116 protein-coding genes, 2 tRNA genes, 4 pseudogenes and 1 riboswitch (2 of these 123 cut by a window edge) are annotated in these 110983 nt (G+C 71.5%); of the genes and pseudogenes, 88 read left to right on the forward strand and 34 right to left on the reverse strand.

Annotation, left to right across the window (positions count from 1 at the left end; all coding sequences use genetic code 11):
• The 6 genes from ACRAKI_RS06645 to ACRAKI_RS06670 form a co-directional block, all read left to right on the forward strand.
• Window positions 1–530 carry the 3' portion of an ABC transporter ATP-binding protein gene (locus ACRAKI_RS06645; RefSeq protein ID WP_447006162.1) on the forward strand. 391 nt of this gene lie to the left of the window's left edge, so only the last 530 of its 921 coding nucleotides appear in the window; its start codon lies off the left edge, out of view; its stop codon occupies window positions 528–530.
• Window positions 530–1408: an ABC transporter permease gene (locus ACRAKI_RS06650; RefSeq protein ID WP_447006163.1), complete on the forward strand. Its 879-nt coding sequence runs from the start codon at window positions 530–532 to the stop codon at window positions 1406–1408. Before ACRAKI_RS06645 ends, ACRAKI_RS06650 begins: the two co-directional genes overlap by 1 nt.
• Window positions 1405–2283, forward strand: a complete 879-nt coding sequence (locus tag ACRAKI_RS06655; protein ID WP_447006164.1) for an ABC transporter permease — start codon at window positions 1405–1407, stop codon at window positions 2281–2283. Before ACRAKI_RS06650 ends, ACRAKI_RS06655 begins: the two co-directional genes overlap by 4 nt.
• A 58-nt stretch (window positions 2284–2341) precedes the next feature.
• Window positions 2342–2503, forward strand: a complete 162-nt coding sequence (locus ACRAKI_RS06660; RefSeq protein WP_447006165.1) for a hypothetical protein — start codon at window positions 2342–2344, stop codon at window positions 2501–2503.
• Between the two features lie 31 nt (window positions 2504–2534).
• Window positions 2535–4499 (forward strand): TIGR03960 family B12-binding radical SAM protein, encoded by a 1965-nt coding sequence (locus ACRAKI_RS06665; protein ID WP_447006166.1) that lies wholly within the window; start codon window positions 2535–2537, stop codon window positions 4497–4499.
• A gap of 209 nt (window positions 4500–4708) precedes the next feature.
• A complete protein-coding gene (locus tag ACRAKI_RS06670; RefSeq protein WP_447006167.1) occupies window positions 4709–4873 on the forward strand; it encodes a hypothetical protein in 165 nt (54 codons plus the stop codon).
• 826 nt (window positions 4874–5699) lie between these two features.
• Here ACRAKI_RS06670 and ACRAKI_RS06675 read toward each other — a convergent pair.
• Window positions 5700–7220: a S8 family peptidase gene (locus tag ACRAKI_RS06675; protein ID WP_447006168.1), complete on the reverse strand. Its 1521-nt coding sequence runs from the start codon at window positions 7218–7220 to the stop codon at window positions 5700–5702.
• Between the two features lie 273 nt (window positions 7221–7493).
• Here ACRAKI_RS06675 and ACRAKI_RS06680 point away from each other — a divergent pair, with 273 nt between their 5' ends.
• From ACRAKI_RS06680 to proB, 6 genes are all read left to right on the forward strand, one after another.
• The gene (locus ACRAKI_RS06680) at window positions 7494–8237 is read left to right on the forward strand and encodes a TIGR03936 family radical SAM-associated protein (RefSeq protein ID WP_447006169.1); all 744 of its coding nucleotides are present in this window, start codon (window positions 7494–7496) and stop codon (window positions 8235–8237) included.
• Between the two features lie 191 nt (window positions 8238–8428).
• On the forward strand, window positions 8429–11383 hold the full coding sequence (locus ACRAKI_RS06685; RefSeq protein ID WP_447006170.1) for a translation initiation factor IF-2 N-terminal domain-containing protein: 2955 nt from the start codon (window positions 8429–8431) through the stop codon (window positions 11381–11383).
• A 450-nt stretch (window positions 11384–11833) separates the two neighbouring features.
• A complete protein-coding gene (gene rplU / locus ACRAKI_RS06690; protein ID WP_447006171.1) occupies window positions 11834–12148 on the forward strand; it encodes a 50S ribosomal protein L21 in 315 nt (104 codons plus the stop codon).
• Between the two features lie 14 nt (window positions 12149–12162).
• Window positions 12163–12426, forward strand: a complete 264-nt coding sequence (gene rpmA / locus ACRAKI_RS06695; protein WP_447006172.1) for a 50S ribosomal protein L27 — start codon at window positions 12163–12165, stop codon at window positions 12424–12426.
• Window positions 12427–12522: 96 nt separating this feature from the next.
• The gene (obgE, locus tag ACRAKI_RS06700; RefSeq protein ID WP_447006173.1) at window positions 12523–13980 is read left to right on the forward strand and encodes a GTPase ObgE; all 1458 of its coding nucleotides are present in this window, start codon (window positions 12523–12525) and stop codon (window positions 13978–13980) included.
• A complete protein-coding gene (gene proB, locus ACRAKI_RS06705; protein ID WP_447006174.1) occupies window positions 13977–15107 on the forward strand; it encodes a glutamate 5-kinase in 1131 nt (376 codons plus the stop codon). Before obgE ends, proB begins: the two co-directional genes overlap by 4 nt.
• Before the next feature lie 143 nt (window positions 15108–15250).
• Here the strand turns inward: proB and ACRAKI_RS06710 are convergent, their stop codons facing one another.
• Window positions 15251–15787, reverse strand: a complete 537-nt coding sequence (locus tag ACRAKI_RS06710; protein ID WP_447006175.1) for a GNAT family N-acetyltransferase — start codon at window positions 15785–15787, stop codon at window positions 15251–15253.
• 19 nt (window positions 15788–15806) lie between these two features.
• Window positions 15807–17885 (reverse strand): RecQ family ATP-dependent DNA helicase, encoded by a 2079-nt coding sequence (locus ACRAKI_RS06715; protein ID WP_447006176.1) that lies wholly within the window; start codon window positions 17883–17885, stop codon window positions 15807–15809.
• A gap of 153 nt (window positions 17886–18038) precedes the next feature.
• Here ACRAKI_RS06715 and ACRAKI_RS06720 point away from each other — a divergent pair, with 153 nt between their 5' ends.
• The 11 genes and pseudogenes from ACRAKI_RS06720 to ACRAKI_RS06770 form a co-directional block, all read left to right on the forward strand.
• The gene (locus tag ACRAKI_RS06720; protein ID WP_447006177.1) at window positions 18039–19304 is read left to right on the forward strand and encodes a glutamate-5-semialdehyde dehydrogenase; all 1266 of its coding nucleotides are present in this window, start codon (window positions 18039–18041) and stop codon (window positions 19302–19304) included.
• Window positions 19301–19861, forward strand: coding sequence for a TetR/AcrR family transcriptional regulator (locus ACRAKI_RS06725; protein ID WP_447006178.1), 561 nt, complete (start codon window positions 19301–19303; stop codon window positions 19859–19861). The genes ACRAKI_RS06720 and ACRAKI_RS06725 overlap by 4 nt, the downstream gene beginning before the upstream one ends.
• Before the next feature lie 58 nt (window positions 19862–19919).
• Window positions 19920–21104 (forward strand): cytochrome P450, encoded by a 1185-nt coding sequence (locus tag ACRAKI_RS06730; protein WP_447006179.1) that lies wholly within the window; start codon window positions 19920–19922, stop codon window positions 21102–21104.
• A 4-nt stretch (window positions 21105–21108) separates the two neighbouring features.
• Entirely contained in the window at window positions 21109–21330 is a 222-nt protein-coding gene (locus ACRAKI_RS06735) for a ferredoxin (RefSeq protein ID WP_447006180.1), read from the forward strand.
• A gap of 221 nt (window positions 21331–21551) precedes the next feature.
• Window positions 21552–22145: a nicotinate-nucleotide adenylyltransferase gene (gene nadD / locus ACRAKI_RS06740; RefSeq protein ID WP_447006181.1), complete on the forward strand. Its 594-nt coding sequence runs from the start codon at window positions 21552–21554 to the stop codon at window positions 22143–22145.
• 69 nt (window positions 22146–22214) lie between these two features.
• Window positions 22215–22610 carry a ribosome silencing factor gene (rsfS, locus tag ACRAKI_RS06745; RefSeq protein WP_447006182.1) on the forward strand — a complete coding sequence of 132 codons (396 nt, stop codon included), beginning with the start codon at window positions 22215–22217 and terminating at the stop codon, window positions 22608–22610.
• The gene (locus ACRAKI_RS06750) at window positions 22607–23221 is read left to right on the forward strand and encodes a histidine phosphatase family protein (RefSeq protein WP_447006183.1); all 615 of its coding nucleotides are present in this window, start codon (window positions 22607–22609) and stop codon (window positions 23219–23221) included. The genes rsfS and ACRAKI_RS06750 overlap by 4 nt, the downstream gene beginning before the upstream one ends.
• The gene (gene octT / locus ACRAKI_RS06755) at window positions 23218–23949 is read left to right on the forward strand and encodes a diglucosylglycerate octanoyltransferase (protein WP_447006184.1); all 732 of its coding nucleotides are present in this window, start codon (window positions 23218–23220) and stop codon (window positions 23947–23949) included. Before ACRAKI_RS06750 ends, octT begins: the two co-directional genes overlap by 4 nt.
• 11 nt (window positions 23950–23960) lie before the next feature.
• On the forward strand, window positions 23961–24803 hold the full coding sequence (locus ACRAKI_RS06760; protein WP_447006185.1) for a DegV family protein: 843 nt from the start codon (window positions 23961–23963) through the stop codon (window positions 24801–24803).
• Window positions 24804–24889: 86 nt separating this feature from the next.
• Window positions 24890–25651, forward strand: a complete 762-nt coding sequence (locus ACRAKI_RS06765) for a helix-hairpin-helix domain-containing protein (protein ID WP_447006186.1) — start codon at window positions 24890–24892, stop codon at window positions 25649–25651.
• 408 nt (window positions 25652–26059) lie between these two features.
• A pseudogene (locus ACRAKI_RS06770) lies at window positions 26060–28336 on the forward strand (DNA internalization-related competence protein ComEC/Rec2); the annotation flags it as partial.
• Between the two features lie 667 nt (window positions 28337–29003).
• On the opposite strand, the gene thrC reads toward ACRAKI_RS06770, so the two are convergent.
• Window positions 29004–30266 carry a threonine synthase gene (thrC, locus tag ACRAKI_RS06775; protein ID WP_447006187.1) on the reverse strand — a complete coding sequence of 421 codons (1263 nt, stop codon included), beginning with the start codon at window positions 30264–30266 and terminating at the stop codon, window positions 29004–29006.
• A gap of 11 nt (window positions 30267–30277) precedes the next feature.
• Window positions 30278–30405: riboswitch (SAM riboswitch) on the reverse strand.
• Window positions 30406–30500: 95 nt separating this feature from the next.
• Between thrC and holA the strand changes: the two genes are divergently transcribed.
• Window positions 30501–31481 (forward strand): DNA polymerase III subunit delta, encoded by a 981-nt coding sequence (holA, locus tag ACRAKI_RS06780; RefSeq protein WP_447006188.1) that lies wholly within the window; start codon window positions 30501–30503, stop codon window positions 31479–31481.
• 92 nt (window positions 31482–31573) lie between these two features.
• Here holA and rpsT read toward each other — a convergent pair whose 3' ends face one another.
• Both rpsT and ACRAKI_RS06790 read right to left on the reverse strand, forming a co-directional pair.
• The gene (gene rpsT, locus ACRAKI_RS06785) at window positions 31574–31834 is read right to left on the reverse strand and encodes a 30S ribosomal protein S20 (RefSeq protein ID WP_447006189.1); all 261 of its coding nucleotides are present in this window, start codon (window positions 31832–31834) and stop codon (window positions 31574–31576) included.
• 127 nt (window positions 31835–31961) lie between these two features.
• Window positions 31962–34244, reverse strand: a complete 2283-nt coding sequence (locus ACRAKI_RS06790; protein ID WP_447006190.1) for a glycoside hydrolase family 3 N-terminal domain-containing protein — start codon at window positions 34242–34244, stop codon at window positions 31962–31964.
• Window positions 34245–34423: 179 nt separating this feature from the next.
• On the opposite strand from ACRAKI_RS06790, the gene ACRAKI_RS06795 reads away from it, so the two are divergent.
• Entirely contained in the window at window positions 34424–35227 is an 804-nt protein-coding gene (locus tag ACRAKI_RS06795) for a TSUP family transporter (protein ID WP_447006191.1), read from the forward strand.
• On the opposite strand, the gene ACRAKI_RS06800 is transcribed toward ACRAKI_RS06795, so the two are convergent.
• From ACRAKI_RS06800 to ACRAKI_RS06810, 3 genes are all read right to left on the reverse strand, one after another.
• Window positions 35196–35975, reverse strand: a complete 780-nt coding sequence (locus tag ACRAKI_RS06800; RefSeq protein ID WP_447006192.1) for a VOC family protein — start codon at window positions 35973–35975, stop codon at window positions 35196–35198. The two genes, ACRAKI_RS06795 and ACRAKI_RS06800, sit on opposite strands and share 32 nt — an antisense overlap.
• 78 nt (window positions 35976–36053) lie before the next feature.
• Window positions 36054–36269, reverse strand: a complete 216-nt coding sequence (locus ACRAKI_RS06805; RefSeq protein ID WP_447006193.1) for a hypothetical protein — start codon at window positions 36267–36269, stop codon at window positions 36054–36056.
• 1 nt (window position 36270) lies between these two features.
• Window positions 36271–37218: an SPFH domain-containing protein gene (locus tag ACRAKI_RS06810; RefSeq protein WP_447006194.1), complete on the reverse strand. Its 948-nt coding sequence runs from the start codon at window positions 37216–37218 to the stop codon at window positions 36271–36273.
• 105 nt (window positions 37219–37323) lie between these two features.
• On the opposite strand from ACRAKI_RS06810, the gene ACRAKI_RS06815 reads away from it, so the two are divergent.
• Both ACRAKI_RS06815 and ACRAKI_RS06820 read left to right on the forward strand, forming a co-directional pair.
• On the forward strand, window positions 37324–37782 hold the full coding sequence (locus ACRAKI_RS06815) for an N-acetyltransferase family protein (RefSeq protein WP_447006195.1): 459 nt from the start codon (window positions 37324–37326) through the stop codon (window positions 37780–37782).
• A gap of 13 nt (window positions 37783–37795) precedes the next feature.
• A complete protein-coding gene (locus tag ACRAKI_RS06820) occupies window positions 37796–38164 on the forward strand; it encodes a VOC family protein (protein ID WP_447006196.1) in 369 nt (122 codons plus the stop codon).
• Here the strand turns inward: ACRAKI_RS06820 and ACRAKI_RS06825 are convergent.
• A complete protein-coding gene (locus tag ACRAKI_RS06825; RefSeq protein WP_447006197.1) occupies window positions 38141–38737 on the reverse strand; it encodes a class I SAM-dependent methyltransferase in 597 nt (198 codons plus the stop codon). The two genes, ACRAKI_RS06820 and ACRAKI_RS06825, sit on opposite strands and share 24 nt — an antisense overlap.
• 230 nt (window positions 38738–38967) lie before the next feature.
• Between ACRAKI_RS06825 and ACRAKI_RS06830 the strand changes: the two genes are divergently transcribed.
• The gene (locus ACRAKI_RS06830; RefSeq protein WP_447006198.1) at window positions 38968–39666 is read left to right on the forward strand and encodes a hypothetical protein; all 699 of its coding nucleotides are present in this window, start codon (window positions 38968–38970) and stop codon (window positions 39664–39666) included.
• A gap of 5 nt (window positions 39667–39671) precedes the next feature.
• Here ACRAKI_RS06830 and ACRAKI_RS06835 read toward each other — a convergent pair whose 3' ends face one another.
• On the reverse strand, window positions 39672–40106 hold the full coding sequence (locus tag ACRAKI_RS06835) for a type II toxin-antitoxin system PemK/MazF family toxin (protein ID WP_447006199.1): 435 nt from the start codon (window positions 40104–40106) through the stop codon (window positions 39672–39674).
• Between the two features lie 117 nt (window positions 40107–40223).
• Here ACRAKI_RS06835 and lepA point away from each other — a divergent pair, with 117 nt between their 5' ends.
• The gene (gene lepA / locus ACRAKI_RS06840; RefSeq protein WP_447006200.1) at window positions 40224–42068 is read left to right on the forward strand and encodes a translation elongation factor 4; all 1845 of its coding nucleotides are present in this window, start codon (window positions 40224–40226) and stop codon (window positions 42066–42068) included.
• Between the two features lie 341 nt (window positions 42069–42409).
• Here lepA and ACRAKI_RS06845 read toward each other — a convergent pair whose 3' ends face one another.
• Window positions 42410–42631: a hypothetical protein gene (locus tag ACRAKI_RS06845; RefSeq protein ID WP_447006201.1), complete on the reverse strand. Its 222-nt coding sequence runs from the start codon at window positions 42629–42631 to the stop codon at window positions 42410–42412.
• Between the two features lie 172 nt (window positions 42632–42803).
• Complete coding sequence (locus ACRAKI_RS06850) at window positions 42804–43229, reverse strand: HD domain-containing protein (RefSeq protein ID WP_447006202.1); 426 nt, start codon at window positions 43227–43229, stop codon at window positions 42804–42806.
• Window positions 43230–43337: 108 nt separating this feature from the next.
• Between ACRAKI_RS06850 and ACRAKI_RS06855 the strand changes: the two genes are divergently transcribed.
• The 3 genes from ACRAKI_RS06855 (at window position 43338) to ACRAKI_RS06865 (ending at window position 47679) form a co-directional block, all read left to right on the forward strand.
• Window positions 43338–44810 (forward strand): chitinase, encoded by a 1473-nt coding sequence (locus ACRAKI_RS06855; RefSeq protein WP_447006203.1) that lies wholly within the window; start codon window positions 43338–43340, stop codon window positions 44808–44810.
• Between the two features lie 170 nt (window positions 44811–44980).
• Window positions 44981–46018 (forward strand): nitronate monooxygenase, encoded by a 1038-nt coding sequence (locus ACRAKI_RS06860; RefSeq protein ID WP_447006204.1) that lies wholly within the window; start codon window positions 44981–44983, stop codon window positions 46016–46018.
• A 17-nt stretch (window positions 46019–46035) separates the two neighbouring features.
• On the forward strand, window positions 46036–47679 hold the full coding sequence (locus ACRAKI_RS06865) for a DUF885 domain-containing protein (protein ID WP_447006205.1): 1644 nt from the start codon (window positions 46036–46038) through the stop codon (window positions 47677–47679).
• Here ACRAKI_RS06865 and ACRAKI_RS06870 read toward each other — a convergent pair.
• The gene (locus ACRAKI_RS06870) at window positions 47666–48634 is read right to left on the reverse strand and encodes a quinone oxidoreductase family protein (RefSeq protein ID WP_447006206.1); all 969 of its coding nucleotides are present in this window, start codon (window positions 48632–48634) and stop codon (window positions 47666–47668) included. The genes ACRAKI_RS06865 and ACRAKI_RS06870 overlap by 14 nt on opposite strands.
• Before the next feature lie 68 nt (window positions 48635–48702).
• Here ACRAKI_RS06870 and ACRAKI_RS06875 point away from each other — a divergent pair, with 68 nt between their 5' ends.
• Genes ACRAKI_RS06875 through ACRAKI_RS06885 form a run of 3 tightly spaced genes read left to right on the forward strand, consistent with a single transcriptional unit; the run spans window position 48703 to window position 49660 of the window.
• Window positions 48703–48939 carry a hypothetical protein gene (locus ACRAKI_RS06875; RefSeq protein WP_447006207.1) on the forward strand — a complete coding sequence of 79 codons (237 nt, stop codon included), beginning with the start codon at window positions 48703–48705 and terminating at the stop codon, window positions 48937–48939.
• Window positions 48940–48950: 11 nt separating this feature from the next.
• Complete coding sequence (locus tag ACRAKI_RS06880; protein WP_447006208.1) at window positions 48951–49394, forward strand: ribonuclease domain-containing protein; 444 nt, start codon at window positions 48951–48953, stop codon at window positions 49392–49394.
• Window positions 49391–49660, forward strand: coding sequence for a barstar family protein (locus ACRAKI_RS06885; RefSeq protein ID WP_447006209.1), 270 nt, complete (start codon window positions 49391–49393; stop codon window positions 49658–49660). The genes ACRAKI_RS06880 and ACRAKI_RS06885 overlap by 4 nt, the downstream gene beginning before the upstream one ends.
• A gap of 21 nt (window positions 49661–49681) precedes the next feature.
• Here the strand turns inward: ACRAKI_RS06885 and ACRAKI_RS06890 are convergent, their stop codons facing one another.
• Window positions 49682–50467, reverse strand: a complete 786-nt coding sequence (locus ACRAKI_RS06890; RefSeq protein ID WP_447006210.1) for an enoyl-CoA hydratase-related protein — start codon at window positions 50465–50467, stop codon at window positions 49682–49684.
• Between the two features lie 62 nt (window positions 50468–50529).
• Here ACRAKI_RS06890 and ACRAKI_RS06895 point away from each other — a divergent pair, with 62 nt between their 5' ends.
• Window positions 50530–51153, forward strand: coding sequence for a DJ-1/PfpI family protein (locus ACRAKI_RS06895; protein WP_447006211.1), 624 nt, complete (start codon window positions 50530–50532; stop codon window positions 51151–51153).
• Window positions 51150–51623, forward strand: a complete 474-nt coding sequence (locus ACRAKI_RS06900; protein WP_447006212.1) for a MarR family winged helix-turn-helix transcriptional regulator — start codon at window positions 51150–51152, stop codon at window positions 51621–51623. The genes ACRAKI_RS06895 and ACRAKI_RS06900 overlap by 4 nt, the downstream gene beginning before the upstream one ends.
• Before the next feature lie 446 nt (window positions 51624–52069).
• Here the strand turns inward: ACRAKI_RS06900 and ACRAKI_RS06905 are convergent, their stop codons facing one another.
• The 9 genes from ACRAKI_RS06905 to ACRAKI_RS06945 are packed head-to-tail and all read right to left on the reverse strand — an operon-like array spanning window position 52070 to window position 60365.
• Window positions 52070–52801, reverse strand: coding sequence for a sirohydrochlorin chelatase (locus ACRAKI_RS06905; RefSeq protein ID WP_447006213.1), 732 nt, complete (start codon window positions 52799–52801; stop codon window positions 52070–52072).
• Window positions 52798–53670, reverse strand: coding sequence for an ABC transporter permease (locus ACRAKI_RS06910; RefSeq protein ID WP_447006214.1), 873 nt, complete (start codon window positions 53668–53670; stop codon window positions 52798–52800). Before ACRAKI_RS06910 ends, ACRAKI_RS06905 begins: the two co-directional genes overlap by 4 nt.
• Window positions 53657–54445 (reverse strand): ABC transporter ATP-binding protein, encoded by a 789-nt coding sequence (locus ACRAKI_RS06915; protein WP_447006215.1) that lies wholly within the window; start codon window positions 54443–54445, stop codon window positions 53657–53659. Before ACRAKI_RS06915 ends, ACRAKI_RS06910 begins: the two co-directional genes overlap by 14 nt.
• A 21-nt stretch (window positions 54446–54466) precedes the next feature.
• Entirely contained in the window at window positions 54467–55525 is a 1059-nt protein-coding gene (locus ACRAKI_RS06920; protein WP_447006216.1) for an ABC transporter substrate-binding protein, read from the reverse strand.
• 14 nt (window positions 55526–55539) lie between these two features.
• The gene (locus ACRAKI_RS06925) at window positions 55540–56883 is read right to left on the reverse strand and encodes a sulfate adenylyltransferase subunit 1 (protein ID WP_447006217.1); all 1344 of its coding nucleotides are present in this window, start codon (window positions 56881–56883) and stop codon (window positions 55540–55542) included.
• On the reverse strand, window positions 56884–57786 hold the full coding sequence (gene cysD / locus ACRAKI_RS06930; RefSeq protein ID WP_447006218.1) for a sulfate adenylyltransferase subunit CysD: 903 nt from the start codon (window positions 57784–57786) through the stop codon (window positions 56884–56886).
• Window positions 57783–58484, reverse strand: coding sequence for a phosphoadenylyl-sulfate reductase (locus ACRAKI_RS06935; protein ID WP_447006219.1), 702 nt, complete (start codon window positions 58482–58484; stop codon window positions 57783–57785). Before ACRAKI_RS06935 ends, cysD begins: the two co-directional genes overlap by 4 nt.
• Window positions 58481–58642 carry an Insertion element protein gene (locus ACRAKI_RS06940; RefSeq protein WP_447006220.1) on the reverse strand — a complete coding sequence of 54 codons (162 nt, stop codon included), beginning with the start codon at window positions 58640–58642 and terminating at the stop codon, window positions 58481–58483. The genes ACRAKI_RS06935 and ACRAKI_RS06940 overlap by 4 nt, the downstream gene beginning before the upstream one ends.
• 40 nt (window positions 58643–58682) lie before the next feature.
• Window positions 58683–60365 (reverse strand): nitrite/sulfite reductase, encoded by a 1683-nt coding sequence (locus ACRAKI_RS06945; protein ID WP_447006221.1) that lies wholly within the window; start codon window positions 60363–60365, stop codon window positions 58683–58685.
• A 293-nt stretch (window positions 60366–60658) separates the two neighbouring features.
• Between ACRAKI_RS06945 and hemW the strand changes: the two genes are divergently transcribed.
• The gene (gene hemW, locus ACRAKI_RS06950) at window positions 60659–61873 is read left to right on the forward strand and encodes a radical SAM family heme chaperone HemW (protein ID WP_447006222.1); all 1215 of its coding nucleotides are present in this window, start codon (window positions 60659–60661) and stop codon (window positions 61871–61873) included.
• A 27-nt stretch (window positions 61874–61900) separates the two neighbouring features.
• Here hemW and ACRAKI_RS06955 read toward each other — a convergent pair whose 3' ends face one another.
• Window positions 61901–62629, reverse strand: a complete 729-nt coding sequence (locus ACRAKI_RS06955; RefSeq protein WP_447006223.1) for a GNAT family N-acetyltransferase — start codon at window positions 62627–62629, stop codon at window positions 61901–61903.
• Window positions 62630–62739: 110 nt separating this feature from the next.
• Here ACRAKI_RS06955 and hrcA point away from each other — a divergent pair, with 110 nt between their 5' ends.
• The 17 genes and pseudogenes from hrcA to ACRAKI_RS07040 all read left to right on the forward strand — a co-directional run bounded on the left by hrcA (window position 62740) and on the right by ACRAKI_RS07040 (window position 75655).
• Window positions 62740–63762: a heat-inducible transcriptional repressor HrcA gene (gene hrcA, locus ACRAKI_RS06960; RefSeq protein ID WP_447006224.1), complete on the forward strand. Its 1023-nt coding sequence runs from the start codon at window positions 62740–62742 to the stop codon at window positions 63760–63762.
• An 84-nt stretch (window positions 63763–63846) separates the two neighbouring features.
• A complete protein-coding gene (gene dnaJ / locus ACRAKI_RS06965; RefSeq protein ID WP_447006225.1) occupies window positions 63847–64992 on the forward strand; it encodes a molecular chaperone DnaJ in 1146 nt (381 codons plus the stop codon).
• On the forward strand, window positions 64989–65723 hold the full coding sequence (locus ACRAKI_RS06970) for a 16S rRNA (uracil(1498)-N(3))-methyltransferase (protein WP_447006226.1): 735 nt from the start codon (window positions 64989–64991) through the stop codon (window positions 65721–65723). Before dnaJ ends, ACRAKI_RS06970 begins: the two co-directional genes overlap by 4 nt.
• Before the next feature lie 281 nt (window positions 65724–66004).
• On the forward strand, window positions 66005–66604 hold the full coding sequence (locus ACRAKI_RS06975; RefSeq protein WP_447006227.1) for an alpha/beta hydrolase family protein: 600 nt from the start codon (window positions 66005–66007) through the stop codon (window positions 66602–66604).
• A 58-nt stretch (window positions 66605–66662) separates the two neighbouring features.
• Window positions 66663–67004, forward strand: coding sequence for a histidine triad nucleotide-binding protein (locus ACRAKI_RS06980; protein ID WP_447006228.1), 342 nt, complete (start codon window positions 66663–66665; stop codon window positions 67002–67004).
• 564 nt (window positions 67005–67568) lie between these two features.
• Window positions 67569–68279 (forward strand): annotated as a pseudogene (locus ACRAKI_RS06985) (PhoH family protein); the annotation flags it as partial.
• Between the two features lie 303 nt (window positions 68280–68582).
• Window positions 68583–69053 (forward strand): annotated as a pseudogene (locus tag ACRAKI_RS06990) (LAGLIDADG family homing endonuclease); the annotation flags it as partial.
• A gap of 306 nt (window positions 69054–69359) precedes the next feature.
• Window positions 69360–69725: pseudogene (locus tag ACRAKI_RS06995) on the forward strand (PhoH family protein); the annotation flags it as partial.
• Window positions 69726–69730: 5 nt separating this feature from the next.
• Window positions 69731–70285 carry an rRNA maturation RNase YbeY gene (gene ybeY, locus ACRAKI_RS07000; RefSeq protein WP_447006229.1) on the forward strand — a complete coding sequence of 185 codons (555 nt, stop codon included), beginning with the start codon at window positions 69731–69733 and terminating at the stop codon, window positions 70283–70285.
• A 13-nt stretch (window positions 70286–70298) separates the two neighbouring features.
• On the forward strand, window positions 70299–71594 hold the full coding sequence (locus tag ACRAKI_RS07005) for a hemolysin family protein (protein WP_447008350.1): 1296 nt from the start codon (window positions 70299–70301) through the stop codon (window positions 71592–71594).
• On the forward strand, window positions 71587–71919 hold the full coding sequence (locus tag ACRAKI_RS07010; protein ID WP_447006230.1) for a cytidine deaminase: 333 nt from the start codon (window positions 71587–71589) through the stop codon (window positions 71917–71919). Before ACRAKI_RS07005 ends, ACRAKI_RS07010 begins: the two co-directional genes overlap by 8 nt.
• Window positions 71920–72249 carry a (2Fe-2S) ferredoxin domain-containing protein gene (locus tag ACRAKI_RS07015; RefSeq protein WP_447006231.1) on the forward strand — a complete coding sequence of 110 codons (330 nt, stop codon included), beginning with the start codon at window positions 71920–71922 and terminating at the stop codon, window positions 72247–72249.
• A gap of 158 nt (window positions 72250–72407) precedes the next feature.
• Complete coding sequence (era, locus tag ACRAKI_RS07020) at window positions 72408–73304, forward strand: GTPase Era (protein WP_447006232.1); 897 nt, start codon at window positions 72408–72410, stop codon at window positions 73302–73304.
• 33 nt (window positions 73305–73337) lie between these two features.
• Complete coding sequence (recO, locus tag ACRAKI_RS07025) at window positions 73338–74090, forward strand: DNA repair protein RecO (protein ID WP_447006233.1); 753 nt, start codon at window positions 73338–73340, stop codon at window positions 74088–74090.
• Window positions 74091–74136: 46 nt separating this feature from the next.
• Window positions 74137–74958, forward strand: coding sequence for an isoprenyl transferase (locus tag ACRAKI_RS07030; protein ID WP_447006234.1), 822 nt, complete (start codon window positions 74137–74139; stop codon window positions 74956–74958).
• Entirely contained in the window at window positions 74955–75383 is a 429-nt protein-coding gene (locus ACRAKI_RS07035; protein ID WP_447006235.1) for a YbjN domain-containing protein, read from the forward strand. Before ACRAKI_RS07030 ends, ACRAKI_RS07035 begins: the two co-directional genes overlap by 4 nt.
• Window positions 75383–75655 (forward strand): hypothetical protein, encoded by a 273-nt coding sequence (locus tag ACRAKI_RS07040; protein WP_447006236.1) that lies wholly within the window; start codon window positions 75383–75385, stop codon window positions 75653–75655. The genes ACRAKI_RS07035 and ACRAKI_RS07040 overlap by 1 nt, the downstream gene beginning before the upstream one ends.
• Window positions 75656–75789: 134 nt before the next feature.
• Here ACRAKI_RS07040 and ACRAKI_RS07045 read toward each other — a convergent pair whose 3' ends face one another.
• Complete coding sequence (locus ACRAKI_RS07045) at window positions 75790–76419, reverse strand: class I SAM-dependent methyltransferase (protein WP_447006237.1); 630 nt, start codon at window positions 76417–76419, stop codon at window positions 75790–75792.
• 99 nt (window positions 76420–76518) lie between these two features.
• Here ACRAKI_RS07045 and ACRAKI_RS07050 point away from each other — a divergent pair, with 99 nt between their 5' ends.
• Complete coding sequence (locus ACRAKI_RS07050) at window positions 76519–77529, forward strand: permease (protein ID WP_447006238.1); 1011 nt, start codon at window positions 76519–76521, stop codon at window positions 77527–77529.
• Window positions 77530–77541: 12 nt separating this feature from the next.
• Window positions 77542–78306 carry a TIGR03943 family putative permease subunit gene (locus tag ACRAKI_RS07055; RefSeq protein ID WP_447006239.1) on the forward strand — a complete coding sequence of 255 codons (765 nt, stop codon included), beginning with the start codon at window positions 77542–77544 and terminating at the stop codon, window positions 78304–78306.
• On the opposite strand, the gene ACRAKI_RS07060 is transcribed toward ACRAKI_RS07055, so the two are convergent.
• From ACRAKI_RS07060 to ACRAKI_RS07070, 3 genes are read right to left on the reverse strand one after another with little or no spacing between them, the layout of a single operon-like run.
• Entirely contained in the window at window positions 78294–78731 is a 438-nt protein-coding gene (locus tag ACRAKI_RS07060; RefSeq protein WP_447006240.1) for a Fur family transcriptional regulator, read from the reverse strand. The genes ACRAKI_RS07055 and ACRAKI_RS07060 overlap by 13 nt on opposite strands.
• Window positions 78728–79129: an ArsR/SmtB family transcription factor gene (locus tag ACRAKI_RS07065; RefSeq protein WP_447006241.1), complete on the reverse strand. Its 402-nt coding sequence runs from the start codon at window positions 79127–79129 to the stop codon at window positions 78728–78730. Before ACRAKI_RS07065 ends, ACRAKI_RS07060 begins: the two co-directional genes overlap by 4 nt.
• A 45-nt stretch (window positions 79130–79174) precedes the next feature.
• On the reverse strand, window positions 79175–79441 hold the full coding sequence (locus tag ACRAKI_RS07070) for a hypothetical protein (protein ID WP_447006242.1): 267 nt from the start codon (window positions 79439–79441) through the stop codon (window positions 79175–79177).
• Between the two features lie 17 nt (window positions 79442–79458).
• Here ACRAKI_RS07070 and ACRAKI_RS07075 point away from each other — a divergent pair, with 17 nt between their 5' ends.
• The 3 genes from ACRAKI_RS07075 to ACRAKI_RS07085 all read left to right on the forward strand — a co-directional run bounded on the left by ACRAKI_RS07075 (window position 79459) and on the right by ACRAKI_RS07085 (window position 81637).
• Window positions 79459–79839 carry an antibiotic biosynthesis monooxygenase family protein gene (locus ACRAKI_RS07075; RefSeq protein ID WP_447006243.1) on the forward strand — a complete coding sequence of 127 codons (381 nt, stop codon included), beginning with the start codon at window positions 79459–79461 and terminating at the stop codon, window positions 79837–79839.
• Window positions 79840–79985: 146 nt separating this feature from the next.
• On the forward strand, window positions 79986–81371 hold the full coding sequence (locus tag ACRAKI_RS07080; protein ID WP_447006244.1) for a glycine--tRNA ligase: 1386 nt from the start codon (window positions 79986–79988) through the stop codon (window positions 81369–81371).
• Window positions 81372–81475: 104 nt separating this feature from the next.
• A complete protein-coding gene (locus tag ACRAKI_RS07085; protein ID WP_447006245.1) occupies window positions 81476–81637 on the forward strand; it encodes a hypothetical protein in 162 nt (53 codons plus the stop codon).
• A 19-nt stretch (window positions 81638–81656) separates the two neighbouring features.
• Here ACRAKI_RS07085 and ACRAKI_RS07090 read toward each other — a convergent pair whose 3' ends face one another.
• Entirely contained in the window at window positions 81657–82583 is a 927-nt protein-coding gene (locus tag ACRAKI_RS07090; protein WP_447006246.1) for an AraC family transcriptional regulator, read from the reverse strand.
• A gap of 83 nt (window positions 82584–82666) precedes the next feature.
• On the opposite strand from ACRAKI_RS07090, the gene ACRAKI_RS07095 reads away from it, so the two are divergent.
• Window positions 82667–83101, forward strand: coding sequence for an anthrone oxygenase family protein (locus ACRAKI_RS07095; protein WP_447006247.1), 435 nt, complete (start codon window positions 82667–82669; stop codon window positions 83099–83101).
• 28 nt (window positions 83102–83129) lie between these two features.
• Here ACRAKI_RS07095 and ACRAKI_RS07100 read toward each other — a convergent pair whose 3' ends face one another.
• Complete coding sequence (locus ACRAKI_RS07100) at window positions 83130–83861, reverse strand: Type 1 glutamine amidotransferase-like domain-containing protein (RefSeq protein ID WP_447006248.1); 732 nt, start codon at window positions 83859–83861, stop codon at window positions 83130–83132.
• A gap of 84 nt (window positions 83862–83945) precedes the next feature.
• On the opposite strand from ACRAKI_RS07100, the gene ACRAKI_RS07105 reads away from it, so the two are divergent.
• The 6 genes from ACRAKI_RS07105 (at window position 83946) to ACRAKI_RS07130 (ending at window position 88222) form a co-directional block, all read left to right on the forward strand.
• Complete coding sequence (locus tag ACRAKI_RS07105; protein ID WP_447006249.1) at window positions 83946–84554, forward strand: YdcF family protein; 609 nt, start codon at window positions 83946–83948, stop codon at window positions 84552–84554.
• A 31-nt stretch (window positions 84555–84585) separates the two neighbouring features.
• Window positions 84586–85848 (forward strand): deoxyguanosinetriphosphate triphosphohydrolase, encoded by a 1263-nt coding sequence (locus ACRAKI_RS07110; protein ID WP_447006250.1) that lies wholly within the window; start codon window positions 84586–84588, stop codon window positions 85846–85848.
• Window positions 85849–85868: 20 nt separating this feature from the next.
• Window positions 85869–86120, forward strand: a complete 252-nt coding sequence (locus tag ACRAKI_RS07115; protein WP_447006251.1) for a hypothetical protein — start codon at window positions 85869–85871, stop codon at window positions 86118–86120.
• Window positions 86099–87145: a serpin family protein gene (locus ACRAKI_RS07120; RefSeq protein ID WP_447006252.1), complete on the forward strand. Its 1047-nt coding sequence runs from the start codon at window positions 86099–86101 to the stop codon at window positions 87143–87145. The genes ACRAKI_RS07115 and ACRAKI_RS07120 overlap by 22 nt, the downstream gene beginning before the upstream one ends.
• A 119-nt stretch (window positions 87146–87264) precedes the next feature.
• Window positions 87265–87831 (forward strand): carboxymuconolactone decarboxylase family protein, encoded by a 567-nt coding sequence (locus tag ACRAKI_RS07125; protein ID WP_447006253.1) that lies wholly within the window; start codon window positions 87265–87267, stop codon window positions 87829–87831.
• Between the two features lie 103 nt (window positions 87832–87934).
• Window positions 87935–88222: a peptidoglycan-binding domain-containing protein gene (locus ACRAKI_RS07130; protein WP_447006254.1), complete on the forward strand. Its 288-nt coding sequence runs from the start codon at window positions 87935–87937 to the stop codon at window positions 88220–88222.
• Here ACRAKI_RS07130 and ACRAKI_RS07135 read toward each other — a convergent pair.
• Entirely contained in the window at window positions 88219–89169 is a 951-nt protein-coding gene (locus ACRAKI_RS07135) for a sigma-70 family RNA polymerase sigma factor (protein WP_447008351.1), read from the reverse strand. The genes ACRAKI_RS07130 and ACRAKI_RS07135 overlap by 4 nt on opposite strands.
• On the opposite strand from ACRAKI_RS07135, the gene dnaG reads away from it, so the two are divergent.
• The 3 genes from dnaG (at window position 89156) to ACRAKI_RS07150 (ending at window position 92442) form a co-directional block, all read left to right on the forward strand.
• Window positions 89156–91048, forward strand: coding sequence for a DNA primase (dnaG, locus tag ACRAKI_RS07140; RefSeq protein ID WP_447006255.1), 1893 nt, complete (start codon window positions 89156–89158; stop codon window positions 91046–91048). The genes ACRAKI_RS07135 and dnaG overlap by 14 nt on opposite strands.
• A complete protein-coding gene (locus tag ACRAKI_RS07145; protein ID WP_447006256.1) occupies window positions 91045–91557 on the forward strand; it encodes a hypothetical protein in 513 nt (170 codons plus the stop codon). The genes dnaG and ACRAKI_RS07145 overlap by 4 nt, the downstream gene beginning before the upstream one ends.
• A 138-nt stretch (window positions 91558–91695) precedes the next feature.
• Complete coding sequence (locus tag ACRAKI_RS07150; RefSeq protein WP_447008352.1) at window positions 91696–92442, forward strand: trans-aconitate 2-methyltransferase; 747 nt, start codon at window positions 91696–91698, stop codon at window positions 92440–92442.
• Between the two features lie 67 nt (window positions 92443–92509).
• Here the strand turns inward: ACRAKI_RS07150 and ACRAKI_RS07155 are convergent, their stop codons facing one another.
• Window positions 92510–92740 (reverse strand): hypothetical protein, encoded by a 231-nt coding sequence (locus ACRAKI_RS07155; RefSeq protein WP_447006257.1) that lies wholly within the window; start codon window positions 92738–92740, stop codon window positions 92510–92512.
• A 136-nt stretch (window positions 92741–92876) separates the two neighbouring features.
• On the opposite strand from ACRAKI_RS07155, the gene ACRAKI_RS07160 reads away from it, so the two are divergent.
• The 18 genes from ACRAKI_RS07160 (at window position 92877) to ACRAKI_RS07245 (ending at window position 110698) form a co-directional block, all read left to right on the forward strand.
• Window positions 92877–92948: transfer RNA gene (locus tag ACRAKI_RS07160), tRNA-Asn, on the forward strand.
• Window positions 92949–93066: 118 nt separating this feature from the next.
• Complete coding sequence (locus ACRAKI_RS07165; protein ID WP_447006258.1) at window positions 93067–93912, forward strand: oxygenase MpaB family protein; 846 nt, start codon at window positions 93067–93069, stop codon at window positions 93910–93912.
• An 87-nt stretch (window positions 93913–93999) separates the two neighbouring features.
• Window positions 94000–94074, forward strand: a tRNA-Ile gene (locus tag ACRAKI_RS07170).
• 905 nt (window positions 94075–94979) lie between these two features.
• Window positions 94980–96437 (forward strand): phosphotransferase family protein, encoded by a 1458-nt coding sequence (locus ACRAKI_RS07175; protein ID WP_447006259.1) that lies wholly within the window; start codon window positions 94980–94982, stop codon window positions 96435–96437.
• Window positions 96434–97165, forward strand: a complete 732-nt coding sequence (locus ACRAKI_RS07180; protein ID WP_447006260.1) for a class I SAM-dependent methyltransferase — start codon at window positions 96434–96436, stop codon at window positions 97163–97165. Before ACRAKI_RS07175 ends, ACRAKI_RS07180 begins: the two co-directional genes overlap by 4 nt.
• Window positions 97162–98454 carry an adenylosuccinate lyase gene (gene purB / locus ACRAKI_RS07185; RefSeq protein ID WP_447006261.1) on the forward strand — a complete coding sequence of 431 codons (1293 nt, stop codon included), beginning with the start codon at window positions 97162–97164 and terminating at the stop codon, window positions 98452–98454. Before ACRAKI_RS07180 ends, purB begins: the two co-directional genes overlap by 4 nt.
• Entirely contained in the window at window positions 98441–98848 is a 408-nt protein-coding gene (locus ACRAKI_RS07190; protein WP_447006262.1) for a GNAT family N-acetyltransferase, read from the forward strand. Before purB ends, ACRAKI_RS07190 begins: the two co-directional genes overlap by 14 nt.
• Window positions 98845–99558 (forward strand): gamma-glutamyl-gamma-aminobutyrate hydrolase family protein, encoded by a 714-nt coding sequence (locus ACRAKI_RS07195; RefSeq protein WP_447006263.1) that lies wholly within the window; start codon window positions 98845–98847, stop codon window positions 99556–99558. Before ACRAKI_RS07190 ends, ACRAKI_RS07195 begins: the two co-directional genes overlap by 4 nt.
• Window positions 99552–100781, forward strand: coding sequence for an MFS transporter (locus ACRAKI_RS07200; protein ID WP_447006264.1), 1230 nt, complete (start codon window positions 99552–99554; stop codon window positions 100779–100781). The genes ACRAKI_RS07195 and ACRAKI_RS07200 overlap by 7 nt, the downstream gene beginning before the upstream one ends.
• Window positions 100778–102034, forward strand: coding sequence for an ATP-grasp domain-containing protein (locus tag ACRAKI_RS07205; RefSeq protein ID WP_447006265.1), 1257 nt, complete (start codon window positions 100778–100780; stop codon window positions 102032–102034). The genes ACRAKI_RS07200 and ACRAKI_RS07205 overlap by 4 nt, the downstream gene beginning before the upstream one ends.
• Window positions 102035–102073: 39 nt before the next feature.
• Window positions 102074–103765, forward strand: coding sequence for a hypothetical protein (locus tag ACRAKI_RS07210; protein WP_447006266.1), 1692 nt, complete (start codon window positions 102074–102076; stop codon window positions 103763–103765).
• On the forward strand, window positions 103758–105119 hold the full coding sequence (locus ACRAKI_RS07215; protein WP_447006267.1) for an amidase: 1362 nt from the start codon (window positions 103758–103760) through the stop codon (window positions 105117–105119). The genes ACRAKI_RS07210 and ACRAKI_RS07215 overlap by 8 nt, the downstream gene beginning before the upstream one ends.
• On the forward strand, window positions 105116–106624 hold the full coding sequence (locus ACRAKI_RS07220) for a glutamine synthetase family protein (protein WP_447006268.1): 1509 nt from the start codon (window positions 105116–105118) through the stop codon (window positions 106622–106624). The genes ACRAKI_RS07215 and ACRAKI_RS07220 overlap by 4 nt, the downstream gene beginning before the upstream one ends.
• 16 nt (window positions 106625–106640) lie before the next feature.
• On the forward strand, window positions 106641–107612 hold the full coding sequence (locus tag ACRAKI_RS07225; protein ID WP_447006269.1) for a GNAT family N-acetyltransferase: 972 nt from the start codon (window positions 106641–106643) through the stop codon (window positions 107610–107612).
• A complete protein-coding gene (locus ACRAKI_RS07230; protein WP_447006270.1) occupies window positions 107612–108679 on the forward strand; it encodes a GNAT family N-acetyltransferase in 1068 nt (355 codons plus the stop codon). Before ACRAKI_RS07225 ends, ACRAKI_RS07230 begins: the two co-directional genes overlap by 1 nt.
• A 179-nt stretch (window positions 108680–108858) precedes the next feature.
• Window positions 108859–110016 carry an acyltransferase family protein gene (locus tag ACRAKI_RS07235; RefSeq protein WP_447006271.1) on the forward strand — a complete coding sequence of 386 codons (1158 nt, stop codon included), beginning with the start codon at window positions 108859–108861 and terminating at the stop codon, window positions 110014–110016.
• Between the two features lie 117 nt (window positions 110017–110133).
• Window positions 110134–110364, forward strand: coding sequence for a ribbon-helix-helix domain-containing protein (locus ACRAKI_RS07240; RefSeq protein WP_447006272.1), 231 nt, complete (start codon window positions 110134–110136; stop codon window positions 110362–110364).
• The gene (locus ACRAKI_RS07245) at window positions 110351–110698 is read left to right on the forward strand and encodes a type II toxin-antitoxin system PemK/MazF family toxin (RefSeq protein WP_447006273.1); all 348 of its coding nucleotides are present in this window, start codon (window positions 110351–110353) and stop codon (window positions 110696–110698) included. The genes ACRAKI_RS07240 and ACRAKI_RS07245 overlap by 14 nt, the downstream gene beginning before the upstream one ends.
• Window positions 110699–110822: 124 nt before the next feature.
• Here ACRAKI_RS07245 and ACRAKI_RS07250 read toward each other — a convergent pair whose 3' ends face one another.
• A protein-coding gene (locus tag ACRAKI_RS07250) for a ferredoxin (protein WP_447006274.1) crosses the window boundary here: on the reverse strand, window positions 110823–110983 show its 3' portion. Its footprint extends 34 nt past the window's final position; 161 of the gene's 195 nt are visible here — the last part of the coding sequence; its start codon lies beyond the right edge, outside the window; the stop codon is at window positions 110823–110825.

The following is a 110983-nucleotide window of genomic DNA, read 5'->3' on the forward strand; positions in this document are numbered from 1 at the left end:
ACGCCGAGGTGGAGCCGCTGTCCGGCGGCATGAAGCGGCGGCTCACCATCGCCCGCTCCCTGGTCAACGACCCGGACCTGCTGCTGCTCGACGAGCCGACCACGGGCCTCGACCCGCAGGCCCGCCACCTGCTGTGGGACCGCCTGTTCCGGCTCAAGCAGTCCGGCGTCACGCTCATCATCACCACGCACTACATGGACGAGGCCGAGCAGCTGTGCGACCGACTGGTGGTGATGGACGGCGGCCGGATCGCGGCCGAGGGCTCGCCGTCCGAGCTGATCCACCAGTACTCGACCAGGGAGGTGCTGGAGCTGCGGTTCCCGCCCGGCGAGCAGAGCGCCGACGAGGTGCGCGACCTGGCCGAACGGGTCGAGGTCCTGCCGGACCGGGTGCTGCTCTACACCGCGGACGGCGAGGCGGCGCTGTCCGCGGCCCACGCACGGGGCGTGCGGCCGGTGTCCAGCCTGGTGCGCCGCAGCACGCTGGAAGACGTGTTCCTGCGCCTGACCGGTCGGACGTTGGTGGACTGATGAGCACCGGACTGACGGGGACCGGAGCGACGGACCCGGACGTGAGCGAGCCGGACGTGGAGGGCCTGGACGTGAGGGAGCCGGACGTGGCCGGCGCGCGGGTGGTCGGCCCGTGGCGGGCCGCGCTGCTGGTGGTGGAGAACCACTGGACCTGGTACCGCCGCAACTGGCGGGCCACGGTCATCTCCAGCTTCCTCCAGCCGGTGCTGTTCCTGCTGGCCATGGGCATCGGCTTCGGCTCGCAGGTGCAGGTGGGCGAGGCCACGGACGGCTACCGGTACGTGGTGTTCCTGGCGCCGGCGCTGCTGGTGATCACCGCCGTGCAGAACACCATGTTCGAGTCCACCTGGGCGGTGTTCTCGGCGTTCAAGTGGCAGCGCAAGTACCTCGCGATGGTGTCCACCCCGCTCACGTCGAGCCAGGTCCTCTACGGCCAGCTGCTGTGGAACGCGCTGCGCCTGGCCGCCGGCGCGATCGTGTTCCTCGGCATCGCCGTCGCCCTGGGCGCGATCACCAGCCCGTCGGCGCTGCTGGCCGTGCCGTTCGCGGTGCTCGCCGGCATGGCGTTCAGCGCGCCCGCCGTCGCCTACACCGCGACCAGGGAGAAACCGGACTCGTTCAACGCGATCTTCCGTTTCCTGGTGATGCCGATGACGCTGTTCACCGGCGGGTTCTACCCGATGAGCCAGCTGCCGGACTGGATCCACCCGCTGGCCTGGATCACCCCGGTCTGGCACGGCATCGAGCTGGCCCGCGGCGTCACCTTCGGCACCCTGCGCCTGCTGCCCGCCCTCGGCCACGTCGCCTACCTGTGCGCCCTGATCGCGCTCGGCGTCGTCCTGGGCCGCCGCTACTTCCACCGGAGGCTGGCCGTATGAACCGCGAGTCCTCCACCCGGGCACCGCGAACCGACCGCTCGGACACCCCGAACCCGCCGGTCGGGCCGAAGTACGGCGCTGGCCTGCTGCTCCGCGTCATCCCGCCGGGCCTGTACGCGGGCCGCTCGCACACCCTGATCGAGCGGTCCTACCTGGTCAACAAGCGGGCGTGGATGCAGGTGTTCTCCGGCTTCTTCGAGCCGCTGTTCTTCCTGTTCTCCCTCGGCTTCGGCCTGGGCCGGCTGGTCACCACCGTCGAGGGCCCCGGCGGGCCGATGCCCTACGCCGCGTTCGTCGCGCCCGCCCTGCTGGCGGCGTCGGCGATGAACGGCGCGGTGTTCGAGGCGACGTTCAACCTGTTCTTCAAGTTCAAGTACGCCAAGACGTACGACGCGGTGCTGGCCACCCCGCTCGGCCCGGTCGACATCGCGGTCGGCGAGGCCACCTGGTGCCTGATCCGGGGCGGCGTCTACGCGGGCGGGTTCATCACGGTCATGCTCGGGTTCGGGCTGATCGACTCGCCGTGGGCGCTGCTCGCCCTGCCGGCGTCCCTCCTGGTCGCGCTCGGTTTCGCGGCGATCGGCATGGCCGCGGCCACGTACATGCGGTCCTGGCACGACTTCGACCTGGTGCAGCTGGCCGTGATGCCGCTGTTCCTGTTCTCCGGCACCTTCTACCCGCTGTCGGTGTACCCGGGGTGGCTGCAGGTCGTGGTCGAGTGGACGCCGCTGTACCACGCGATCGAGCTGATGAGGGCGCTGACCACGGGTCATGTCGGCTGGGGCGCGCTCGGCCACGTCGCCTACTTCGTGGTGATGGCGTGCATCGGAGTGGTTGTCGCGGCACGGCGGCTCGGCAAGTTGCTGCTGACCTGACCTGGTTGAACACTGGACGAACCTCCTGGCGCTCTTCCTGCTCCCCACGGCGTTCCTCATGCACAACTTCTGGAAGGAGACGGACCCGCAGGCCAAGCAGATGGAGATGATCCAGTTCAACAAGGACCTGGCCCTCGCGGGCGGCGCGCTGATGTTCTTCGGCCTGTACGCGGGCGCGGGCTCCGAACTCGGCCTCACCATCACGGGACCGCTGTTCTGACGCACCCGGGGCGTGCCGTTACCCTGAAACGGTGAGTGTCGAGTCGGTCTTCCCCGCCCTGGAACCCCTGCTGCCGAGGGTGTCCAAGCCGGTGCAATACGTCGGCGGGGAACTCAACGCCACCGTGAAGGACTGGGACGCCGCCAGCGTGCGGTGGGCCCTGATGTACCCGGACGCCTACGAGGTCGGGCTGCCGAACCAGGGCGTCATGATCCTGTACGAGGTCCTCAACGAGCAGCCGGACGTGCTGGCCGAGCGCACGTACGCGGTGTGGCCGGACCTCGAGAAGCTGATGCGCGAGCACGGCGTCCCGCAGTTCACCGTGGACGCGCACCGGCCCGTGGCCGCGTTCGACCTGTTCGGGGTGAGCTTCGCGACCGAGCTGGGCTACACGAACATGCTCAACGCGCTGGACCTGGCGGGCATCCCGATCCACGCCGCCGACCGCACCGAGGACCACCCGATCGTGGTGGCCGGTGGGCACGCGGCGTTCAACCCGGAGCCGATCTCGCCGTTCGTCGACGCCGCGGTGCTCGGTGACGGCGAGGAAGCCGTCCTGGAGATCACCGACATCGTCCGCGCGTGGAAGGCCGAAGGCTGCCCGGGTGGCCGGGACGAGGTCCTGACCAGGCTGGCGGAGACCGGCGGCATCTACGTGCCGCGGTTCTACGACGTCGAGTACCTGCCCGACGGCCGCATCCAGCGCGTGGTGCCGAACCGCGAGCGGGTGCCGTACCGGGTGTTCAAGCGGACCACGATGGACCTGGACGCGTGGCCGTACCCGAAGCAGCCGCTGGTGCCGCTCGCGGAGAGCGTGCACGAGCGGATGAGCGTGGAGATCTTCCGCGGCTGCACGCGCGGCTGCCGGTTCTGCCAGGCGGGCATGATCACCCGTCCGGTGCGCGAGCGGTCCATCGAGGGCATCGGCGCGATGGTCCAGCGCGGCCTGGAGGCGACCGGTTTCGAAGAGGTCGGCCTGCTGTCGCTGTCCAGCGCGGACCACTCGGAGATCGCCGAGATCACCAAGGGCCTCGCGGACCGCTACGAGGGCACGAACACCGGCCTGTCGCTGCCCAGCACCCGGGTCGACGCGTTCAACATCGACCTGGCCAACGAGCTGTCCCGCAACGGCCGCCGCTCGGGCCTGACGTTCGCGCCGGAGGGCGGCAGCGAGCGCCTCCGCCGCGTGATCAACAAGATGGTGTCGGAGGAAGACCTGATCCGCACGGTCAGCGCGGCGTTCAGCGCGGGCTGGCGGCAGGTGAAGCTGTACTTCATGTGCGGCCTGCCCACCGAGACCGACGACGACGTGCTCCAGATCGCCGAGATGGCGAAGAACGTGATCCGCGCGGGCCGCGAGGTGTCCGGCCGCAAGGACATCCGCTGCACGATCTCCATCGGCGGGTTCGTGCCCAAGCCGCACACCCCGTTCCAGTGGGCCGCGCAGTGCGACCCGGAGACCGTGGACGACCGGCTGCGCAAGCTGCGCGACGCGGTGAACTCGGACCGCGGGCTGGGCCGCAACATCGGCATGCGCTACCACGACGGCAAGCCGTCGCTGATCGAAGGCCTGCTGTCGCGCGGCGACCGGCGCATCGGCCTGGTGATCGAGCGGGTGTGGCGCGAGGGCGGCCGGTTCGACGGCTGGTCCGAGCACTTCTCCTACGACCGCTGGGTCAAGGCCGCCGAGACCGAGCTGACCCCGCTGGGCGTCGACCTGGCCTGGTTCACCACGCGCGAGCGCGAGGAGCTGGAGGTCCTGCCCTGGGACCACCTCGACTCGGGGCTGGACAAGGAGTGGCTCTGGTCGGACTGGCAGGACGCGCTGGATGAGCGGGAGCAGGACGACTGCCGCTGGACGCCGTGCTTCGACTGCGGTGTGTGCCCGGCGATGGGCACCGACATCGAGGTCGGCCCCACCGGTCGCACGCTGCTGCCGATCTCGCCGGTCGGAACGGGCTCGCCGGTCCGCAACCCCACGCTGGCGAAGGGCTAGGGCGCGCCGACCTCCGCCGCGTCGACCCTGATCGCACGCACGGGGCACACCCGTGCCGCCGCATCCAGTTGCGGTGGAACGCCGTCCGCTGGAGCGCCGCCGTGATCGACGCGGCGAGCACGAGCTCCAGACCCACCACGCCCAACGCGTGCCGGACCTCGCCCCCGCCGACCAGCGGCAGCACGAGCTGGTAGGCCGCGAGGGGCGCGTTGTCCAGCACCGGGAACGCGGACGCGTGCGCCACGGCCGTGACGCACGCGAACGTCGCCAGCACCTGGTGCGTGCTCAGCAGCGCGGCGCGTCCGGTGATCTTCCGGACCCAGCCGGTGGCCGTGAGCACGTCCCAGCACGCGGCCAGGCACAGCGTGGCGTAGGCCGTCCGCCCGGACGTCGTGGCGATGTCCCGCACCCCGGCGTCGTGTTCCGAGACCGCGAGCACCACGTGCGCACCCTCTGTTGACGAACGGCTCCACCCTCTGGAGAAGGACTACGAACGTCGGGTGCGGCGGTTCGACGAACGGTTCAATTGCGGTATGTGACCTGTACCAAGTCACTGGTCGGAATGTGCGACGGGAACGCCCGGTGACGTTATTTGTATCCTTTCGGGACCAATGGCCCACGGCCAGGCGGCACTCGTGCTCGGTATTCCGGAGGGCACCGTGAAGTCCTGGATCTGCAACGCGATGAAGATCCTGCGCCGCGCGAATGGCGCTGACAAAGCCGGGTGTCGGCACCGGGAAGAATCGGCCGGACGATGGCGCGGTCAATGTCCGGGTGGCCCGCGAATCGACTCGCGGAAGTCGGACCGCTATTCTGACAGAAGCACACCGATTCGTCTCTACGGTGGCGCCGAAGGAAATCCGGGGGCGCGGATCGCGGTCCTTCGGTACCGCAGGGACTGGACAGGTGTCCTCCCGTGGTGGTCGCGGTCGACCGCCCCGGCTGCGCCGCAGCGGATCGGAGCCTCCCGGTGACAGCAGTGAACCCGACGACACTCCCGAGCCGTGGCGGAGAGCTGAACGCCGTCCGCGGCCTGGTGCGCGGAGTGCCGGCGGGCCGCACCACGACGCTCCTCGTCACCGGCGTGGGCGGCGGCGGCAAGTCGGCACGGTCGAGCTGCACCTGTCCGGCGCGTACCGCAAGCTCGGCATCGCCGGTCGCGCGGACCTGACCGGGGCGCTGCGCGGCCAGGGCCAGTGCTCAGCGTGACCCGTCCGACGCGGGCCGCACCGCCGCCAGCGCGTCGACCATCCCGTGCCCGTAGAAGCTGTTGTACTCGGAGTAGCCGGTGCAGAACGCGTCCTGCACGCCCGTGCCGTTGAGGTCGTAGTCGGCCGGGCATGGCAGCGTCTCCGCCTGCGCGTTGAGCATCCGGCTCAAGTCGTCGGCAGTGGCCTCGGGGTGCGTGGACGCCAGCAGCGCCGCCACCCCGGACACGTGCGGCGCGGCCATCGACGTGCCGCACGAGTAGTCGTACCCGGCGGACGGCACGGTCGACAGCACGCACCCGCTCTTCGCGTCGTCCGGCGGCTGCCTGCGGTCGCCGCCCGGCGCCGTCACGTCCACCGCGCCCAGCCCGTACGAGCTGTACCCGGCCTTGACCTTCTCCGCGCCCACCGAGGACACCGCCACCACGTTGCGCAGCTGAGCGGGCAGCACCAGGCACGTGTTGTCCACCGGCCGCGGCTTCACGTCCTCCGGCGCGGCGTTGGTCGGGCTCAGCGCGTCGTGCCCCGGCTTGGTCAGGTCGGCCGCCGCGTTGCCCGCCGCCGCCACCGTCAGCACGCCCCGCGAGCCCGCGTGGTCGACCGCGCGCCGGACCGCCTCGTAGACCACGGACTGGCCCCGCTTGTTCTGGCAGGTGAACACCCACGGGTCGATGAAGTAGCTGTTGTTGGTGATGGTCATGCCCTGCTCGGCGGCCCACATGAACCCGCACACCGCGTACTCGGGGTAGATGAACCCGGCGTCGTCCACGACCTTCACCGACGCGATCCGCACGCCCGGCGCGACACCCGTGGTGCCCGCGCCGTCGTCGGCCGCGGCGATCGTGCCCGCCACGTGCGTGCCGTGCCCGGACGTCGTCGGCGACCACGCTGCGGGCGTCGGGTCGGCCACGCCGGACGTGCAGCCCGCGGACAGCGCCGGGTCCAGCGCGTCCACCAGGTCCGGGTGCGCCGGGTCGATGCCCGAGTCGAGCACGCCGACCACCACGTCCCGGCTGCCGGTGCTCACCGCGTGCGCCTCGGCCGCCCGGATCAGGTCCATGTCCCACTGCTCGGCCGTGCGGTCCACCGCTCCCGCCGGGGCACGCGCGCCGGCCGCCTCGTCGTCCAGCCTCTTCTGCCGGCCCTCCTTCGGCGTCACGGGCGCGCCGGTGTGCTTGGAGAGGCCGTCGAGCTGCGCGCTGTACGCCCGGTCGACACCCATCCGCTGCCCGAACCGGGGGTCGGCGGACACGGCGACCGCCACGGCGATCTGCGGGTAGTACCGGGTCGTGGTGCCGCACGCGGCGGCGACCTGGGCCTCGGCGAGCGGCGCGCTCGTGCCGGTGGAGAACACCACCAGGTAGCGCAGGGTCGGACCGGGCTGGACGCAGCCCGGTGCGGTCACCGGCTCCTCCGCGGGAAGGGCAGCCGCGGGCGTGGTCGCCACGAAGCAGCCTGCCGCGAGCAGCGCCGCGCTGACCGCGACCGCTTGGACGCGGCGGTGCAGAGGCACGGGGGACCTCCAGTGCTGGACCGGGCGGGGTGCCGGACTAGAGCCGTCGATCGGACTCGGGGACGAGCCGTCGATCGGGACTGCTGTTGCCGGACGGTAGCCACGCCGGGCGAAGCAGACAAGCGCAACGGTGCCGAACGGGTCCAAGGTACCGTCCTGGTGGAGTAGGACCGTGGACCGTTGGGGTGCTCACCCCATCGTGGAGCCACCCGGTACCCAAGGGGAGTAGCCCTGAGCCGCCAGCAGCAGCCCACCAACCCGTCGGCCGCACCTGTGCAGAAGCTGCGCCTGCGTTACGCCAAGCGCGGCCGGCTGCGGTTCACGTCACACCGCGACATCGCGCGGGCCTTCGAACGCGCGCTGCGCCGGGCGGGCGTTCCCATGGCCTACTCGCAGGGTTTCAGCCCCCACCCGAAGGTGTCGTGGGTCGGCGCGGCGCCGACCGGCGTGGCGAGCGAGGCCGAGTACGTCGAGGTCCAGGTCGTCGACCGGGTGGACCCGGAGGCGCTGCGGACCGCGCTGGACGCCGTGCTCCCGCCGGGGCTCGACATCCTGGAGGTCGTCCAGTCGGCCGGCGGCACGCTGCCCGAGCGGATCGACGCCAGCGAGTGGCGGGTGGAGCTGCCCGGCGTGTCGCCCGAAGAACTGTCCGAAGCCGTGATCGCGCTGCTCGCCGCTGAATCGGTCGAGGTAGAGCGGTTGACCAAGGACGGCAAGAAGATCGTGGACGTGCGACCCGCGATCGTGTCGGCGCAGGTGGGGGCCCAGGCAGAGGCGCAATCGAGCGACGCCGGACACGATGCACGAGATTTGTCACGCCCGTGTGGGATACTCATGACGGTCGTACGGCAGACAACCCCTACCGTGAGACCCGACGACGTGCTGAGTGCCCTCCGAGTCGTCGCCGACCTGGTTCCGCCGGTGCCCGCGAAGGCGACCCGGATGGCGCAGGGGCGGCTCGACGACGAAGGCGGACTGGTCGACCCGCTTGCCCTGGACAGGGCGGCGGAGGTCTGACCGGGCTGTGCGGGAGCGGCGCTGACGGCGTCGTCGAAAGTGTTATCGGACCTGCTGTGCCGCGTGCCCCACGGGTGGGCGCCACAGCGCGAGGCAAGGATTCCCGCCGCCAGCCGCGGCGGTGAGTGGACACAGAGAGGCCCCTGCGCGGCCGCGTCGGTTGGGACGCGCCCGGGGGCGGAGGAGCTGCATTGTCGAACACGGAAAAGCCTGCCGGCGCCGCCGGCGGGGGTAACGCCACACCCTTGGCGGATCTACCCGCCAAGCTCCGGGTGCACGCGCTGGCGAAGTTGCTGGGCGCGAGCAGCCGGGACGTGGTCGCGGCCCTCGCCGACCTCGGTGAACCGGTCAAGGGCGTGCAGTCGAGCGTGAGCCGCGATCTCGCGCTCAAGGTCGCCGAGAGCCTGCGGGGCTGGGACGACATCGTCACCGGCGACGTGGACGAACAGACCGAGGAACCCGTGGCGGTGGCCCGCGACGTGGCGCCGCTCGCGCCTCTGTTCGCCCCGCCGTCCGCGATGTTCCTGCCCCCGACGCCGGTCGCCAAGGCGCCGGTCGTCGAGGACGAGGACGACACCGAGGACGAGTCCGACGAGCACGCCGCCGATGACGCGGGTGACGAGGGCGAAGGCCGTCGTCGCCGTCGTCGTGGCCGTCGTGGCCGCGGTCGCGGCAAGGGCGTCGGCGACGAGAACGGCGAGGACGAGCAGGGCGAAGAGCCCGCCGAGGCCGAGGCGGAGCCCGAAGCCGCCGAGGAGCCGTCGGCCGACGACGAGGGTCCGGGCAGCCGTCGTCGCCGTCGTCGCCGTCGCCGCAAGACCGGCGCGGAGGAAGAGGCCACGCCGAGCGAGGACGACCCGCCGAACACGGTCGTGCACGTCCGCGAGAGCACCAGCCGCGACGCGCGCGACGACAAGGCCGACTCCGAAGCCGCGCAGAACGAGGTCCGCAGCGTCCGCGGGTCCACCCGGCTGGAGGCCAAGCGCCAGCGCCGCCGTGACGGCCGCGAGGCCGGTCGCCGCCGTGCCCCCGTGCTGTCCGAGGCCGAGTTCCTGGCCCGCCGCGAGGCCGTCGAGCGCACGATGGTGGTGCGCGAGCGCGGTGACCGCACGCAGATCGGCGTGCTGGAGGACGGCGTCCTGGTCGAGCACTTCGTGACCTCGTCGGGCAGCGGTTCGCTGGTCGGCAACGTCTACCTCGGCCGGGTGCAGAACGTGCTGCCCTCGATGGAGGCGGCGTTCATCGACATCGGCCGCGGTCGCAACGCGGTGCTCTACGCGGGCGAGGTCGACTGGGACGCGGCCGGCCTGGAGGGCAAGGCCCGCAAGATCGAGCAGGCACTGTCGTCCGGCGACAGCGTGTTGGTGCAAGTCACCAAGGACCCGGTGGGCCACAAGGGCGCCCGGCTGACCACGCAGATCAGCCTGCCCGGCCGCTTCCTGGTGTACGTGCCCGGCGGCGGCGCGACCGGCATCAGCCGCAAGCTGCCCGACAACGAGCGCAAGCGCCTCAAGGACATCCTCAAGCGCGTGGTCCCCGAGGACGCGGGCGTCATCATCCGCACCGCCTCGGAGGGCATCGCCGAGGAGGAGCTGGCCCGCGACGTGACCCGCCTGCAGGCGCAGTGGCAGGTCATCAAGGACCGGGCCGACGTGCCCAAGGCCCAGGCGCCGCAGCTGCTGTACGAAGAGCCGGACTTGCTGGTGAAGGTCGTCCGCGACCTGTTCACCGAGGACTTCGCCGCGCTCGTCGTCCAGGGTTCGGACGCGTGGGAGACCATCGACGCCTACGTGCGGCACGTCGCGCCGGACCTCCAGGAACGGTTGCGCAAGCACGTGGGCACCAATGACGCGTTCACCGAGTACCGGATCGACGAGCAGCTGCTCAAGGCGCTGGACCGCAAGGTCTGGCTGCCGTCGGGCGGCTACCTGGTCATCGACCGCACCGAGGCGATGACGGTCATCGACGTGAACACCGGCAAGTTCACCGGTTCGGGTGGAAACCTCGAAGAGACGGTGACCCGGAACAACCTGGAGGCGGCCGAGGAGATCGTCCGCCAGCTGCGGTTGCGGGACGTCGGCGGCATCATCGTGATCGACTTCATCGACATGGTGCTGGAGTCGAACCGCGACCTGGTGCTGCGCCGGCTGACCGAGTGCCTGGGTCGTGACCGGACCCGCCACCAGGTGGCCGAGGTGACGTCGCTGGGTCTGGTGCAGATGACCCGCAAGCGGGTCGGCACCGGGCTGCTGGAGGCGTTCTCCTCCACCTGCGAGCACTGCCGCGGGCGTGGCGTGGTCATGTCGACCGAGCCCGTTCAGGCGCACGGCAGCGGTGGCGGCGGCGGTGGCCAGCCCGCTCAGCAACAGCAGCAACAGCAGCAGCAGAGCGGTGGCCGCAAGTCGCGTCGCGGCAAGGCGGTCGACGTGCCGGAGCCGGTGGCCGAGCAGACCGTGGAGCCGACCGAGGAGCCGGAGGCGATCACCGAGCCGTCCACGTCGGACGAGCCGGTGGCCGCGGTGATCGAGGAGGAGGCCGCGCCGGAGACCCCGAAGCGCGACCGCCGCCAGCGTCGCCGGGCACGCCGGGAAGCCGGTGCCGTCATCACGCACGGCGACGAGCCGGCCGAGCCCGCCACCCCGGCCGAGAGCGCTCCTCTCGCGCCGGTCAGCACTGCCGAACCGACCAACCCGGCCGAACCGACCAGCCCCGCCGCACCGACCAGCCCTGCCGCAGGCACGGCCACGTCGGGCGCGACCGGCGCTGAGACGGCTCCTGAGCCCGCCACGGCGGCTCAGCCGGCCGAGTCCGCGCCCGTCGCTCCCGCAGCGGCGGAAGAACCCCCTGCCGCGCCCGTCAAGCCCGCACGGGCCGGACGGGTCGGGAGGGTCACCAGGGCGAGCGCTCCGCCCAAGGCCCAGCCGGCTCCCGAGCCGATCGTCATCCCGACGGTCCAGCCCGAGGCAGCCAAGCCTGCCGAGGCGAAGCCCGCCGAGACCGCGTCGGCCGAGCCGTCGGTCGACCAGCAGCGCAACGGCCACGCTCCGGAGCCCACGGCCCCGGCGGTGACCACGCGTCGCCGCACGGCCCGCCGTGCCGCCTCCCGGCCCGCCGGCCCGCCGCTGGGCGCGGTCAAGGAAGGCTGACCGAGCCGCTGTACGACGCACTGCTCGACGAACCGCTGTCCAGCCTCGCTGGGCAGCGGTTCGTCGTAGGCGGCCTCCGGTCCCCGACCTCCGCCCCGCGCCGCCCCGCCCTGCCTCCGACCCGCGCCGACACCCCGGCCCCATCGCGGGTCGCCGGACCGCTGCGACTGCGGACCGCCGGATTTGTCGGTGGTCCGCGGTGGGGAACGTGCGACGGATCCCACGCCGGGGGTACCCTCGCCAGGCGTTGCGCCCGCTCCGGAGCGGAGGGCTGTGACCAGGGCGAATCCGGTAGACCGACCCCGGTTTGACCTCGCAGTCCACCGCCACGTAACCTGATACGCGGCCCGCCGTCCGGTGGGCCCTGTCGCGTGAAGCCCAGCTCGCTCATCCAGTGCGGCCGAGGCACGCGCGACCCGTCCCGTCGAGTAGCAGGAGACTCCCGTCCCGATGTACGCGATCGTCAAGACCGGCGGCAAGCAGTACAAGGTGGCTGTCGGCGACGTCATCGAGGTCGAGAAGCTCGAAGGCGAGCCGGACACCGAGATCACCTTCGCGGCGCCGCTCCTCGTCGTGGACGGCGAGAACGTCACCTCCGCGGTGGACGCCCTGGCGAAGATCTCGGTGACCGGCAAGGTCGTCGAGCAGACCAAGGGCCCCAAGATCCGCATCCACAAGTTCAAGAACAAGACCGGCTACCACAAGCGCCAGGGTCACCGCCAGAAGTTGACCCGCGTCGAGGTCACCGGCATCACCGGTAAGTGAGGATCTGACTAGCCATGGCACACAAGAAGGGTGCGTCCAGCTCCCGCAACGGCCGTGACTCCAACGCCCAGTACCTCGGCGTGAAGCGGTTCGGCGGTCAGGTCGTCAAGGCCGGCGAGATCCTGATTCGCCAGCGCGGCACCAAGTTCCACCCCGGCGTCAACGTCGGTCGCGGCAAGGACGACACGCTGTTCGCGTTGGCGCCCGGTGCGGTCGAGTTCGGCTCCAAGCGCGGTCGCAAGACCGTGAACATCGTCCCGGCCGAGGTTGCTGCTTAAGCGCTTTGGGCGTAAGACGGAACGACCTCCGACGAGGGGCGGGACCGGTGCATTCCGGCTCCCGCCCCTCGTTGCTTATCTGGAAAGGAAATCCCCGTGTCCCGCTTCGTCGACCGGGTCGTCATCCACGTCGCCGCAGGTGATGGGGGCAACGGGGTCGCGTCCGTGCACCGCGAGAAGTTCAAGCCGCTGGGTGGTCCCGACGGCGGCAACGGCGGCAAGGGCGGCGACGTCGTGCTGGTCGTCGACTCGCAGGTGCACACGCTCCTCGACTTCCACTTCCGCCCGAACGCCAGCGCCGGCAGCGGCAAGGGCGGTCAGGGCGGCAACCGCGACGGCGCGCACGGCGCGGACCTCGAACTGCGCGTCCCCGACGGCACCGTGGTGCTCACGCCCGAGGGCGAGATGGTCGCCGACCTGGTCGGCGAGGGCACCCGGCTGATCGCGGCCCAGGGTGGTCGCGGCGGTCTCGGCAACGCGTCGTTGGCGTCCAAGGCCCGCAAGGCGCCCGGTTTCGCCCTGCTGGGTGAGCCGGGTGAGCAGCACGACCTCGTGCTGGAGCTGAAGTCCGTCGCGGACGTGGGCCTGCTGGGCTTCCCGTCGGCGGGCAAGTCGTCGCTGATCTCCGTGCTGTCCGCGGCCAAGCCGAAGATCGCCGACTACCCGTTCACCACGCTCGTGCCGAACCTGGGTGTGATCACCGGCGGTGACACCATCTTCACGATGGCGGACGTGCCCGGTCTGATCCCCGGCGCGTCCGAGGGCAAGGGCCTCGGCCTGGACTTCCTCCGGCACATCGAGCGGTGCGCGGTGCTGGTGCACGTGGTGGACTGCGCGACCTACGAGGCAGACCGCGACCCGGTGTCGGACATCGACGCGCTGGAGGAGGAGCTGGCGAAGTACACCCCCTCCCTGGCCGACGACCTGGCCGAACGTCCGCGCGTGGTGGTGCTGAACAAGATCGACATCCCGGAGGCGCGGGACCTGGCGGAGATCGTGCGCCCGGACATCGAGGCCCGTGGCCTGCCGGTGTTCGAGGTGTCCACGGCGAGCCGCGAGGGGCTGCGGGAGCTGACGTTCGCGTTGGCGCGCGTGGTGGAGGAGTACCGGGCTTCGCGGCCGAAGCAGGAGTCGACCCGGATCGTGCTGCGGCCCCGTGCCCTGGACGACCAGGGCTTCACCGTGGTGGAGGACCCGGACACCGAGGGCGGCTTCATCGTCCGCGGCGAGCGGCCCGAGCGGTGGATCCGGCAGACGGACTTCAACAACGACGAGGCAGTCGGCTACCTGGCTGACCGGCTCAACCGCCTCGGCGTCGAGGACACGCTGGTCAAGATGGGCGCCGAGCCGGGCTGCCAGGTCACCATCGGCGACCTGGTGTTCGACTGGGAGCCGACGACGCCCGCGGGCATCGCGATGACCCTGACCGGTCGCGGCACGGACGCGCGGCTAGAGGTGAGCAACCGGGTCGGCGCGTCCGACCGTTTGGCGGCGAAGAAGGCCCGTCGCATCCCCGGCGAGTACGGCGAGTTCGAAGAGGACGACGACGAGTGATCGGGTCGGTGGCGGCGTCTCAGGCCCGGCAGGCGGTGTCCGCGGCGTCGCGGGTCGTGGTGAAGGTCGGGTCCTCGTCGTTGACCACCGCCGAGGGCGGGCTGGACCCGACCCGGCTGGACGCGCTGGTGGACGCGGTCGCGGCGAGGTGCGCGGCTGGCAGTCAGGTGGTGTTGGTGTCGTCGGGCGCGATCGCGGCCGGTCTCGCGCCGCTGGGCGTGACGAGGCGACCCCGTGACCTGGCGACGCAGCAGGCGGCGGCGAGCGTCGGGCAGTTGGCGTTGGCGCACGCGTACGCGAACTCGTTCGGGCGGTACTCCCTGACCGTCGGGCAGGTGCTGCTGACCGCGGACGACGTGGTGCGGCGGTCGCACTACCGGAACGCGCAGCGCACGTTCTCCCGGCTGTTGGCGCTGGGCGCGGTGCCGGTGGTGAACGAGAACGACACGGTGGCCACCGAGGAGATCCGGTTCGGCGACAACGACCGACTGGCCGCGCTGGTGGCGCACCTGGTCGGCGCGGACGCGTTGTTCCTGCTGTCCGACGTGGACGCGCTGTACGACGGCGATCCCCGCAAGACGGGCGCGCGGCGGATCACCGAGGTGGCCGGCGCGTCCGACGTGGACGGTGTGCGGGCGGGTTCGGTCGGCGCGTCCGGCCTGGGCACCGGCGGCATGGCGTCCAAGCTGGCCGCGGCACGGCTGGCGGCGTCGGCGGGCATCCCCGTGTTGCTGGCGGGTGCGGCGGACGCGGCCCGCGCGTTGACCACGGCGGACGTCGGCACGGCGTTCGCCGTGACCGGCTCCAGGTTGACCGCGCGTCGCTTCTGGCTCGGGCACGCGGCCGACGCGAGTGGCAGGCTGTCGCTGGACGACGGCGCGGTGGCCGCGGTGGTGGACCGCCGGCGGTCGCTGCTGGCGGCGGGCATCACCGGGGTGGAGGGCACGTTCGAGGCTGGTGACGTGGTCGAGCTGGTCGACCTGTCCGGGCACGTGGTGGCGCGCGGAGTGGTCGGTTTCGACGCCGCCGAGCTGCCCGCGCTGATCGGTCGCAAGAGCGGTGACCTGCCCGCCGAGCAGCGCCGCGAAGTGGTGCACGCCGACGACCTGGTGCCGTTGCGGAGCTAGTAGCCCGCTGGTCAGCACGCCGAGGTCGGCTGTCACCGACGCGCCGCACCACCATGCTGGCCGTCTGCACGACCTCGCCGCCGAGCCCTTGTCCCGGTTGACCGGGACGTTCCGGGCGGGCGCTGCCGCAGGGCCTGGCTGGCCTACTCGTGCGCGGCCCGCCATTCGGTGGCGAGCAAGCCGAACAGCAGGTCGTCCGTCCACTCTCCCTTGGCCCACGTACTCCGCACCCGGTGCCCTTCCTGGCGGAACCCGAGCCTGGCCAGCAGCCGTGCCGACCGCTCGTTGCGCGCGTCGCACTCGGCGGACACCCGGTGCAACCCGCGTTCCTCGAACAGGTGCGCCACCACCCGCCGCACGGCCTCCGACGCGTACCCACGCCCCTGGTGCGCGGTCGCCAGGGTGTACCCGACCTCAGCCTGCATCCGGTTCTCGTGCAGACCCACCCCGACGTCGCCGACGAGCACCCCGCCCGCCTCGACGGCGAACTGGAACCAGCCCGGCTCGGTCGGGTCCGCCGTGCCGACCTCCCGGACGAACTCCTCCGCCTGTGCCAACGGGAAGGGCGTGACCCACCCCTGGTACCTCGCCACGTCCGGGTCCGACCGGTAGGCCGCGAACGCCGGCGCGTCGGCCACGGTGAAAGGCCGCAGCACCAAGCGTTCCGTCGTCAGCCTCATGCCGCTCACGCTCTCGGTCTCATGCCGTCACCGCCAATGCGAACGGCAGCACCGCGGACGCACCGGCCCTGCGCAGCAGCCGGGCGGCGACCGTCATCGTCCAGCCGGTGTCGACCTGGTCGTCCACCAACAGCACCGGACCGGCCACAGCGGACAGGTCGGGCACGTCGGTCTCCCGCACCAGCCCGGCCAACCGCTGTGCGCTGTTCGCCCGGCGCGGCGCCTCGCCCAGCCACACCTGCCCGAGCAGCGGCAGCCGCCCCACCACCGAGATCCGCTGCCCGAAGCTGCCCACCAGCGCCGGCCTGGTCCGCGACCCGACGGTCACCACGCCCACCGGCCGTTCCTTCCAACCCCAAGCGGACAGCACCTTCACGCACGCGGCGAACACGTCCTCCGGGATATCCTGGTCCTCCGCCCCGAACAACGACCGCAACCGGTTGCCCCAGCCGATGTCGGTCAACCGCCCCAGCGCCCGCCCGGTGGTCGCGATCTCGCCCGCCGGGATCTTCCCGGACAACGACACCCCGACCGCCGCCATGCCGGTCGGCCACATCTTGCGCGGCTCCACCTCGACGCCGGGCCGCAGCAGCCGTTCCCGTGCCGCCGACGCCGCCGCGTCCGACACCGCCGCCGAAGGCCGTTCTCCCGTGCAGTTGTCGCAACGACCGCACGGCGCCGCGTGCGGATCGTCCAGCTGCCGCAGCAGGAACTCCATGCGGCAGCCGTCGGTCGACAGGTAGTCCAGCACCGCCTGCCGCTCCACCTGCCGCGCCGCCTCGATCCGCTCGTACCGCTCGGCGTCGTAGGACCACGGCTGCCCGGTCGACACCCAACCGCCGCGGACCCGCCGCACGGCGCCGTCCACGTCGAGCACCTTCAACACCACTTCCAGCCGGGTGCGCGACAACTCCACCATCGGCTCCAACGCGGCCGTCGACATCGCCCGGTCGGCCGGCAGCACGTCGAGCACCTGCCGCACCACCCGTTCCGGCGGGAACGCCAGCGACGCGAAGTACGCCCAGATGTCCTTGTCCTCCGGGCCGGGCAGCAACAGCACCTCGGCCCGCTCCACCCCGCGACCCGCACGGCCGATCTGCTGGTAGTACGCGATGGGGGACGGCGGCGCGCCCAGGTGGACCACGAACCCCAGGTCGGGCTTGTCGAAGCCCATGCCCAGCGCCGACGTCGCCACCAGCGCCTTCACCCGGTTCGCCAGCAGGTCTTCCTCGGCCCGCTGACGCTCCGCCGGGTCGGTGCGCCCGGAGTACGCCGTCACCTCGTGCCCGCGCTCACGAAGGAACGCCGCCACGTCGTCCGCCGAGGCCACCGTCAGCGTGTAGATGATTCCCGAACCTGGCAGCCGCTCCAGCTGCTCGGCCAGCCACCCCAGCCTGACCTCGGCGGTGGGCAGCCGCACCACGGACAGCCGCAGGCTCTCCCGGTCCAGCGGCCCGCGCAGCACCAGCGTGTCCGTGCCCGCGCCCAGGCCGAGCTGGTCGGCCACGTCCCGCACGACCCGGTCGTTGGCGGTGGCCGTGGTGGCGAGCACCGGCACACCGGCAGGCAGCTCGGTCAGCAACGTCCGCAGCCGCCGGTAGTCCGGCCGGAAGTCGTGGCCCCAGTCGGAGATGCAGTGCGCCTCGTCCACCACCAGCAGCCCCGCGGAGGCCGTCAGCGACGGCAGCACCGTGTCCCGGAAGTCGGGGTTGTTCAGCCGCTCCGGCGACACCAGCAGCACGTCGACGTCGCCGGACGACACCCGGTCCTGCACGCCCTGCCACTCGTCGGTGTTGGCCGAGTTGATCGTCGCCGCGTGCACGCCCGCCCGCGCCGCCGCGTCGACCTGGTTGCGCATCAACGCCAGCAACGGCGACACGATCACCGTCGGCCCCTCGCCCAGGGACCGCAGCAACGCCGTGGCGATGAAGTACACGGCCGACTTGCCCCACCCCGTCCGCTGCACCACCAGGGCCCGCCGCCGTTGGGACACCAGCGCGTGGATGGCCGTCCACTGGTCGTCACGCAGGACGGCATGGGGGCCCGCCAAAGCCCTCAGCCGTTCTTCGGCCAGTTCCCGCAGTGCGCTGTCGTCCATGTGCCCCACAGTGGCAGATGGCCCCGACACTCCGGACACCTGTGCGACGGTCCGCGCGCCGACTTCACCCGATCGAGGACGGACGGGAGCGGCGCGTCCGATCCTCGGGAACCTCGGAGACATCCACGACCGGGTGGCCGTAGGCTTGACGACGTGACTGATGACCTGCGCGAACAGGTGCGCGCCGCGGCCCGGCGCGCCCGTGTCGCCGCCAACGAACTCGTTCTCGCCACCCGTGAGAGCAAGGACGCAGCACTGCGCGAGATGGCCGCCGCGCTGCGCACCCGCGCCGCCGAGGTGCTGGAGGCCAACGCCAAGGACGTCGAAGCGGGCCGGGCCGCGGGCCTCAACCAGGGCCTGCTGGACCGCCTCGCGCTGACCGAGGCGCGCATCGAGGGCGTGGCCGAGGGCCTGGAGACGGTGGCCGGCCTGGCGGACCCGATCGGCGAGGTGCTGCGCGGCTCGATCCTGCCGAACGGCCTGGAGCTGAAGCAGGTCCGCGTCCCGATGGGCGTGGTCGGCATGGTCTACGAAGCCCGGCCGAACGTCACCGTGGACGCGGCCGGCCTGGCGCTCAAGTCCGGCAACGCGGCCCTGCTGCGCGGCTCGTCCACCGCTGAGCACTCGAACACCGCGCTGGTCGCGATCCTGCGCGACGCCCTGGAGACCGCGGGCCTGCCCGCCGACTCCGTGCAGCTCCTGCCGTGCCACGACCGCGCCTCGGTCACCCACCTCATCACCGCGCGCGGCCTGGTGGACCTGGTGATCCCGCGCGGCGGCGCCGGCCTGATCAACGCGGTCGTGCAGCAGGCCACCGTGCCGACCATCGAGACCGGCGTGGGCAACGTGCACGTGTACGTGGACGCGAGCGCCGACCTCGACATGGCGCAGCGCATCGTGCTCAACTCCAAGACCCGCCGCACGAGCGTGTGCAACGCGGCCGAGTCGCTGCTGGTGCACGCCGCCATCGCGGACGAGTTCGTGCCCCGCATCACCGACGCCCTGAAGAAGGCGAACGTCACCATCCACGGTGACGAGCGGTTCGCCGCCGACCCGCGCGTGCAGGCGGCGACCGACGAGGACTGGGACACCGAGTACCTGTCGCTGGACATCGCCGCCCGCGTCGTCGGCTCGATCGACGAGGCCATCGAGCACATCGCCGCGCACGGCTCCGGCCACACCGAGGCCATCGTGACCAGCGACCTCGGCGCGGCCCGCCGGTTCACCACCCGGGTCGACGCGGCGGCGGTCATGGTCAACGCGTCCACCGCGTTCACCGACGGCGGCGAGTTCGGCATGGGCGCGGAGATCGGCATCTCCACCCAGAAGCTGCACGCCCGCGGCCCGATGGGGCTGGCCGAGCTGACCTCGTCCAAGTGGGTGGTCTGGGGCGAGGGGCACGTCCGGCCGAGCTCGTGAGCAGGCCTCGCGACGCCGGCGCCACCAAGGCGGCGTTGCTGGACGCCGCCACGGAGCTGTTCGGTGAACGCGGGTTCGACCGGACCACGGTGCGTGACATCGCGAACCTCGCGGGCGTGAACCAGGCCTTGTTGTTCCGCTACTACGGCAGCAAGGACGCGCTCTTCGCGACCGTGCTCGCCACGCAGAGCCGTGAGCTGCTGGAGGACTCGCCCGCCGAGCACCTGTTGCGCACCGTGCTGCTGCGGATGCTGGAGGAGAAGCCGAGGCGCGAGGACCACCCGTTGTACGCGGTGCTGCGGTCGTCGCACCACGACTCGGCGGTCGACGTCGTGCGGCAGCAGCTGGGGGAGGAGTACTCGCGCGCTCTGGCGTCCCTCACGGACGCGGAGGACGCGGAGCTGCGCGCGGACCTCGTGCTGGCGTGGGTCGTGGGCATCGGCGTGCTGCGCACCGTGTTCGGCAAACAGCCCCTCGCCGGCGCGGACAGCGCGGACGTCGCGGCGCTGGTGACCCGAGCGGCGTCGGTGTTGCTGGAGCACACCGATGTCGGTTGACGGTGTGTAGTGATCTGACTACTGTCGGATGTAAGCGACTGCTTACACGGGGGTTCCGATGGAGATCAGGCCGTTCCCGTTCACCGAACCCGACGACCTCCTGCTCAGCCCCGAGTACCTGGAGCTGCAACGGGACGAGCCGGTGGCCAGGGTCCGGCTGCCGTACGGCGGCGACGGTTGGCTGGCCACCCGCTACGAGGACGTCAAGACCGTGCTGGCCGACCCGAGGTTCAGCCGCGCGGCGGTGATGGAGCCCGGCGCCGACGTGCCGCGCACCCTGCCGAAGATGCCTGCCGAGACGAACATCCTCAGCATGGACCCGCCGGACCACACACGGCTGCGCAGGCTGGTCGCGAAGGCGTTCACGGCCCGGCGCACCGAACAGCTGCGTCAGCGCGCCCAGGAGCTCGTGGACGGCCTGCTGGACGCCATGGAGGAGCGCGGAGCGCCGGCCGACCTGGTCGAGTCGCTGGCCATGCCGCTGCCCATCACGATCATCTGCGAGATGCTCGGCGTGCCGTTCGAGGACCGCGACAGGTTCCGCGCCTGGTCGGAGGCGGCGGTGTCGATCACCGCGTTCACCTACGAGGAGATCCTGGCGTCCGGTGAGGCGCTGCGGGCCTACATCGGCGAGTTGACCGAGCGCAAGCGCGTCGACCCGGCCGACGACATGCTGTCCGTGCTGGTCGCGGCGCACGACGACGAGGACAGGCTGAGCACGCCGGAGCTGGTGTCGTTCGGCGTCGCGCTGCTGGTCGCGGGCCACGAGACCACCGCGAACCAGCTCGGCAACTTCGTCTACCAGCTGCTGCGCGACCCGGACCGGCTCGGCGAGCTGCGGGCGGACCCGACCCTGGTGCCGGCGGCGGTCGAGGAACTGCTGCGGTTCACCCCGTTGGGTGGTTCCGCGGGCTTCCCCCGGATCGCGACCGCCGAGGTGGAGCTGTCCGGCGTGACGATCAAGCCGGGTGAGGCCGTGTTCGTGGACAACCTCGCGGCCAACCGCGACCCGTCGGTCTTCGAGAACCCGAACGAGCTGGACTTCCACCGCGCGCAGAACCCGCACATCACCTTCGGCCACGGCGCGCACCACTGCATCGGCGCCCCGCTGGCCCGGATGGAGTTGCAGGTGGCGATCGGCTCCCTGCTCAAGCGGTTCCCGCTGCTCAGGCTGGACGGTGACGTCACGTTCAAGAAGGGCCGGCTCATCCGCGGCCCGCAGGCCCTGCCGGTGAGGTGGTAGTCGGATGGGGGAGTGGACGGTCGAACTCGACCGGGACAAGTGCATCGGCACCGGGATGTGCACGTCGACCGCGCCGCACCGCTTCCGCCTCGACGGCGGCAAGTCCACCCCGGTCGACGGGGTGGTCGAGCCGGACGAGGCGGTCATCGACGCGGCCGAGTCGTGCCCGATGGAGGCCATCCTGGTCCGCGCTGACGACGGCGCCGTGCTGGCTCCGGAACCGTAGGCTCCGGCCCCCCGGGAGGGCTCCGAGAAAAACATCGGCGGATCGCGTCATGGCGGCGTGCGCGGCACGTTCCACCGTCGCGCGGCTCTGATTCGGGGTGGGTCGTGCGATCCGCGGATGCGGCCTACTCCCCTGGGGCCGTGACCGGGAGACTAGTGCGCGGGCGGCCTTCCGGGGAGCGACCGGCCGCCCGCGCACCACCCGAACTAGGCTCACAACCCATGACCAACCGGCGGATCGGCGTCATGGGCGGCACGTTCGACCCGGTGCACCACGGCCACCTCGTGGCGGCCAGCGAGGTCCAGGCCCGGTTCGACCTCGACGAGGTCGTCTTCGTGCCCACCGGCCAGCCGTGGCAGAAGTCGGAACGCGCGGTCAGCGCCGCCGAGGACCGGTACCTGATGACGGTCGTCGCCACCGCCTCCAACCCGCGGTTCTCGGTCAGCCGGGTCGACATCGACCGGCCCGGGCCCACGTACACGATCGACACCCTCACCGATCTCAAGGCCGGGCACCCGGACTCGGACCTGTTCTTCATCACCGGCGCGGACGCGTTGGAGCAGATCCTGTCCTGGCGGCGGGCGGACGACGTGTTCGACCTCGCGCACTTCATCGGCGTCACCAGGCCCGGCTACGAACTGGTCGACACGCACCTCCCGCCAGGCGTCGTGTCGCTGGTGGAGGTGCCCGCGATGGCCATCTCGTCGACCGCCGTGCGGGCCCGGACGGCCGCCGGACTGCCGGTCTGGTACCTCGTGCCGGATGGTGTCGTTCAGTACATAAGCAAGCGTCGGCTTTACTCGATGCCGGACTGACGCGCGACGCCGGTACCCTCATTGACTCGTGCGGACGTATAGGCGTCCGCCGGTGTGATGAGGAGTGACGTGGCAGCCACCGACGAGGCACGACGGTTGGCGCTGGTCGCCGCGAGCGCGGCAGCCGACAAGAAGGCGCACGACGTGATCGTGCTCGACGTGTCCGACCAGCTGGTGATCACGGACGTCTTCGTGATCGCCTCCGCCGCCAACGAGCGGCAGGTCGGCGCGATCGTGGACAACGTTGAAGAGAAGTTGCGGGAGACCGGCCGCAAGGCGGTCCGCCGTGAGGGCGCGCGCGAGGGCCGCTGGGTCCTGCTGGACTTCGTGGACGTGGTGGTGCACGTCCAGCACACGGAGGAGCGCACCTTCTACGGCCTGGAGCGGCTGTGGAAGGACTGCCCGCAGATCGAGTTCGACGCGGGGCCGGTGACCGACGAGGCCGACGAGGCCGCGGAGGCATGACCCTGAACCGGCTCGTGCTGTGGCGGCACGGTGAGACCGACTACAACGCGACCGGTCGCATGCAGGGCCACCTGGACTCGGCGCTGACCGGGATCGGGTGGAACCAGGCCCGGTTCGCGGTGCCGGTCCTCGCCGGGTTCGCACCCGAGCTGGTGGTCGCGTCGGACCTGCACCGCGCCCGGGACACCGCGACGGTGTTCGCCGACGCGACCGGGGTCGAACTGCGCATCGACGAACGGCTGCGCGAGACGCACCTGGGCAAGTGGCAGGGGCTGACGTCGGCCGAGATCGAGGTGGAGTGGCCGGGCGCGCTGGACCGCTGGCGCGCCGACGGCACGCTGGCGCCACCGGACGGCGAGACGCGCGTGCAGGTCGCCGAGCGCGCGATGGCCGTGGTGGAGGAGGTGGACGCGGAGTTCTCCGAGACGGTCATGCTGTGCGCGCACGGCGGGCTGATCAGCGCGTTGACCGGGCGGTTGCTGGAGCTGCCGGTCGACCGGTGGGCGTTGCTGGGTGGCATCGGCAACTGCCACTGGACCGTGTTCACCCGCCGGCCGCACGGTGACGGCAGGTGGCGGCTGTCGTCGTACAACGCCGGAACGACCCGGTGAGGCTGCTCGTCCTCGGTGATTCGCTGACGTTCCACGGTCCGGAGGGGCCGTTGCCGGCCGACCACCCCCGGTTGTGGCCGAACGTCGCCGCGTCGGCGTTGGGCGGGCACGCGGAGCTGGCGGCGGGGTTCGGCTGGACGGCCCGGGACGCGTGGTGGTCGTTGACCGGCGACCCCCGGGTGTGGTCCTTGCTGCCGCGCACGGACGTGTTGGTGCTGGCGGTGGGGCACATGGACACGCTGCCGTCGCCTTTGCCCACGTACTTGCGACACGGGCTGCGCTACCTGCGGCCGGACGGGCTGCGGCGACGGGCGCGGGCCGGGTACCAGGCGTTGCAACCGGTGCTGTCGCGGCTGCTCGGCGGGTACCCGGTGGCGTTGCCGCCACGCCTGACCGTGCGGTACCTGGACGACTCGGTGCGCGCTGTGCACGCTCTTGAGCCGGGGATTCGCGTGGTCGGGATGACGCCTTCCGTGCACCGTGCGCCGGCGTACGCGAGTGTGCACAGCGGGCGGGCGGCGGGGGAGCGCGCGCTGCGCTCGTGGGCGGACGGTGCCGGCGTGCCGCTGCTCGACGTGCCGCCGTTGGTCGGCGAGCACATACGGTCACGGCGTGGCAACCCGGACGGCATGCACTGGTGCTGGGAAGGCCACCGGGTGGTCGGGAACGCCATGGCGGAACTGATCAGGTCCGTGGCGGTCGGCCACCCGGGCAGGTCGGAGCCGTAGTCTCGGCACTCGTGTCCACCACGATCGTCACCGACTCCACGGCGTACCTGCCCGAGGGGTTCGCCGAGCGGCACGGCGTCCGGGTCGTGCCGCTGCACGTGGCGGTGGACGGTCGGAGCAAGCTCGACGGGGTCGACTTCGGACCGGCGGAGCTGGCGGCGGCGTTGGGCGACCACCGGCGGGTGACGACGTCCCGGCCCACGCCGGGCGAGTTGGCCGAGGTGTACCGGTCGGTGCTGGCCGAGGGCGCCGACGCGATCGTGTCCGTGCACCTCTCCCGTGAGCTCTCGGGCACGTGGGAGGCCGCGCGGTTGGCGGCGGAGGAGGTCGACCCGACCCGGATCCGGGTGGTCGACTCCCGCTCCACGGGCATGGGGTTGGGTTTCGCCGCGCTGGCCGCGTGTGCCGCCGGTGACGACGGGGCGCGCGCGGAGGAGGCGGCCGTCGCCGCTGCGGCGCGCACCAAGATGTTCTTCTGCGTGGAAACGCTCGACCACCTGCGCCGAGGCGGGCGCATCGGCGCTGCGGCGGCCTTGGTGGGCACCGCGCTGGCTGTCAAGCCGCTCCTGCACGTGGACGACGGCCGGATCGTGCCGCTGGAGAAGGTGCGCACGATGAGCCGGGCCATCGGCAGGCTGGTGGACCTGGCGTCGGCGGCGGCGGGTTCCGGCCGGGTCGGACTGGCTGTCCACCACTTGGCCGCGCCGGATCGCGCGGCGGAACTCGCGACGCGGCTCGACGAACGCGTCCCCGGCTCGACCGGCTGCCTGATTTCCGAGGTAGGAGCGGTGATCGGCGCCCACACCGGTCCCGGTGTGCTCGGTGTGGTGGTCCTGCCGGGCGGCTTGTCCTAGCCCGCTTTATCCATCACCCACGACGTTGTCCACAGATCGCCGACAACTTTCCCGCCCACTGCTCCACCCGGCCTAACGTCGGCCGCATGTTCGACAGGAACCCGGAAACCACGACCGCCCGACTGAAGGCCCTCGTCTCCCAGGAGCAGGGCAAGCACCGCGCCTCGGCAGATGAGACGCTGGTCTTCGTCTCGTCGGCCGGTGACTCAGGTGGTGGGTCGGTCCGTGGCTCGGCCGGTGGCTCGGGTCCACCCGGCCCGCTCCGCCGCGCGATGCACCGCTGGCTGCCCGAGCCCGCGCTTCCACGCCGTCGCAGAGTCCTGCTGGCGGGCGTCATGGCAGGCGTGGCACTGGCGGTCGCGCTGGCCCTGTGGTGGAAGCGCCCGCCGGTGGAGATCCCGCCGGACCTCCCGGTGGCCGAGGCGGCTGCCGTCAGCCGCGCCGAGGAGCTGCTGGTCGTCAACGTGGTGGGCCTGGTGTCGACACCAGGCCTGGTGACCGTGCCCAGCGGAGCCAGGGTGGCGGACGCGCTCCAAGCGGCGGGCGGCGCCAATCCGGGTGCCGACCTGACCCCGCTCAACCTGGCCCGCAAGCTCGTCGACGGCGAGCAGATCGCCGTGGGCATCCCCATCCCCCAACCCGCCGGGGCGGACACCACGCCGTTGAGCCTGAACACGGCGACCAAAGAGCAGCTCGACACCCTGCCGGGCGTAGGTCCCGTGACGGCGCAGCGGATCGTCGACCGAAGGCAGAAACGCGGCCCCTTCACCGCCCTGGAACAGCTCGGCGAGATCGAGGGGATCGGCGACGCGAAGCTCGCCAGGCTGCGCGAGCTGGTCCGCCTCTGACCGCACCTTCCCGAGCCCTCGACACACCACCACCCGGAGACCCATCATGCGTCCCACCCATGGCTGCTCACGGCAACCGCAGTGCCCGCGAGCATCGTCCACTCCGAACCACGTCACGCCGTCGATCCCTTGCCCCCGCAGCGAGATCCCCGACCACATCCTGGCCGCCGCACCCTCCCCGACTGCTGTACCCTCGCCCACCGCCGCAGCCTCGCCGACCGCCGATCCCCGTCGCACGTCCGGCACCCGCCGAGCCGGTGATCCGCTCGAAGACCTGCGCGCCGAGCGTGGCCGCACGAGCGACCGCCGCCTGCGGCACCTCCTCCACCGCGTCCGCCGCCTGTTCCTCGTCCGCCGCGTGGGCCGTCTGCATCTCTTGAGCCTGTCCAGGTTCCGGTGGGCGGGGCCATGAGCCCTCGTGCACACCTGGTCCCGGCCGCGCTGGCGGTGTGGGCCACGGCGCTCGCCGGGCTGCTCTGGACGTGGTGGGCCGCGCTCGTGGTCGGCTTCGCCGCTGCGGTGATCGGTGGCCTGGCACTGCGCTCGTGGCGTCCGGCTGCGGTGGCGGTGGCGGTCGCGGGTCCAGTGGCGGCGTGCTGGATCGGCGCCCAGGTTCACGCGGCGGCCCACCACCCGTTGCGTGCCACTGCCGAACGCGGCACGCCGACCACTGTCCACCTCGAACTGGACGATCGGCCGCATGGCCTGCGCACCAGCGGTTTCGGCTCGCGGGCGAGCGGGGTCGACCTGATCCTGGTGCGTGCGACGCTCGACGGCGGCGGCCGGATCGTGGTGCTCGCACCGGCGGCCCGGTGGCGGGACTTGCTGCCGGGGCAACGGGTCACCGCCCGTGGCACGCTCGCCCCGCCACGAGGTGGTGAGCTGACAGTCGCGGTGTTGCGGGTCCGCGGGCCTCCGCAGGACGTGACCGAAGCGCCGTTGTGGCAACGAGTTGCCGAGGACCTGCGTGCCGGGCTGCGGAACGCGAGCACAGCGCTCGACCCCGAACCGGCCGGGTTGCTGCCCGCGCTCGTGGTCGGCGACACCTCGAAACTGTCGCCCAGGGTGGTGGAGGAGTTCCGAACGGCGGGTCTGGCTCACGTGCTCGCTGTCAGCGGAGCCAACCTCGCGATCCTCTGCGGCGCGGTGCTGTTGCTGCTGAGGTTGTTCCGGTTCGGACCGCGTGGCTGCGCGGTCGGTGCGATGGCGGCGCTGGTCGGGTTCGTCGTGTTGGCCGGGCCGGAGCCGAGCGTGCTGCGGGCTGCCGTGATGGGCGCGGTGGCGTTGCTGGCGCTGGTTCTGGGTCGGGAGCGGTCGGCGTTGCCGGCGCTCGCGGCGGCGGTGGTGGTGCTGGTCCTGTACGACCCGGAGTTGGCCACCGAGCCGGGGTTCGGGCTGTCGGTGGTGGCGACGGCGGCGTTGGTGCTGCTCGCACCGAGGTGGGCCGCCGCCATGAAGGACCGGGGTGTCCCGGTGGGTTTCGCCGAGGCGCTGGCGGTGCCGGTGGCCGCGAACCTGGCGACCGCGCCGCTGGTCGCCGGGCTTTCCGGCCAGGTGAGCCTGGTGGCGGTGCTGGCGAATCTGCTGGTAGCCCCGGTGGTGGCGCCGGCCACGGTGCTCGGTGTGCTGGCCGCGGTGCTGGCTCAGGTGTACGAGCCGGCGGCACGGTCGGCGGTCGAGTTGGCCGGCCCGGCGGTGAGCTGGCTGATCACCGTCGGGCGGCACGCGGCGGCCGTGCCGGGTGCGGCGGTCGGGTGGCCGAGCGGGTGGGCCGGTGGGGCGTTGCTGGCCGGGGTGCTGGTGCTCGGCTACGCGGTCACCAGGCTGCGTCGGATCCGGACGTTGGTCCTGGCGGTCCTGGTCGGCGCGGTGGTGGTGGTCGTGCCGCTGGGCGTGATCTCGCCCGGTTGGCCGGTGGACGGCTGGTCGGTGGTGGCGTGCGACGTCGGACAGGGCGACGCGGTGGTCCTCGCCACCGCCGAGCGCGACCGGGCGGTGTTGGTCGACACGGGGCCGGACCCGGTGCCGGTGCTGTCCTGCCTGCGGCGGCTCGGGGTGCGGCGCATCCCGCTGGTGGTGCTGAGCCATCTGCACGCCGACCACGTCGGCGGGCTGGCCGCGGTGTTGGCGGATCGGGGTGTGGGCGCGGTGGCGGTGGGGCCTTCGCGGCAGCCGGAGTGGGCGTGGAAGGAGGTGCGGGAACGGGCGAGGAAAGCAGGCGTGCGCTTGGTCGAGCTGGAGGCCGGGCAACGGTTGAGCTGGCCGGGTCTGGACCTGGACGTGCTTGGTCCACGCGCGGACCCGGCGGATGGGACGAAGACCAACACCGCGGTCAACGACGCGTCGCTGGTGCTGCGCGCCTCCACCGCGGCCGGGCGGGTGCTGCTGACCGGCGACATCGAGTTGGCCGGGCAGGCGGACCTGCTCGGCGGGCACGTCGACTTGCGGGCCGACGTGCTGAAAGTGCCACACCACGGATCGAGGTACTCCTCGCCGGCGTTCCTCGCGGCGGTCCGGCCGCGGATCGCCTTGGTGAGCGTCGGCGCGGGCAACCGCTACGGCCACCCCAGCGGAGTGCTGGTCGACGCGTTGACGAGGCACGGCGCGCTGGTGTTGCGCACCGATCGTGACGGCGACACCGCCGTCCTGGCCGGCCCGGACGGGCCGCGGGTCGCCCGCAGGGGTGGCGACTCATCCGATCACGGACAAGGGGAGAACAACGATGAGGAACAACGACGTCTGGATCCGGCTGCACTCGGGCTGGGTGCGACAGGCGGGCAACCAGGCGGTGGCGTGGGCGCTGTGGCAGCCCGGCTACACCGCCGAACCGTGGCCGCGAGACGAACTGCGGCCCGCCTTCACCTATTACGTCTGCGAGGACCTACCCGGCGGCGCCCGCGGCATCGTCTCCAGGGCGACCGTCACCGGCGTCATCCGCATGGCGCAGGTGCCCTCCGCCGACACCGCTTACCGCCTGGTCTCCGACGCCCTGTTCGACGACGACCTGGCCATACCGCCGGAGGAGTGGCACGCCGAGCGCTACAACCAGGAGAAGGCGAAACGCCCGTGGCCCCAGATGCTCACCGCGTGGCGCGTCGTCACGGAACAGGTCGGACCACACGTCCTGCCGGAACTGGCGGCCTTCCCCCGAACAGGCTGGCTGCGCTCCTCCAGCATCGCCCTGTGACCGCGCTGCGGGCGGACCGGCGCACTCCGGACGCACCAGGCACCGGGCCTGCCGTGGCTGGACCTGCCAGGGTCGGACCTGCCGGGGCCTGGTCGATGACCAAGCCCCGGTCCGCCGAACCAAGTCGTGCTGAACCGCGCCTTGCTGAACCCCGTCGTGGAGGGCTCAGTTCTGGAGGGCCTTCAGCACGGCCTCCGCCGACGGCGGGACGTTGGCCCTCGGGCCGACTCGGTCGCCCAGGGCGTCCAGGGTCTTGAGGCCGTCACCGGTGATCAGCAGGACGGTCTCGCCGTCCGGGTCCAGCCGGCCGGTCTCGACGAGCTTCTTCGCGGTCGCCACGGTGACACCGCCGGCGGTCTCCGCGAAGATCCCCTCGGTCTTGGCCAGCAGGCGGATGCCTTCGACGACCTCTTCGTCGGTGACGTCCTCGATCGCGCCGTTGGTGCGGCGGACGGCGTCCAGCACGTAAGGGCCGTCCGCCGGTGCGCCGATCGCCAGCGACCGGGCGATGGTGTCCGGGCGGACCGGGGTGACGACGTCCAAGCCGGACTTGAAGGCGGCCGCGACGGGGGAGCAGCCGGTGGCCTGGGCGCCGAACACCCGGTACGGGGTCTCCTCGACCAGGTCGAGGCTGCCCAGCTCGCGGAACGCCTTGTCGACCTTGGTCAGCTGGGAACCGGACGCGATGGGCACCACGACCTGGTCGGGCAGCCGCCAGCCGAGCTGTTCGGCGACCTCGTAGCCCAGCGTCTTGGAACCCTCGGCGTAGTAGGGCCGGACGTTGACGTTGACGAACGCCCAGTCCTCGTGCTCGGCGGCCAGTTCCTGGGCCAGCCGGTTCACGTCGTCGTAGTTGCCGTCGACGGTGATCAGGTCGCCGCCGTAGACAGCGGTCATCAGGATCTTCGCCCGCTCCAGGGAGGAGGGCACCAGGACCACCGACTGCCAGCCGGCACGGGCGGCCGCGGCGGCGACGGCGTTGGCCAGGTTCCCGGTGGACGGGCAGGCCAGCACCGTGAAGCCCAGCTCGCGGGCGGCGGCGAGGGCGACGCCGACGACGCGGTCCTTGAACGAGTGGGTCGGGTTGCCGGTGTCGTCCTTCACCCACACCTTGCGCAGGCCCAGTGCCTTGGCGAGGCGGTCCGCCTCGACCAGGCGGGTGCCGCCGGGGTCGGTGTTGGGGTGCGCCTGGACGTCGGACGGCACGGGCAGCAGGCCGCGGTAGCGCCAGATGGACCGGGGACCGGCTTCGATGTCCTCGCGACGGACCCGGCCGAAGTCGTAGGCCACTTCCAGCGGCCCGAAACACTCCATGCAGGCGTATTCGGGGGCGAGCGGCGTCTCGTGCCCGCATTCACGGCAGGACAGCGCCCGAGCCGGGCCGAGGTCGAAGGAGGTGGTGGCCGAAGGCACACTGACAGCAGTCATCGCGAGGTATCTCCTCATCTTTCCCGCGTTGCGGGTCGGAATTGGCACCGTGATTGCCGGCGCGCGCTGGGAAGCGCACGCTGAACAACGGGTTGCCGGGGCTTCTTCGGGCCGATCCCTCTGCCCCTCTGGATGAGCGGTATTCAGTTGTAGCTTCAAGCTACGGCACGATCCCGACCCTCAGCCAGACACGTCCACCATCCGGACGCCCGTCGCGCGTGGGAGGATCGCGCCGTGAGTTCGCCCGCTGAGACGACCGACGCTGTGCACCTGATCGTCGGCGAGGAGGAGTTGCTGGTCGAGCGCGCTGTGCGCGGCGCGTTGGACGCGGTGCGCAAAGCCGATCCGCAGGCCGACCTGACCCGCGTTCGCGTGACCGATCTCACCCCGCCTGAGCTGGCCGAACTGGTGAGCCCCTCGCTGTTCGCCGAGGGCCGGGTGATCGCGCTGGAGGCGGCGCAGGAGATCGGCAAGGAGATCGCCGACGTGGTGGTCGCCTACGCCAAGGCTCCGGCGGAGGGTGTGACGCTGGTCGTCATCCACACCGGCGGCGGGCGCAGCAAGGTCGCCAAGGACCTGCCCGCGGCGCTGCGCAAGGCCGGCGCGAGGGTGACCGAGTGCCCGAAGATGACCAAGGCCGCGGACCGCGAGGCGTTCGTGCGCAACGAGATCCGGTCGGCGGGCGGCAAGACCGATCCCGAGGCCGTGGCGGTGCTGATCGAGGCGGTCGGGTCGGACCTGCGCGAGCTGGCGGCGGCGTCGTCGCAGCTCGTCGCCGACACGGCGGGCAAGGTCGACGCCGAGGCGGTCCGCCGCTACCACCGCGGCCGGGCCGAGGTGACGGGGTTCGCGGTCGCGGAGAAGGCCGTGGTGGGTGACCGGGCCGGAGCCCTGGAGGCGTTGCGCTGGGCGATGCAGCTCGGCGTGCCGCACGTGCTGGTCGCCGATGCGCTGGCCGACGCCGTGCGCACGGTCGCGCGGGTGTCCGCGGTGGGTCGGGGCGACCCGAACAGGTTGGCGGGCGAGCTGGGCATGCCGCCGTGGAAGATCAGGAAGGCCCAGGGGCAGACGCGCGGCTGGGACGACCGGGGGCTCGCCGCGGCCATGACCGTGGTCGCCGACCTGAACGCCGACGTGAAGGGTGTCGCGGCCGACCCGAGCTACGCCCTGGAGCGCGCGGTGTTGAAGATCGTCACGGCGCACGGGCGGCGTTGACCACAGCGACCCACAGCGCACAAGCACAACGAAGCAGAAGCGCCGCCCACCCCGTGCGGGGGAGCGGCGCTTCTGCGTGAAGGAGGACCAGATCAGATCTGGTTGGCCCGCCGGGCGAGCGCCGACTTCTTGTTGGCGGCCTGGTTGGCGTGGATCACGCCCTTGGAGACGGCCTTGTCGAGCTTGCGGGAGGCCTCCTGCACCAGCGCGACTGCCTTCTCCTTGTCACCGGCGTCGGCGGCCTCACGGAACTTGCGAATGGCGGTCTTGAGCGACGACTTGACGGCCTTGTTGCGCAGGCGCGCCTTCTCGTTGGTCTTGATCCGCTTCATCTGGGACTTGATGTTCGCCACGCGAAAGCCACCTTTTCTCGGTCTCGGAGTCGTACCGCGCTTGTCACCGGCTCCGCCCCACGAGGGGGCGGTTTTCCTCCACAGCGGAATGCCGCGCGGGTACGGCCGAGAAGGATATCAGGGCAGCTCACCGCACCGTGAACCGAGCCCTCTCGTCGCCGACCAGGACCTCGTAGGCGCCCTTCGCGACCTCGGGCTTCCCGCCGCCGTCCATGTCGCCGGCGGTCACCGCGAGGCGCTTCACGTCGAACGTCACGTCGACCGCCCGCTCCTCACCGGCCTTCAGCTCGACCCGGGTGAACCCGACCAGGCGCTGGTAGGGCGTCAGCACCTTGCTCACGGGCTGGTGCACGAACACGGGCACGACGAGCGTCCCGTCCCGCTCACCGGTGTTGGACACGGTCACCGACACCTTCACCTGGTCGTCACGGCGCACCTCGCTGGACTTCAGGGTCGGCGCGGACGTGGTGAACGTCGTGTACGACAGGCCGTGCCCGAACGCGAACTCCGGGTCGTACCCCGAGCCCGGAGCCGCGTTCGCGCCGCGCAGCTGGTCGTACGAGAAGGGCTGGTCGCCGATCGACTTCGGCCACGACACCGGCAGCTTGCCGCTCGGGTTCACCGCACCGAACAGCACGTCGGCGATCGCGGCGCCGCCCTCCGTGCCCGGCAACCAGCCCGCGACCAGCGCCGGAGCGTCCGCCACCGTGCCGAGCACCTGCGGACGCCCGGTCAGCAGCACGACCACGACCGGCTTGCCGGTCGCCCGCACCGCGTCCACCAGCCCCTGCTGCTCGGCGGTCAGGGCCGGCTCCTCGGTGTCCGCCTCGCCCTCCGCGCCGGGGTCCTCGCCGAGCACCACGACCACCGCGTCGGCGTCCGCGGCCTGCGCGACCGCCTCGGCCTGCGTGGGCGCGCTGACCACGTTGGTGGACGGCGCGGCGTCCCGGATGCCCTGCAGCACCGTCACGGTCGGCGGCACGGGCGACCACTCGGGCACGCCCTGCCAGCCGACCGTCCAGCCACCGAGCTGCCGGGTCGGGGAATCGGCCGTGTCACCGGTCACCACGAGCTTGCCCGCGCCGCTCGACAGGGGCAGGACGCCGCCCTCGTTGCGCAGCAGCACCGTGCTCTCCGCCGCCGCCTGACGGGCCAGCGCGCGGTCGGCGCCGTTCACGATCGCGTCGGCCTTCTCCGGGTCGACGAACGGCTTCTCGAACAGGCCCAGGTCGAACTTGAGCTTCAGGATCCGCCGCACGGCCTGGTCGATCCGCTTGCCGCTGACCGCGCCGCTGCGCACGTTCGCCAGCAGCCCGGAGGTGAACTCCGCCGCGTTGGACGGCTCCATCGCCATGTCCACACCGGCGTTCACGGCCATTGCGATGGCCTCCTTGTAGTCCGCCGCCACGTGGTAGCGGTCCACCAGGAACCGGATGTCCTCCCAGTCGGTGATCGCCACGCCGCGGAAGCCCATCCGCTCGCGCAACTGGGTCGTGAGCAGGTACTTCGACGCGTGCGCCGGAACGCCGTTCACCGCACCGGAGTTGATCATCACGGTGCCGACGCCCGCGTCGAACTGCGGCTGGAAAGCGGGCAGGACGGTGTCCTGGAGGTACCGGATCGGAAGCTGGGCGGGCGCGCGGTCGTGGCCGTTGAACGGCTCCGAGTAGCCCGCGAAGTGCTTCGCGGTCGCGGTCAGCTTCGCCGTGCCGTCGGTCGGGTCGTCCTGCTGCCCGCGCACGTTCGCCGCCGCCAACGCGCCGGCCAGCACCGGGTCCTCGCTGTAGGTCTCGTAGTAGCGGCCCCACCGGGTGTCACGGGCGATGTCGGACACGGGCGCGAAGTTCCAGAACACGCCGGTGGCGCGCATGGCCCGTCCGGTCGACTCGCCCAGCTGCTCCTGCAGCTCCGGGTTCCACGTCGCGCCGAGGCCGATCTGGTGCGGGAACATGGTGGCGCTGAGCACGTTCGAGTGGCCGTGCACGCCGTCCGCGCCGTAGATCAGCGGGATCGGCAGCCGGCTGTGGTCCATCGCGTACTTCTGGATGGCGTTGGTCATCTCGGCCCACGCCCGCGGCGTGTTCGGGTTCGGCGCGTCACCGCCGCCGGACAGGATCGAGCCGACCTTCGCGTCCGCCAGGACGGCCTTCATGCAGTCCTCGCGCAGCGGACCGGGGTTCCACTCGCAGTTGCCGCGCAGCTTGCCCAGCCGGATCTGGGTCATCTGGCCGACCTTCTCCTCCAGCGTCATGCGCCTGAGGAGGTCGTCGACCCGCCGGTCGACCGGTGCGCGGGCATCCAGGTAGGCCTGTCCCGCCGGTTCGATGATGCCGCTGGCCTGCGCGCCGGTGGCGAGCAGGGCGAGCGCGGCCAACGCGGCTACCGCCGTGCGTTTGCGGGATCTCAGCACCGAGGACCTCCAGGGATGGATCAGGTGACGCCGGGAAACACCCTTCCCGCGTGAGCCGGACCACAACAGGGCTGAACGGCCCATTTGGGAGCGTTCCCATAAACCTCGGACCTCCCACGACCAGCGGCGGGCGGTCTGTGGCGGGAAAAGCAGTACGAGCGTCCGATTAAGCTGTCCGGGTGACCGCCGCACTCGACTGGCCCGGCTTCGGCCAGATCTCGCTCGCCGCGCTGCTGTTCCTCTGCCTGGCCGCCGTCCTCGCGGGCGCGGTCGACGCGTTGGTGGGCGGTGGCGGGCTGATCCAGCTGCCGGCGCTGCTGTTGATCGCGCCCGGCGGTCAGCCGCTGTACGCGCTGGCCACGAACAAGATCGCCTCCGTGGTCGGCACGTCCGCCGCGGTGCGCACGTACGCACGGCAGACGGCGATCGACTGGTGGTCGGCGCTGCCGATGGCGTCGGCGGCGTTCGCGGGAGCGGTGGGTGGTGCGGCGTTCGCGGGCGCGTTGGCGCCCGGTGTGCTCAACGGTGTGGTGCTCGTCGCCCTGGTCGGCGTCGGCCTCTACACGTGGAGGAAGCCGGAACTGGGCGTGTCCGAGGCGCCCAGGTTCGCGCGCGTCGCGCAGATCGGCCTGATGGCCCTGGGCGGCGCGCTGATCGGCTTCTACGACGGCCTGGCGGGGCCGGGCACCGGCACGTTCCTGGTGTTCCTGCTGGTGGGCGTGGTGGGGTTCGCGTTCCTGCACGCCTCGGCCACCGCGAAGATCGTCAACGTGGCGACGAACCTCGGTGCCCTGCTGTACTTCATCCCGGCAGGGAAGGTGTTGTGGGGCTTGGGTCTGGTGCTCGCCCTGTGCAACGTGACGGGTGCGGTGTTCGGGGCACGCCTCGCGGTCCGGCGGGGCTCGGTGTTCGTGCGCCGGGTGTTCCTCACCGTCGTGGTGGCGCTGGTGCTCAGTCTGGGGTGGAAGGCGGCGCTTGGATGATCCGGAACGTCGCGCCCATCGGGTCGCCGACGGTGGTGAACCGGCCGAACCGGGACTCGACCACATCACCGACCGTGACGCCGCCCAACTTGTCCACCCGCTCGGCCGCCGCGTCGGCGTCGGACACCGAGAAGTAGGTCATCCAGTGCGGCGGGATCTCGGCCGGGATCTCGTTCGCCATCCCGAACACGCCCGCCACCGCGCGGCCGCCGACCTGGAACTGCGTGTACGGGAAGTCCGGCAGCGGGTCCAGCTGCACCCCGAAGACCTGCTGGTAGAACTCCGCCGCGCCGAACGGGTCACGAGTGGCCAACTCGTTCCACATCACCGCGCCGGGCTCGTTCACGACGTACGCGCCGATGTGCGTGCCCGCCTCCCACAGCCCGAACGCCGCCCCGAACGGGTCCACCGCGATCGCGCCGCGCCCCGGCCCGCCGGTGTCGTACTCCGGCACGAGCACCTTGCCGCCGTTGGCGCTGAGCGCCTCGACCGACTCGTCCAGGTCGTCGGTGGCCAGGTAGGTCGTCCACACCACCGGGAACATCGCGTCCGGCGGCATCTCGCCGAACCCGGCCACCGGCAACCCGCGCACCAGCGCCATCGTGTAGTGCCCGGTCTCCGGACCGCCGACTTCGAAGTCCCAGCCGAACAGGCCGGCGTAGAAGTCCATGGTGGCCTGGCGGTCGGTGGTCATCATGTCCACCCAGGCCGGTGTGCCGGGCGTGTACGGGGAGTTCAGCTCGCTCACCTCGCCACGGTGGCACCGGCGGGGCCGGCCCGCGAGTTGATCACCGCCGGCCGGCGAGGGGAATGCGTCGCCGTCCGGTCAGTCGCCCGTGCGCGGCTGGTCGCTCTTGCGCGGCCGACCGCGCTTGGGTTGGTCGGCCGCCCCGGAGGGCAGCCGACCCGATTCGGCGAGCGCTCGGCGCAGCAGGAACTCGATCTGCGCGTTGGTGCTGCGCAGCTCGTCGTTCGCCCACCTCGTCAGCGCGTCGTGCACCGCCGGGTCGAGGCGCAGCAGGACGCTCTTGCGCTCCGCCACCTCAGGTGTACAACGACCCGGCGTTGACCACGGGCTGGGTGGATCGGTCGCCGCACAGCACGACCAGCAGGTTCGACACCATCGCCGCCTTGCGCTCCTCGTCCAGTTCCACCACGTCCTCCTCGGCGAGCTTGGCCAGCGCGAGCTGGACCATGCCGACCGCCCCCTCGACGATCCGCGTGCGCGCCGCGACCACCGCGCCCGCCTGCTGGCGCTGCAGCATCGCCTGCGCGATCTCCGGAGCGTAGGCCAGGTGCGTGAGCCGGGATTCGATCACCTTCACGCCCGCCGACTGCACCCTGGCCGCGATCTCCACCGACAGCGTCTCGGTGATCTCGTCCGCGTTCTCCCGCAGCGACAGCCCGGACTCGTCGTGGTTGTCGTACGGGTAGCTGGTGGCGATGTGCCGGACCGCGGTCTCGGTCTGGATGCCGACGAACCGGACGAAGTCGTCCACCTCGAACTTGGCCCGCGCGGTGTCCTCGACCTGCCACACCACCACGGCGGCGATCTCGATCGGGTTGCCGTCCGCGTCGTTGACCTTCAGCGTGGCCGTCTCGTGGTTGCGGATCCGGGTCGACACCTTCACCTTCGTGGTGAACGGGTTCGCCCAGCGCAGGCCGTCCTGGCGGACCGTGCCGGTGTAGCGGCCGGCGAACTGGAGCACCCGCGACTCGCCCGGCGCGACGGTGAACAGCCCGCCCGCCGCGAGGGTGCTGCCGGTGATCAACAGCGCGCCGCCGACGATCGCCGGGATGCTCGGCCCGTCGTCGCCGGGGATCGAGCCGAGCACGAGCACCGCCACCCCTGCCAGCAGCACGAGCACCGCGCCGCCGAGCACGCTCCACCCCGATACCGCTCGTGCCTCCCGCTCCCGGACCACAGGAGTCGGCATCCGCACCGCCACGTCCGTCGTCGCGTCCATGTTCCACCCCTCGAAGAAGTTCATATCGTGTGACTAGCAAAGTGATATCACTTTTTCGGCGACGGGGGCAAGCCGCGCGGGAGCACGAGGTCCGCGCAACCTCACCGGACCTCGCGCGTCGCTGACTGCATGGGGACGATCACCGTGCGCACGCCGCGCGCAGAAGACCGGGGACCGCTCGTCGACGTGCACATCAAGGCACGGCGCAGCTACTACGAGGGCCACGTGCCCGAGGCGAAGCTGGCCGAGTGGGAGCAGGCGGCGCGGGCGAGGGGCTACGACTTCACGAAGCCCGGCCCGGTGTGGCTGTGCGCCGAGCTGGACGGCGAGTTCGCAGGGTTCGCGCTGGTCACGCCGGACGGCGAGCTGTGGCAGCTCCAGGTCGACCCGGCGCGGTGGGGCAACGGCGTCGGCCGATCGCTGCACGATGCCGCCATGGCCGCTCTGCGCGACTTGGGCGTCACGACCGCGCACCTCGACGTGTTCGTGGAGAACCGGCGCGCGATCCGCTTCTACACCGCCCGCGGCTGGCACGAGACCGGCCGCGAGGAGACGCACGTGCGAATGGCGCTCGACCTGGACCTGTGATCGCCTGGTCAACGTGGAGATCCTGAGCAGCCGAGTCCTCGTCCGCTCCCGCGACCCCGAGCGCGTCCGGGCCTTCTACCGGGACGTGCTCGGCCTCGCCGTCTACCGCGAGTTCCCCGGCGGCACGGTGTTCTTCCTCGGCCAGGGGTTCCTGGAGGTCTCCGGGACCACGACCGAGGACGCCACCGACGCCACGCAGCTGTGGGTGCAGGTGCGTGACGTCGCGCGAGCCGCCGAGGAACTGGCCGAGCACGTCGTCCGGCCCGCCCGGCGCGAACCGTGGGGCCTGGACGAGCTGTGGATCGCCGACCCGGACGGCCGGCGGATCGTGCTGGTCGGGATCCCCGCCGACCACCCGCTACGCCGGGACGTCCGCGAGTAGCTGGACCGACGGCCCCACCACGCCGCCGTACTGCTGCAACGACGTGCGCACGCCCGTGAACCCGGCCGCCTCGGCTTCCTTGATCAGGTCGTACTCGGAGGTGTCCAGCGCCCGCCGGTGCACCGACACGACCAGCCGGCCGCCCGGCCGCAGCACCCGGAACAGCTCGTGGAACGCGGCCGGCCGGTTGCCCCACAGCTGGAGGTTGTTCACCGAGACGACCACGTCCACGGAGTCCTCGGGCTGCCCCGTCCGCGTCGCCGCGCCCTCCCGCAGCTCGACCCGGCCGGACACGATCAGCTCCGCGCACCGCTCGCGCGCCTCGTCCAGCATGACCTGCGACGGGTCGACGCCGATCGCCTTCAGCGCGCGTTCACCGGCCAGCTTCAACCCCACGCCCGGACCGGGGCCGAGCACCAGCACGACCTCCTCGGCCGTCGGCGCGGCCAGGTCGGTGACGTGCTCCTCGACCTTCGCGTTCAGCACGGCCATCACCCGGCCGCCCAGCTCGCCGACCTTGCCGCGCGGGTGGCCGAACGCCGCGTCCAACGCCTTCATCAGGTTGTTCGCCATGCCCCCAGCGTCGTCAGGACGCTCGTCGATCGCATCGGGGATCGCCCGGAGACGGGCTCGGGAGCATCCCCGGAGGTTCCGGTCGAAGGGCACCCCGCTCGGACGGAGCGTCATCGCGCGGGACGCCGCGGTGACGTGACGAAACCGGCTTAGGCCGTTGGCGTGGAGGTGCTGACTCGATCGATGGACATCGCGCCGGCAGGGCGCGGGACGGCACTAGTTTCCGGGACATGTCGAACGTGGACGACGTGATCCGGAGGGTCAAGGCCGAGGCCGCGGCGGACGTGCGCGCCAAGCTGCGCGGGCACCTGCTCGCCCAGCCTCCGGAGTGGCTGGTGGAGCGGCTGCTCGACGAGTTGCTGGTCAAGATGGGCCTGCCGATCGCCCCGGCCACCGCCGTCGTGCCGCACCAGGTGCGCCGGCTGGAGTTGACCGAGGAACGGCTGGTGGAGCTGACCACCCGGTACGACGGCTTCGACCGTGACCGGCTGGTGGCCGAGGGCTACCTGGTCGACCCGCCGCCGAAGGGCGGTCCGCTGATCGGGCCGGAGTGCCGGACAGCGGCCGGCACGGACCTGCTCGGGCGTGCCAAGGACCTGCTGCACTGCTTGCTGTTCGGGCCGGGGCTCGTCCGCACCCAGCGCGAACTGCTCAGCCTGACGGTGCCCAGGGCGAAGCTGTCGGTGTTCGGGTTCATCCGCGACGCGGCCACCGAGATCAGCGCCGAGGGCACCTGGGCCGATCCCGCCGGCACCGCCCACGACGACCGCGCGGGCAACACCGTGGTGCAGGTCGAGTACGGCGAGGTGCCCGGTGAACTGGTCGGCAACGGGATCGTGGTGGCGCTGCGCCTGATCAACGAACTGGAGGTCAACGAACAGATCCTCTACGCCCGGATGGAGGACGTGGAGCAGAGCACGCTGATCTGATCGGTCTAGCGCCAGCCGAGCTGCCGCAGCTTGTCCACGACCAGCGAGAACCGCTCCGGCTCCAGCACCGAGCCCTCGCGCCGGATGTCGTCCTCGTCCAGCTCGAACACGCGGTCCAGGCGCACGTAGGAGTGCCTGCCGTCCCGGTCCCAACGGCCCGAGCCCAGGTCGAGGCAGTCGTCCGCCTCGTGCCGGTCGGGCGTCCTGCTGGTCATCATCAGGGCGAGCAGCGCCCGCCGGTGCCTGCCGACGACCAGCAGCGGCCGGTCCTTGCCGCGGTCCGGGTCCTCCTCGAAGGGGACCCAGGCCCACACCACTTCGCCCGGATCGGCCAGGCCGTCCAGATCGGGCGAGTACTCCAGGGTGGCCGCCACAGCGGCCGTGTGGACCTCGCGCACCGCGCCTGTGACCGGGCGGGCATCCTCACCGTTCGCGTACACGGCGTGCAGCCTATGGCCTCGGTCACGCCGGGGCGGAACGCCACGACGGCGTGACGTGAGATGCTGTGTCTAGTTGACATGGGCAGATCCGCCGTCCTTCGTGTGCGAGGAACCTGAGTGACCACGTTCGCCGACCAGACGTTCACGCCTCCGGAGCTCATCCGGAACTTCTGCATCATCGCCCACATCGACCACGGGAAGTCGACCCTGGCCGATCGCATGCTGCAGCTCACCGGCGTCGTCGACGCGCGGGCGATGCGCGCGCAGTACCTCGACCGCATGGACATCGAACGCGAACGCGGCATCACCATCAAGGCGCAGAACGTGCGGCTGCCGTGGGTGGTCGACGGCAACAACCACGTCCTCCACATGATCGACACCCCCGGCCACGTCGACTTCACGTACGAGGTCTCGCGGGCGCTGGAGGCGTGCGAGGGCACCGTGCTGCTGGTCGACGCGGCGCAGGGCATCGAGGCGCAGACGCTGGCCAACCTGTACCTGGCGATGGAGAACGACCTCACCATCATCCCGGTGCTGAACAAGATCGACCTGCCCGCGGCGGACCCGGACAAGTACGCCAAGGAGCTCGCCCACATCGTCGGCTGCGAGCCCGAAGAGGTGCTGCGCGTCTCGGCGAAGACCGGCCTCGGCGTCGGCGCGCTGCTGGACGAGGTCGTCAAGCGCGTCCCGGCCCCCGTCGGCGACGCGGACGCCCCGCCCCGCGCGATGATCTTCGACTCGGTCTACGACACGTACCGCGGCGTGGTCACCTACATCCGGGTGGTGGACGGCAAGATCACCCCGCGCCAGCGGATCCGGATGATGTCCACCAACGCGACCCACGAGCTGCTGGAAGTCGGCATCATCTCGCCCGAGCCGAAGCCGAGCGTCGGCCTGGGCGTCGGCGAGGTGGGCTACCTCATCACCGGTGTGAAGGACGTCCGCCAGTCGAAGGTCGGCGACACCGTCACGGCGGAGAAGCACGGCGCCACCAAGCCGCTGGCGGGTTACCGCGAGCCGCGCCCGATGGTCTACTCCGGGCTCTACCCGGTGGACGGCTCGGACTACCCGATCCTGCGCGAGGCGCTGGACAAGCTGCAGCTCAACGACGCCGCGCTCACGTTCGAGCCGGAGACGTCGGCCGCCCTGGGCTTCGGCTTCCGCTGCGGCTTCCTCGGCCTGCTCCACCTGGAGATCACGCGCGACCGGCTGGAACGCGAGTTCGGCCTCGACCTGATCTCCACCGCGCCGAACGTGGTGTACCGGGTGGTGATGGACGACGGCACCGTGCACGTGGTGACGAACCCGTCCGACTGGCCGGACGGCAAGCGGGCCGAGGTGTACGAGCCGATCACCAAGTGCACGATCATCGCGCCGAGCGACTACATCGGCGCGATCATGGAGCTGTGCCAGGCCAAGCGCGGCCAGCTGGGCGGCATGGACTACCTGTCCGAGGACCGCGTCGAGCTGCGCTACACCATGCCGCTCGGCGAGATCATCTTCGACTTCTTCGACGCGCTGAAGTCGCGCACGCGTGGCTACGCGTCGCTGGACTACGAGGAGTCGGGCGAGCAGGACGCCGAGCTGGTGAAGGTCGACATCCTGTTGCAGGGCGAGCCGGTGGACGCGTTCAGCGCGATCGTGCACAAGGACTACGCCTACGCCTACGGCACCAGGATGGCGTCCAAGCTGCGCGAGCTGATTCCGCGGCAGCAGTTCGAGGTGCCGATCCAGGCCGCCGTCGGCGCCCGCGTGATCGCCCGCGAGACGATTCGCGCCATTCGCAAGGACGTTCTGGCGAAGTGCTACGGCGGTGACATCACCCGCAAGCGCAAGCTGTTGGAGAAGCAGAAGGAAGGCAAGAAGCGGATGAAGATGGTGGGCCGGGTCGAGGTCCCCCAGGAAGCCTTCGTCGCAGCCCTGTCCACCGACGACTCCGTCAAGGACAAGGGCAAGAAGTAAGCCCCACCGGCCAACTCGCGCCGGTCGGTACATCTTCGGGTGACCGGCCGGCGCGGAGCCGTGTGTTGCCGAACCCGTCCGACGTAGTCGGCGAACCAAGCGGAGAAGGGGACGAAGTCCACCGAGCTGCGGCCCGACATCCTCGTCGCTCATGAGAAGCGCACTCACGCACAGCTGTGGGTCCGGAGCTACTGGGTCGTCGACCCGCAGGAGCCCGGGATGGCTGTGTTCGAACTCGGCACCGAGGGCTGCTGCGAATCGGTGGCCGAGGTGGGGTCCGGAATAACAGAAGGGCCCTCAGGACGCCCCTGTCCTGAAGGCCCTCGAAAGGGTTCGGCGGCTCAGCTGTGGTTGCGGAGCATCCCGCTCAGCGCCTGGCGGCGGAGGATGGCTTCGATCTCCCGCGCCTCGTGGCTCGTGTGGCGGGAGAGGATCGCCTCGATGTCCATCCGGGCGCTCGGGGTGTTGTAGGCGGCCAACTCACGGTTGAGATCCGCTTCCCGCTTGCGGATCTGCCGCCGGGTGGCGAGGTACGTGCGAACGGTCTTCAGAGGGTTGGTCATGTCGCCTTTCGGTCGTCTCTCTGTATCGGTTCACCTACTATGATGCCGCACGTCAGAGGCTTGCGCCGCCAAATCGGGCGTGATCTCCGCCGCAACTGTCACGACCGTGTTAGCCGCCCGCGCGCCGCCCCGCCGCAGACGTCGACGGGGTAACGCCGGAGCGACGATCACCTCACCGCGCGAGGATCTCCAACGCCCGCGCGTACTTCGCCCGCAGCCGGTCCTGGGTGGCCATGTCGAGCAGCGCCAGCCGTGCCGGTGACGTGTTGTCGGCGATGTCCGCCCGCTTCACCTCCACCGCGACCGGGTCGGTCCGCACCCGCGCCAGGTAGTCCTCCTGGGCCTCGCCGTCGCGGTGGCTCAACGCGAGCACGGTCGCCACCACCTCCGGCGGGCACCCGGCGGCCAGCAGGTCGGTGTCGGTGACGGCGGTGTCCTCCACGACGTCGTGCAGCACGGCCGCCATGCGCGCGTGCTCACCCGACACGCGGGCCATCACGCGCAGCGGGTGGTCGATGTACGGCTTGCCGGACTTGTCGACCTGCGCCGCGTGGGCCGCCCGTGCGATCCGGATCGCGTCATCAACGGTGAACGTCACCCGCTCATGGTCACACCCTTGACAAGACCCAGTGGTCTAGTCCATTTTGCCAGTGGCCCACGTCACCCGTGCTGGGCCTTGGCCGCCGACGAGAACGTGGAGGTGGACGTGGCTTCGAGGACGAGACGCGCGCTGGGCGCGGTGCTGGCGGGACTGCTGGCGATCGCGAGCCTGACCCTGGTGGTCGCCGGCAGCGCGTCGGCCGCCAACCTGGTCGCCAACCCCGGTTTCGAGGGCGGCACCAGCGGTTGGACGTGCGGTGCGGCGGCGACCGCGACGACCATGACCAAGCGCAGCGGCACGCACGCCCTGGCCGGCACCCCCGCCGGTCACGACAACGCCCGCTGTTCGCAGACGATCTCCGTGCGGGCCAACACCGCGTACAAGCTGACCGGCTGGGTGCAGGGCAGCTACGTGTACCTCGGCGTGACCGGCACCGGCAGCGGCGACAAGAGCACCTGGACGCCGGGGTCGGCCGGCTTCAGCCAGCTGTCGATCGACTTCACCACCGGCGCGACGAGCAGCGTCACGATCTACGTGCACGGCTGGTACGGCCAGCCGACGTTCTACGCGGACGACGTGAGCCTCGACGGACCGGGCACCCCGCCGACGAGCACCACCACCACCACCACGACGACAACCACCACGACGACCACGACCACGACGACCACGCCCGGCAACCCGGACCCGTCGCTGCCCAAGCACGCGCTCACCGGTTACTGGCACAACTTCGACAACGGCTCGCGGCTGCTCAAGCTCGCCGACGTGCCGACCACCTACGACATCGTCGCCGTCGCGTTCGCCGACGCCACCACCACGCCCGGCGCGGTCGCGTTCAACCTGGACCCGACGTTGTCGAGCAAGCTCGGCGGCTACACCGACGCCCAGTTCAAGGCGGACGTGCGCACCCTCCAGGGCCGGGGCCAGAAGGTCATCATCTCGGTCGGCGGTGAGAAGGGCACCATCAGCGTCGGCAACTCCACCGCCGCGACCAACTTCGCCAACAGCGTGAAGGCGTTGATCGCGAACTACGGGTTCGACGGCGTCGACATCGACCTGGAGAACGGCGTCAACGCCACGTACATGGCGCAGGCGCTGCGCAGCATCCACGCGGGCGGCGGCAGGATCATCGCGATGGCGCCGCAGACCATCGACATGCAGTCCACCGGCGCGGAGTACTTCAAGCTGGCGCTGGCCGTGAAGGACATCCTCACGGTCGTCAACATGCAGTACTACAACTCCGGCTCGATGCTCGGCTGCGACCAGAAGGTCTACTCCCAGGGCACGGTCGACTTCCTGGTGGCGCTGGCCTGCATCCAGCTCCAGAACGGCCTCCGCCCGGACCAGGTCGGTCTCGGCCTGCCCGCCTCGCCGTCCGGCGCGGGCGGCGGCTACCAGTCGCCGGCCAACGTCAACGCGGCGCTGAACTGCCTGGCCAAGGGCACGAACTGCGGTTCGTTCAAGCCTTCCCAGACGTGGCCCGGCATCCGCGGCGCGATGACGTGGTCGATCAACTGGGACGCCTCGAACAACTGGCAGTTCGCCAACACGGTGGCGCCGCACCTCGACACGCTCCCGTAACCCCGCCCGTTCCGGGCGTAGGACTCCCGCGGAAGTCCTACGCCCGGAACGCGTGAGCCCTGCCTCCGGAACACCCGAATCCAACGCTCGGAACGTGAGCGTTTTGCCGTCGGACGTCGTGGACCTGCCAATACGGCATTTCGGCGGCAGGGCGGGTTAGGGTCGGCGGCATGTGGGACCGACTCGAAGTGCCCGTCATCGCCGCGCCGATGGCCGGTGGGGCGTCCACACCCGAACTGGTGGCCGCGGTCGCGGGCGCGGGCGGCCTCGGGTTCCTGGCCGCCGGCTACCTGTCCGTCGAGGCGGTCGCCGCGCAGATCACCGGCACGACCGCGCTCACCGACCGGCCGTTCGGCGTCAACCTGTTCGTCCCCGGCTCCCGCTCCAACGCCGACCTCTCCGGCTACCGCGAACGCGTCCGGGCGCAGTCGGCGACCGAGCCGGGCGAACCGACGTGGGACGACGACGCGTACGCGGCCAAGCTGGAACTGGTCATGGCGCTGCGCATCCCGGTCGTCTCCTTCACGTTCGGCCTGCCGAACCCGGAGGACGTGCACCGCCTGCACGCGGCCGGCTCCACGGTCGTCGTCACCGTCACGACCCCGCAGGAAGCCGCGCAGGCGGCCCAGATCGGCGCCGACGCGCTGTGCGTGCAGGGCAGCGACGCGGGCGGGCACCGCGGCACGTTCTGCGACGACGGCGTCTCGCCCGGAGGCGGCGAGCTGTTCGGCGTGCTGGCCGCCCTGCGCCTGGTCCGCGCCAGGGTGGACCTGCCGCTGATCGCCACCGGCGGGCTGGTGCACGGCGCGGACGTCGCCGCCGTCGTCACGGCGGGCGCGGTCGCGGCGCAGCTCGGCACCGCGTTCCTGGCCGCACCGGAGGCCGGCACGTCCGCCGCGCACCGCCAGGCCCTCGCCGACGGCACCCGCCGCACCGCGCTGACGAGGGCGTTCAGCGGACGCCCGGCGCGCGGCCTGGTGAACCGGTTCCTGGTCGCGAACCAGGGCAAGGCCCCCGCCGCCTACCCCGAGGTGCACCACTTGACCAAGCCGGTGCGCGCGACCGGCGACCCGGAGCTGATGTCGATGTGGGCCGGGCAGACGTACCCGCTGGTCCGACCGGCCCCGGCGGCCGAGATCGTGGCACGGCTGGTCGCCGAGGCCCGCGAGGCCTTTTCCGTCGCGAGCACGCGCATTCCGCCGGGGTAGCGCCACAGAATGGCGGCGTGACCACCGCACGCGACCTCGCCGACGAGTTGTTGACCCTGGTGCTGGACGGCGATCCCGTCATGGCCACCCTGCTCGGCCTGCCGGGCTGGGACGACCGGCTGCCGGACCCGAGCGCCGACGGCCACCGCGCGCTGCGCGACCGTGCCGAGGGCATCGCGCGTCGCGCGCACGCCGGGGACGACGACCCGGTGACGCGTGCGGTGGTCGCGCAGCAGGCGTGGGCCGTGGTGCACCGCCTCGACGCGAAGCTGGTCGAGCACACCCACGCCGAAGGCCTCACCGCGCCACTGGTCGTGCTGCTCGGCGCGTTGCCCCTGATCCGCCCGGCCGACGACCGGGCCAGACAGGCCTACCTGGCCCGGTTGTCGGCACTGCCCGCGTACCTGGAAGCCCTCGCGCGGCGGCAACGGGACTCCGCCCGCCGTCCGCTGAGGCACTTGGTGGAATCCGCCATCGACCGCCTCGACCGCTACCTGGCCGAGGACGACGACCCGCTGTCCACCCCGCTGCACGGCACCACGTCCGCGCCGGAATGCGCCCGGCTGCTGGACGGGACCGTCCGCCCCGCCTTCAGCCGCTACCGCGACTTCCTGCGCACCGAGGTGGTCTGCCGCGGGCGCGATGAGACGCGGCCCGGCCTGTGCTGGCTGCCCGACGGCGACCGGATCTACCAGGACCTGGTCCGCATGTACACGACGACCGCGCACACTCCCGAGGAACTGCACCGGATCGGGTTGGACCTGATCGAGGCGCTGGACCGGGAGTACGAGGAGATCGGCGGACGGGTGTTCGGCCCGACCACGGCGGCCGGCGTGCGGGCCCGGCTGCTCGCCGATCCGGCGCTGCGCTGGAGCGACGCCGACGAGATGCTGGTGCCGGCCAAGGACTCCATCGCCCGCGCCGAGGAGGTCGCGGGCAATTGGTTCGGCGCCGTCCCGGCGGCGCGGTGCGTGGTCGAGGCGGTCCCGGAGGCGGAGGCCCCCAACGCGCCGCTGGCCTACTACATGGACCCGGCGATGGACGGCTCGCGGCCGGGCACGTACTTCGTCAACACCTACCGGGCCGAGCTGCGCGAGCGGTTCAGCGCCGAGTCCACCGCGTTCCACGAGGGCGTGCCGGGGCACCACTTCCAGATCGCGCTGGCGCAGCAGTTGGTCGACCTGCCGCTGCTGCGCCGGTTCGCGGCCATCGAGGCCTACCTGGAGGGCTGGGCGCTGTACGCGGAGCGGCTGGCCGATGAGATGGGCCTCTACAGCGACGACGTGGCGCGGCTCGGGATGCTGTCGGGCGACTCGCTGCGCGCCGCCAGGTTAGTGGTGGACACCGGCCTGCACGCGATGCGGTGGACGCGGCAGCAGGCGGTGGAGTTCTTGCGCGCCAACGCCGTCATGCCGGACGTGGACGTCTTCTCCGAGGTCGACCGGTACATCGAGAACCCCGCGCAGGCGCTGTCGTACATGGTGGGGCGGCTGGAGATCCAGCGCCTGCGGGGTGAGGCGGAACGGCGGCTGGGCGACCGCTTCGACATCAGGGCGTTCCACGACCTCGTGCTGCGCGGCGGCCCGTTGCCGATGGCCGTGCTCGCGGAGGTGGTGGACGGCTGGTGCGACGCGGCGCCCGGCCGGCTCAGCTGCGGGTGAAGACGATCTTGCCCGCGGTCTCGCCGTCGAGCATCGCGCGCAAGCCCTCCTCGGCCCGCTCGAACGGCAGCTCCGCGCCGATCTGCGGGCGCAGGCCGGTCAGCTCGCAGAACGCCAGCAGGTCGCCCAGCTCCTCGCGGGTGCCCATGGTCGAGCCGACGACCCGCAGCTGGAGGAAGAACAGCCGCTGCAACTCCGCCGCCGACGCGTCACCGCTCGTCGCGCCGGAGATCACCACGATCCCGCCCGGCTTGAGCGACTTCATCGAGTGCGACCAGGTGGCCTTGCCGACGGTCTCGAACACCGCGTCCACGCGTTCCGGCAGCCGTGCGCCGGACTCGAACGACTGGTGCGCGCCCAGGCTCTCGGCCAACGCGCGCTTCTCCTCCGTGCGGCCGGTGACCCACACCCGGAAGCCCGCCGCGCGGCCCAGCTGGACCAACGCCGTCGACACGCCACCGGACGCGCCCTGCACCAGCATGGTCTGACCCGGCCGCAGACCCGACTTCACGAACAGCATCCGGTACGCCGTCAGCCACGCCGTGCCCATGCACGCGGCCTCGGCGAAGCTCATCCCCGCCGGCTTGGGCAGCACGTTGCGCGCCGGGACGACGACGTGGTCGGCGAACGTGCCCTGGTGCTTCTCGGTGAGCAGCGTGCGGCCGGGGTCCAGGGTCTCGTCACCGGACCAGTCCGGGTCGCCGATCACCGAGTGCAGCACGACCTCCGTGCCGTCCTCCAGCACGCCCGCGCCGTCGCAGCCCAGGATCATCGGGAACTTGTCGGCCTTGATCCCCACGCCGCGCAGCGTCCACAGGTCGTGCATGTTCAGGCTCGCCGCTTTCACGGCCACCTCCACCCAACCCGGCGGGACCTCGGGCTCGGGTCGTTCGCCGACGCGCAGGGCGGCGATCGGGTCTTGCGGGCTCGGCTCGGCTGCGTAGACGGCGAACATGCGGGCAACTTACCGACTGGTAGTGATCCGTGTGCGGTGAAGCGCGTCACGGGACTAAGCTCGGTGGTGTGGTGGACGCTTTCGAGCAGTGGTGGGACGGGGTGGAGCTGTGGTTGGCGCAGCTGCCCTTCCCGTTCCAGTTCGCGCTGCTCATGTGCGTGCTGCTGCCGTTGTGCCTGGGGGTGGCGCGGCTGATCGACCGGGTCGTGGACAACGCCTCGACCAGGTTCAACCCGGTGCCCAAGGTGCCGCCGGCGAGTGACGACGCGAAGCCCGACAAGGTGGACGCGAGCGGTTCTTCGTAGGCTCTGGAGTCGTGACTCCCGCCCGGCGCCTCTCCGTCGCTCTGCTCGGCCTGATCGTGCTGGTCGTGGTCGGCTACTTCGCCAAGGACCTCACCGGCTCGTCGCCCGCTCCACCCACGTCCGGTTCGGTGTCCGGCGCGGCGGCCGACGTGCCCGGCGGGGACTCCGGGTTGCCGGTCAAGGCCCTGTCCAGCCTGCCCGCGGAGGTGAAGGCCACGTGGGAGCTGATCGAGCGGGACGGCCCGTTCCCGTACCCGCGCAACGACGGCGGGACGTTCCAGAACCGCGAGAAGGTGCTCCCGGCCAAACCCCGCGACTACTACCGCGAGTACACCGTGCCGACGCCCGGCAGCGACGACCGCGGCGCGCGGCGGATCGTGACCGGGTCGTCCGACGAGGTGTACTACACGGCCGACCACTACGAGTCGTTCGTCGTCGTGGACGTGGCCGAATGACCTACCGGCACGTGGTGCGGCGCGGTGCGCACTCGAAGGAGGCAGCCCTCGGGGCCATCGCGGACGCGTTGAGCTTCCCCGACTGGTTCGGGCACAACCTGGACGCCCTGTACGACTGCCTGACCGACCTGTCGTGGCTGCCGCAGGGCGAGCACGTGCTGGTCTGGGAGGGCGGCAACGCCGACATCGAGGCCGTCCTCGCCGACGCCGTGGCCCGCACCGCCGACTCCGGCGACCGGGTGCTCACCGTCGAGTACACGGACTGACGCCGCCCGTGCGGACCGGCGCTAGTCCTCGGACTCCCCGGTGGGCACCCAGGACGGCTTGCGCTTGCCGACGAACGCGGCGATGCCCTCCTGGCCCTCCGGGCCGCCGAAGTGGCGCGCGGACAGGGCGAGCATGTCGGCGAACACCTCGCCGAGGTCGTCCGACCGGGGTTCCTGGAGCATCCGCTTGGTGGCGGCGAGGGCGTTCGGCGCGCCCAGCGCGAGCATGTCCGTGTAGCGGGTGACCTCGGTGTCCAGGTCGTCGGCGGGCACGGCCGAGTTGATCAGGCCGATGGCCACGGCCTTGGGTGCGGCGAACGTCTCGCCGGTGAGGAACAGCTCGTGGGCGGCGCGCGGCAGCAGGCGGGGGAGCACGGTCACCGAGATGACGGCGGGCACCACGCCGATGCGGACCTCACTGAAGGCGAAGGTGGCCGTGTCCACCGCGACCGCGATGTCGCACGCCGCCACCATGCCGACGCCGCCCGCGCGCGCCGGGCCGGCCAGCCGGGCGACGACGGGCTTCGGGCTGGTCCACAGCTGTTCCAGGATCGCGGGGAACTCGTTGACGCCCTGCTTGTCCGCGCTCGCGCCGCCCGCTTCCTTGAGGTCCATGCCGGAGCAGAACACCGGGCCGGTGTGGCTCAGCACGATCACGCGCACGGCGTCGTCGGCCGTGGCGGCCTTCAGGTGTCCGGTCAGCTCGGCGCGCAGCTGTGCGGAGAGGGCGTTGCGGTTGTGGGGGGAGTCCAGCGTGATCGTCGCGATGCCACGCCGCACCTCGTAGTGGACCAGCTCGTCTGCCATGGGTGGCACTCTACGATCCCCGGTCTTTTGACAGTGCACTGTCAAAATGACAGAATGCTGTCATGATAACGGAGACGGTTCACCTCGCTGTGTACGACACGGTGGCCGACTGGGAGTTCGGGTACGCGACGGCGCAGATCAACACGCCGCAGTTCCAGAAGGCGCCCGGTCGCTACCAGGTGCGGACCGTCGGCGCGACGCTCGACCCGGTGACGTCCATGGGCGGGCTGCGGATCACGCCGGACCTGGCGTTGGCCGACGTCGACCCGGCGGACAGCGCGATGCTGATCCTGCCCGGCGCGGACACGTGGGGGAGCGGTGCGAACGCGGCGTTCGGCGCGGCGGGTCGGCGGTGGCTGGACGCGGGCGTGCCGGTCGCGGCGATCTGCGGCGCGACGATCGGGCTGGCGGCCGAGGGTGTGCTGAACACGCGGGCGCACGGCGGCAACGCGGTCGAGCAGCTGGAGTCCGTGCCCGGGTACACCGGTGCGGCGTTGTTCCGCTCGGAGCGGGCGGTGCGGGCGGACGGCCTGATCACGGCCGGTGCGGCGTCGGCGCTGGAGTTCGCGCGGGAGATCTTCGCCGAGCTGGACCTGTACGAGCCGGCCGTGCTGGAGGCGTGGTACGGCCTGTACCGGACGGCCGACCCGGCGTGGTTCGGCAGGCTCGTCGCCGCGGTGTCATGACCGACGTCGAGCCGCGCACGGAGGCGGGGGACGTGCTGACCGAGGTCATCATGCGCACGTTCCGCCTCTACGGCGGTTTCCTGGAGGCGGCCGAGGTGATGACCAAGCCGGTCGGCCTCACGGCGGCGTGGTGGCAGGTGCTCGGCGCCGTGCTGCGGCAGCCGTTGCCGGTGTCGGGCATCGCCCGTGAGATGAGCCTGACCCGGCAGAGCGTGCAGCGCATCGCGGACCTGTTGGTGGAGAAGGGGTTGGCCGAGTACCTGCCCAACCCCGCGCACAAGCGGGCCAAGCTGTTCCGGCCCACTGCGGCCGGCTACGAGGCGGTGGCCCGGCTGGCGAAGGCCCAGCACGCTTTCACCAACCGCATCTCGGCCCAGGTGGACCTGGACGACCTGCGGACGACGCTCAAGGTGATGGAACGTCTGGTGGAGGCCCTGGACGCGGACGAGTGGCCGGGCGAGCACGACTGACCGCGCCGTGCGACCAGTCGTGGAGGGCGGCGTAGTCGGCGTCGGTGATGCCCTCGCGGGGGTCGGCGGTGGAGCAGGGCCGGTCCCCGGTGGTGTGCGGACACCCACGCCCGATCGGCCTCGGTGATCTCGTCGTCGATCCAGGCGAACGCGCGACCGGCCGCCCAGTCGACCAGCGCCAGGGTCCCCCAGTGCACCCCGTCCTGCCCATCGGCCATCCACGTCGTGGCCCAGACCAGGTCGCACGCCAGTGCGGCCAACCGGGGTCCGTGCGCGGGGTTGATCCTGCCCGGCAGCGGATTCGAGTGACCCGCCCGGTAGGTCGGGTGGCCGTCCGGGTGGTGCGGCGGTGGCGTGCCGAACGGGATGAGCGGTCCGTCGACGTCGAGGAACAGGATCGGACGAGGGGCCGTGGCGCTCACGGTCGCACGATAGGGCGCTCGCACTCAGGCAGTGCGGGCCAGTCGAGAGCAGAGCGCCGACTGGTAGCGGTGGAGGACCAGTTCCGCCACCTCCGGGTCCGGGCCAAGGGGTGGGGCGATGATCGCGTCCTCGCCGGCCAGGCGGGTCACGCGGTCCGGGAGGAAGCCGGGGGCCAGGAACCACGACGCCACGGCGATGCGGTCGGCGCCCCGGGCGCGCAGGCGCGCCACGGCGGTCGGCACGTCGGGAGTGGCGGTGGAGGCGAAGGCGGCTTCCACGCCGGCCCAGCCCGCACCGGCGGCCCACCGGGCGGCGATCCGCGACACCACGGCGTTGGCGGGCGCGTGGGACGAGCCCGCACCGGCCAGGACCACGCCCGTCGAACGGTCGCGTGGACGCACACCGACCGAAGCCAGGCGGCGCAGCGCCGCCGACTCCAACCGGGGGTCCGGGCCCAGCACGTCGGCGATCGTCACGTCCAACGACGGCACTCCGGCCTCCGCCACCGCGCTCGGCACGTCGACCCGTGCGTGGAAAGCCTTGCCCAGCAACAACGGCACCACCACGGCCGAACGGTGGCCGTCCGCCGCCACCCCTCGCAGCACGTCACCCAACAACGGCACCGAGAGGTCCAGGAACGAGCACCGGACGTCCAACGACGGCTGCAACGCCCGCACCACGTCCAACAACTGCCGCACCACGGCCGCCGACCGCGGGTCACGACTGCCGTGCGCCACGGCCACCAACGCGGTCACAGCGCACCCGTCAGCCCGCGCGCCCGCAGCACAGCGCGCTCCAACGGCCGGAACACCAGCAACTCGATCCCCACACCCACCAGCAGGATCAGGAAGATCGCCGCGATCACCATCGAGATGTCGTTCAACGCCGACCCGTTGTGCAGGTACTGCCCCAGACCCTCACCGAGCTGCGGCGACGTCGCGATGATCTCCGCCGCCATCAGCGACCGCCACGAGAACGCCCACCCCTGCTTCAACCCGGACAGGTACCCGGGCAGCGCGGCGGGCAGCAGGATGTGCCGCGCCGACGCCAGCCGGCCGGCCCCCAGAGCCTGGCCGACCCTCGGCAACAGCGGCGGGATCTGGTCGACGCCCGACACCAGGCCGTTGGCGATCGACGGCACCGACCCCATCAGCACCACGAAGTAGATGGTCGCCGGCGTCGCGCCGAACCACAGGATGCCCGCCGGCACCCACGCCACCGACGGCAGCGACTGCAAACCCGTCAACAAGGACCCGATCGCCGCCCGCACCACCCGCACCTTGGCGATCAGCAACCCCAGTGGCGTGGCGATCACCACGGCGGTGAGGAACCCGAGCAGGGCACGGCTGACCGAGGTCCACAGCACCTCGAACGCACGACCGGTCTCGACCGCCTCGACCACCGCCGCCCACACCGACCCCGGCGACGGCAACTGGTACTCCGGCCAGAACGCCAACGCCCACAACGCCTGCCACGCGCCGAGCAGCAGCGCGAACGCGATCAGCGGCGGCACCGCCGTGCGGAGGAACCGCTTGCGCAGCGACGGCCGCCGCTCCTGCGACGGCGCGTCCAGCGCGTCCAGACCGGCGCCGACGGCGGAGAGGTCCGTGTCAAGCTGCGGCATGTCCGCTGATCACCTCTCGCAGGTGGGCCGTGATCTCGTCGATGACGGCGGGCTCGTCGCAGTCCGCGGTGGACCACTCGCGCACGACGCGGCCCGGCCGGGACGACAGCAGCACGACCCGCTGCCCGAGCCGCACGGCCTCGCGCACGTCGTGCGTGACGAACACGACCGCAGTGCCGGTCTCCCGCCACACCCGCACCAGCTCCGCCTGGAGCACGTCCCGAGTGATGGCGTCGAGCGCGGCGAACGGCTCGTCCATCAGCAGCAGGCCGGGCGTGCCGTTCTCGGCGCTGCCCAGCGTGGACGCCAGGGCGCGCGCCAGCGCCACGCGCTGCCGCATACCGCCGGACAGCTCGTGGGGCCGCTTGTGCCCGGCGCCGACCAGCCGCACCAGCGACAGCAGCTCGCTGGCCTTCTCCCGCCGCGCGCCGCGCTTCACACCCGCCAGTCGCAGCGGCAGCTCCACGTTGCGTGCGGCGGTCAGCCACGGCATGAGCGCGGCTTCCTGGAACATCACGGCGGGACGTGACGTGGTCAGCTCGATCCGACCGGAGGTGGGCGCGTCCAGCCCGGCGACCAGGTTCAGCAAGGTCGACTTGCCGCAGCCGGACGCGCCGAGCAGGCACACGAACTCGCCAGGGGCGACCGTCAGGTCGACGCCGTCGAGCGCGACGACGCCGGCCGGGCCGTGGCCGAAGACCTTGCGGACCCCGGACAAGGTCACCGCGGCATCCACGTCGGACAAGGCCGTCGGGTTCTCAAGCGTGGCGGTCATGGTGTGCCTGCCTTCCTCAAGTTACTTCCGGTCCAGTCCGGCGGTGTCCACGGTCGGCTTGCCCGCCGCCGAGAGCACCTTGTTCAGCAGCGTGAAATCGGCGAGACCGGCCAGGTCGGCGGCCTCCTTCACCACACCCGCGGTCACCGCGTCCTGTGCCAGCCGCGGAAAGCTCCCGGCCTGCGGGTCCACTGTCAGCTCGATGTTGTCGAACGCCCGGTCCAGCACCGGTTCGCCCAGTGCCTTGCCGGTGAGCTGCTTCAACGCGTTGTTGACGATCTGCTTGGCCTCGACCTCGTTGTCCAGCGCGAAGTCGGTGGCCGCGACGTGGCCGCGCAGCAGCGCCTCCACCGTCCGGGGGTGCTCGCGGAGGAACTTCGTCCGCACGAGGACCACCGTGGTCGGGAACTTCCCGTCCTCCCACAGGGACTTCTCGTCCAGCAGCACCTTCGCGCCCGCTTCCAGCACGAGCCGCGACGACCACGGCTCCGGCGCCCACGCGCCCTGCACGTCGCCGCGCCGGAACAGGTCCAGCGACTGCGAGTTCTCCACGTTCGTGACCTGCACGTCGAGCTTCTCGTCGGCCAGCCACTTCTTCAGCGCCACGTCCTGCGTGTTGCCGAGCTGCGGGGTGGTGAGGACCTTGCCGGCGAGGTCGGCCGGCGAGGTGATCTCCGGCTTCACCACGAGCTGCGCCCCGCCCGACGTGGCGCCGGAGACGAGCGTGACCGCCTCGCCGTCGGACTTGGCGTAGGCGTTGATCGCCGGGCCGGAGCCGATGAACGACACGTCCAGTGAGCTGCCCAGCAGGGCGTTCACCGCGGTGGGGCCTGCGGTGAACGCCTGCGTGACCAGCTTGGTGTCACCCAGCTCCTTCGTGAAGAAGCCCTTGTCCACGGCCACCAGTGCGGCGGCGTGGGTGACGTTGGGGAAGTAGCCGAGGCGGACCTCCGTCGCCGCGCCCAGGTCCCTGGCGTTGGCCGAGTCGTCACCGCGGTCGATCCGGGAGCACCCGGAGAGTGCCGCGAGTGCGGTCAGTGCAGCCAGTGACGTGATCAGGGTGCGGCGCTTGGTGCTCACGGTCGCGGGACCTTTCAGGGACCGGGGGAGACGAGGGCGTGACTGTCCGGCTCGGCGGCGTCGCCGCCGTCGGTACAGCTCTCCACGCGGTCCAGCTCCGGCAGCGGAGCACCCACGAGCCCGGCGGCGAGCGTGCTGCCGTCAGCGGCGTCGATGACCAGGAACGCGCCCGTGCGGCGGCTCTTGGTGTAGTCGTCCACCGGGATGGGCTCGGCCGTGCGCAGCGCGACCTGGCCGATCTCGTTCAGCGTCAGCGAGTCCGGCGCGTCGGTGCTGCCGAGCTTCTGCTCGTCGAAGCGGGTGTGGAGCTGGGTGACGATGGCTTGGACGGTGCGTGTGCCGTGTTTGACCAGGACGCGGGCGCCGGGGGTCAGTGCCTTCTCCGAGAGCCAGCAGACGGTGGCGTCGAATTCGTCGGTGACCTTGGGTGGGACGGCGGCGGCGGCGATGAGGTCGCCGCGGGAGATGTCCAGGTCGTGCGCCAGGAGGAGTGTCACGGACTGGCCGGAGGCGGCTTGTTCCAGTGGGCCGTCGGCGGTGTCGATGCCGGTGACGGTGGAGCGCAGCCCGTCGGGCAGGACGGTGATCTCGTCGCCGACGCGGACGGTGCCGGCGGCGACCTGGCCCGCGTAGCCGCGGTAGTCGGGGTGTTCGGCGGTGCGGGGGCGGATGACGTACTGGACGGGGAAGCGGAACGGCGCGTCGTGCGGGTCCACGTCGACCGGCACGGTCTCCAGGTGTTGCAGCAGGGTGGGGCCGTCGTACCAGGGTGTCCGGTCGGAGCGCTCCACCACGTTGTCGCCGGCGAGTGCGGAGACGGGGATCGTCACCACGGCGTCCTCGGGGTAGCCCAGGGCGGTGGCGTGGGCGGTGAACTCCTTGGCGATGCGGGAGAACGTGGCCTCGTCGTGGTCGACCAGGTCGATCTTGTTGACCGCCAGCACCAGGCGCGGCACGCCCAGCAGGGCGAGCACGGCCGCGTGGCGGCGGGTCTGCTCGATGACGCCCTTGCGGGCGTCGACCAGCAGCACGCCGAGCTGCGCGGTGGAGGCGCCGGTGACGGTGTTGCGGGTGTACTGGACGTGGCCGGGGGTGTCGGCGAGCACGAACGAGCGTTTCGGGGTGGCGAAGTAGCGGTAGGCCACGTCGATGGTGATGCCCTGCTCGCGTTCCGACCGCAGCCCGTCCACCAGCAGCGACAGGTCGGGGGTGGTCAGGCCGCGGTCGGCGCTGGCGCGGTGCACCGCGTCGAGGGTGTCGGCCAGCACGGACTTGGTGTCGTAGAGCAACCTGCCGACCAGGGTGGACTTCCCGTCGTCCACGCTGCCCGCCGTCGCCAGCCTCAACAGGTCGCTCATCTAGAAGTACCCCTCCCGCTTGCGGTCTTCCATGGCGGCCTCGGACAGCCGGTCGTCCGCGCGGGTCGCGCCGCGCTCGGTGAGCCTGCTCGCGGCGACCTCGGCGATGACGGTGGCGATGTCGGCGGCGTCGGACTCGACCGCGCCGGTGCACGACCCGTCGCCCACGGTCCGGTAGCGGACGGTCTTCTCGACCATCGTCTCGTCCGCGCGCGGACCGCCCCACGGGCCCTGCGCGAGCCACATGCCGTCGCGCAGGTACACCTGCCGACGGTGGGCGTAGTAGATGTCGGGCAGCTCGATGTTCTCGCGGGCGATGTAGTGCCACACGTCCAGCTCGGTCCAGTTGGACAGCGGGAACACCCGCACGTGCTCGCCGGGGCGGTGCCGGCCGTTGTAGAGGTTCCACAGCTCCGGGCGCTGGCGGCGGGGTTCCCACTGGCCGAAGGAGTTGCGCAGGCTGAAGATCCGTTCCTTGGCCCGGGCGCGTTCCTCGTCGCGGCGGCCGCCGCCGAACACGGCGTCGAAGCGGTGGCCGGTGATCGCGTCGAGCAGCGGCACGGTCTGCAACGGGTTGCGGGTGCCGTCGGGGCGCTCGGCCAGCCGCCCGTCGTCGATGTAGTCCTGCACCCTCGCCACCTCCAGGCGCAGCCCGTGCCGCGCGACGACCTTGTCGCGGAAGGCGATGACCTCGTCGAAGTTGTGCCCGGTGTCCACGTGCAGCAGCGGGAACGGCACCGGCGCGGGCCAGAACGCCTTCACCGCCAGGTGCAGCAGCAGCGTGGAGTCCTTGCCGCCGGAGAACAGGATCACCGGCCGGTCGAACTCGCCGGCCACCTCGCGGAAGATGTGGATCGCCTCGGATTCGAGGCGCCCCAACGTGTCCAGAGCTGTCGTGGTCATCCGTGCAACCCGCATTCGGTCTTGGCCCGCCCCGCCCACCGGCCGCTGCGCGGGTCGGCGCCCGGCAGCGGCTTCACGGTGCACGGCGCGCAGCCGATGGAGGGGTAACCGTCCTGCACCAACGGGTTCTCCAGGATCCCGTGCCGGGCGATGTAGTCGTGGAACTCGTCGTCCGACCACGCCGCGATCGGGTTGACCTTCACCAGCCCGTTGCGGTCGTCCCACGCCACGACCGGCGTGCCCGCCCGCGTCGGCGCGTCCACCCGACGCACCCCCGTCACCCACGCGTCGTAGTTCTCCAGCGTGCGCTGCAACGGCACGACCTTGCGCAGCCGACAGCACTCGCCCGGATCCGACCTGTTCAGCAGGCCGAACCGGGCCTCCTGGTCGGCCACGGACTGCTCGGCCGCCGCGTTCACGATCCGGACCTCGGGATAGACCAGGTCCACCGCGTCACGCGTGCCGATCGTCTCGGCGAAGTGGTAACCGGTCTCCAGGAACAGCACGTCCACATCCGGCTTCACCTTGACGGCCAGATCGATCAGGACGGCGTCCTGCATGTTCGACGCGACGATCCAGCTCTCGCCGAACGTCCGGGCGGTCCACGCGAGCGCCTCCTCGGCACCGGCCTGCGCCAGCTCCACCGAAGCGGCCTCGGCGATCACCTTCAGCTCCTCGACCCTGGTCGGGGCGGTCATCGCTGCACCTCCTGAGGAAGGTTGAGACCAACGAACTTCACCGTGAACACGCGGCGACACGAGGCGCACAGCCACGAATAGTCGGGCTCCTCCTGCGGACGAAGGTCCTCGTCACCGCAATAAGGGCAGTAGAAAGGAGTCGCGCGCTCGGTGCTCATGGCCGCTGCTCCGGAGACGGCGGCGCGGTCGCGACCGCACTCACTTGAGATCACCCTCGTCGGCGCGGGCGACCCACTGCGCGAACCTCTCGCCCGGCTCACGCCCGGCCACGAAGTTGCGCACCACGCGCTCGACGTAGTCCGACAGCTCGACGGCGGTCACCTTGTGGCCCCGCAACTTCCGGCCGAACCCGGCGTCCAGCCCCAGCCCGCCGCCCAGGTGCACCTGGAAACCCTCGGCCTGCCGCCCGTCCCCGTCGGCGACGATCATGCCCTTGAGGCCGATGTCCGCGGTCTGGATCCGGGCACACGAGTTGGGGCAGCCGTTGATGTGCACGGAGACCGGCTCGGTCACCCCGCCCACGATGTCGGCCAACCTGCTCTCCAACGCCGACACCAGGTCGACCGCACGCGCCTTGGTCTCCACGATCGCGAGCTTGCAGAACTCGATACCCGTGCACGCCATCACACCGCGCCGCCACGGCGACGGCTCCGTCTGCAACCCCAACTTCGCCAGGTCCGACCGCAGGTTCCCGACCTCGCCCTCCGGCACGTCCAACACGACCAGCTTCTGCTGCGGCGTCAGCCGGACCCGGCCCGACCCCGCCCGCTCCACCACCTTGGCCACCTCGACCAACGTGGAACCCGACACCCGACCCGCGATCGGAGCCGCCCCGATGTAGAACAGGCCGTCCTTCTGCCGGTGCACACCGATGTGGTCACGCGGGACCGCGGGCACCTCCGGCGCCGGACCGTCGACCAGCTTCCGCTTCAGGTACTCGGTCTCCAACACGTCACGGAACTTCCCCGGACCCCAGTCCGCGACCAGGAACTTGATCCGCGCCCGGTGCCGCAACCGCCGGTAGCCGTAATCCCGGAAGACGCTGATCACGCCCTCCCACACCTCCGGCACCTCGGCCTCCGGCACCCACGCGCCCAGCCTCTGCCCGATCATCGGGTTCGTCGACAGCCCACCACCGACCCACACGTCGAAACCCGGCCCGTGCTCCGGGTGCTCCACCCCGACGAACGCCACGTCGTGGATCTCGTGCGCCACGTCCGGCAACCCCGAGATCGCCGTCTTGAACTTGCGCGGCAGGTTCGCGAACCGCGGATCACCGACGTAACGGCGCAGGATCTCGTCGATCGCGCCCGAACCGTCGACCACCTCGTCCTCGGCGATCCCCGCCACCGGCGAGCCGAGGATCACGCGCGGACTGTCACCACACGCCTCCATCGTGGTCAGACCCGCGTCCTCCAGCTTGCGCCAGATCGTCGGCACGTCCTCGATGCGGATCCAGTGGTACTGGATGTTCTGCCGGTCGGTGATGTCGGCCGTGTCACGCGCGTAGGTCTGCGACAACTCGCCCAACAACGCCAACTGCCGCGTGGTCAACCGGCCGCCGTCGATCCGGACCCGGAGCATGAAGAACTCGTCGTCCAGCTCCTCCGGCTCCAACGTCGCCGTACGACCGCCGTCGATCCCCGGCTTGCGCTGCGTGTACAGCCCGTACCAGCGGAAACGCCCACGCAGATCAGCCGGGTCGATCGAGTCGAAACCACCGTGGGCGTAGATGTTCTCGATCCGCGAACGCACGTTGAGCGGATTGTCGTCCTTCTTGCTCCGCTCGTTCGGGTTCAGCGGCTCGCGGTAGCCCAGCGCCCACTGCCCCTCACCTCGGCGCTGCTTGGTGCGCTGAGGCGTCGTCGTCGGGGGGACCATCCTCGTCCTCCGGGGATTCGGGGCGCTGGTGCGCGTGCGAGTCCCAGGACAGCCGTGGTGGGGGTCTCGTCAGCGCACCCGGCGCCGACGGGAACAAAAAGGCAGGCGCGGGTTATGCCGAACGACGGCACATCGCGCTGGAGACACGACGGAAGTCGACGTGGCGGCGGACCACCAGGCGGACTCCGGTCGATGTCATGTGCCTCAGCGTGCCACGCGTCCACCCCGTGGTCCACAGGCATCCGCATCGTGGGACGACGGTCGCGGTGCTGGTAAATGGGACAATGGGCGTCATGCCCTCCGCCCTGCCGATCGGTGATCCCGCGCCCTCCGACGGCTCGCTGCCCGCCTCCGCCCTCACCGGTCTGGGCGACCGCCCGTTCGGCGTCTACGTGCACGTCCCGTTCTGCGCGACCCGGTGCGGCTACTGCGACTTCAACACCTACACCGCCGGTGAGCTGGGCACTTCCGCGTCACCGGCGTCCTGGCTGGAGGGCCTGCGGCGGGAACTGGACCTCGCCGCGTCCGTGCTGGGCGCCCCGCCGGCGGTCGACACGGTGTTCGTCGGCGGTGGCACCCCGTCGCTGCTCGGCTCCGACGGGCTGGGCCAGGTGCTGGACGCGGTCCGGTCGTCGTTCGGGCTGGCGCCCGGCGCGGAGGTCACCACCGAGTCCAACCCGGAGTCCACGTCACCCGATTTCTTCTCAGCCATCCGTGATGCTGGTTACACGAGGGTGTCGCTCGGCATGCAGTCCGCCGCACGGCACGTCCTCACGTTGCTCGATCGGGTGCACACGCCGGGCCGTCCGGTGGCCGCCGCTCAGGAGGCCCGTGCGGCGGGCTTCGACCACGTGAACCTCGACCTCATCTACGGCACGCCCGGCGAGACGGTCGCCGACCTCCAGTCGTCGCTCGACGCGGTGCGCAGCGCGGGCGTGGACCACGTGTCCGCGTACGCGCTGATCGTGGAGGAGGGCACCGCGCTGGCCCGCCGGGTCCGTCGCGGCGAACTGCCCATGCCGGACGACGACGTGCTCGCGGACAAGTACGAGCTGATCGACAAGGCCATGACCGCGCAGGGCCTGCACTGGTACGAGGTGTCGAACTGGGCCGCGTCGGCGGAGGCCGCGTGCCGGCACAACATCCTGTACTGGCAGGGCGCCGACTGGTGGGGCGCCGGCCCCGGCGCGCACAGCCACGTCGGCGGGGTGCGCTGGTGGAACGTCAAGCACCCGGCGAAGTACGCGGAACTGCTGGCGTCCGGCACGTCGCCCGCCGCCGGCCGCGAAGTCCTGACCGACGACGACCGCCGGGTGGAACGCGTGCTGCTGGAGCTGCGCCTCGCCACCGGCCTGCCGCTCGACGTCCTCGACCAGGACGGCCGGGCCGAGGCGAAGTCCGCCGCCGAGGACGGCCTGCTCGACGCCTCCGCGCTGGACCAGGGGCGCTGCGTGCTCACGGACCGGGGTCGGTTGCTCGCCGACGCCGTCGTGCGCCGCCTCACTTGAGCGTCGCCGCCCTACGGCGTTGCCGCCTCACTTGAGCGTGATCGACGCCGACTCGCCGATCGTCCGGTACCCGAGCGGCGCGTAGAGGCGGACCGCATTGTCCGGCTCGCTCTCCAGGAACGGCGTGCAGCCCGCGTCGAAGACGCGCGCGGTGAGGTCGGCGCACACCGCCGACGCGATGCCGCGCCGCCGGAACGCCGGCAGCACCGCGATGCCCGCCACCTGCGCCAGGTCGTAGCACGGCCCCGTGTACACGCCCGCACCCACCGGTTCGCCGTCCAGGCGGGCCAGCACGATCACGCCGTTGTCGCGCAGCAGCGAGCGCTGCCGTGCCACGTCCTCCTCGCCCGCCGTCCCGACCCCGAAAGCTGTGTTCTGCACCACCGACACCGCCAGCAGATCCGCGTCCGACGTCACCGCCTCCAGCACCAGCCCGGCCGGCAGCGGCGGCGCGTTCAGGACGTCGACCGCCATCATCGGCAGCAGCTGGTCCACCGTGAACCCGGCCGCCGCCAGCACCTCGTCGATCAGCGGCGCCGGCCGCAGGTACTCCAGCCTCGGCGTCCGGGACCGCTCCAAGAACGCCGTGACCAGGGCCTCCACCTCGGCGGGCGTGGCCGGCTCGCCGTCGTCGGGCACGGCGTAGTTCAGGAAGGGGTGGTCGCTGTGCGCGTCGAAGCGCACCAGGAACGGGCCGACGCGCTCGGCGTCGGTCCGGATGGCGTCGCGCAGGGCGGCCTGGATGCGGGAGAGCACACGGGAAGCTATCCGGATATGCCGAAGCTCGGCGACCGGGTTTACCGATACCCGCCCCAACCTCCGTAAACTCAAGGTGAAGCAGTACGACTTCCTGGAGGTGACGCGCGTTGAACTCCGATGAGCGCCGGTTCGAAGTCTTGCGCGCGATCGTCGCCGACTACGTGTCCAACCAGGAGCCGGTCGGCTCGAAAGCCCTGGTCGAACGGCACAACCTGGGCGTGTCGAGCGCCACCGTGCGCAACGACATGGCCTCGCTGGAAGAGGACGGGTACATCACCCAGCCGCACACCAGCGCGGGCCGCGTGCCCACCGACAAGGGCTACCGCCTGTTCGTGGACCGGCTCAGCGAGCTGAAGCCGCTGTCCACGCCCGAGCGCAGGGCCATCCAGAACTTCCTCGAAGGCGCCTACGACCTCGACGACGTGCTGCGCCGCAGCGTCCGGCTGCTGGCCCAGCTGACCCGCCAGGTCGCCGTCATCCAGTACCCGACGCTCAGCCGCTCGACCGTCCGCCACATCGAGGTGCTGGCCATCACGCCGGCCCGGTTGATGCTGGTGCTGATCACCGACACCGGCCGGGTCGACCAGCGCTCGGTCGACCTCGGCGACGTGATCACCGAGGAGAACGTGGCCCGGATGCGGTCGCTGCTCAACGCGGCGATGGTCGGCCAACGCCTGTCCGACGCCTCCGCCGAGGTCGCCAAGCTGCCCGAGAACGTGCCGAACGAGCTGCGCGACGCGGTGCTGCGGGTGAGCACCGTCCTCATCGAGTCGCTGGTGGAGCACCCCGAAGAACGCCTGGTGCTGGGTGGCACCGCGAACCTCACCCGCAACGTGGCAGACTTCCCCGGTTCCCTGCGCCAGGTGCTCGAGGCGCTGGAGGAACAGGTCGTGGTGCTCAAGCTGCTGGCCGCGGCCCGCGACCCCGGCAGGATCCTGGTGCACATCGGCGAGGAGAACGAAGCGGCCGAGATGCGCAGCACCTCGATCGTGTCCATCGGCTACGGAAGCCGGGACAACCTGCTCGGCGGGATGGGCGTGGTGGGGCCGACGCGCATGGACTACCCCGGCACGATGGCGGCCGTGCGAGCGGTGGCCAACTACGTCGGGGAGATCTTGACCGGACGGTGACGGCGGGGGGAACACCGCGGTCCCGCAGGACGTTTCGCACAGCGAGCGAGCGCGTGTCGCAGCGTGCTCGCAGGAGGAAACACGGTGGCGAGGGACTATTACGGCACGCTCGGGGTCTCCAAGAACGCGACTCCCGACGAGATCAAGCGCGCCTACCGCAAGCTCGCGCGGCAGCTGCACCCCGACGTCAACCCCAACGAGGAAGCGCGCTTCAAGGAGGTGACCGCCGCCTACGAGGTCCTCTCGGACCCGAAGAAGCGGCAGGTCGTCGACCTGGGCGGCGACCCGTTGGACTCGGGTGGCGGTCGAGGCGGTGGCGACCCGTTCGCGGGCTTCGGTCTCGGCGACATCATGGACGCGTTCTTCGGCGCGGGCGGCGGTGGCGGACGTGGTCCGCGCAGCCGTGTGCAGCCCGGTTCCGACGCGCTGATCCGGCTGTCGATGACGCTGGAGGAGTGCGCGGCGGGAGCTTCGCGCGAACTGACCGTCGACACGGCGATCCTGTGCGACCGGTGCGTGGGCAGCGGCTGCGCGGACGGCTCGTCCCCGATCCGCTGCGACACGTGCGGCGGGCGTGGCGAGGTGCAGTCGGTGCAGCGCTCCTTCCTGGGCCAGGTCGTGACGGCCCGGCCGTGCCCGGTGTGCCGCGGCCTCGGCGAGGTCATCCCGGACCCGTGCCAGCAGTGCGCGGGCGAGGGCCGGGTGCGGTCCAGGCGGACCATCTCGGTGCAGATCCCGCCCGGCGTGGCCGAGGGCATGCGCGTCCGGCTGGCCGGTCAGGGCGAGGTCGGACCCGGCGGCGGACCGGCGGGCGACCTGTACGTCGAGGTCGAGGAGGTGCCGCACGAGGTCTTCGAGCGTGACGGCGCGAACCTGCACTGCTCCGTGCGCATCCCGATGACGACCGCGGCCCTGGGCGCGGTGCTGCCGCTGCAGACGCTGGACGGCGAGGAGGAGCTGGAGATCGAACCCGGCACCCAGCCGAACACCGAACTGGTCCTCACCGGGCGCGGCATGCCCCGGCTGCGGTCCAGCGGGCGCATCGACGGCCGTGGCGACCTGCACGTGCACCTGGAGGTACTGACGCCGGCCAAGCTGGACGCACGGCAGGTCGAGCTGCTGCGCGAGCTGGCCGTCCTGCGCGGCGAGGACGAGCCGACGCTCGCGCACAACGGCAAGGGTGTCGGCGGGCTCTTCTCGCGGCTGCGCTCCGGCCGCAACCACCGGTGACGCTGCCGGTCTTCCTGGTCGCCGCGCTGCCTTCCGGTGCCGAGGCCGTGTTGGACGGCCCGGAGGGACGGCACGCGGCCACCGTGCGGCGGTTGCGCGCGGGGGAGGAGCTGGTGCTCTCCGACGGCACGGGCGCGCAGGTGCGGTGCGTGGTGTCGGAGGCGTCCAAGGACTCGCTCCGGCTGAACGTGGTCGAGCGGTGGGTCGTGCCGGAGCCGTCCGTGCGGGTGGTCGTGGCGCAGGCGCTGGTGAAGGGCGACCGGGGCGAGCTGGCCGTGGAGCTGGCCACCGAGGCGGGTGTGGACGGCGTCGTGCCGTGGCGCGCTTCGCGCTGCGTGACGAAGTGGGAGGAAGGTCCGCGCGGGGCCAAGGCCCTCGAACGCTGGCGGAGCACCGCGCGTGAGGCGGCCAAGCAGGCCCGCCGGGCTCGCGTGCCGTCGGTCGCGGAACCCGTTTCGACATCCGGGCTGGCGCGGCTGGCCGCGTCCTCGGCGGTGACTTTGGTATTGCACGAATCCGCGTCGGCGGGCATCGGATCGGTTCAGTTGCCCACTTCGGGTGATGTGCTGCTGGTGGTCGGACCGGAAGGCGGGATCACCGACGAGGAATTGTCCACGTTGACCGGTGTGGGCGCGCGGGTCGTGCGACTGGGGCCGACCGTGCTTCGTGCGTCTACCGCGGCGGCCGTGGCTTTGGGTGCGCTGGGTGTGCTGACCGATCGCTGGGCGTAATGAAGCTTGCTCCCTTCTGGCGAACACCTGACATTGGGGTTACGCTGATGGGCAGAGGGGTTGGATTCGTTTAGCCGCGATCGGCCCTTCGCCACGAACTCGCCGGACACCTCCCCCCTCGGTCCGGCGCCGCCGCGTCGTGGTGGGACGACCCCCAGGTCCCACCGCGACGCGGCCTCTTTTTGCTCACACAGGGGTTTCGATTGCGCATCGTCTACGGGCCGCACCCGAGCCAGTTCGGCGAGTATTCCTCGCCGTCCGGTGAATCATTTCCCGTTGTCGTGGTAATCCATGGTGGTTTTTGGCACCAGCGTTATGGGCTGGAACTCGGCCGCCCCCTCGCCGCCGACCTCGTGGCCCACGGCGTGGCCGCGTACAACGTCGAGTACCGGCGGGTGGGCGGTGGCGGCGGGTGGCCCGCGACGGGCGACGACGTGCTGGCCGCGATCGATGTCCTGGACCCGGCGCTCGGCCCCGTGGTCACGCTGGGTCACTCCGCCGGCGGCCACCTCGCCGTGTGGGCCGCCGCCCGCCACCCGCGGGTGCGTGGTGCCGTCGCCCAGGCGGGGGTGCTCGACTTCCTCCAGCACCCGCAGATCACCCGCCGTGCGGCCGAACTCCTGGGCGGCACGCCCGCCGAGGTCCCGGCCCTCTACGCCGACGCCTCACCGGCCGCCCTCCTGCCGATCCCGAAACCGCTGGTCCTGGTGCACGGCGAGGATGACGAGGACGTGCCCATCGCGCAGAGCGAGGCGTTCGCCGCCGCTTCCGGCGCCGAGCTGATCGCCCTCCCCGACACCGACCACATGGCCCTCATCACCCCCGACACCGAGGCCTGGGCAACGTGCCGCGCCGCTGCCCTACGCCTCACCACCCGGTGAGTCCTACGTCCGGGACGTTCCGGACGTAGGACTCACGGGTGGGTTAGCCTGCGGAGTCATGTCCGACTGCCTGTTCTGCCGCATCGTCGCCCGCGAGATCCCGGCGACCGTGGTGCACGAGACCGACACCACGCTGGCGTTCCGCGACATCTCACCCCAAGCCCCGACGCACGTCGTGCTGGTGCCCAAGGTGCACGCGCCGGACGCCGTGGCGCTCGCCGCCGCCGCGCCCACCGTGCTGGACGACCTGTTCCTGGCCGCCGGTGAAGTGGCGAAGGCCGAAGGCGTCGCGGACAGCGGCTACCGCCTGCTGTTCAACACCGGGGAGGACGCGGGGCAGACCGTCTTCCACGCCCACCTGCACGTGCTCGGCGGACGGCGGCTCGGGCCCCTGGCGTGACGCCTGCCCGAGACGGCATCACCGGGCGTCGGGGCGAACGGACGCCGCCGAACGCCCCGACGTGCGCCGTCACCCGGTCCACCGGCCGAAATCCCGGCTTCCCGTACAGCGGCTTGCCGTACGAAGTCGCGTGCTGGGACACCGCCGGCGTGCCCGCGAACGCCGGCGCGGGCTCCACCAACAGCCCGCCCGAGCCCATGCCCACCGTGGCTACGCGCCACCGACGCCATGCTGACCGCCGCGTGCTCGTCCCCGAACCGGGTGACGATCACCCGGCCGACCAGCTCACCGCCGTCCACCAGCCCGAAACCGGTTCCGGCGCGCCGCAGGGAAGCCCACTCGGCCGGTTCCGGGGCCACTGCCGGTCCGCCGCGAGGCGGACGCGGGCGGGCACGTCGTCGGGGGCGGGCGGGCGCGACTTCGCCGCGCTCCCGGTGAACCCACCGTGTCCAACCCGTTCCTTACTCCGGTGCGGACTGTCGGTGGGGACGGCTAGCATCGGACGCAGAAGGTCGAATTCACCCGAGCACGGCGCGAACGCGCAGGAAGAGGGCCCGAGGCCACGTGGCCGGAACCGCTGACAACACGCCGCAGGCAGGCCGGGCCGCGGCCGACGCCCAATCCAAGTTCGCCGTGCCCGACGGTGCGGTGCTCGCCCTGCTCGGGTCGCGTGACGAGAACCTCCGGCTCGTCGAGGAGTTGCTCGACGCCGACGTGCACGTGCGCGGCAACGAGATCACGCTCTCCGGCCAGCCCGCCGACGTGGCGTTCGCCGAACGGGTGTTCTCCGAGCTGATCACCCTCGCCGGCCGCGGCCAGCAGGTGGGGCCGGACACGGTCCGCCGCACGGTCGCGATGCTGTCCGCGGGCACCAGCGAGTCGCCCGCCGAGGTGCTGAGCCTCGACATCATCTCCCGGCGTGGCCGCACTATCCGGCCGAAGACGCTGAACCAGAAGCACTACGTGGACGCGATCGACCTGAACACGATCGTGTTCGGCATCGGCCCCGCGGGCACCGGCAAGACATACCTGGCGATGGCGAAGGCCGTGCAGGCGCTCCAGGCCAAGCAGGTGAACCGGATCATCCTGACCCGGCCCGCGGTCGAGGCGGGCGAGCGGCTGGGCTACCTGCCCGGCACGCTCTACGAGAAGATCGACCCGTACCTGCGCCCCCTGTACGACGCGTTGCACGACATGGTCGACCCCGAATCCATCCCGCGCCTCACCCAGGCGGGCACGATCGAGGTCGCCCCGCTGGCCTACATGCGTGGTCGGGCGCAACCGGTGTTCACCACCGTGCTGACGCCGGACGGCTTCCGGCCGATCGGCAGCCTCCGCGTCGGTGACCTGGTCATCGGCTCGAACGGCGAGCCCACCCCCGTGCTGGGCGTGTACCCGCAGGGCGAGAAGGACATCTACCGGGTCTCCGCCCAGGACGGCGCTTCGACGCTGGCCTGCGGCGACCACCTCTGGACGGTCAGGACGGCCTCCGACCGCCGCCGCGACAAGCCGTGGCGGGTCCTGGAGACCAAGGAGATGATCGGCGACCTCCGCGACGCCCACGCGCGGCGGTACGAGATGCCGCTGCTCAGCGCCCCGGCGTGCCACCCGAGGCGCGAGGTCCCGGTGGACCCGTACGCCCTCGGGCTGCTGCTCGGCGACGGTTGCGTGACCGGCTCGACCACCCCGTCCTTCTCCACCGACGACCCGGAGCTGGTCGTCGCGCTCCAGTCCGCCCTGCCCGGGGTCGTGGTGAACCGGAAGAACCGGGTCGACTACGTCCTGAACCGGGTGAGGACGCCGGGCCGCGTCATCACGATCGAGAACCCGGTGACGGGGGCGCTGCGGGCGCTCGACCTGCTCGGCACCCGATCGCACGCGAAGTTCATCCCCGGCGCTTACCTGCACAACGCGCCCGAGGTCCGGCTGGCCGTCCTGCAAGGTCTGCTGGACGCGGACGGCGGACCTGTGACGCAAGCCGGTCGGACCTGCCGCATCCAGTACACGACCACGTCCCCCCAGCTCAGGGACGATGTGGTCGACCTGGTCCGGTCGTTGGGCGGCGTCGCGTACACCAGGACCCGGGTGGCCGAGGGGCGGAAGCCGGGATTCGTGAACGGGCGTGAGGTGGGCTACCGCCACGACGCGCACGTCGTCGACATCCGGCTGCCCCGCGGCGTCGAGCCCTTCCGGCTCCTCCGCAAGCGGGACACGTACCACGCCGCGGGTGGCGGAGGTCGGCCGATGCGGTTCATCGACAGCATCGAGCCGGCGGGCCGGGCCGAGGCGGTGTGCATCCAGGTGGCGGCAGCCGACTCGCTCTACGTCACCGAGGACTACCTGCTCACCCACAACACCCTCAATGATGCGTTCATCATCCTGGACGAGGCGCAGAACACGACGCCCGAACAGATGAAGATGTTCCTCACCCGCTTGGGCTTCGGCTCGAAGATCGTGGTGACCGGCGACATCACCCAGGTCGACCTGCCCGGCGGGCAGCGCAGCGGTCTGAGGGTCGTCCGGGACATCCTGGAAGGCGTGGAGGACGTCCACTTCTCCATCCTGACCAGCAGCGACGTGGTCCGCCACCGGCTGGTCGCGGACATCGTGGACGCCTACGAGAAGTGGCAGGTCGACCAGGACGAGGGCGACGCCGCCGAACGTCACCAGCACCACGCCGGACCCGGTGCGCGGTCGCGCGGGCAGCGCCGGGGACGATAGGCACCGTGAGCATCGAGATCGCGAACGAGTCGGGCGTCCAGGTGGACGAGCCGTCCATAGTCGCCGCCGCCAGGTTCGCCCTGGACCGGATGGGCGTCAGCCCGTTGGCCGAGCTGTCCGTCCTGCTGGTCGAGCTGGACGTGATGGCGGACCTGCACCAGCGCTGGATGGACCTGCCCGGCCCGACGGACGTGATGGCGTTCCCGATGGACGAGCTGGACTCGGCCCGCCGACCGGACGCCGCGGGCCTCGGCCCGGCGCTGCTGGGCGACATCGTGCTGTGCCCGGACTTCGCCAAGGACCAGGCCAAGAAGGCGGGCCACAGCCTGCTGGACGAACTGCACCTGCTGACCGTGCACGGCGTGCTGCACCTGCTCGGCTACGACCACGCGGAGCCCGCGGAGGAGCGGGAGATGTTCACGCTGCAGAACCGCATCCTGGGCGACTTCCGCACCGCGGCGGCCGAGGCCGAGCGCAAGTCCGCGCAGCGCGAGGCCGATTCGAAGTTGCTCGGGGCGGTCGGTCTGGAGGACGCGGACCGGCCCGAGCCGACCACCTGAGGCGGCCGAGGTGATAGGCAGTCCCACCGGCTTGCTGGTGTTGGCCGCGGCGTTGGTGTTGTCGGCGGGTGCGTTCGCGGGGGTGGACGCGGCGCTGGGCACGGTGTCGCGCGCACGGGTCGAGGCGTTGCAGCGGCAGGGTCGGGCCGGCACCGTCCACCTGATCGCGCTGCTGGCCGACCGGCCCCGGCACGTGAACCTGCTGCTGTTGCTGCGGCTCGGCTGCGAGCTGGCGGCGACGGTGCTGGTCACGGTGGTGTGCTTCGAGCTCGTCGCGACCGACTGGGTGGCCATGCTGGTCGCCGGGCTGAGCATGCTCGTGGTGTCGTACGTGCTGGTCGGCGTGGGTCCGAGGACCATCGGCCGGCAGCACCCGTACGCGGTGAGCCTGCTGGCGGCGGGTCCGATCCGGGTGCTCGGCCGGCTGCTGGGCCCGTTGAGCAAGCTGCTGATCCTGGTGGGCAACGCGATCACCCCCGGCAAGGGTTTCCGGGAGGGTCCGTTCTCGTCCGAGGTCGAGCTGCGCGAGCTGGTGGACATGGCGCAGGAACGCGGCGTCGTGGACGAGGGCGAGCGGGAGATGATCCACTCGGTCTTCGAGCTGGGCGACACGATCGCGCGCGAGGTGATGGTGCCGCGCACCGAGATCGTGTGGATCGAGCAGACCAAGTCGGTCCGGCAGGCGCTGGCCCTGTCGCTGCGCACCGGGTACACGCGGGTGCCGGTGATCGGTGAGAGCGTCGACGACATCGTCGGCGTGGTGAACCTCAAGGACCTGGTGCGGCTGACGTTGGCCGAGGAGCCGAACGGCACGACGGTGGCGGGCGTGATGAAGCCGGCGTCGTTCATCCCGGACTCGAAGCCGATCGCGGACCTGCTGCGGGAGATGCAGCTGTCGCGCAACCACCTGGCGATCGTGGTGGACGAGTACGGCGGCACGGCGGGGCTGCTCACCATCGAGGACATCCTGGAGGAGATCGTCGGGGAGATCACCGACGAGTCCGACACGGACGACCGGCCGCCGGTGGAGCACCTGGACGACGGTTCGGTGCGGGTGAGCGCGCGGCTGCCGGTGGACGACCTGGACGCGTTGTTCGGCACGGAGCTGGACGACCACGAGGTGGAGACCGTCGGAGGTCTGCTGGCCCAACGCCTGGGCCGGGTGCCGCTGCCGGGGACCGAAGCGGAGATCGCGGGCCTGCGGATGCGGGCCGAGGGCGGCAAGGACGAACGAGGGCGGATGCGCATCACGACGGTGCTCGTGCGCCCGGTGAACGGCGACGACAGCGAGGGGACCACCGGTGACTGACCTCGACCCCGAGGACCAGAAGATCATCACGCTGGCGCGTTCGGCGCGGGCGCGCACGGGAGCGCCCGAGGGTGCGGCCGTGCGGGACACCGATGGCCGGACCTACGCGGCCACCACGGTCGCCTTGCCGTCGCTCAAGCTGACGGCGTTGCAGGCCGCCGTGGCCGCCGCCGTGTCCAGCGGGGCCGAGGGCCTGGAGGCGGCGGCCGTCGTCACCGCCGCCGGTGCCGTGGACGAGGACTCGCTGGCCGCCGTGCGCGACATGACGGCCGGTGCACGGGTCTTCCGCGCCGACGCGTCCGGCGCCGTGCGGGAAACCGCGTAGGTGCGCGACTACATCACCCTGTGCCGGGGGTGTTGCTGCGGCACGGTCAAGAAGCACCCGGACTACGACCACGACGAGCAGCTGCGGCGGCTGCGGGAGTTGGCCGACAACTCCGGCGGCCGGTTGCGCCTGCGCACCGCCGACTGCCTCGACGCGTGCGAGAACTCGAACGTGATCGTGGTGAAGCCGGCGGGCCAGAAGCCGGTGTGGCTGGGGTTCGTCCTGCACGACGCCGTGATGGACGACCTGGAACGCTGGCTCGCCGACGGCGGCCCGATGCCGGCCACCCTCGAGGTGAACCGCATCCGGCCACCGGCGAAGAAGGCCTGAGCCCGCACCTCAGGCCTCGGCCGAGGCCGTTCGAGACCTCGGAGCGCCGGTCCGGCGCGACGACCACATCACCGCACGAGTGGTGTGCGCCGGCCCACCCGACAGCGACTGACTAGGGCTGACGCGGCGCGGCCGGCGGGTGCGGGGACAATGGACGGATGGATGGTTACCGTTCCGGGTTCGCGTGCTTCGTCGGCCGCCCCAACGCAGGCAAGTCGACGTTGACCAACGCGCTGGTCGGGACCAAGGTCGCGATCACGTCGAGCAAGCCGCAGACCACCCGACACACCATCCGGGGCATCGTGCACCGCGAGGACGGGCAGCTGGTCCTGGTGGACACCCCCGGCCTGCACCGCCCGCGCACGCTCCTCGGTCAGCGCCTCAACGACCTGGTCCGCGAGACGTGGACCGAGGTGGACGTGGTCGGGTTCTGCGTGCCCGCCGACCAGAAGGTCGGCCCCGGCGACAAGTTCATCGCCGCCGAGCTGGAGAAGATCGCCAAGCGCACGCCCGTCATCGGCATCGTCACCAAGACCGACCTGGTCAGCCAGCAGCAGGTCGCCGAGCAGCTGCTCGCGCTGCAGAAGGTGATGGACTTCGCCGAGCTGATCCCGGTCTCCGCGGTGAACGGCTACCAGGTCGACTCCCTCGCCGACCTGGTGCTGAGCAAGCTGCCCGAAGGCCCGGCGCTGTACCCGGACGGCGAGCTGACCGACGAGCCGGAGCTGACCCTGGTCGCCGAGCTGATCCGGGAGGCCGCGCTGGAGGGCGTGCGGGACGAGCTGCCGCACTCGATCGCCGTCGTGGTGGAGGAGATGCTGCCGCGCGAGGGCCGTGACGACCTGGTCGACATCCACGCGAACGTGTTCGTCGAGCGTCCCAGCCAGAAGGCGATCATCCTGGGTCACCGCGGCGAACGGCTGAAGCAGGTCGGCATCACGTCCCGCCGGCACATCGAGAAGCTGCTCGGCACGCGCGTCTACCTCGACCTGCACATCAAGATCGCCAAGGACTGGCAGCGGGACCCGAAGCAGCTGCGCAAGCTCGGCTTCTAGGTCTCCGGGTTTCCAGGGGTTCGGGGATTCCGAATGGCGAACCTGTACCGGGACACCGGAGTGGTCCTGCGGGTGCAGAAGCTCGGCGAGGCGGACCGCATCATCACGCTGCTCACCCAGAAGCACGGCAAGGTGCGCGCGGTGGCGAAGGGCGTGCGCCGCACGTCGTCGAGGTTCGGCGCCCGGCTGGAGCCGTTCGGGCACGTCGACGTGCAGTTCTACCCCGGCCGGTCGCTGGACGTGGTCACCCAGGTGGAGACCCTGGACGCGTTCGGCGTGGTCCTGGTGGACGACTACCAGCGCTACACGGCGGCGTGCGCGGTGCTGGAGACGGCCGACCGGCTGACGTCCGAGGAGGGCGAACCGGTCCTCCGGCTGTACCTGCTGGTCACGGGCGCTCTGCGGGCGCTCGCGGCGAAGGAGCGGGACGCCTCGCTCATCCTCGACGCCTACCTGATGCGGGCGATGGCGTTCGCCGGGTGGGCGCCGGCGGTGGACGACTGCGCGCGCTGCGGTGACCCGGGGCCGCACACGGCGTTCAACGTGCACGCGGGCGGCATGGTGTGCCCGCGGTGCCGTCCGCCGGGCAGCGCCACGCCGTCCGCGGACACCCTGCGCCTGCTCGCCGCCCTGCTCCACGGCCGGTGGGACGTGGTGGACGGCATCCCCACCGGTGCCCGGCGCGACGCCAGCGGCCTGGTCGCCGCGCACCTCCAGTGGCACCTGGAGCGGCAGCTGCGGTCGCTGCCCTTGGTCGAGCGAAAGGCTCAGCCGTCCGACGGTTAGAGTCGCCTGCCCCACGAATTCCCCCAGTGATCCAGAGAGGACAGTCATGCTCCGCCGACGGCGGGTTGAGCACGCCAAGCGTGTTCCCCGACCCCCGGAACCGCACCCGACCGGCGCCACGCCGCCCGTGCTGCCCGTCGACCTCGTGCCCCGGCACATCGCGATCGTGATGGACGGCAACGGTCGTTGGGCCAACCAGCGCGGCCTGTCCCGCGTGGAGGGGCACAAGCGCGGTGAGGCCGTCGTGGTGGAGGCGGCCAAGGGCGCCATCGAGATGGGCGTGAAGTGGCTGTCGCTGTACGCGTTCTCCACCGAGAACTGGCGGCGCAGCCCGGAGGAGGTCCGCTTCCTCATGGGCTTCAGCCGCGACGTGATCCACCACCGCACCGACGAGCTGGACGAGCTGGGTGTGCGGGTGCGGTGGTGTGGACGTCGACCGAGGCTGTGGCGCAGCGTCATCAAGGAGCTGGAGGTCGCCGAGGAGCGCACCAAGGACAACGACGTGCTGAACCTCGCGATGTGCATCAACTACGGCGGCCGGGCCGAGGTGGGTGACGCGGCGCGGGAGATCGCCCGGCTGGTCGCCGCCGGGAAGATCAACCCGGAGAAGGTGGACGAGCGCACCCTCGCCAAGTACATGTACCAGCCCGACATGCCGGACGTGGACCTGTTCATCCGGCCGTCCGGCGAGCAGCGCACGTCGAACTTCCTGCTGTGGCAGTCGGCGTACGCCGAGATGGTGTTCCAGGACATCCTGTGGCCGGATTTCGACCGGCTGGACCTGTGGCGCGCCTGTGAGGCGTACGCCATGCGCGACCGGCGCTTCGGTGGCGCCGTTGACAAGCCCGACGTGGAGGATTCGGAGTGACCGACGAGGACGCCGCGGTGACCGCGGAACTGCTCACCGCGGCCCGTGAGGCGTTGGAGATGTTCCACGAGGTGCACGTCGACGACGACGGGGCGCTGAGCTTCCAGCACGCCGAGGTGCCGTGCGCGGTGCAGGCGATGCGGCTGGCCGAGGGCCTGACCGTGCTCAGCCTGACGTGCGTGGTGGCGTGGGACCTGCCGAAGGACCCGAACCTGGCCGTGTCTGCCGCTGAACGCGCTGGTCAAGGCCTGTTCGGCACGCTCGGTGTGATCAACACCGAGCGGGGGATGGATGTGACGCTGCGCTACGCGTTCCCGGCTGAAGGGCTCAAGCCGGAGCCGCTGAGCACGCTGCTGATGTTGGTCGTGTCCACTGCTTCGCAGCTGCGCAACGAGCTGCTCGCCCGAACCGGGGACGGTGCCTGATGGCTGGTGTGATCGTGTACGAGCCCGACGACGAGACCGACGTGGAGGGCCTGCCCTGGGCCGTCACGTTCGAGGCGTCGGCGGGGGAGGAGTGGGCCTCGTTCGTGTGCGGGCCTTACGAGCGGGACGACGCGGTGAAGCTGGCCGAGGAGGTGCTCGCCGCGAGCCGTGGCGTGACGGCCGTGGTGGAGCCGTTGTTGCCGGTGATCGAGGCGGCGGACGTGCTGGCGACCATCGCCGAGCTGCGTGACGAGGAAGAGGACCCCGCGTAACGCTGTGTGATCATATCGGTACGGTCGGCTTCGAACGGGCGTCGACCGTACCGGGTCGCAGCGGCGGTGGCGCTAGCGCTCCTCAACGTCTGCCGGATCATTCGGGCGAGCCGGGACCTCAGCGACGCTCGGGATCACCGTGTTCCGACGAAGGTGAACATGCGCGCGCCCACGGCCAACGGTCGCGGTTCGCCGTGGAAGCGGTGCGCGCCGACGCCGAAGCCCGCGTCCGGGTCGGACAGCCACCGGCGCTCGAAGCCGCGGTCCTCGAACCACTCGCAGATCAGCGGCACGCGGTCGGGGGCGCCGCGGTGGCGGGTCCAGATGACCGTGCCGCCCGTCCGGCACAGCTGCGCGCAGTGGTCGACGGTCCGCTCGACGTCCTCGTCGGTGATGTTGCCGAACACGCCGCAGACCAGCACGAGGTCCGCCGGTGCCAGGTCGCGGTAGTGGTCGGTGACCGAGGCGTCGGCCGTCAGCACCTCCACCCCGGTCAGACCGGCCGCCCGTGACGCCGCATCGGCGACCGCCGCGTTCCGCGGGTCCAACTCCACGAGACGTGCGCGCACGTCGTCCCGCCGGGGGTGGTCGGCGAGCACTCCCAGCAGGTCACGGCCCTGACCGGCGCACAGGCTGAGCACCCGCAGCGGCCCGGGAGGGCTGTCGTCCAACGCGGTCCCGACCTGCGCTTGGACGGCTCGCAGCCGCCTCGCGAGTCCCGAGCCCGGACGGTCGTAGTCGCCGTGCCACCCGTGCCAGTCCACGGCCCGAAACCTACCGCCCGTGACGGTCACGTGTCCGGTCGTCGAAGACCCGACGTTGGTGGGTGAGGTGCGGGGGGTGGTTCTGGCATCATCTCGAAAGTGACAATCACTGGCGAGATCCGTGGATCGCGCCCGCGCCGCCCACCGCAGCGATGGAAGATCACTTCACTCGAAGTGCTCTGCGTGCTGCTCGTGCTGGCGCTGGTGTTGCAGAACTGGCTGGTCGGCGTGCTCGACGTCGCGGTGCTGCGCACCGCGTCCACGGTGTTCGTCGCGATCTGCGTGCAAGCCCTGCCGTTCCTCGTGCTCGGCGTGCTGATCAGCGGCGCGATCGCGGCGTTCATCCCGGCCAGTGCGCTGCGCCGCGCGTTGCCGAAGAAGACCGCGTTCGCCGTGCCCGTCGCCGGTGTCGCCGGCATGGCGCTGCCGGGCTGCGAGTGCGCGTCCGTGCCCGTCTCCCGCCGCCTGATGCAGCAGGGCGTGGCCCCCGCCGCGGCGCTGACGTTCCTGCTCGCCGCACCGGCGGTGAACCCGATCGTGCTGGTCTCCACGGCCGTCGCGTTCCCCAACGCGCCGATGATGGTGCCCGCCCGGTTCGTCGGCGCGCTGCTCACCGCCGTGGTCATGGGCTGGCTCTGGACCCGGTTCGGCAAGGCCGAGTGGATCGCCGAGCGCGCGCTGCGCCGACTGCCCGACAACGACGGCACGTCCCGCTGGGCGGTGTTCGCCGAGACCGCGCGGCACGACCTGGTGGACGCGGGCGGGTTCCTGGTGCTCGGCGGGGTGTTCGCGGCGGCGTTCAACGTGCTGGTGCCGCAGGCCTGGCTGGAGACGTTGGCCGGTCAGATCGTCCTGGCCGTGCTGGTGTTGTCGCTGCTGGCCGTGGTGCTGGCGCTGTGCAGCGAGGCCGACGCGTTCGTCGCGGCCTCCATGTCGGCGTTGCCGCTGCTGCCGCGGCTGGTGTTCCTGGTCGTCGGCCCGGCGGTCGACGTCAAGCTCATCGCGCTGCAGGCGGGCGCGTTCGGCAAGTCCTTCGCGGCGCGCTTCGCCCCGACCACGTTCGTGGTGGCGATCGCGTCCGCCCTGGCGGCGGGAGCGGTGTTCCTGTGAGGCGTGAGACCCATGAGGCGTGAGACCCAGAACATCCTGTTGGTGCTGCTCGGCGGCGCGCTGCTGAAGCTGGCGCTGACCGGCACCTACCTGCGGTACGTCAAGGAGTCGTTGCAGCCTTGGCTGATCCTCACCGGCGCGGTCATGGTGGCGCTGGCGCTGGTGTCGGTGGTGCGTGACATCCGGGCCGGCGGGGAGCACCCCGACGGGGCCGAGGACGGCGGCCAAGAGGACGGCGGGCACGAGCACGGTGGGATCGCGCACGCCGGGCACGACCACGGCAAGTCCCGGAGCCCGTGGATGCTGCTGCTGCCGGTGCTCGCGGTGTTCCTGATCAGCCCGCCCGCGCTGGGCGCGGACACGGTCAACCGGTCGGACCGCAACGCCGCCCAGGAGGCCAAGGCGTCGAACGGCTTCGCGCCGCTGCCGTCCGACGACGTCATCCCCCTCACCATCAGCGAGTTCGTCACCCGCACCGCGTGGGACGACTCCGGCTCCCTGGACGACCGCACGGTCAAGCTCACCGGGTTCGTGGTGCGCAAGGACGGCGACGTGTTCGTCGCCCGGCTGACCATCTCGTGCTGCGCCGCGGACGCCTCACCGGTCAAGGCGAAGATGGTCGGCCAGGACTTCGACGCGTTCCCGACCGACCAGTGGGTCGAGGCCACCGGCCGGGTCGTGCCCGGCTCGGCGACCAAGGCCAGCGCGTTCGTGCCGACGTTCACCGTCTCCGAGGTGGTGCCGATCGCCGCGCCGGAGGACACCTACGAGGGCTGAGCCTTCTTGGCGCCCGCGCACTCGCGGCACGTGCCGAAGATCTCCACGGTGTGGCTGACCTCGACGAACCCGTTCTCCGCCGCGACCCGGTCGGCCCACTTCTCCACCGCCGGGCCCTCGACCTCCACCGTGCGGCCACAGCCCCGGCACACCAGGTGGTGGTGGTGGTGCTGGGAGCAGCGCCGGTAGATCGCCTCACCGGAGTCCGTCCGCAGCACGTCCACCTCGCCGGCGTCCGCCAGCGACTGGAGGGTGCGGTAGACCGTGGTCAGGCCGATGCCCTCGCCACGTTTGCGCAGCTCCTCGTGGAGTTCCTGGGCCGAGCGGAACTCGCCGAGCGAGTCGAGCAGCTTGGACACGGCGGTGCGCTGCTTGGTCGAACGCAGCCCGGGAACCGCCGTGGTCGGGCGCTCGCTTGTGGTCACATCTCCTCCGTCCGGGGGGTCCGGTCGGTCTGGTCGACACCACGTGGCCCCTCGTCGACATGGGTCACCGCATCCACCACGATGTGCGCGAGGTGCTCGTCCACGAGCCGGTACACGACCTCCCGGCCGTGCCGCTCGCCGTGCACCACACCCGCGGCCTTCAGCACGCGCAGGTGCTGGCTGATCAGCGGCTGGGCCACGCCCAGTGCCTCGACCAGCTCGTGCACGCACCGGTCCGCCTCGCGCAGTTGCAGCACGATGGCGATCCGCACCGGCGCGGCGAGCGCACGCAGCAGCTCACCGGCCGCGGACAGGGTCCGCGCGGCCTTCCTCGGCGCCGGCGGGGGCACGCGTCGCTCCGGGGAGTGCACGTGTTCGCCCCGCACTCCGACCGTCACGGCGCCTCCCACGTGGTATGGATTTTCACCACCGATACTACGGCGCTAGAGCACGGACACCGTGATGAGCACCAGCAGCGCGAGCACGAGCACCCTCAGGACGCGCGCGCTCGGCGTGAGCAGGGGCCAGGTCACGGCGAGCATCGCCGCCACACCGAGGGCCAGAACGCCCAGCAGCAGTGCGCCGATCGCGCCCTGGAGCCACACACCCAACCCGAACAGCGTGAGGACCAGCAGGAACACGGCGGGCGCCGGCACGCGTGCGAGAGGGCCGGAACCGGGGATCAGGGTGCGCTTCGGGTAACGAGCCACCGTGGCATCCTTGCACCGTGCTGCTCGTGTGCCGCTTCACCGTGGCGGAAACCGATGTCGAGGCGTTCACCGCGCGCGTGGACCGGGCGTTGTCCCTGCTCACCGCCCAGGCGGGCTGCCGGAGGGGTCAGCTGTCGCGGTCGACGGACGAGGCGGACCGGTTCGTGCTGACCGTCGAGTTCGAGTCGGTGGTGGCGTACCGGCGGGCGATGTCGCCGTTCGACGTGCGCGAGCACGTCATCCCGCTGCTGTCCGAGGCGAGCACCGACGAACCGGCCGCCTACGAGGCGCTGCTGGTGGCGGCGGACGGCGATGTCCGGCGCGAGGTGAGCCTCATGGCGCGCGACGCGGGCACCGTCCGCCTGGGCGAGGCCGCCGGCCCGACCACCCCGCGCTGACCACCCCGCGCCGACGACCGGGGGCGTTCGCCCCGTGGTCACCCGTTGGCAGGTCGCTGGGGGCAGGGTCGCTGGGGGCAGGCCGGCAAGGACTACGCTGGCAAGCCCGTTTCCCGTCCCCCTCTGCATCTCCCGATGGAGCGTCCGTGGCAGCCGATCGCATCGAGACCGTCGTCAGCCTGTGCAAGCGCCGCGGGTTCGTGTACCCGTGCGGCGAGATCTACGGCGGCACCAGGTCGGCCTGGGACTACGGTCCGCTCGGTGTCGAGCTGAAGGACAACATCAAGCGCCAGTGGTGGAACTTCATGGTGCGGGGCCGCGAGGACGTCGTCGGCCTGGACTCGTCGGTGATCCTGCCCCGCGAGGTGTGGGTGGCGTCCGGTCACGTGGACGCGTTCGTCGATCCCCTGGTCGAGTGCAACTCGTGCCACAAGCGGTTCCGCCAGGACACGCTGGTCGAGGAGTACGCGGAGCGCACCGGCAAGGACGTCGCCGAGGGTGACGTGTCGGACGTGCCGTGCCCGAACTGCGGCACGCGCGGCCAGTACACCGAGCCGAAGATGTTCAACGGCCTGCTCAAGACGCACCTCGGCCCGGTGGAGTCCGACGAGGGCCTGCACTACCTGCGCCCGGAGACCGCGCAGGGCATCTTCACGAACTTCCTGAACGTGCAGACCACGTCGCGTCGCAAGCCGCCGTTCGGCATCGGCCAGATCGGCAAGAGCTTCCGCAACGAGATCACGCCGGGCAACTTCATCTTCCGCACCCGTGAGTTCGAGCAGATGGAGATGGAGTTCTTCGTCGAGCCGGGCACGGACGAGGAATGGCACCAGTACTGGATCGACGAGCGCAGCCGCTGGTACACCGAGCTGGGCATCTCCAAGGAGAACCTGCGGCATTACGAGCACCCGAAGGACAAGCTCTCGCACTACTCGAAGCGCACCGTCGACATCGAGTACCGGTTCCAGTTCGGCGGCCAGGAGTGGGGCGAGCTGGAAGGCATCGCGAACCGCACCGACTTCGACCTGAACACGCACTCGAACCACTCGGGCGTCGACCTGTCGTACTTCGACCAGGCCACCAACTCCCGCTACCGGCCGTTCGTGATCGAGCCGGCGGCGGGCGTCGGCCGGCCGATGATGGCGTTCCTGCTGGAGGCGTACACGGAGGACGAGGCGCCGAACGCCAAGGGCGGCGTGGACAAGCGGGTCGTGCTCCGGCTGGACCGCAGGCTCGCGCCGGTGAAGGCCGCCGTGCTGCCGCTGTCGCGCAACGCCGACCTGTCGCCGAAGGCCAAGGACCTGGCCAACGCCCTGCGCAAGCACTGGAACATCGAGTTCGACGACGCCGGCGCCATCGGCCGCCGCTACCGCAGGCAGGACGAGATCGGCACGCCGTTCTGCGTGACGGTCGACTTCGACACCCTCACCGACCACGCGGTGACGGTGCGGGAGCGGGACACGATGTCGCAGGAGCGCGTGTCGATGGACCAGCTGGAGGGCTACCTCGCCGCGCGCCTGATCGGCGCCTGATGCGTGCACCGCAGCAGGCTGTCCGGGATCTTCATCGACACGCCTGCCGCGGAAGCCGGTGCGGCGGCGGACTCCTGGTCCGCGTCGACATCGAGACCGACGACGTGGCGGCCGAGGTCGCCCGCCTGACGGCGCTCGGTACGACGCCGGTGTCCCGCCGGCTGGAGTGCCACACGTCGCGCGCGCCGGGCGGCCACCTGCTCTGCGTCGTGCCCGTGCACAGCGATCGCGAGACGTTCGACGGCTCGGCGCGGACCTGGCCGTGACGCCGCGGACCCGGGCGGGTCAGCCCGCCGAGCGGTGTTCGGACGGGCTGATGCCGCGTTCCCGCTTGAACGCCGTGCTCAGCGCGAACGCGGTGCTGTAGCCGACCTGGCGGGCCACCGCGCCCACCGTGGCGGACGGTTCGCGCAGCAGGTCGGCGGCCAGCGTGAGCCGCCAGTCGGTCAGGTAGGCCATCGGCGGTTCGCCGACGAGTTCGGTGAACCGCCTCGCCAGCGCCGCCCGGGACACGCCGACCGCCTCCGCCAGCGATCCCACCGTCCACGGTCGGGCCGGATCGCTGTGCAGGAGGCGCAACGCCCGCCCCACCACCGGATCGGCGTGCGCCGAGTACCAGGTCGGCGTGTCCGCCTCCGGCCGGCAGAACCACGCCCGCAGGACCGAGATGAGCAGCAGGTCGAGCATCCGGTCGAGGACTGCTTCCTGGCCCGGCTCGTCCCGGGTGATCTCCGCCGCCAGCAGCGGCACGAGGGGCAGTTCGGCGCGCGGCACGACGAGGAACGGCGGCAGCACCGACAGCAGGCGTCGGCTCACCTCGCCGTCCAACTGGTACGTGCCGCTGAGCATCACCACCGCGCCGTCGGGGTTGGCGCCCCACGTCCGCACGCCCAGTCCCCACTGCTCGCACAGAGCGGCGCCGTCCGGCGTGGTGCTGATCTCGCCGGGGTGGATCACGGCCTGCACGGGCGTGGCCGGGTCGTCCGCCAACGTGTAGGGCTCGGGTCCGCGCACCACCGCCACGTCACCGGCGCGCAGCGGCACGGGCACGCCGTCACCGGCCACCAGGCACCCGTCACCGCGCACCAGCGCCACCACGCACAACGGCGCACGGTCCTCGATGCGCACCGAGAACGGCGGGTCGAGGACCGTGCGCATCAGGAACGCGCCACGGGCGCGCGGCCCGTCCAACAGCCCGGCGAGAGCATCCACGGACGTCAGCGTAGAGACGCCCGCGTATGGATTCGAGTCTCCCGGCCATGGGAAGTCCACCGCCGGTCGACTTGACTGACTGAATGTTCCCCACCGTGACGATCATCGCCGCCCTCGGCTGCGGGATGATGGCAGGAGTGTTCTTCGCGTTCTCGGCGATGGTCATGCCGGGTCTGCGGCGGGCCGAGCCGGCGGTGGGCATCGCCGCCATGAGGGCGATCAACGTCGCCGTGGTGAACCCGGCGTTCGTCGGGACGTTCGTCGGCACGGCGGTCGCAGGCGTCGTCGCCGCGTTCGGGGGCGACCCGTGGGCGTGGGCGGGCGCGGCCCTCTACCTCCTCGGCGGGATCGTCCTCACCGGCGCCTTCCACATCCCGCGCAACAACGAGCTGGAACGGCTCGCGACCCCCGAGTACTGGGCCCGCTACCTCCGCGAGTGGATCCCCGTGAACCACGTCCGCGCGCTCTTCTCGCTGGCGGCGTGCGCGTCCTTCATCCTGGCCGCCCTCGACTGGTGAAGGCGGCCACTTCGCTCGGCAGTCCGTTTCACAACCGCCTGATGTCGAGCGATTCCTCCTGCGCGGTTCCTGACGACTCGTCGCGCCGCACGATGTAGGCGCCGCCGGTCGGCCGTTCGGACACCGCTTCCACGAGCGAGGTGCCGTGGTAGACGAGCCCGGCGCCGTCGTCGGTGCAGTGGGTCACCGGCAGCGCGCCCGACGCGACCGCCTCGTGGATGGTCGGTCGGCGCGCCGCCTCCGAGTCGTAGTGGACGCCACACCCGTACGGCAGGAATCCCAGACCGTTCGTGATCACCCGCAGTTCCGGCCCGAACGAGTCCGTCGAGCCGCCCAGGTACCAGCAGATCGACCCGGCCGACACCCCGCCGAGCACCACGCCGTTCTCCCACGCGGTGCGCAGAGCGGACCCGAGGTCGTGCACCGCCCACACCGCGAGCAGGTTCGCCACCGAACCGCCGCCGACCCACACCACGTCGTGCTCGCCGACCCAGCCGGTCAGGTCCGTGGAGGGCGGCATGGTGAACAGGTTCAGGTGCGACACCTCCCAACCCGCCAGTTGGCCCGCTTCGGAGAGGTTCGCGTTGAAGGAGCGCTGGTCGCCCGCGGCCGTGCCGACGTGGCACAACCGGGGCTTGCGGCCGTGCACGCCGGACAGGTCGACGGCGTGGTGGACGAGTCGGTGGAACTCCAGTGGTGTGCGGTGGCCGACCCGGAGGCCACCGGAGGTCGCCACGATCGTCGGCTGGTCTGCTGCCATGTCACCGATCCTGACACTCCTGTCCCCCGACCGGGTGTGGAATCATTCCCCGTCGTGACGTTCCTGCCGAGACTTCGCCGGCTCGTGACTCGAATCGTGCTCGGCGGCCTCGTGATCGGGTTCCTCGTCGTCGCCGGCACGGCTTTCCGCGTGTGGCAGGTGGCCCGCGAGGACGACCGGACGCACGCGGACATGGCGGTGGTGCTGGGCGCCGCCCAGTACAACGGCGTGCCGTCCGAGGTGCTGGAGGCACGGCTGGAGCACGCGCGCCGGCTCTACGAGCAGGGTGTGGTCAGCTACATCGCCACCACCGGCGGCCGGCAGCCGGGTGACAACTTCACCGAGGGCGAGGCCGGCCGGATGTGGTTGGAGGCGCGCGACGTGCCCGCCGACCACATCCTCGAAGTCGGGGAGGGCACCGACACGCTGGGCAGCATCCAGGCCCTCGCCGTCGCCGCCCGCGCCAAGTCGCTCACCACCGCCGTGATCGTCAGCGACCCGTGGCACTCCCTGCGGGCCCGCACGATGGCCGAGGACGAGGGCCTGTCCGCGTGGACGTCGCCGACCCGCAGCGGGCCGAACGTGCAGACCCGCGAGACCCAGCTCTTCTACATCCGCCGCGAGACCGGCGCGCTGCTCTACTACCACCTGATGAAGGCCCCGGCCGGCGCGTTCGACGGCATCCTGCTGTAAGCCTCTACCCTGGGCCGATGAGGCTGGGCACATGATCCAGGGCTACACCGGGCACGACTGCGAACGGCTGCTCCCCGAGCCGCCCAAGGGAGCGGTGCTGCCCGGTGCGCGCACGGAGCGGCGCACGCCGTTCTCCCGGGACCGGGCGCGGGTGCTGCACTCCGCCGCGCTGCGCAGGCTGGCGGGCAAGACGCAGGTCGTCGGCCCCGGTGAGGGCGCGGAGGTGACCGGTGTGCCGCGCACCCGGCTCACCCACTCGCTGGAGGTCGCCCAGATCGGCCGGGGCATCGGCGAGGAACTGGGGTGCGATCCGGACCTGGTCGACACGGCCGGTCTGGCCCACGACATCGGGCACCCGCCGTTCGGGCACAACGGCGAGCGCGCGCTGGACGAGCTGGCCGGACCGTGCGGCGGTTTCGAGGGCAACGCCCAGACCCTGCGCATCCTGACCCGCCTGGAGCCGAAGACCGCCAACGGGCTCAACCTGACCCGGGCGTGCCTCGACGCGGCCACCAAGTACCCGTGGGTCCGGCGTCCCGGCATGGTGAAGTTCGGCGTCTACGACGACGACCTGGACGTGTTCACCTGGCTGCGCGAGGGCGCGCCGGACCGGAAGCGCTGCCTGGAGGCCCAGGTCATGGACTGGGCCGACGACGTCGCGTACTCCGTGCACGACGTGGAGGACGGCGTGCTCGCGCACCGGATCCACCTGTCCGCGCTCGGCGACCCGGCGGAACGGGCGGCCATCGCGGGTCTCGCCGCCAAGCACTTCTCCGACGAGCCCGCGTCCACGCTCGAAGCCACCGCCGCCGAACTCCTCGCGCTGCCCGTCATCGCCGAACTGGCCGAGTACGACGGCTCGCTGCGCGCTCAGGTCGCGTTGAAGCGGCTCACCAGCGAGCTGGTCGGCCGGTTCGCGTCGGCCGCCGTCGGGGCCACCCGCGAGGTGCACGGCGACGGCAGGCTCAGCCGCTACCAGGCCGACTTGGTCGTGCCGCCCCAGGTCGCGGCCGAGGTCGCGTTGCTGAAGGCCGTCGCGGTGCGGTACGTGATGAGCGACCCGGCGCGGCTGGCCATGCAGGCGCGGCAACGGGAACTGGTCGCCGAGCTGGTCCACCTCCTGCTCGAACGCGCGCCGGACACGCTCGACCCCGCGTTCCACCCGGCGTGGGCCGCCGCCGGCACGGACGCGGAACGGCTGCGCGTCGTGGTGGACCAGGTCGCGTCGCTGACCGACGCCCAGGCCGTCGCGTGGCGGCGCGCGCTGGCGAACGGGACCCCCGAACCCCAGTGACCGGTGGCACACTCGAAGCCATGGGTGATGAGGCGACACGACCGCCCGGCCGTCGCCGGCCCTGGCGCAGGCCGAGCCGTGAACCGGTGCACGTCGGCCGTGAGCTGCCGTACCAGGACGGGTGGGACGACGAGCCCGGCGACGGTTCCGCCGGCGTGCGCGAACCACGCCACCCCAAGCCGCTCGGACCCACGAGTGGCGCGGGCGAACGTCCGATCCCGGACGAGCCCACAGCGGTTAAGGAGACCCAGTGCCTGATCGAGCGCACCTGACGTTCGCACTCACCCTGCACGACGCCGTCGCGCCCGATCGCACGCGCAACGCCTGCTGGTCGCCTTACTCGGTGGCCGGCGCCCTCGGCATGACCGCACAGGCGGCGCGCGGCGAGACGGAGGCCGAGCTGGTCGCGCTGCTCGGCGCGGACCACGCCAAGGTGCTCAAGGGCGCGGTGGTCGGTGACGACGCCGAGTTCGCCGTGGCCAACACGCTGTGGGCCGCGGACGAGCTGCCGCTGAACGAGGGCTTCCTCACCGACCTGGCCGGGTGGCCGGGCGCGAAGGCCCGCTCCGCGCCGTTCGCGGCGGACCCCGAGGGCGCTCGCAAGATCATCAACGCCGACATCGCCGAGACGACCAACCAGCTGATCCCGGAGCTGCTGGCGGCCGGCTCGATCACGGTCGAAACCGTGGCGACCCTGGTCAACGCGCTGTACCTGAAGTGCGCGTGGACCGAGGAGTTCCCGGAGCACGACACCGCCGACCTGCCGTTCCGCGGCGCCGGGACCGTCCCGACCATGCGCCGTGAAGGCGCCATGCGGTACGCGCGGCGCGCCGGGTGGGAAGCCGTGGCGCTGCCGGCGCGCGGCGGTGTCGAGGCGGTCGTGCTGCTGCCGGAAGGCGACCTCGGCGGCACGGACGGCGTGCCCGAGGTGCTGGAGGCGCTGGACCGGGAGCGGGTCGAACTGTTCCTGCCCAAGCTGGACCTGTCCGTGAACGCGTCGCTCGGCGAGGCGCTGCGGCAGGTCGGCGTGCGCACCATGTTCACCGGCGCGGCCGACCTCACCGGGCTCAGCCCCGACCCCCGGCTTCAGGTGGACGACGTGGTGCACGAGGCCGTGCTGCGGCTGGACGAGCAGGGCTTCGAGGGTGCGGCGGCGACCGCCGTGGTGATGCGGATGACGTCGTTCATCCCGGCCGAGCCCGCCCGGACGGTCCGCGTCGACCGGCCGTACCTGCTGCTGGTCAGGCACGGGGAGACGGGCGCGATCTTCTTCTTCGCCCAGGTCGCCAAGCCCTGAGCGATCCGGCCGGTCCGTCACGGCCGGTCCCGTCACGTCTGGTCCTGTCACGTCTGGTCCTGTCACGTCTGGGGTGCCCTCCTCGTCCACCGGGTGAAGACCCGACACGAGGAGGGGACATGCCCAGGATCCCGGGCGTCACGACCAGGCAGGCCGGCCCGCTGGTGAGGTTCGCCTACCGGTTCGCCAGGAAGCGGTTCGGCGCGGTGCCCGAGCCGTTCGCCGTGACGGCGCACCACCGGAAGCTGTTCGTCGCGGGCGCGCGGCACGAGATGGCGGTGGAGAAGGCAGCCAAGACCCTGCCGGTGTCGCTGCGCGAGCTGGTCGTCTACCTGACCGCGGTGAAGCTCGGCTGCTCGTGGTGCGTCGACTTCGGCACCATGCTGATCAAGCACGAGGGCTTGGACGTCGACCGGCTCAAGGAGATCCACGACTACCGGAACTCGGACAAGTACACCGAGCTGGAGAAGCTGGCCCTCGACTACGCCGACGCGATGACCGACACGCCCACCGCCGTCACCGACGAGCAGGTCGCCGAACTCGACCGGCGGCTGGGGCACGAGGGCCTGGTCGAGCTGACGTACCTGATCGCGCTGGAGAACCAGCGGGGCCGGTTCAACTCGGCGTTCGGCATCACCGACCAGGGGTTCACGTCCGGCGACGCCTGCCGCGTGCCGATGCCGTAGCGCCCGGGCGGGACCGTCGACCCGGTCTCCTTCCTGTCCGCCCGGGGCGTCGACCTCGGTGGCGGCTGGCCGAGGATCGACCCCCGGCGCGCGCGGCGCGACCGTGTCGGTCGTCCAGCACCTGATGAACCAGCGGGGCCACGGGCTCGTGGTCGACGGCCAGGTCGGCCCGGCGACGTGGCCGGAGCTGGTCCACCCGCTGAGCCAGGGCGCCGGCGGGCACCACGTCCGCGGGTTTCAAGTCGCGCTGAACAAGCGCAGCGCGGGGCTGCGGGTGGACGGGACCTACGGCTCGGTGACGACCACGGCGGTGCGCTCCTCCCAGAGCGCCAACCGACTGGTCGTCGACGGCAACGCCGGCCCCGTCACCTGGCGGGCACTGGTCGGCTAGGACCGGTCGGGGAACGGCACGTGGCCGAGCTTGTCCGGGTTCGACATGTCGTACACGCCGGTCACGAGGCCGTCCCGCACCGAGAACGCGCTGACCCTCGCCGTGAGGTTGCCCTGGGACGGGAACAGCAGGCCCAGGTCGCCGTTGACCAGCACCGGCAGCCCGTCCATGGTGCCGCCGTACTTGCGCAGCAGGCCGAGCAGGAAGCGCGCCACCTTGTCCGGGCCGGTGACCACGTTGATCGCGGTCTTCGCCTTGCCGCCGCTGTCGCCCACGATCACCACGTCCGGGTGCAGCAGGCTGACCACCGCGTCGACGTCACCGGAGGCCATGGCCCGGAGGAACCGCTCCAGCAGCTCCCGCTGCTCGTCCAGCGCCACCCTCGGCGGCGGCTCGGCGTCGGCCGCCGCCCGACGGCCCCGTGACGCGTGCTGGCGGGCCGTGGCGACCGTGCAGCCCAGCACGTCGGCGATCTCCGCGAACGGCACGTCGAACGCGTCGTGCAGCACGAACGCCACCCGCTGCTCGGGCGTGAGCCGGTCCAGCACCACCAGCGCGGCCATCCGCACGCCGTCGTCGCGCACCACCGCGTCCAACGGGTCGTCCTCGCCGGACGTGATCAGCGGCTCGGGCAGCCACTGCCCTACGTACCGCTCCCGGCGCACCGCGGCCGACCGCAGCCGGTCCAGGCAGATCCGCCCGACCACCGTGGTCAGCCAGCCCCGCAGGTCCCGGATACCGGCCCGCGCCTCGTCGGTGAGGCCGGTCAGCCGCAGCCACCCCTCCTGCACCGCGTCCTCCGCGTCCGCGACGCTGCCGGTGAGCCGGTAGGCCACTCCGACCAGGTGCGAGCGGTGGCCGGTGAAGGTCGAAGCCAGGGTCTGCTCGGCTGCGGTCACGAGCACCAGTCTGCCAGCACTAGACTCGCTCGACGTGGCAGGACGCATCCGGGACAGCGACATCGCGTTGGTGCGTGACCGGAGCCGGATCGACGACGTCGTGGGAGACCACGTCTCCCTGCGCGGGGCCGGCGGCGGCGCGCTGAAAGGCCTGTGCCCGTTCCACGACGAGAAGTCGCCGTCGTTCAACGTGCGCCCCTCGCACGGCACGTTCCACTGCTTCGGCTGCGGCGAGGGCGGCGACGTCATCGCGTTCGTGATGAAGATCGAGCACCTCGGTTTCGTGGAGGCCGTCGAACGGCTGGCCGACCGGGCGGGCATCCAGCTGACCTACGAGGGCGGCGGCGCGACCGTCCAGCGCGACCGCGGCACCCGCAGCAGGCTCATCGAGGCACACCGGGTCGCCGCCGAGTTCTACGCCGAGCAGCTCGCGACACCGGAGGCGTTGGCCGCGCGGGAGTTCCTGGCGGAACGCGGTTTCGACGAGGCCGCGGCCCGGACGTTCGGCTGCGGCTTCGCGCCCGCCGGCTGGGACAAGCTCACCAAGCACCTGCTCGGGCGCGGGTTCGAGCTGACCGAGCTGATCAAGGCCCAGCTGACCAAGGAAGGCAGGCAGGGGCCGATCGACCGGTTCCACCGCCGGCTGCTGTGGCCGATCCGGGACATGGGCGGCGAGGTGGTCGGGTTCGGCGCGCGCCGGATCTTCGACGACGACCAGATCCAGGCCAAGTACCTCAACACCAGCGAGAGCGTGATCTACAAGAAGTCCCAGGTGCTGTTCGGGCTGGACCTGGCCAAGCGGGAGATCGCCAAGCGCCGGCAGGCGGTGGTGGTCGAGGGCTACACCGACGTGATGGCCATGCACCTCGCGGGCGTGCCGACGGCGGTCGCGTCCTGCGGCACGGCGTTCGGCGCCGACCACATGAACGTGCTGCGCCGGCTGCTGATCGACGACTCGGTCAACGGCGAGGTGATCTTCACGTTCGACGGTGACGCGGCCGGGCAGAAGGCGGCGCTGAAGGCGTTCGAGGGCGAGCAGGCGTTCTCCGCGCAGACGTACATCGCGATCGCGCCGGACGGCATGGACCCGTGCGAGCTGCGCCAGGCCAAGGGCGACGTCGCGGTGCGCGACCTGGTGGCCCGGCGCACGCCGCTGTTCGAGTTCGCCATCAAGACCCGGCTGAAGGACTACGACCTGGACTCGGTGGACGGCCGGGTCGAGGCGCTGAAGACGATGGTGCCGTTCGTGGCGCAGATCAAGGACCGGGCCAAGCGGGACGGCTACGCCACGCGGCTGGCCTGGTGGGTCGGCTGGGAGGACGAGTCGGCCGTGGTGCGCCGGGTGCGCGAGACGGCGACCGGCCGTGTTCCCGCGCGCCGTGCGCAGCAGCCCGTGGACCCGAACCAGGGTGCGCTGGCGGTGGAGGTGGACGGGCCGACGCGCCCCGATCCGCGCGACCCGGCGTTGTGGGCGCAGCGGGAGGCGTTGAAGGCGGCGTTGCAGCTGCCGGAGATGGCCGGGCCGTACTACGACTCGCTGCCCGACGAGGCGTTCACGCACCCCGCCTACCTGGCGTTGCACCAGGCGATCCGGGAGGCGGGCGGCGCGTCGTCGGGGCTGTCGGGTCCGGCGTTCCTGGACGCGGTGTCGCAGGCGTGCCGGTACCAGGCGGTGCGGTCGGTGCTGACCGAGCTGTCCGTGGAGGCGTTGCGGGTCAAGGCGGACGACCAGTACCGGTACGTGCAGAGCGTCCTGGCGCGGTTGCAGCAGATCCTGGTGTCCGGGCAGATCACCGAGATCAAGTCGCGGTTGCGGCGGGTGTCGCCGGTGGAGGAGCCCGATGAGTACCGGGCCCTGTTCGGCGACCTCATCGCGCTGGAGGACTACCACAAGGCGTTGGGCCAACAGGCGGTGGGCGGGCTGTGAGGGAACTGTTCCGGAAGGTGTTCGGCTCGGGTGCGCCCCGGGGGTTCACGGGTGCGCTGGAGCGCGACGAGCACGTGCTGGCGTCGGCCGGGATCGGGTCGGAGTGGCTGGTGGCGACGACCTACGGGCTGTGGCTGCCGGGTCCGCGCCGGGTCGGCTGGCACCTGATCAGCAAGGCCGCGTGGAGCGGAAGCGCGCTGTCGGTGACCGAGTCGGTCGAGGACGGCACGGCGGGGGAGGCCGTCCTGCTGCGCGACCTGGCGCCGCAGCGGTTCCTGCTGGAGACGCCCGGCAAGGTGCCTGAGGTCGTGCACGCGCGGGTGACCGCGTCGATCAAGTCGCGCGACCACAACGAGACCGTCGGGGCGTGGTTCGTGCAGCGCAAGGTGACCGGGCGGGACGGGGTCGTGCTGCAGGTGCGGCCCGACCCCGGGGCCGACCTGGAGCGGGTCCGGGAGGTCGCGGCCACGGTGGCGGCGAAGATCTCGACGTTCCGCCCCGAATCCTGAGCCCCGAGTCCGGAGCCCCGAGTCGGGAGCGCCGGTCGGGAGCGCCCCGAGTTCCTGATCGCTCGACTCCCAGCTCTCGACGCGACTAGCAGTACGCGCGTACTGTAAGCACCTGCTGTCTACTCGGAGTGGGTGCGCATGTGGGATCCGGGCCAGTACCTCGCGTTCGCCGACCACCGGTCCCGGCCGTTCCACGAGCTGGTGGCCAGGGTCGGCGCCACGTCGCCGCGTCGGGTCGTGGACCTGGGGTGCGGTCCGGGGAACCTGACGGGGACGCTGGCGTCGCGGTGGCCCGCCGCGGTGGTGGAGGCCCTCGACTCGTCGCCGGAGATGGTGGCCGAGGCACGGGCGCGCGGTGTTGCCGCGCGGGTGGGCGACGTGGCGTCGTGGGAACCGTTGCCGGACACCGACGTGGTGGTGACCAACGCGGTGTTGCAGTGGGTGCCGGGGCACGAGGATTTGTTGCGGCGGTGGGTGCGGTCGCTGCCGTCCGGCGCGTGGCTGGCGATGCAGGTGCCGGGGAACTTCGCCGGGCCGTCGCACGAGCTGGTGCGGTCGTTGGTCGACACGTCGTGGCCGTCGTTGCGCGGGTTGGTGCGGCCGTCGCCGGTGCTCGACCCGCAGGGGTACGCGACCGTCCTGGACGGCTGTGCGGTGGACGCGTGGGAGACGACGTACCTGCAGCGGCTGGAGGGGGAGGACGCCGTGCTGGAGTGGATCACCGGGACGGCGCTGCGGCCGATCCGCGCGGCGTTGGACGACGGGGAGTGGGCGGAGTTCCGGGCGCGGTTGGCGCCGATGCTGCGGTCCGCGTACCCGCGGCGGGCGGACGGCACCACGTGGTTCCCGTTCCGCCGGGTCTTCGCGGTAGCCCGCGTGCCGTGACCTGGCCTGTGTCGTGACTCGCCTACTGTCGTGACCGCCCCGCGCGGGGACGGCCACGACTTCGGCCTCAGTTCGCCCGCGGGATGACGGGATCGCGTCGGTGCCCGTTGGCGTGGGGTTGATGGCGGCCGAGACCCGTGGTCTCGCTCACCTTGGCGCGGACGATGCCGGCCGCGCCCTGGACGGCCGGGTGGTCGGCCAGGGTGCGATAGCCGCGCACGATCTGGTCGTAGCGCTGACGTCCGGCGCGCGCCCCCAGGACGTAGCCGATGGCGGCGCCGAGCAGGATGCCCTTCATGAGGTGTCCTCTCCTCCGATCGTGCCTGATCACCACCGTTCCTACCGCAACGGCAGGGGGGTGTGCGCGAGCACTGTTGGGGATGCGCTAGAGTTACGTCCTGTCGGGCCGGGCGGCCCGGCCTACAACAGAACATTCCCCCTTAGCTCAATGGCAGAGCATTCGACTGTTAATCGAAGGGTTACTGGTTCGAATCCAGTAGGGGGAGCTCGCTGGCAGCCCCGGGTCTCGCGACCTGGGGTTTTGTCGTCTCATGGGGTCGGGGTACCCGGGAGTCACCCGAATGTCACCCCGCCGTGCCGGATTCTTGAGGCAGGCTGATCCGCATGGTCGACCGCTTCGCCAACCGCCGCCGGATCACGTCCCTCGACCCGGAGGTCGACCACGTCGAGATCATGCGCATCTCGTCCGGGTACGAGTTCCCGTGGGACTACGTGCGGGCGCTGGAGTTCGCACTGTTCAGGACGTACTGCGTGCCGTCGATCTCGGCGTTGCTGGCCCGGACGGGGGAGTTCGAGCGGCGGGCGCAGAAGCGGTACGACGACACGGCGCTGCTGATGGCGGAGCTGGTGGAGCACGGTTACGACTCGCCGCGCGGCCGTGAGGCGCTGCGCGTGGTGAACCGGCTGCACGGGCGGTACGAGATCTCGAACGACGACATGCGGTACGTGCTGTCGACGTTCATCTTCGACCCGATCGAGTGGATCACCACGTTCGGCTGGCGGCCGTTGACGGACCACGAGCGGCTGGCCGCGTTCCACTTCTACTCGGCGGTCGGTGTCCGGATGGGGATCAAGTCCCTACCGCCCACCTACTCGGCGTACCAGGCGTTCAAGCGGGCGTACGAGGCCGAGCACTTCAGGTACAGCGACTCGAACCGCGCGATCGGCCAGTACACGCTGGACCTGTTCTGCTCCTGGTACCCGGCGCCGCGGGCGCTGACGTCCCGAGCGGTGCTGGCGATGCTCGACGGGCCCATGCTGACCGCGTTCGGGTTCACCCCCCAACCGCCCTGGCTGACCACCCTCGCCCACACCGTCCTGCACCTGCGAGCCCACACCGTCCGCCTGCTCTGGCCGCGCCGGAAGCCCCGCCTGACGAACGACCCGAAGAACCGCACGTACCCCGGCTACCCGACGGGCTACCGACCGGCCGACCTCGGAGCCCCGTAGCCCCGGAGTGCACAGCTTGGTCACGCCTCACCGGGTTGTCGAGACGCGGGGGATGCCCCCTCTGTACCCTCCAGAACCGCACGTCAGGGGGCGGTAGCTCAGCCGGTCAGAGCAGCGGACTCATAATCCGTCAGGTCGTGGGTTCGAACCCCACCCGCCCCACTGTTACCGCTGGTCAGGCCGGGTGGAACGCACCCTGGCATGATCAACGCCACCCTTTTGCCCGCTGTGCGGGCGGCATCCGCCGGCCGCCATCGGGGTGTCGGCGGTCTTCCGGCTGGTGACCTTGCCCGCCTTGGGGCGCGCTGGAGCATGGAGACCTGGAGTGACCGAACTGGTCGACTACCGGCCGATCAGCCGATTCGGCATCGTCCGAATGGTGTCACCCACCGCTGAAGGTGTGGAAGGTGACCTGAGGCTCATGGTTCGGGAGTGCCACCGGGACGAGGGGCCGTGTTGTTCTGCGGGCTGCCTGGCTGGTTCGGCAACACCCGTTCCGATTGTGCGGGGAACGGTGAATAACCAGACCGCGGACGGTGGCGACGGGCCACTCCTCGATGTACGGCCGGGCGGCCTCGGCGATCGATAGGAGTTCTGAGCCGGCACGGCCTCGCGGAATGGTGCGGGCGGACGGGCTTGGTAGGTCCGGGGGTATTCGATCGTCCGCATCGGCTAATTCGATCTTGGGGCGAGTGGTGTGGCGGGTACGACCGGGTGCGGTCGACGGACGGGGTTCGTCGGGCGCCGACTCGCCGGTCACCGCACCGCGTGCGGCAACCCGCATCGACGCGGTATCTGCCGGTCGGGCGGCTCCCGGCCCGGGCTGTCACCCGGTGTGTCGGTCACCGAGTCGATCGTCCACGGGTCGACTCGGCGCGATAGGCCATCCGGGGCTTCATGTCATCCATTCGGCGGTGCGGCAATGTATCGGTATCAAATAAACCGGGGGTATTCAACCCGTTGAATCCAGGTGTTTTTTGGGTGAACCTCGTGTTACCGTTGCGCGGATTTCGACGGCAGGCGTAAACCGGGGACGCCACGTCCGTCCACAATGGGGGGACACATCCATGAGTTCTGACCGGCCACGCGAGCGCGCGCGCTCGACGACCGCAAAGGCTTTGGCCGCGGTGTACGCGGCACTGGCCGAGGTCGATCCGACCTTCGAGGCCGCGACGCCGGCCGTGGTCTTCGTGGGAACGTCGTGCTCGCCCGAATGTGCCGATCGATTACGCCGGTTCGGGTTCACGGTCACTCAGTGTGACGCGGACGTGGAGAAGGGCGCCTACCTCACCGGTGGCTCCTCGCACGGCACGTGGCTGCCGGCGGAAGGGTCCGTCGAGGAGCACAGCGCGGCGGTGGCGGCGGTGGCCGAGCGCGCCCGGTTGCGGGACTGGGCCGGGGACGTCGCGCCCGAACCGTCCTTCACCACGATGCACAAGCCCGGCTCCGACTCCCGGGGCGTGGTGCAGTTCGCCGTCGCGGGCTCGGAGGTCGTGGCCAAGGTGGGCGCGGCGACGGTGATCGCCGACGAGGTCCGGTTCGCCACCGGCGTGAACGCCCTGCTGGCGGCGGACGGCCGGCGCGGCCTGTTCCCCGTGGTGCACGGGGTCCGCACCGAAGGCGGCCAGGCGGTGAGCCTCATGGAGGCCGGCACGCCGATGCCGCTGGCCCCGCTCTTCCTCGACGACGCCCGCACGACGTTCGCCCCGGCGGCGCTCGACATCCTCGAACCGCACCTCGACCAGGTCGGCGCCTGGTACCGCAGCACGGCGGACGCGCGCCGCCCCACGGTGGCCGACTACCTCTACCGCGAGCGCTACCACCTCCTGCCCCGGCACGCCGACTTCGTGCGGACGTTCACCTCGCTGTTCCCCACCACGGACCTCGGTGACGTGCTCGACGCCCGACTGCTGCTGCCCGGTGGCGCGGAACTGCCGTCGTACACCGAATCGGTGGCCTGGCTCGACACCGCGGTCCCGGACCTGCTGCCCGACGGCGGGAGCGCGGTCCACGGCGACATCTACGCGGCCAACATGCTGCTGCGCCCGGACGGCAGCCCGGTGCTCATCGACCCCCGCACGGTCTGGGAGGGGCGCGACCGGCCCGACGTCGGCTACGGCGATCCGGTCTTCGACTTCGCGACGCTGCTGCACGGCGTGTTCCCGATGGCCGCGGTGCTCAGGGCGGTCGAGACGGGGACGACCGAGGCACTGGTGGACGTGTCTTCACCGGCAGACGGCGTGCTCGACCTGACCTCGCTGACCCTGCCCGGGACGTTCCCCGACGCGGTCGGCGCCCTCGTCGCGCGCATGCTCCGCGGGCTGCCGCACGCCGAACCCGCCCCGCGCGCCGAGACCCGCCTCTACATCGGCGCGGCGACGTCCCTGGCCGGCTGGCTCAAGTACGAGCGTTCGCTGCGCACGCCGCAAGCCTGGCTCGCCACCTTCGCCTACATCACCTGGTACCTCGCGGTCGCCAGGCAACTGTGGGAGCACGCCGGTTCCGAAGGAGAGAAGGACCTGTGACCACGCTCGACTATGACGACCTCGCCACCGAGTACGCGCGACACCGCCGCACCTATCCCGGTCTGATCGAGCACATCGTCGACCGGGCGGCGCTGACCGAGGCCTCCACCGTCCTGGAAGTCGGCTGCGGCACCGCGAACCACCTCGCGGCGGTGCGGCGGACCACCGGGGCCCGGTGCGTGGGCCTGGAGCCGTCCGCGCAGATGCTGAGCCAGGCGGCCAACCACCCGGAAGAGCTGGAGCTGACCCGGGGGCACGCCGAGGAGCTGGAGTTCCCCGCCGGCACCTTCGACCTGATCATGTCCGTGGACATGATCCACTACGTGCCGGAGCCGCTGGCCTACTTCCGGCGGGCCTTCGCCGCCCTGAAGCCGAACGGGCTGCTGGTCACGGTCACCGACTCGGAGTGGATCATCCGCAACCGGATGCCGATGGCCCGCTACTTCCCGGGCACGGTCGACGTCGAGGCCAAGCGCTACCACGCGATCCCGCGGCTCGCGGGCGACCTGGCGCTGGCCGGGTTCACCGGTCTCACCGAGCGGGTCGTCGAGAGCGAGTACGAGCTGACCGACGCCACCCGCTTCCGGGACAAGTCCTACTCCTGCCTGCACCTGATCTCCGACGCGGAGTTCGCCGAGGGCATCGCCGCGCTGGAAGCGGATCTCGCGACCGGACCGATGACGGGCAACCTGCGCAGCCTCGCGCTCTGGGGTGAGCGCCCGGAATGATCGAGCGCTACTGCCTGCCCGAGATGCGGGCGCTGTGGACGGACGAGGCGAAGTACGCCTCGTGGGTCGAGGTCGAAGTGCTCGCCAGCCAGGCTCAGGTGGAGCTCGGCGTCGTCCCGCCCGAGGCGCTGACCGCCATCCGGCAGGGCCGGGTGCCCAGCCCCGAGCGGGTGCGCGAGTGCGAGGTGACCAGGGACCACGAGATCCTGGCGTTCCTGGACGCCTACACCGAGACGATCCCCGACGGCCACGGGCGCTGGGTGCACCACGGCATGACGAGCTACGACCTCGTGGACACCGCGCTCGGGCACACCCTGGCCAAGGCGTGCGACGTGATGACCGAGGCGGCGACCGCCCTCCGCGCCGCATTGGTGCGGCGGGCGCGGGAGCACTGGGACACGGTGTGCGTGGCGCGCACCCACGGCATCCACGCCGAGCCGACCACGTTCGGACAGAAGCTCGCGCTGCACGCCTGCGCCGTGGACCGGAGCCTGCGCAGGCTCGCCGCCGCGCGCGAGGCGGTGGCGGTGGGCACGGTGTCCGGGCCGGTCGGCACGTACTCGAAGATCGACCCGTACGTGGAGGCCTTCGTCTGCGACGCGCTCGGGCTGGGCGTCGAGCCGATCCCCAGCCAGGTGGTCGCCCGTGACCGGCACGCCGAGCTGCTGTCCGCCCTGGCCGTGCTCGGCGCCGTGGTCGAGCAGATCGGCCTGGAGCTGCGGCTGTTGCAGCGCACCGAGGTCCGCGAGGTGGAGGAGCCGAGGACCAGCGCGTACCAGGGGTCCAGCGCGATGCCGCACAAGCGCAACCCCACGCTGAGCGAACGGCTCTGCGGGCTGGCCCGGCTGCTGCGCTCCTACAGCACCGCCGCGTGCGAGAACGTCGCGCTGTGGCACGAGCGGGACCTCGCCCACTCGCCGGTCGAGCGGGTCGTGTTCCCCGACGCGTTCACCATCGCCCACTACCAGGTGGTCCTGGCGACCCGGATCGTCACCGACATGCGGGTGTTCCCGGACCGGATGCGGCAGGGCCTCGAAGCCACCAACGGGCTGATCTACAGCGCGGACGTCCTGCTCGACCTCGTGGCGGGCGGGATGGACCGCGAGCGGGCGTACCGGGAGGTGCAGGCGGCGGCCACCGAAGCCGGCGAGACCGGCCGCCACCTCAGCGAAACCCTCGCCGACCGGGGCCTGGCCACCACGCCCGAGCAGTTCCGGCCGGAGCGGTTCCTCACCCGCACCAGCGTTCTGCGTGACCGAATGGAGAAGATGTTCGATGTGGAAATGTGAGATCGTCGACGGCACGAGCCTCGACGTCGCCGAGGTCGCCGCCCTGTACCGGGCGTCGACCCTGGCGGAGCGGCGCCCGGTGGAGGACGCCGAGCGCTTCGCCGACATGGTCCGCAACGCCAACCTCGTCGTGGTGGCGAAGCTGGACGACCGGATGATCGGCATCAGCCGCTCCATCACCGACGGCGCCTACGTCACCTACCTGGCCGACATCGCCGTCGACGTGGAGTTCCAGCGGCGCGGCGTCGGCCGGGACCTCATCGACGCGAACCGCCGGGCCCACCCGCGCGCCAAGATCGTGCTGCTGTCCGCCCCCGCGGCGGTCGACTACTACCCGCACATCGGGTTCAAGAAGCACAACTCGGCCTGGGTGCTGGACGCGCTGACCCCATGACCGGGCACCAACACCCGCCGCGAGCGCCGCGGATCGGGATCACGACCTACCAGGAGGACGCGTCCTGGCGAGGCTGGCACAGGCGTGCCTCGCTGGTGCCGAGGGACTACCTGGACCCGATCGCCGCCGCGGGCGCCCTGCCGGTGCTGCTGCCCCCGGACGGGAACGAGGCGGCAGCCGCCGACCTGGTGTCCTGGTTGGACGGCCTGCTCCTGGTGGGCGGCCCGGACATCGGTTCGGCGCACTACGGCCGACCGGACCCGAGCACGGGAACGGGGGAAGCCGCGCGGGACACCTGGGAGATCGCCCTCACGCGGGAGGCGCTGCGGGCGGACCTGCCGCTGCTCGGCGTGTGCCGGGGGATGCAGTTGCTCAACGTGGTCTGCGGCGGAACCCTGCACCAGGACATCGCCGACCCGCGGCACCAGCCCGAAGGCAGCCGGTTCGGCGAGGTCGACGTGCGGCTGGACGCCGAGCGCCTGCCGGGGACCGTGTTGGGCGACCGCACGACGGTCGCCTGCTACCACCACCAAGCGGTCGAAGTGCTCGGTGACGGCCTGGTCGTCACCGGGACCTGCGTCGACGGCGGGGTCGAGAGCCTCCAGCACGCCGGTCGGACGTTCGTGGTGGGCGTGCAGTGGCACCCGGAGGCGGGCGTGGACGCGGAGTTGTTCAAGGCACTGGTGCACGCGGCGGGTGCGCGATGCTGAGCGCCGTCCTGCCGCGCAGCCACCGGGGCCGCGTCCTCGCGCTCGGCGCGCTGATCGACGCCATCGCCACCGGGGTGTACCTCGCCGTGGCGACCCTGTACTTCGTCCAGCTGGTCGACATCCCGGCCACGTCGGTGGGCGTCGCGATCGCCGTGGCGAACATCCTCGCGCTGCTCGTCCCCATGCCGGTGGCCCGGCTGACCCGGCGCCTGGGCGTGACCCGCGTCTACATCTTCCTGCTGTTCATGCGCGGCGCGGGCATGGCCGCCTACGCCTTGGCGGACGGCTACTGGCGCTACCTCGTGGTCACGTGCGTCTTCACCATGGCGAGCCGGGCGGCGCTGCCGCTGCTCCAGGTGCTCATCGGCATGCTGGAGGGCGAGAGCGACCGCACCAGGACCATGGCGTCCCTGCGCACGGTCAACAACATCGGCCTGTCCCTGGGCTTCCTCGTGGCCGGCGCGGTCCAGCTGTCGCAGGCACGGGTGGGCTACCTGGTGTTGTTCATCGCCTGCGGTGCAGCGTTCGCCGTGGTCGCGGTGGTCACCGCCAGCGCGACACGCGGGGTGACGGGCAAGGAGTCGGCCGCGCCGGTGCCGGGTCGCCGAGCCCGCTCGGTGTACCGGGACGGCCGGTTCATCGCCGTCGCGGTGGCCAACGCCGTCCTGATGCTGCACGACTCCATGCTGTTCATCCTGATCCCGCTGTGGGTCGTGCAGCGGTCCGGTTTCTCGCCCACGGTGAGTTCCGTCCTGCTGGTGCTCAACACCGTGATCACGGTGGCGATCCAGGTGCACCTCTCCAAGTACGCCAAGGGCGTGCGCGGGTCGATGAGGCTGCTGCGCTGGTCGGTCGCCGCGCTGGTCGCCGCGGGCGTGTTCCTCGGCTTCTCCGACGACGGCCCGGACTGGCAGCTGCTGGCGCTGCTCACGTGCGCGGTGATCCTGCTGACGCTGGGCGAGAACCTGCATTCCGTCGCGGGCTGGGAGCTGTCGTTCCTGCTGTCCGCACCGGACAAGCGCGCCCAGTACCTGAGCCTGTTCAGCCTCGGCTACACCGGCCAGCAGATCGTCGGGCCGGTCCTGATGACCGCGGTGGTACTCCCCTGGGGCATGCCGGGCGTGCTCCTGATGACAGGGCTGTTCGTGGTCGCCGCGGCGGTCACCCAGGTGGTCGTGCGGACCGGTGCCGCCGACCACGACGACGAGAAGGCAGCGGTATGAGCACAGGCGCGAGCAAGCACGTGATGATCTTCGGCAGCGGGAACGGGGACTTGCCCAGCCGCCTCCGCGCGATCGAGGCGGGGATCCGCACCACCCTCGTGTGCCGGCCCGACCACCTGCACCGGCTGGTCGAGCCGGAGAAGCACGCCCGCCTGCTCGTGCTGGACGCCGAGGCGGGCACGGACGAGTGCGTCCGGCTGGCCCTGGCCGTGCACGAGGCCAACCCGGTGACCCACATCGCCACCCTGGGTGAGCACGACCAGGACCGCGCCGCCGCTGTCGGCGCCGCACTGGGCGTGGCCACGCACAGCGTCGAGACCGTGCGGCTGGCCCATCACAAGGACGCCATGCGGCAGCGGCTGCACGAGGCGGGGGTGGACACCACTCCCGCCGAAGTGGTGGCCGACCTCGCCGCGTTGCAGGACTTCGCCAAGCGCAACGGTTTCCCGGTGGTGGTCAAGCCGGTCGGCGGGCTGGCCAGCTTCGGGGTTTCGATCGTCGTTGACGAAGCGGAGCTGGACGCGGCCTTCGAGCGGGCGATGGCCGCGTCCGACAGCGGCTGGCTGCGACCCCTCGGAGTCCTCGCCGAGGCCTACCTCGACGGCCCGGAGTACAGCGTCGAGGCCCTGTCGGAGGACGGCGAGCACGTCGTGCTCGCGGTCACCGCCAAGCACACCGACCAGCGCACCCGCATCGAACTCGGCCACGTCGTGCCCGCACCTCTGGACGACGACACGCGCGTGCGCTGCGAACGGCTCGCGCTCGACGTCATCGAGGCCATCGGCGTGCGCACCGGGGCGACCCACACCGAGCTGGTGCTCACCGCCGACGGGCCCAAGGTGGTGGAAACCCACGTGCGCATGGGCGGCGACGAGATCTGGGAACTCGTGCACGGCGCCACCGGCGTCGACCTCATCGACGCCCAGCTGCGCCAGTCGCTCGGCCACAAGGTGCTGCCGGCGGTGCGGGCCAGGCTCGCCGAGCCCTCTCCGCCACGGGCGGTGGCGATCTGGTTCGCGACCCCGCCGCCCGGTGGCGAGCTGGTCGAAGTCCTCCGGCCGGAGCCGGACCCCGAGGTCGAGGTCGACGTCGCCGCCAAGCCGGGGACCGTCTTCGCCGGCTTGGTGAGCTCCTACTCCCGCCCCGTGTCCGCCCGTTGCGGCGCGGACACGGCGGAAGAGGCACTGCGCCGGGCACGTGCGGCCATAGCGGCCATGTCCTTCATCACCCGGATTCCGGCCGACGGCCGATGACCGGCTACCGCGCAACTTCCACGTTTTCGAAGGGACGCCATGCTCTCCTTGAAGACCGAAGGCTTTGTAGACCTGGTCGCCGCGGTCGCCGAACGCGCCCGATTAGCCGGTGACCTCGAAGAACTCCTCCGCATCGCCATCACCCTCGACGGCCGCATGTCCGAGGAGACCGGCCGCCGGGCGCTCACCTCGGCCGACCGGGTGGTGGTGGACCGGATCACGGCGGACGCCGCCACCGTCGAGATCGGCTCGGACACCGGCGACCGGCTCTACCTGACCGGCGCGGGCAGGCTGGTGGTCCGCACCGACGGCGCCGGCGACCCGGTGGACCTCCACCTCCTCGGCGCGCTGCGCTGGCAGGGCGACCACGAGGTCGAGACCAAGACCCGAAGACGCGCCGAGGCCGACGCGACCGCCGCGGAACTGGCCGCCCTGCACTCCGAGCTGGCCGGTGAGCCGGTCGACGCGGTGCACGAGCGGATCGACCGCATCGAGTACGCGGTGGTGCACATGGCGCCGGTCCTGCTGCACGTCGACGACCGGGTGTACACGAACCTGGGCAAGGGCGGGAACCTGCCGGGCAAGTCGATGGGCGCGGCCGACGCCCGAACCCTGCTGAACCGGCTGCGCGCGACGCCCGTCGCCGAGTGGTCGGCGCAGGACGCGTGCTTCATCGTCTGCCTCAACGCGCTCCTGCTGTCCGGGCCGGCGGTGCGCGCGGAGGAGTTCAACGGAGCCCAGCTGACACCGTCCATCGTGGACGCCTTCCTGGTCGACCGGCTCGCGGCGTACGGCGGGCGGCGGCCCCGGACGGCGACGTCGGACCTGGCGGGCCTCGACGTCCTGGCCCGCGAGTGCGCACGCCTGCGGGCGGAGGCGCTGGCCGGAGGGCAGACCCCGTACCGGGTGATCAACGGGCTGAACATGCAGAAGGTGGAGCACCTCATGCCCACCCCCGACCTGCTCGCCGACGTGCCGGCGGCGGTCGGCGCGCACGTCGAGGACCTCGTCGGCGCCCCGCTCCCGGAACGAATCTCCGACATGGCGCCCCTGTGGAAGGACCTGGCGAAGCGGATCGCGGGTGTCACCGCCGCCGATCCGTTCACCACCGCGTTCGAGTCCGTGCTGCACGGCCTGCTCACCGTCATCGCGGAGGCTTTCGCGGCCGACGTGACGATGAGCCGCGGCCCGGAGCGGTTCGACGCGCTGCGGTCGGAGCCCGGGGACGTCGACCCGCTCAAGCTCGGCACCGGCGACTTCTACTGCTGCGTCACCCCGCGCGAGGCGTTCGTGGACCGGTTCGGCGACGACCGGGCGGGGTTGGCGAAGACGCTCGCGGCCTACAGCGCGCGGATGCGGTTCAACACCTGGCACTACCTGCCGCACACCCTCGGCATCGTCGAGCGGGAACCGGGGCGCACCGACTGGTTCTTCGCCCCGACGATGCCCGACGTCACCGAGTGGTCGGACCAGCACCACACCGGGCACGTGGTGTTCGGCGTGCGGCACGCGATCCGGGTGCCGTTCGGCATCGACTACGACGGCCGCGACCTGCCGGGCCTGTACGACCTGCGGCTGATGCGCACCTCCGCACCCTCCCTCACCGTGGCGGACCTGCGCGGGTCCATCGCGGCGGCGGCCCTGCTCAAGGGCTTCTACCAGGCGATGTCGGAGTACGAGCCGACGGTGGCCGACTTCGGTCGGGATTGGTACCAGCGCTTCTATGGATGACGCGTTGCGCTACGCCACCGCGGTTGAACTGCGCCGCTGGTACTCCACGGGCGAGCTGTCGCCCGTGGAGCACACCCGTGCCACGTTGGCGTTGCTCGCGGAGCGGGAGCCCACCCTGCACGCGTTCGTCACCGTGTCGGGGGAGTTGGCGCTGGCCCAGGCCGAACTCGCCGAGCGCAGGCTGCGCGAAGCGGACGCGGGGGACAGGTGGCCGCTGTTGGGCGTCCCGCTGTCGGTCAAGGACCTGACGCCCACGGCGGGCGTGCGCACGACCCGGGGCTCGGCCCGCCACGACCGGTGGATCCCGGACCACGACGCGCCCGCCGTGGCCCGCCTGCGCGCGGCGGGCGCGGTGATCATCGGGAAGACCACGACGTCGGAGTTCGGCTGGAGCGCGGCGACGGTGAACCCCCTCGGGCCGCCCGCCGCCAACCCGTGGGACTCCCGGCGCAGCGCGGGCGGGTCGAGCGGTGGGGCGGCAGCGGCCGTCGCCGCCGGGATCGGGGTCGCCGCGCTGGGCACCGACGGCGCCGGGTCGATCCGCGTGCCCGCCGCGTTCTGCGGCGTGGTGGGCTTCAAGCCGACCTTCGGCCGCGTGCCGTACGTGCCCGTCAGCCCCGAGGGGCTGTCCCACATCGGGCCCCTCGCCCGGGACGTGGCCACGGTGGAGCTGGTGACCCGGGTGATCGCCGGGCCGGACCCGGCGGACCCGTTCTCGGCCGCGCCGCCCACCGCCCGCCCGCTGCCCGACTCGCCCCGGATCGCCTGGCTGCGGTGGGACGACGCCGGAGGTGAGGTCGACCGGGTCGCCCGCGACGCGGTCGCGGCGGTGTTCGGCGCGGTGCCGGAGGTGCCCGTGCCGTTCGAGGACCCGTACCGGCACCTGGTGACCATCCTGGCCTCGTTCGACGCCACCCAGCCCGAGACCGACGACGCGCGGTCGGACCCGGCCCGGCTCGCCGTCGTCCGGCACGGCCGCGGTCTGCGGGCGACCGACCTCGCCGAGGCGCTGGGCGCCAGAGCCGCGCTGGTCCAGGCCGTCGACGCGCTGATGCGGGACTTCGACGTCCTCGTCATGCCGACCGTGGACGTCGAGCCGTTCGCGGTCGACGCGTGGCGGCCCGACGACGGCGACGACCTCGACTGGCTGGCGTGGTGCCGACGCGCCTACCCGTTCAACCTGACCGGGATGCCGGCGGTGTCGGTGCCGGCGGGTTTCACCGCGGCGGGCCTCCCCGTGGGACTGCAGCTGGTGGGCAGGCGCCACGAGGACGCGCTCGTGCTGCGGTCAGCCGGGCTGTGCGAGCAACGCCGACCGTGGCGAGCCGGATACTCCGGAAAGGACCATTCGTGACCCGCTATTCGACATCTGCCACGGGCAGCACCGACTTCGTCGCCCGCCACGGGCTCTGGGACGAGGAGCAGCGCGATGCCGCCGAGGGCGTGATCGCCCGGCTGGCCGACCTGGAGTACGTGCGAGTGGTCTTCGGCGACCCGCACGGCATCGCCAGGTCGAAGACGCTGCGCGCCGAGGTGTTCGCCGGGGTTCTGCGCGACGGCATGGACTTCAGCCCCGGCCCGTTCGTGTTCGACACCGGGCACGCCACGGCCATCGACTTCTTCGCCGACGGCGGCGGCATCGGGATCGGCGAGCTGACCGGGGCGGGTGACTTCATCGTCGTGCCCGACCCGCGCACCTTCCTGGTCCTGCCGCACACCGGTCGCCCGACCGGGTGGGTGATCGGCGACGAGTACCTGCGCGACGGGACGCCGCACCCGCTGTCCGGCCGCGCGGTCCTGCGCCGCCAGTGCGCCGCGCTGGCCGAGCGGGGCATGGAGTACGTGGTCGGCCTGGAGGTCGAGTGGTACCTGACCCGCTACCGCGACGGCGGGCGACCGGTCAGCGTCGGCGGCTTCGGCAAGCAGGGCGACCCGGCCGACGTCGAGCCGGTCAACGGCGGGTACCAGTTCAACTCGGACAGCCTGCTCGACGCGCTGCTGCCGGTGCTCGACCCGGTGCTGGACGCGCTGGTGGCGCTCGGCCTGCCGGTGCGCGGCATCGAGCACGAGTCGGGCCCCGGCCAGCTGGAGTTCACCTTCAACCCCATGGAAGGCGTGCGCGCCGCCGACTCCATGCTGCTGCTGCGCACCATCGTCAAGCAAATCCTGGCCAGGTCGGGGTACCACGCCTCGTTCATGGCGCTGCCCGGCCTGCCGGGGTTCGACCCCAGCGGTTGGCACCTGCACCAGTCACTCGCCGACGTGGGCACCGGCGCCAACCTCTTCACCGCGGAAGCGGGTGGGGCGCCGCTGTCGGAACTGGGGATGTCCTACCTCGGCGGGCTCGTCGAGCACGCCGCCGCCGGGTCGTTGCTGGGCGTGCCCACGGTCAACGGCTACCGCAGGATGAGGACGGAGTTCAGCCTGTCCCCGGACCGGATCGCCTGGTGCGTCGAGAACCGGGGGGCATTCCTGCGGGTGCTGGGCGCGCACGGCGAGCCGGGCAGCCACGTCGAGAACCGGATCGGCGAGCCGGCCGCCAACCCCTACCTGTACCTCGCGGGCCAGTTGGCCGCCGGGGTGGACGGCGTCGACCGCGCGCTGGACCCCGGCCCGGCCGCGGAGGACTCGCACGCCGGGGAATCGCCGCCCCTGCCCCGTTCGCTGGAGGAGGCCATCGCCGCGTTCGGCGAGAGCGCCTTCTACCGCGCGACGTTCGGACCCCGGCTGCACGAATGCCTGCTGCAACTCAAGGCCAGCGAGCAGTCTCGCTATTCGGAGTGGCTCGCTAAGGTCCAGCCGACAGAAGAGAACCAGGTCACCGAATGGGAGCACCGTGAATACTTCGGCACCTACTAGCCGATACCGCAGTCGGGTGGTGCGCAGCGTCGACGACCTCAGCGCGGGCACACCGGGCGTCGTGGCCGCGGCCGGTGCGAACACGAACTACTCGTCGGAGTTCATGCGCGCCTACGAGCGTTTCCCGATCCAGCCCGTGCACGGCTGCTACTACGTGGAATTGCTCGACGAAGACGACGACGTGGTGGCGTTCGCGCCCTGCTTCGTGCAGGGCGACCCCCTGGGCGCACTCGGCCTCAAAGAGGGGGAACGAGCCCTGCTGAGCAACGTCTGGCACTGCTCCGACACCCGGGTCGTGGCCGCCGACGTGACGCCGGAGATCGCCGGCGAGCTGCTGACCGCGATGCGCGAGGTGGCCCGTTCACTGGGCCTGCCGCGCACCGGGTTCATCAACGTGGCCGACGGCTCGCCCAGCGCCGACGCCCTGGCCGGGGCCGGTGTCGAGGGCGTCCACCTCGACACCCGCTACTGGCTTGACCTGGCCAAGCACGGCAGCGAGGAAGGCGTGCTCGCCACGGTCAAGCCGAACGACCGCCGCGAGTACCAGCGGCACTGGCGGCGGGCGGCCGAGGCCGGCGTCAAGATCGTGCACCGGATGGCGCTGCCGGACGAGGACGTCGAGAAGCTGAACCTGCTCGAGGTCACCATGGTCCGGGTCGGTTCGGCGGGCTACTACGACGCGGAGAAGCTGGCCGCGTTCCTGGCCGAGACCCCCAACGCGCGGATCATCGAGATCACCCTCGACGAGCACCTGCTGGGCTTCGCGATCCTGTTCACCGACGAGACGCGCCTGCACGCGTGGGCGCTGGGGTACGACCGGGAGCGCAAGCTGCCGTTCAGCCCGTACTACCTGATGTGGGGCTCGTTCATGCGGCTGGGCTACGAGCTGGGCCTGCCCCGGCTGGAGGCGGGCCGGCGGAACGGGGAGTTCAAGATGCGCTACGGCCTCGTGCCGCAGGAGCTGAGCGCCTACGTGGTCGACGTCTGATGGGCGCGCTGACGATCACCGACGGCGTGCCGGAGGACTGGGACGAGCACGCCGGCTCCTGGCCCGCTGCCGGCCGGGCACGGTGGATCGGCTTCGGCCAGTCCTGGTTCCCGGGGCGGTACCTGACGTTCGCCCTGCGCGGCCCCGACGGCACGTGCCGGGTGGCGATGGGCGGAGCGGTGCTGCCCGCGCCCGCCGCCGTGCCCCGGCGCGACCCGTGGCACATCCTGACCGGCCGCACGGCCGACCTCGGGCTGTTCACCGCGGACGAGCACCCGTGGCCCTCGGACCTGGATCCCGACGAGGTCTACCCGTGCCTGGTGCTGATGTACCCGTACTACGCGACGTTCCCGGTGGGCAGCGAGGCGACGGACCCGGACGGCCTGGCCGAGTACGCCGACGCGCTCGTGGAGTGGGCGAAGGCCGAGGGCGTGCGGTCGGTGGCGGTGCTGTACCTGACCCCGCCCGCCGACCCGCTGGTCGCCGCGCTGGCCGGTGCGGGGTTCAAGACCGCCGCGATGGGCGAGCGCTGCGACATGCCGGTCACCTGGTCGGACTTCGACGGCTACCTGCGGTCGCTGCGGAAGAAGTACCGGGACGAGGTCAAGCGCGAGATCAACCGGATGGAAGAGCGCTCCCTGACGACCGCCGTGCGCGCCCTGGAGGCCGACGAGCCCGAACTGCTCGACCTGCGGTGCAGGCTGATCGAGAAGTACGACGGCTCGGTGAACCGCGCGGACCAGGCGGCGATCTTCGACATGATCCGCCGCTACGTGGTCCCGGAGGACATCACGGTGTTCACCGTGTCCGACGGTGACGACCTGATCAGCTTCAGCCTGTTCATCCAGGACGGTCCGGAGTGGACGGTCATGCTGACCGGCACGGCCTACGGGAAGCCGAACGCCGACTACGGCTACTTCTCGTGCATGTTCTACCAACCCGCCGCGATGGCTCCCGCCAAGGGGATCACCCAGGTGTCCTACGGTTACGGGACGCTGGACGCGAAACGTCGCCGAGGTTGCCTGCTCTACCCGTACCAAGCGGCGGAGTTGCGCCTCTCGCAGTGATCAACCCGCTGGTCAGGGCGCTGCGCGGGGAGGTCGCAGGCGTGGCCGGGCAGACGTGGAGCAGGTGCGCGGGCGGGCGCGGTGCGGTGGTGACGGGCGTTCGGCGGCCTGCGCCCGTGCCGTAGCGGCTCACGCCGGGGCCGGCGAAATCGGCTCAGGCCACCGGGAGACTTCCGGGCATGACCGCACCGTCTGCCCGCCGCCACGACCTCGACGTCCTGCGGATCGGCGCCTTCCTCCTGCTGATCGTGTTCCACCTCGGCATGTTCTACGCGCCGGTGGACTGGCACGTGAAGAGCACCCACGTCACGCCGGCAGTCGAACCCTGGATGGACGCGCTCAGCCCCTGGCGCCTCATCCTGCTGTTCGTGATCTCGGGTGTGGCCACCCGGTTCATGGCCGACAAGCTCGCGGCCGGCCCCATGGCGGCCCGGCGCACGCAGCGCCTGCTCATCCCGCTGCTCTTCGGGATCGGGTTCGTCGTCCCGCCGCAGAGCTGGGCGGAGGTGGTGGCGAAGACCGGCTACACCGGGAGCTTCCTGGACTTCTGGCCCCGCTACCTGATGTTCGACCAGAGCTTCGGGCTCGTCCTGCCCACCTACAACCACCTGTGGTTCGTCGCCTACCTCTGGTTCTACACGATGGTCGTGCTGGCGGCCGTGCCGTTGCTGCCCGCGGCCGACCGCTTCGCCGGTCGGGTGCTGGCAGGTGCGGGGCTGTTCGTGGTCCCGGTGCTGCTCTTCGGCCTGTACCGGGCCACGGCGTACCAGGCGTGGGGCGAGACGCACGTGTTCTGGGCCGACGGCTACGCCCACCTGCAGTACGGGACGGCCTTCCTGCTGGGCTTCCTGCTCGCGCGGCAGGACGCCGCCTGGAACCTGCTGGAGAAGGCGCGCGCCGGGACGCTGGCCGCCGCCGTCGTGCTCGCCGCCGCCGGTCTGACGCTCGCGCGCCTGGGCGTCGACGACATGCCTGGCTGGCCCGGCGCGGGCTGCGCCTTCCTGCGGGAGGCCTACGCCTGGGCCGTCATCTGCGCCCTGCTCGGTTACGCGCGACGGTACGTGCGCGGTGGATCGCCGCTGCTCAGCACCCTCAACGAGGCGGTGTTCCCGTTCTACATCGTGCACCAGACGGCGATCGTGCTGGCCGGTCACCTGCTCGCACCGCTGGAGCTGCCCGTGGCGGCCGAGGTGGGGATCATCCTGGTCGTCACGGTGGCCTCCGGCGTGGCGGCGTACTACCTCGCCCGTGCCGTGCCCGTGCTGCGCGTGCCGCTCGGTTTGAAACCCCCTCATCGCCGGGCGCGCCGGATGAGCACAGCGGAGAAGTCGGATTAGCGGACGCGGGGAGACCCCGGCCGCGCCGGCGGCCGGGGCGCTCCGTCCAGGGCGTGCGGATGATCGCTTGACACCGTGTGGTAGCCGCCTGGTGGCACCAGAGGTAGCATCGGTGGTATGAAAATCAGTGTGAGCCTCCCGGAGGAGGACGTAGAGTTCGTTGATCACTACCTTAGGCAACACCACAGCGCGTCACGGTCGTCGGTGATCCACCAGGCGATCACGCTGTTGCGTGAGGCGGGCCTGGAGAACGCCTACGCGAGCGCGTGGGAAGAGTGGGAAGCCGGGGGAGACGCCGACATGTGGGACGCGACCGCACCAGACGGTGTGCGCGATGCGCCGCGGTGACATCTACTGGGTCGACCTCGAGCCGTCGCTGGGCGCCGAGGCGAACAAGATCCGACCGGCCGTGGTCGTGAGCAACGACGCGGCGAACCGGGTCGCCGGACGGGGCGGCCGGGGTGTGGTGACGGTCGTGCCCATCACCTCCAACACCGCGAAGGTGTACCCGTTCCAGGTGCTGCTGCACGCCAAGGACTGCGGGCTCGGCGCGGACTCCAAGGCGCAGGCCGAGCAGGTTCGCACGGTCGCCGCGGCCCGGCTCCGCTCCCGGATCGGCGGCGTCCCGCCGGCGGTGCTCAAGCAGTTGGACGAAGCCCTGCGCGTCCATCTCTCGTTGTAGCCCCGGCCTCGCCCAGGCCTCGCCACAGGCCCGGCCCAACGCCCTCGCCCCGAAGCCGTCAAGCCGAAGCCGCGGAGCCGACAAGACTGCGGGAACCGCCCGGAGGCGGCCCCCGCAGCTCACGTCACTCGACCACGCGGATGGCTCCGGCCGGGCACAGGTGCGCCGCCTCCCGTGCCCGCGCCTCCTGCTCCGGGGTGGGCGTCGGCTGCAGCAGGACGACCGTGCCGTCCTCCTGGTCCTGGTCGAACAGCACCGGATCGGTCAACACGCACATGCCCGACC

This window comes from Saccharothrix isguenensis, from assembly GCF_052936305.1.

Excerpts from the sequence above, each read along its gene's own strand:
- ACRAKI_RS07205 (WP_447006265.1), top strand. The coding sequence starts at position 100,778 with ATGAGCACAGGCGCGAGCAAGCACGTGATGATCTTCGGCAGCGGGAAC.
- ACRAKI_RS06710 (WP_447006175.1), bottom strand. The coding sequence starts at position 15,787 with ATGAGGCTGACGACGGAACGCTTGGTGCTGCGGCCTTTCACCGTGGCC.
- ACRAKI_RS06860 (WP_447006204.1), top strand. The coding sequence starts at position 44,981 with ATGTGGGACCGACTCGAAGTGCCCGTCATCGCCGCGCCGATGGCCGGT.
- ACRAKI_RS06660 (WP_447006165.1), top strand. The coding sequence starts at position 2,342 with ATGCACAACTTCTGGAAGGAGACGGACCCGCAGGCCAAGCAGATGGAG.
- ACRAKI_RS06825 (WP_447006197.1), bottom strand. The coding sequence starts at position 38,737 with ATGGCGAACAACCTGATGAAGGCGTTGGACGCGGCGTTCGGCCACCCG.
- ACRAKI_RS06715 (WP_447006176.1), bottom strand. The coding sequence starts at position 17,885 with ATGGACGACAGCGCACTGCGGGAACTGGCCGAAGAACGGCTGAGGGCT.
- ACRAKI_RS06870 (WP_447006206.1), bottom strand. The coding sequence starts at position 48,634 with ATGTTCGCCGTCTACGCAGCCGAGCCGAGCCCGCAAGACCCGATCGCC.
- ACRAKI_RS06830 (WP_447006198.1), top strand. The coding sequence starts at position 38,968 with ATGTCGAACGTGGACGACGTGATCCGGAGGGTCAAGGCCGAGGCCGCG.
- ACRAKI_RS06980 (WP_447006228.1), top strand. The coding sequence starts at position 66,663 with ATGTCCGACTGCCTGTTCTGCCGCATCGTCGCCCGCGAGATCCCGGCG.
- ACRAKI_RS07040 (WP_447006236.1), top strand. The coding sequence starts at position 75,383 with ATGGCTGGTGTGATCGTGTACGAGCCCGACGACGAGACCGACGTGGAG.
- ACRAKI_RS07115 (WP_447006251.1), top strand. The coding sequence starts at position 85,869 with ATGGGTGATGAGGCGACACGACCGCCCGGCCGTCGCCGGCCCTGGCGC.
- ACRAKI_RS07150 (WP_447008352.1), top strand. The coding sequence starts at position 91,696 with ATGTGGGATCCGGGCCAGTACCTCGCGTTCGCCGACCACCGGTCCCGG.
- ACRAKI_RS06815 (WP_447006195.1), top strand. The coding sequence starts at position 37,324 with ATGGGGACGATCACCGTGCGCACGCCGCGCGCAGAAGACCGGGGACCG.
- ACRAKI_RS06810 (WP_447006194.1), bottom strand. The coding sequence starts at position 37,218 with ATGAACTTCTTCGAGGGGTGGAACATGGACGCGACGACGGACGTGGCG.
- ACRAKI_RS07200 (WP_447006264.1), top strand. The coding sequence starts at position 99,552 with ATGCTGAGCGCCGTCCTGCCGCGCAGCCACCGGGGCCGCGTCCTCGCG.
- ACRAKI_RS07125 (WP_447006253.1), top strand. The coding sequence starts at position 87,265 with ATGCCCAGGATCCCGGGCGTCACGACCAGGCAGGCCGGCCCGCTGGTG.
- ACRAKI_RS07190 (WP_447006262.1), top strand. The coding sequence starts at position 98,441 with ATGTGGAAATGTGAGATCGTCGACGGCACGAGCCTCGACGTCGCCGAG.
- ACRAKI_RS06845 (WP_447006201.1), bottom strand. The coding sequence starts at position 42,631 with ATGACCAACCCTCTGAAGACCGTTCGCACGTACCTCGCCACCCGGCGG.
- hemW (WP_447006222.1), top strand. The coding sequence starts at position 60,659 with ATGCCCTCCGCCCTGCCGATCGGTGATCCCGCGCCCTCCGACGGCTCG.
- ACRAKI_RS07100 (WP_447006248.1), bottom strand. The coding sequence starts at position 83,861 with ATGGCAGCAGACCAGCCGACGATCGTGGCGACCTCCGGTGGCCTCCGG.
- ACRAKI_RS06730 (WP_447006179.1), top strand. The coding sequence starts at position 19,920 with ATGGAGATCAGGCCGTTCCCGTTCACCGAACCCGACGACCTCCTGCTC.
- ACRAKI_RS07235 (WP_447006271.1), top strand. The coding sequence starts at position 108,859 with ATGACCGCACCGTCTGCCCGCCGCCACGACCTCGACGTCCTGCGGATC.
- ACRAKI_RS07245 (WP_447006273.1), top strand. The coding sequence starts at position 110,351 with ATGCGCCGCGGTGACATCTACTGGGTCGACCTCGAGCCGTCGCTGGGC.
- recO (WP_447006233.1), top strand. The coding sequence starts at position 73,338 with ATGGCGAACCTGTACCGGGACACCGGAGTGGTCCTGCGGGTGCAGAAG.
- nadD (WP_447006181.1), top strand. The coding sequence starts at position 21,552 with ATGACCAACCGGCGGATCGGCGTCATGGGCGGCACGTTCGACCCGGTG.
- ACRAKI_RS06750 (WP_447006183.1), top strand. The coding sequence starts at position 22,607 with ATGACCCTGAACCGGCTCGTGCTGTGGCGGCACGGTGAGACCGACTAC.
- ACRAKI_RS06915 (WP_447006215.1), bottom strand. The coding sequence starts at position 54,445 with ATGACCGCCACGCTTGAGAACCCGACGGCCTTGTCCGACGTGGATGCC.
- ACRAKI_RS06885 (WP_447006209.1), top strand. The coding sequence starts at position 49,391 with ATGACCTACCGGCACGTGGTGCGGCGCGGTGCGCACTCGAAGGAGGCA.
- era (WP_447006232.1), top strand. The coding sequence starts at position 72,408 with ATGGATGGTTACCGTTCCGGGTTCGCGTGCTTCGTCGGCCGCCCCAAC.
- ACRAKI_RS07155 (WP_447006257.1), bottom strand. The coding sequence starts at position 92,740 with ATGAAGGGCATCCTGCTCGGCGCCGCCATCGGCTACGTCCTGGGGGCG.
- cysD (WP_447006218.1), bottom strand. The coding sequence starts at position 57,786 with ATGACCACGACAGCTCTGGACACGTTGGGGCGCCTCGAATCCGAGGCG.
- ACRAKI_RS07215 (WP_447006267.1), top strand. The coding sequence starts at position 103,758 with ATGGATGACGCGTTGCGCTACGCCACCGCGGTTGAACTGCGCCGCTGG.
- rplU (WP_447006171.1), top strand. The coding sequence starts at position 11,834 with ATGTACGCGATCGTCAAGACCGGCGGCAAGCAGTACAAGGTGGCTGTC.
- purB (WP_447006261.1), top strand. The coding sequence starts at position 97,162 with ATGATCGAGCGCTACTGCCTGCCCGAGATGCGGGCGCTGTGGACGGAC.
- ACRAKI_RS06655 (WP_447006164.1), top strand. The coding sequence starts at position 1,405 with ATGAACCGCGAGTCCTCCACCCGGGCACCGCGAACCGACCGCTCGGAC.
- ACRAKI_RS07195 (WP_447006263.1), top strand. The coding sequence starts at position 98,845 with ATGACCGGGCACCAACACCCGCCGCGAGCGCCGCGGATCGGGATCACG.
- ACRAKI_RS07055 (WP_447006239.1), top strand. The coding sequence starts at position 77,542 with ATGAGGCGTGAGACCCAGAACATCCTGTTGGTGCTGCTCGGCGGCGCG.
- rpmA (WP_447006172.1), top strand. The coding sequence starts at position 12,163 with ATGGCACACAAGAAGGGTGCGTCCAGCTCCCGCAACGGCCGTGACTCC.
- ACRAKI_RS07095 (WP_447006247.1), top strand. The coding sequence starts at position 82,667 with ATGTTCCCCACCGTGACGATCATCGCCGCCCTCGGCTGCGGGATGATG.
- ACRAKI_RS07240 (WP_447006272.1), top strand. The coding sequence starts at position 110,134 with ATGAAAATCAGTGTGAGCCTCCCGGAGGAGGACGTAGAGTTCGTTGAT.
- ACRAKI_RS07165 (WP_447006258.1), top strand. The coding sequence starts at position 93,067 with ATGGTCGACCGCTTCGCCAACCGCCGCCGGATCACGTCCCTCGACCCG.
- ACRAKI_RS06895 (WP_447006211.1), top strand. The coding sequence starts at position 50,530 with ATGATAACGGAGACGGTTCACCTCGCTGTGTACGACACGGTGGCCGAC.
- ACRAKI_RS07030 (WP_447006234.1), top strand. The coding sequence starts at position 74,137 with ATGCTCCGCCGACGGCGGGTTGAGCACGCCAAGCGTGTTCCCCGACCC.
- ACRAKI_RS06925 (WP_447006217.1), bottom strand. The coding sequence starts at position 56,883 with ATGAGCGACCTGTTGAGGCTGGCGACGGCGGGCAGCGTGGACGACGGG.
- ACRAKI_RS06900 (WP_447006212.1), top strand. The coding sequence starts at position 51,150 with ATGACCGACGTCGAGCCGCGCACGGAGGCGGGGGACGTGCTGACCGAG.
- ACRAKI_RS07210 (WP_447006266.1), top strand. The coding sequence starts at position 102,074 with ATGCTCTCCTTGAAGACCGAAGGCTTTGTAGACCTGGTCGCCGCGGTC.
- ACRAKI_RS07175 (WP_447006259.1), top strand. The coding sequence starts at position 94,980 with ATGAGTTCTGACCGGCCACGCGAGCGCGCGCGCTCGACGACCGCAAAG.
- ACRAKI_RS06940 (WP_447006220.1), bottom strand. The coding sequence starts at position 58,642 with ATGAGCACCGAGCGCGCGACTCCTTTCTACTGCCCTTATTGCGGTGAC.
- ACRAKI_RS06765 (WP_447006186.1), top strand. The coding sequence starts at position 24,890 with ATGTTCGACAGGAACCCGGAAACCACGACCGCCCGACTGAAGGCCCTC.
- ACRAKI_RS07230 (WP_447006270.1), top strand. The coding sequence starts at position 107,612 with ATGGGCGCGCTGACGATCACCGACGGCGTGCCGGAGGACTGGGACGAG.
- thrC (WP_447006187.1), bottom strand. The coding sequence starts at position 30,266 with ATGACTGCTGTCAGTGTGCCTTCGGCCACCACCTCCTTCGACCTCGGC.
- ACRAKI_RS06890 (WP_447006210.1), bottom strand. The coding sequence starts at position 50,467 with ATGGCAGACGAGCTGGTCCACTACGAGGTGCGGCGTGGCATCGCGACG.
- ACRAKI_RS07110 (WP_447006250.1), top strand. The coding sequence starts at position 84,586 with ATGATCCAGGGCTACACCGGGCACGACTGCGAACGGCTGCTCCCCGAG.
- ACRAKI_RS06650 (WP_447006163.1), top strand. The coding sequence starts at position 530 with ATGAGCACCGGACTGACGGGGACCGGAGCGACGGACCCGGACGTGAGC.
- ACRAKI_RS06935 (WP_447006219.1), bottom strand. The coding sequence starts at position 58,484 with ATGACCGCCCCGACCAGGGTCGAGGAGCTGAAGGTGATCGCCGAGGCC.
- ACRAKI_RS07135 (WP_447008351.1), bottom strand. The coding sequence starts at position 89,169 with ATGCGTCCTGCCACGTCGAGCGAGTCTAGTGCTGGCAGACTGGTGCTC.
- ACRAKI_RS06735 (WP_447006180.1), top strand. The coding sequence starts at position 21,109 with ATGGGGGAGTGGACGGTCGAACTCGACCGGGACAAGTGCATCGGCACC.
- ACRAKI_RS06910 (WP_447006214.1), bottom strand. The coding sequence starts at position 53,670 with ATGCCGCAGCTTGACACGGACCTCTCCGCCGTCGGCGCCGGTCTGGAC.
- ACRAKI_RS06945 (WP_447006221.1), bottom strand. The coding sequence starts at position 60,365 with ATGGTCCCCCCGACGACGACGCCTCAGCGCACCAAGCAGCGCCGAGGT.